This window comes from Streptomyces sp. NBC_00554 (assembly GCF_041431135.1).
Lineage (GTDB): Bacteria > Actinomycetota > Actinomycetes > Streptomycetales > Streptomycetaceae > Streptomyces.
Genome location: NZ_CP107799.1, coordinates 1,720,322 through 1,835,664, shown reverse-complemented (window position 1 = coordinate 1,835,664; position 115,343 = coordinate 1,720,322). Strand labels below are relative to the sequence as shown.

The window sequence follows — 115,343 nt, the reverse complement described above, 5'->3', positions numbered from 1 at the left end:
AGGTTCGGCTTCATACCAGCAGTCCGCGCAGCGCTTTGAGGGACGTGTCACCCCGCAGGGCGGCGAGCAGTGCGTCGCCGTCCTCGGTGAGACGGAGCAGCATGGGCGCCAGTCCGATGGCTTCCGCGGCGAGTTCGCGCCGGTGCAGCCACTGTCTCTCGGCGAGCCAGCGGCTGGTGACTTCTGCTGCCGTCGACAGCGGCATCGACGCCTGCAATGCGCTGCTGCTGGCGAGGACGGCGGCCTTGAGAGTGGGATTCCCCGCGCGGGAGAACCGGTTCAGGACGGCGGGAATCCACTCCCGCAGACTCTCGGGGCGCATCTCGCCGGCGATGTCCATGGCGGCTGCCGCGCAGACCGGGTCCCATCCGCATCGGCCGAGCATGTGGAGTGCCTGGTCCATGTCGCCGAGCCGTGCGGAGCGGACCGCGATGGCCGCGCGGAGCCGGTCGCGCTCTCCGGCGCTGTCGACCCGCCTTTCCGCGGTCTCGGCCAGCACGGCCAGACGATCGTGGTCGAAGGCGTCGATGAGTGCCGAGACGTCGGTGGTCCACCCGACGGGAATGCTGTCCCGGTCGCTGTCGTCGGGGTACGCGCTCGCGCCCTCGGCGAAGCTGCGTGGCAGGAGCAGATCCCACGCCCTGTTGCGAAGGCCCTCGGGAACGTGGTGGAAGAGCTGTGCGGCCCAGGCCAGATTCGACGGATGCTCGGCCTTCTCGCCATGGAGGCACCTCTCCACTTCGTCCCAGAGCCGCTCCGCTTCGGCGGTGGGCACCGACGGGAGGAGGGCGGTGAGAATGTTCGCCGCGCGCCAGGCGGATTTGGTCCGGCTGCCTTGGACCGAAGCGTTCGCCAACTGTCGGCGCGCGTCCGCCTTTATCTGGAACATCAGCGTGGGCGACAGTTCGGGTCCGGCCGCCGACAGTGCGCAGGCCATGGCGAACGGGCTGCCGTTGCGCTCGGCGCAGGCCAGTGCGGCCGAGGGGCCGGCGGTTTCGATGAGGGGGACGAAGTAGTCGTGGAAGACGCGCCCCGTGCCCGGAGTGAGCCAGTCCTCGTGCCCTTGGCCGTAGTCGGAGATGAGCTGGGAGACCGTGTCCTGATCGAGCTCGCGGGACATTGCGGCGCATGCGGTGCGTCGCGCCGCATCCCTCATCCAGGATGGCAGGGGGGCCGTCAACTGCCGTACCTCTGCGGCCGGAACGGGGAAACGTGCGCTGATTCCGGCCAGCGCCGCGAACCTCAGAGCGCCGTTTTCGAGAGCGCGGAGAGTGTCGGTCCACCCTCTGACGGGAGGCTCGGTGGCAAGGCTCGCCCGCAGTGCCTCCACCGATGTTTCTGTGAGGTGTGGACGGTACGTCGCGGCCAGCGCCGCCTGCGCCGCATGGACCCCGAAGCCTGCCCAACGCGCCAGCACCGCTCGGAGACCCAGAGGTCTTCCCGCGTCGGCTTCCGTCGTGGCGACGCGTAGCGCTTCGGGAATCAGTTCCTCGCCCAGCGCCGGAGCGACAGCCTCCAGCGCACCCCAGAATCTGTCGCGGTCCTCGGCCCGGCCGATGATGCGAAGGGCGAGCCCCCCGAGTCCGCCCCTCGCCATGTCGGTCAGGGTGCGCCTCGCGTCACTGGCTCCGCCGTTGAGTGCTGTCTCGGCGTGTGCGGTCAGGAAGTCCACGATCTGCCGGTGTTCATCGGGTGGGCACGAGTTTCTGCTCAGGGCCGCGTAGACCCTGCACTGGTCGGATGGCGTGGGCGACGGCGCCATGGACCGCACGCGACGGCACAGTTCGGGCGTCAGATGGTCGGCCACTTCCTTGAGTACTTCTGCCCACAGCCACATCGAGTCCGGTGGGTCGTCCAGCATGCTGGACAGCCGCTCGGCGCGGACGCGGTCGGACAGCCAGGGAGCGGTCACCGTCACCGCTCCGGCAAGGAGATCGACCTCGTGGAGCCTTCCGCTGCCCAGAGCGCGGTCTCCCAGCAGCCAGTGCGCCGCGGCCTGTTCGGGATCGCGATAGCCGAGCGCCGCAGTGATCCGCGCCGCCTGGTGGGAGGGCACCGTGGCGGTCAGTCTGCGTAGGAGATCCGGTCGGCTGCCCCCCAACTCGTGGATGCGTTCGACGGCCTTCCGGCATGTCTCCACGGCGAGGTCGTCGTCCATCTGCGACACAAGGCCGACGAGCGCGTACGCCTCCTCGTAGGTGCGTCTCCTACCGCCCGCCGAGTACGAGGTGGGAGGCTCGACTTGGTGTTCGGCCACTCGCACCGCCTCGCTCGGTGACGCGGTCCGGGCCAGATACACCGTGTATGCGGAGAGGGCTTCGGCGAATTCGAGGTTCGCGGCAGGCCGTGCGCTGTCCAGGAGGGCGTCGATCTCGGCGCGCCTCGTGTTGTTCAGCACCGGAATCAGCAGTCCCACGGCCGTGGCGCGCTCCTCGTCCGACACCCGGCCGCGGACATACCCGATCGCCCGGCTCTCACTCCAGATGCCCCAGCGGACGAGTTCGACGGCCAGTTCGGGTGAGAGGCAGTCGGCCTGGGCGCTGGTGTCGGCCCGTGAGGCGGCGACGCCGAGGGCCGCGGCGACCGGAAGCGTTCCGGCCCGGTGCGGGATCTCGCGTCGCGCATGGGTGATCAGCCCGTCCAACGCCCGTTGAACGTCCGGCAGATGGCCGTGTACCTCCTCCGCCTTCGTGTCCCACGCGAGCCGCCACTCGGACGAGCCGAGCGAGAGCAGGAGTCCGCGTTCGGTGGCCCCCGACCGGTCGAGATGCTGCCCCAGGTGTCTCACCAGATACGCCGGAATGCCGTCGGCGGTCGCGCGTCCCTTGCGCACGTCTCGAAGGGACTCCCGGGCCCAGGTGAGATAGGCGCGGTCCACCCGTGTGAAGTCGTCGTCCTCTCGGAGCCGGCGCTGACGCTCGGCCGCATAGCGCGGATGGGCCAGCATGAGAGCGTGATCGCCCTCGCGCCGGGTCAGGAAGCGGCGCAGCGCGACGAGGGCCTGGTCGAGTCTGTCGCCGGTCGACATGTGCGGTGGGGACACGTGCGACAGGCGGCGCATCACCTGTGCGGCCTCGCCTCGCGTCAGTGGGCCGTGCGCCATCGCCAAGGTGTCCAGCAGCGCGCCCACATCGGCGGAGGGCGGCCCCGTTCCGGACCGCCACTGCACTTCCTGGTCGCTCCACCAGCGTGTGAAATAGGCGGTGAGGCCCCGTTCCACCGAGCGCAGTGCGGCTGGTTCGGGGATCCGTCCCTTCTCCTGGAGAAGCTCGGTCATCTCGTCGACGTAGAGCCTGAGAACCACCGGCTCCCCGTCGGACACCCGGTGCAGCTCCGCGGCCACACCCTCGGGATCCGGCAACCCGTCCCGCAGGCCGGGCTGTCGCGCCAGCACATCACGGACGCCCTCTTCGGTGAGTCCGGACAGTTCCAGGGTCCGGGCCCTGCGCCAGCCGATCCGGTCACGCCAGTCCCGTGCCGTGGGACGGTCCGCCGTGTGCCGGGCGGACAGGACCACGCGTACGCCGTCCGCCAAGTCGTGTGGCAGGAAGTGCGGCCCCGGATCCCAGCCGACCGCCTCGTCGAGCCCGTCGACGACGATGAGGAGCCGGCCGGACGGCGGACGTTCGTGCAGGAGGCGTGCCAGTTCATCCCTGAGTTCTTCCGCTCCCCGGCCGGAGACGACGACCGGCGCCCGGTAGGCCCGTGCGACGCGGGACACCAGCGCCCGGTACACCACGTCCTGGGTCGCCACCTCGAAGGCGATGCTGATCGGCACGAAGACGACGGACAGCCCGTCCGCCCATTCCGCAGAACGGGACAGCGAGTCGACCCACCTGATGAGCAACGAGGACTTGCCGCGCCCCGCCGCGGCGGTGACCAGCAGGCGTCCGTTCGCCAGGGGGTCTCGCAGCCAGTCGGTGAGGTCCGCCAGTTCGGCGCTCCTGCCGCCGAAGGGGACCGGCTCCTGCGCACTCCCGAGGGCCGCGTCCATCAGGTTGGCGATCGGAGTGTCCAGGGGCAGGCCGGCGCTGACCGAGATCACGCCGGTCAAGCGGAAGCGTGCCAAGGCCGTGCGCACGGGTACGGCGTAGAGGACGTTCGACGCGGCAGGCTTCCGGCCCGCTGTCTTGGTACGCCAATGCACTTGTTCGACCAGGATCGCCGCGACCCCGCCGGAGGCGGGAAGGACGATCGCGCTGCCGGAGTAGCCGGAGAACTCGCGCATGTCCTCGTCGACGAGCAATTGGACGACCTCGACCTCGTGGCCCTGTGCGTTCTTGATCCGTCGCGCTGCACTGGTCACCGTGCCGGACAGTTCGGGGTCGTTTCCCGCCGGAGGCGGACGGAGTACCCGCCATTCGTCTCCCGCGACGGCCGTGGTGACGTACGTGGCGTCGACGTCCTCCGCCAGATGGAGGACCGCTATGTCGAGTTGCTCGTCGTCCTCGGTGCGGATGACTTCGACCGTACGTCCCGTCGGCAGCCGGAATTCCAGTCGGGCGTCCTTGCGGTCACGGATCACATGACGAGCCGTGAGCACGGCCCGGGGCGACACCGCGCAGCCCCCACCATTGAAACGCTCGCCGACGAGGACTTGGCCGTGCATGGCGGTGCTCTATCCCTCACGGCGGCGGAAAGTGATCGCCACCTCGAACGTCGCCTCGGTGGACGCCTTCGAAAGGATCACCCCGGCCTCGGCCGTGAGTGTGATTCCGAAGGTGGCCGAAACCTCGCCGACTTCCCAGCCCTCCCGACCGGGCAGATTGCCGAGACCGCCGGCGACCGATTCAGCCCCCGCATGGATGGCGTCCCGAATATCGCCCAGCCGGTTTCTCAGCGTCTCGGCGACATTGGATCCCCAGGCGATCTCGCGACCGCTCTCAAGATCCACGACTTGGACGAGTACACCGGTCGAGGCCTGGTCGACGGACTCTGCCATGCGCTTCCCCCTGATGTGCGGTTCCCGCATTCCGGCCGTGGAAGGCCGTGGGCGTTGAAGGCCGCCCGGGAAAACGGTAGTTGATGTCACGTCAAGAATGCAGATTCTGAAGGTACTTGGCCGTCGCCGGGTCCGCGGGGAGAAACGTCTCGATGGCCAGCTCGGAGACCGTCACGTCCATCGGGGTGTTGAAGGTCGAGATGGACGAGATGAAGGACAGGATCCGGCCGTCGTGCTCGATCCGCATCGGGAGCGCGAAGTAGGGGACGGCGTCGAGGGGCTGGTCCTCCGGGGTGGGGTCCGGGACCGGGTACGCGGCCACCTCCTCGTACAGGGCGCGCAGCGGCTCCGAGCGGCGCAGGGCGATCTGCCGGTCCATCTGCGCGAGCAGGTGGTCGCGCCATGCGCGGTGATTGCGGATGCGCGGAGCCATGCCCTGCGGGTGCAGGGTCAGACGCATCGCGTTCAGCGGGGGCGCGAGAAGGGCTTCGGGGACACCGTCCAGGAGCATGACGATGCCCCGGTTCGCGGCGAGGACGTTGTACGTCGCGTCGACCACCAGCGCCGGATACGGCTCGTAGCCCTGGATCAGCCGCTCCATGCCCTCGCGCAGGGCGTCCATCGCCGGGTCGTCGAGCGGGGTCTCCGGGTAGTGGGGCGCGTAGCCGGCGGCCAGCAGCAGCGCGTTGCGTTCCCGGACAGGGACCTCCAGGTGCTCGGCGAGTCGCAGCACCATCTCCTCGCTCGGGCGGGAGCGGCCCGTCTCGATGAAGCTGATGTGCCGGGCGGATGAACCGGCCCGCAGCGCCAGCTCCAGTTGACTCACCCGCCGCTGCTCCCGCCAGCCGCGCAGCAGCGGGCCGACGCCCTTGCCGTCGGGGGCACTTGGGAGCGCGGAGGCACCGGAAGCGACAATGCTCATACGAGGACGGTAGTCGAGGAGCGGTGCGTGAACGACATGAGGAACGGGCGGCTGGGCTGGGAGGCCGAGGCGGTCTACCGGGCACGGGTACGGGGCTGTCTGCTGGGCGGGGCGATCGGCGACGCGCTCGGCTATCCGATCGAGTTCGACTCACTGGACCGGATCCGCGCGGCGCACGGCCCCCGCGGAGTGACCGGACTGGTCCCCGACGGCGACGGGGTCGTGGGACGCGTCAGCGACGACACACAGATGACCCTGTTCACGGTGGAGGGCCTCCAGCAGGCGCACGCGCGTGAGCGGCTCAAGGGCATCGGGGGCGGCTGGCCGCGGCTGGTGCGGTGGGCGTACGGAAGGTGGCTGGACACACAGACGCAGCCCGGGCCCGCCGCGGACGTCCACGGGGGACTCGCCGCGCAGAGCTGGCTGTACGCACGCCGGGCGCCCGGCAACGCCTGCCTCTCCGGGCTCCAGGAGCAGGACCACGTTCCCGACCCGATGACCGAGCTCGGCCCGCCCGGACCCGTCAACCCCGGCTCCAAGGGGTGCGGGACGGTGATGCGCTCGGCACCCTTCGGGCTGGCCCCCACCTCGGACGACTTCGCCTTCGGGATGGCCGCGCGGTGCGCCCGGATGACCCACGGTCACCCCACCGGGTACTACGCCGCCGGAGCGCTCGCCGCGATCGTCGTCCGTCTGGTCGCCGGGGAGTCCCTGGAGAGCGCCGTGCTGCGCGCCCTGCGGCTGCTGGCCCGCCACCCCGGGCACGAGGAGACCTCCGCCGCCCTGACCAGGGCCCTCGACCTGGCCTCCGAAGGCGCCCCGACCGCCGAGAAGCTCGAGTCCCTCGGCGCCGGCTGGATCGCCGAGGAGGCCCTGGCCATGGGCGTCTACAGCGCCCTCGCCACCCCCGACGTCGCCGACGCCCTCCTCCTCTCCGTCAACCACTCCGGGGACAGCGACTCCACCGGCTCCATCTGCGGCAACCTCCTCGGCGCCCGGCACGGCGACCACGGGCTCCCGCAGGAGTGGCTGGAGCGGATCGAGGGGCGCGCCACGATCACCGTCCTGGCGGACGAATTCGCGGCGGAGTGCGTACGGCGCTGAGCCGCAGGGGTGGCGCGGCGGGCTTCGTCCGGCGGGAGCCCTTCCCTCCCCGCTGGGGGATATCCCCCGTTCCGATCCTGAGGCCTGCCGGATCGTCTCCGCCCCGGGGACGGACCTAGCGTTCGGCCATGACTCCGACTTCGCGCATGCGCCTCGCCTTGGTTCTGGCCACCGCCATGCTGCTCGCCGCCGAGGCGGCCACCGCCGTGGCCCGGCCCGCGGGTTCCTCCGCCGCAGACCGGTTACGCCGGGACACCGAGGCGATCCACGCCCTCGGTGTCAGCGGAGTGCAGGCCCGCGCGGTCGCACCCGACGGCCGGCAGTCGGTCGCCATCAGCGGCACGGCCGACCTGCGCACGGGCCGCCCGGTCTCTTCCGACGGCTACTTCCGCATGGCCAGCACGGCCAAGACGCTGGTCGCCACCGTGGTCCTCCAACTGGAGGCCGAGGGCGGGCTGTCCCTGGACGACACCGTCGACCACTGGTTGCCGGGAGTGGTGCGGGGCAACGGCAACGACGGCAGCCGGATCACCCTCCGCCAACTGCTCCAGCACACCAGCGGCATCCACGACGACCTGCCCGGATACACCACACCGGAGGAGTACTACCAGCAGCGCCACGACGTTCACAGTTCCGAGCAGCTGGTTGCCCGCGCCATGGCCCACGCGCCGGACTTCCCGCCCGGCGAGGGCTGGGCGTACTCCAACACCGACTACGTCCTGCTCGGCATGATCATCCAGACGGTCACCGGTCAACCCGCCCACCAGGAGATCGAAGACCGCGTCCTGCGCCCGCTCGGCCTCGACCGGACCCGGTGGACCGGCACTTCCTCCGCCCTGCCCCGGCCGCACGCCGAGGCCTACCAGCTCTTCGGCCCCGGCTCCCTGGTGAACGTCACCGATCAGGTCGCGGTGGGCCACGAGATCTCGTTCGCCACGACCACGCGGGATGAGAACCGCCTCCTCCGCGCGCTGCTCGCGGGCCGCCTGCTGCCGCCGCGGCAGCTCGCCGAGATGAAGCAGACCGTCCCCGTGAGCGCGGACCTCCAGCAGTGGTGGCCCGGCGGCCGATACGGGCTCGGCCTGGTCGAACGCCCCCTGACCTGCGGAGGAACCTACTGGAGCCACGAGGGCGGGGACGGCGGCTACATCACCCTCAACGGCGTCACCGACGACGGCCGTCGGAGCGCCGTGGTCTCGATGTCCGAGGCACGCGGTGACACCCCGGAACACATCCTGGCCCAGGAGAACGCGGCCAGTGCCCTGATCGACCACGCACTGTGCGCCGGGGACCCCAGCAGCCCGTGAGCGGAAGCGTCGGCGCGAGGCTCAGGGCGGCCGAGTTCCCCGAGCCCCCGGAGCCGAGTTCCGGCGTCTGTGGCACGCTGGGAAACAGCCCCGCGCGCCCCCTCGTCGTACGAATGGAGCCAGGTCATGCCCGTCGAACCGCTGTCGCAGAAGGAGATCGAGGACCAGCTGGCGGACCTGCCGGGCTGGTCCCTGGACGGCGACCGGCTCGCCCGCACCTACCGGCTCGGTTCGCACTTCGCGGCGACCGCGCTCGTCGTGCACATCGCTCAGATGCAGGACGAACTGGACCACCACTCCGACCTCACCCTCGGCTACAACACCGTCTCCCTCACCGTGAACACGCACAGCGTCGGCGGCGCGGTCACCGAGCTCGACCTCACGCTCGCCCGCAGGGTGGAGGACCTGGCTCCCGGGCACGGTGCGCACTGACCCGCATGCTCGACTACGACAAGGAAGCCGACGAGTACGACGCCACGCGGGGCGGTGAGCCGAGGGCCACGGCGGCCGCCGATGCCGTACTCGGCCTCGTCCCCGAAGACACCCGCACACTGCTCGACGTCGCCTGCGGCACCGGGATCGTGACCCGGCGCCTCGCCGCCGGGCGGCCGGGGCTGCGGGTGACGGGCGTGGACGCCGCGTACGGGATGGCGCGGATGGCGGCGGCGCGGATGCCGGGCGCCGTGGTCCTCGCCGACAGCCGCCGACTGCCCTTCCCCGACGGGGAGTTCGACGCCGTGACCAGCGTGTGGCTGCTTCATCTGGTCGACGGCCCCGAGGACGTCCGGGCCATCGTCGCCGAGTGCACGAGGGTGCTGCGGCCGGGCGGGGTGTACGTCACCACCGTCGACAAGGCCGCTGCGCACGACGTCGGCAGCGACATCGACGCCGTACTCGCCCCGCGTCCGCGCCGCCCCGCCCAGGACGGCGCCGAGCGCGTCGAGTCGTACGCCCTCGGGCACGGACTCGTCCCGGCGGGCCGGGCCCGGTTCCGGGGCCACGGCCAGGGGCGCAGCCCGCACAGTACGGTGGCGGACCTGCGGCGCGGCTGGTTCACGCAACTGGCGCCGGACGACCCCGTGACCGAGCGGTTCGCCACCCGCCTCGCGGCGCTCCCTCGTCAGCGACTCCCGCGTCCCGACCCGGAGTTCACCCTGCTGGCCTTCAGGAAACCGAAGCCCTCCGCGTGAAGTCCATGACCCAGTTGGTCACCCACGTCCGCTCCCCGTCCACGGAGAAGGCCTGCTCCCAGCGCGCCGTGCTGTCGGAGATCCCCGACCACACGAACCGCACCCGTACGTCCTTGCCGTCGTGCGTGTCGTCCCCGTAGAACTCGCCCCGACCGTCGGGCCCGAACCGTCCGGTCACCGGAGGGAACAGCTTGCCGGTGCGGTTGGTGGACCAGTTCAGGGACCACTCCTCCGTCGCGGGATCGAAGAGCCGAAGGGTGAGCCCCTTCCAGCCCTGGCAGGCGACGTCCATCTCGTCGATGTTCCCGGCTCCGTCGAAGAGACTCCAGCCACGGTTCGTCGCCGCGAACTCCTCCCAGTCGCTGTCCGCGTCGAGGAAGTCGGTGCGGCGGCGGTGGTGGACATCCCACTCGCCGTGGAAGAAGTCGAAGTCGTGCGCGCTGCTCATGAGCGGTCTCCTGTGGTGCCCTCGGGGAGGGTGTCGTGGATGTAGGCGTCGAGATCGGGTACGTCGGGCGCGAGCAAGTGCCGTACCCAGGCGTCGCGTTCGTGCAGGATCGGCGGCAGTTCCCAGACGCAGCCGATCCACGGGAGGTCGGGCGTGATGAAGTGCGTCGGGTCCCGGTCCGGGCAGCCGAGGACCGGCTGACCCGCCGACGCGCCCCGGAAGTGCAGGACGTTGTCCCACACCCAGCTGTACGCGTTGAGGTAGGCGCCGTCGTCGCCGCCCCGGTGCAGCACGACGAAGGTCGCGGGCGGCGTGTTGTCCGGCTCCGGAAGCAGTGCGGGCAGCATCGCGTACGCCGCCTTCTCCACGTCGGGCGCGATGCCGGCCGGGTCGGTGGTCACGTGGTAGCGCTTGATCCGCCGGCCCGCCACCTCGATCGGCGGCGGAACGGTCAGCAGTTTCTCCCTGAAGGCCATGCGAGCAAGCTAGGTCCACTTCACTGACACCTTCTGTCAGTGAAGTCTGGGATTCTGGCGAGGTGAAATCAGCGCGCCTCGTCTCGATCCTCCTGCTCCTCCAGACCCGCGGCCGAATGACCGCCACCCAGCTCGCCGAGGAGCTGGAGGTGTCGGTGCGAACCGTGTACCGGGACGTGGACGCGCTGCACACGGCCGGCGTGCCGCTCTACGGGGACGCTGGGCACGCGGGCGGCTACCAGCTCCTGGACGGCTACCGCCTCCGTCTCACCGGGCTCACCGAGGGAGAGGCCGAGGCACTGTTCCTCGCCGGCGTCCCCGGGCCCGCCGCCGAACTCGGACTCGGCTCGGTCCTCGCCGCCGCCCAGCTGAAAGTGCGCGCCGCACTCCCGGGCGAGCTGCGCGCGCACGCCGACCGGATCAGCGGCCGCTTCCACCTGGACGCGCCCGGCTGGTACGCGGACGCCGACGAGACCCCGCACCTCCCCGCCGTCGCCGACGCCGTGTGGAACAGCCGCGTCCTGCACATCCGCTACCGCCGCTGGCGCACACCCACCGACGTGCAGCGCCGCCTGGAGCCGTACGGCCTCGTCCTGAAAGCGGGCCGCTGGTACGTCGTCGCGGGCCCGGGACCGCGTACGTTCCGGGTCGACCAGATCCTCGAACTCGCCGTCTCCGACGAGGAGTTCACCCGCCCCGAGGACTTCGACCTCGCCGCGTACTGGACCGCGTACCAGCGGGACTTCCACGACCGCCTGCACCAGGGCGAGGCCGTCGTCCGCATCGCGCCGGGAGTGAAGCTGACCGGCCCGGCCGGCCGCGCCGCCGCAGCCAACGGCCGCCCGGACCAGGACGGTTGGATTCACGCCACCGTCCCCATCGAGTCGATCGGCCACGCGCACGCCGAGTTCCTGCGGCTGGGCACGGACATCGAGGTCCTGGCACCGGCCGAACTGCGCGAGCGGATCGCCCGGACGGCCGTGGAACTGGCCGAGAGATACGGCAACTCCGCGATGAGCGGCGACGACTGAGGGTTCGGAAACCGTCCGTCCTCTCAGGAGGTACGTCACGTGCAGCACCCGCATCCGCACAGCACCCGAAGAGCCGCACTCTCGGCCGTGATCGCCACGGCGGCCCTAGTCGCCGCTGGACTCACTGCGCTCACCCCGGGCACCGCCGAGGCCGCCACCGCCCGCCAGGTCGAGGCCCTCGACCGGGGAGTCGTCAGCGTCTACACCGGCAGCGGCAATCTCGTCAGCTGGCGCTGGCTCGGCACCGACCCGAACGACGTGTCGTTCAACGTCTACCGCGCCGGTACGAAGGTCAACTCGACCCCGATCACCGGCTCCACGAACTACTTCCACTCCGGTGCGCCCAACTCGGCCGACTACACGGTCCGCGCGGTCGTGGGCGGCGTCGAGCAGGGCGACTCGGTGCACGCGATCCAGTTCCGCACCGGATACAAGGACGTGCCCATCACCCCGCCCGCGGGCGGCACGACCCCCGACGGAGTCGCCTACACCTACGAGGCCAACGACGCCTCCGTCGGCGCACTCGACGGCGACGGCGCACTCGACTTCGTCCTCAAATGGCAGCCGACGAACGCCAAGGACAACTCCCAGTCCGGCTACACCGGCAACACGATCATCGACGGAATCAAGCTCGACGGCACCCGTCTGTGGCGCATCGACCTCGGCAGGAACATCCGCTCGGGCGCGCACTACACGCAGTTCCAGGTGTACGACTACGACGGCGACGGCAAGGCCGAGGTCGCCCTGAAGACGGCGGACGGAACGACGGACGGCCGGGGCACGGTGATCGGCAGTTCGTCCGCCGACTACCGGAACTCGAGCGGGTACGTGCTCTCCGGACCCGAGTTCCTGACCATGTTCAACGGGCAGACGGGCGCCGCCATGGGCACCGTCGACTACGTCCCGGCGCGCGGCACCGTCTCCTCCTGGGGCGACTCCTACGGCAACCGCGTCGACCGATTCCTCGCGGGTACCGCCTACTTGGACGGCGCCCGGCCCTCGCTCATCATGGCGCGCGGCTACTACACCCGTACCGTGATCGCCGCCTGGGACTGGCGGAACGGCGCGTTCACACGCCGCTGGACCTTCGACACCAACTCCTCCACCAACAGCGGCAAGGGATTCGACGGCCAGGGCTCGCACAGCCTGTCCGTCGGTGACGTCGACGGCGACGGCAAGGACGAGATCGTCTACGGGGCGATGGCCGTCGACGACAACGGCAACGGGCTGTGGACCACGAAGACCGGCCACGGCGACGCCCAGCACCTGGGCGACCTGGACCCCTCGCACGCGGGCCTGGAGTACTTCAAGGTGTCCGAGTCGAGCGGCCAGCCGGCGGAGCTGTACATCAACCCGGCCAACGGGACCGTGAACTGGAGCCTCGCGGCCTGCTGCGACAACGGCAGGGGAGTGGCCGGAGACATCTACGCCGGCAACGACGGCGCCGAGATGTGGTCGGCCTCCGACACCTCCATCCGCGACGAGGCCGGCGCCACCAAGGGCCGCGAACCGTCCTCCGTCAACTTCCTGTCCTGGTGGGACGGCGACACCACCCGCGAACTCCTCGACGGCACCCACATCGACAAGTACGGCACGTCGTCCGACACCCGCCTGCTGACCGGCGCCTCGGTCCACTCCAACAACAGCACCAAGGCCACCCCGTCCCTGTCCGGCGACCTCTTCGGCGACTGGCGCGAGGAGGTCGTCTGGCCGACCTCGGCCAACACGGCCCTGCGCATCTACTCGACCCCGACCGAGACGACCACCAAGATCACCACCCTGCTCCACGACACGATGTACCGCACAGGCCTGGCCTGGCAGAACACCGCCTACAACCAGCCGCCCCACCCGAGCTTCTTCATCGGCAACGGGATGGCGACAGCGCCGCGCCCGGCGGTCTACACGCCATAACCGAACAGGAGGGCGCGTGCCGGGCCCGGCACGCGCCCTCCGCCGCTCAACTCAACTCACCGCGCAGCTCTCCTCACCCAGCTTGAAGGCGGCCGGTTCGCTGTTCGCCCCCGACCAGCTCCCCGTGAAGCCGAAACTCACCGAGGAACCCGCTGCCACCTTCCCGTTCCAGCTCACGTTCTTCGCCGTGACGGCCGCGCCGGACTGTGTGTAGTCGGCGTTCCAGAGCTGTGTGATCCGCTGTCCGTCCGCGAAGGACCAGTTCAGCGTCCATCCGTCCCAGGCACTGGCACCCGTGTTGGTGAGCTTCACGTCGCCCTGGAAACCGCCCGACCACTGGCTCGTGATGCCGTACGTCACCGAGCAGGCCCCGGAACCGCCACCGCCTCCACCGCCGTCGTCGGGAGTGCCCGCCGTGTCGCCGTAGACGATCCCGCGCCCGTTCGTCGACACGTACACGCGCCCGTACACCCGCGGATCACCGGTGATGGCCGCACCCGTCCAACCCCACTGGTGGGCATCGTCGTTGATCCGCGTCCAGCTCGCGCCCTTGTCCGTCGACCGGAAGATCCCGCGTACGCCGCCGATCTTGGCGCTCGCGTAGAGCGTCTGGTACGAGGCTGCGGGCGCCGCCTTGCCGAAGCCGATGGTGTCGGCCTCCTCGATGCCCGGCAGCTTGGTGAAAGTCGCGCCGCCGTCCGTCGAGTGCCACAGTCCGTACGCGCCGTCGCTCGCGCCGCCCGCCAGCCACACGTCGCCCTTCGTACCGGGCAGGGCCTTGAATCGCACGCTGTCACCGCTCGGGAGTCCACTGGCGGCGGACGCGGTGAAGGTCGCTCCACCGTCCGAACTGACGTAGAACTTCCCCGACTTGAAGCCGTAGAAGGTCTTCGGGTCGACCCGGTCCGATTCGACGATCGCGCCGGCCGGGATCCCGCTCGACGCCGACCACGACGTCCCGAAACCGGTCGTGTACTGCACGCCGGTACCGGCCGGGCTCCACACGAAGCGGCTGCCGTCCGAGGCGGACGCGACCGTGCCGCCGCCGCTGACCCCCGAAGGGTCGGTCCCCGCGAACCAGTTGGCCCCGTTGTCCGTCGAGAACGCGATATGCGGACCCGAGTCGAGATTGCCGGCCCGCACCACCGTGTTCGGAGTGGACTCGGCGTAGTCGAGGCTCGTCGTCGAGGTGAAGTTCGGCGAGGTGTACATCATCGGCGGCACCTTGGTGAGGTCCGTGTGCCGGAAACCGCCGATGTCCCCGAGGGCGCTGAGCAGCGGGGCGCCCGACGGGGGAGAGGCGAGGTCGTTGACGGCCGTCTCCTCCAGACCCTGCACCATCGGTTTGATGGTGAACTGGCTTCCGCTGTCCCAGTTCGTGAGGTTCTCCGTGCCGTAGACCGTCGCACCCGTTCCGTACATCATCCGGGCGGAGTTGAACGGGTCGATCTCCAACGCCTCGGTCATCCAGCCGAGTTTGGGGGACTGCTCGGGCGGTGAGGGGTTCGCGCCGAAGGTCAGCCAGGGCGCGGACGACACGTCCATCGTGAAGCGGTTCGAGCGGTTGGGGTACGAGGTGTAGTCCCATGCCTTCGTCCAGGAGCCGCCGCTGTCGGTGGACCGGAAGAGCTGGGTGTCCGGCCACCAGGAGCTGTACGCCGTCGCCATCACGGTGCCCGGATGCTGCCGGTCGACGGTCAGCCCGCTGAAGCCGTAGTAGGTGTCGGCCTCGGCGACCGGGCTGATGTCCGTCCAGGTCCCGGTCCTCGTCGCGTACCGCCACAGTTGGCCCTTGCCGCCGTCGTACGGGCCGCCCTTGTCGCTGTACGCGAGGTAGAGATAGCCGTTCATCGCGTCGAGGACGCCCTTGTGGGCCAGATAGCCGGTCGGCTGGCCGGGGAGCCGGGACCAGGTCGCGCCCCCGTCCGTCGAGCGGTAGACCGCGTTGTCCTTGTCGGCGACCCCGACGTAGACGGTCTGGGTGGCGCTCCCGGACGAACCGGTCGACTCGTCGAAGGTGACCCACGCGATGCCCTGGTTGTCGGAGGCGTAGCCGCTGGTGTCGGTCGGATCCTGCACGTAGTTGCCGACGTTGGGGAAGGCGGTGACCTGGGACCACGAGACGCCCGAGTCCGTCGACCGCCACAGCCCCTTGCCGCTGGGCGCGCCGAGATACAGCACGCTGTTCCTGTTCGGGTCGACGGCGAGCCGCTCGCCCATGCCACGGCCCGGCATGTTCCCGCCCAGCTTGAAGGGCAGATCCGCCTTCTGCCAGCTGGCGCCCCGGTCGGCGGAGCGCAGCACGGCACCGTTGCCCGGGTCCCAGCTGTTGGTGTACGTGCCGACAGCCGCGTACACCCTGTCCGGGTCGACGGAGTCGGAGGCGAGGCTGACGACCCCGGTGTGCCCCCATTCGTTCCAGCCGACCGAGTCGAGCAGCGGGGTCCAGGTCTTCGACGACTCCACCCAGCGGTAGGCGCCGCCGATGTCGGTACGGGCGTAGGCGAGGTTCTTCTCGGAGCGGTTGAAGACGATGCCGGGGACGAAACCGCCGCCGTCGATCCGGGCGTTCTTCCAGGTGTACGTGTCGGCGGCGATGACCGCCTTGGCGGAGGCGGGCGCGGCCAGCGCGGGCGGCGTGCCCGCGAGCAGGCCGGCCGCCAGTGCCAGCACCGCCGTGAGGATGCGGGTTCTTCGCACGGGGGGTCCTTTCCGGAGGGTGAGGGCAAGCGCTTTCTCCATGAGCCGAGAGTGCCGGGCGGCCCTCAGTGCGGGAGAGGGCCGCCCGGCCGGTTGGCCCCGTCGTCAGGTGACGGGACCGAGCACGCGAAGCTTTCAGGCGGTTCCGGGGAAACACCGTGTAGCGGAGCGCCCCTTTAGGGGCGCGGGGAACTGCGCGACCAGCCACAACGGACCCGCAGTCAAAACACGGCCCGACCCGCGGAGCGCCCGGCGGGGACTATTCGAGAAGCTCCGCGTACGACCCCATGGCCAAGGCGATGTCCGCCTGAGCCCAGAACCGGTGGTACGTGAAGGAGGGCGCGGCTCCGCCCGCCAGATAGGACTCGATCTTCGACCACGCGGGGTCGTCCTCGTAGAAGGAGCGGATCGAGTCGAAGGTCGACGAGGAGTTGATCGCGTCCCCGTTCGGCATCGTGCCGCTCCAGCCGCTCGGGACGTACAGGCCGTCGTCGAAGCGGTTGTAGTCGGCGCGGGTCTCCGGGACGGCGATGCCCAGGCCGTCCTGGTAGTTGCCCCACATGCCGTCGAGCAGCGCCTTCGCCGTCGTCGCGGCCTGCGTGTCACCGGACCTGTCGGCGTAGTACGTCAGGGTCTTGGCGTACGCGGCCGCCACGCCGACGTCGTTGGTGTAGTCGGCGACGGTGACGTGAAGTCCGCTGTTGGCGCCCGGACTTGAGGCGTTCCAGGTGTCCGGGGCGCCGGACCACTGGAGGGTGGAGGGGATCAGGTAGGTGCCGTCCGGGTTGATCGTGGTCTTGGACAGCGCCCAGTCGACCCACTTGTCGAGGACCGCCTTCGCGCTCGCGTTCCCCGTCTGCTGGTAGTACTCGGCGACACGCTCCATGGACCACGCCTGGAAGCCGAACCACTGGTTGGACGGCGGGTCGTGGTACACGGGCTTCTCGTCGTAGTACATGCCGTAGAAGGTCGGCGTCCCGGCCGGGGGAGCCGCGTAACGGCCCGCCCAGCTGTTGGTCGCGCCGCCCGCGATGGCGCCCTCGCTCGACTGCAGCCAGCGGTAGAACTCCAGCTGCCTGCCCAGGGAGGTGGCCCAATCCGCCTGCCCTGTCGAGGACTTGGGCTTCAGATCGGCGTACGAGCTGAGCGCGTACGCCGCCAGGGGGTTCTGGTAGCCGCCGTGGGTGTGGCTGGAGCCGATGCGCCAGGCCCAGCCCGCCGAGGTGTCGGTGGCGCCGCCCCAGGCGTAGTACCAGGACATCAGATAGTGCGAGGCGTCCTTGCCGGTACCGGCCGCGCAGGCCGACGGACCGACGCAGTTCCCTATTTTCTTGAAGTACTTGTCGTACATGGAGTAGCGCAGATAGTCGCCCATCTTCGCGGCCTTGCCCACGGTCGCCGAGACATCGGCGCCCTTGCCCTGCTGCTCGGCCCACACATCCGCCCAGTACGCCGCCTGTACGGCCCGCGCGTCGGCGTCCGGCGCGTTGGTGAACTTCCACTGCTTCGCGTACGAGGCGTCCCCGGTGAAGAGGTCCAAGTACCCGTTCGTGCCGCCGTACTTGAAGGCGTCACAGGTGGGCTGCGGGACCGTCTCCCACACCGACTCCTGCGGGCCGCGCTGGAAGGTGTTGATGTACGAAGGGCCGGTGTCCGCCGGCCCCGCCTCGCACTTGCCGGGCGAGTTGCCGTAGCCGTAGACGTTGTCCACGTCCTGGAGCCAGTGCATCCCGTACACGTCGTCCGTGCCGTACGCGCTCTTCAGCTCGGCGGCGATCGGATCAGGGCCGACCGACACTCCGGTGTCGAGCTGGGCCGGGTACTGGTTCGGGGTGTCGTACTCGGGTGCGTACGTCGCCGGCTTCGAGGCGTTGTAGAAGGAGTTCGTCGGCTGGTCGGCGTGCGTGGGGATCATGTACGTCTCCATGGTCGTCCACGCGGCGTTGAACTTGGACCAGTCGCCGGTGACCTTCCCGTACATCGCCTGCAGCCAGATCAGATAGCTGTACGCCTCCGAGGTCGTCTCATGGCCCTGGTCCGGCGCCTCGACGATCAGCGTCTCCACCGAGTGGTACGGAATGCCCTCGGGGGAGAAGTAGCCGTTCGCCGGGTTGGTGATCTTGCCGTACAGGTCCAGGAAACGGGCGTCGTACGCCTTCGACGCGGCCAGCTCCGTCACGGTGACCGTGGCCGGGGCATGGCCGGTCGCGGACGCCGTGAAGGTCGCCGAGCCCGTGCCGGAGGCATCGGCGGTGATGGTCACCTGCTGCGCCGTGTTCCAGTTGGACGGCGTGAAGGTGAGCGAGGCGCCGCCGGTGACGGACAGGCCCGTGTTGCCTGCGGTGCGGGCCACGGAGACGGTCGTATTCGCGCTCGGCTGCGTCGACAGCTTCACGTCGAAGGTGCCCGACTTGCCCTGCTGGACGCCGAGTTGACCCGGCGATGCCACCACGGCGGGACCCGAGGCGACCGTGATCCCGACCGGCGTGGAGTCCGCCGACGCGCCAAGGCTGTCGTACGCCTTCGCGACCAGGGAGTGGCTGCCCACGGTCAGGCTGCTGACCGACAGCGTGTAGGGCGAGCTGGTGTCCGCGCCGAGCAGGGTCGTGTCGTCGTAGAACTCGATCCTGCTGATGGTCGCGCTGTCGGCTGCCGCCGCCGTCGCGGCCAGCGGGACCGCGCTGCCCTGGGTGTAGACGGCACCCGGAGCCGGGCTGGTCAGCACGGTGACCGGCGGCTGGTGCGCGCCGGCGCAGGTGGTGCCGTTGACCGCGAAGGAGGTCGGGGCGGTGTTCGTGCCGCTGTAGGTGAACTGGGCGCCGGTGGTGACGGCGGCCCCGGCGGCGATCGTGCCGTTCCAGGAGGCGTTCTGCACGGTGACCGCCTTGCCGGACTGGGACCAGGTGCCGTTCCAGCCGTTGGTGAGGGTCTGGTTGCCCGCGTAGCCGTACGTCAGGGCCCAGCCGCTGATCGCGTCCGTACCCCGGTTGGTGATCGTCAGATCCGCGGTGAAGCCGGAGCCCCAGTCGTTGGTCCGGTAGTCGACGCTGCACTGAACTACCGCCGCATGGGCGGGAGTTGTGCCGGTCGTGAGCATGGTCAGCGGAAGGGCGAGGGCCGCCACGACAGCCGTCCACAGCCGCCGCGCGGTGCGACGTCTCCGTCTGGGATGCATGTGCTGGTTCCTCCTTGCGGCTCGGAGAAGGGGGGAGGAGCAACAAGCCTTGAACCAGTGGGAGCGCTCCCATACTGATGAGAGGGGTGAGGGGGGTCAAGGTGCTTGAAGAGTCGAAATGATTCGATTGATCAACAGTGCAACTGCTCTGTCCTTTACCGTCACTTGGCGCTAGCTTCATCCGCACCAGTGGGAGCGGTTCCATCAGTCGACGCGTCCGTCACGACGCGTCAGAGCTGCAAGGAGTCGCTTCATGAGACATCCCCCGCGATTAGGCATTTTGGTTCTCGGCGCCGCGGCAGCCCTCATCGGCACCGCGATCGCGCCGGTCGTCACGGCTTTAGGAGCCGCACCCGCGTGCACGGTGGAGTACTCCGTCACCGGCCAGTGGGACACCGGCTTCCAGGGCGCCGTCAAAGTCACCAACAACATGGCCGCGCTGAGCAGTTGGACCCTCGGCTTCGACTTCGCAAGCGGTCAGAAGGTCACCCAGGGCTGGAACGCCAAGTGGTCCCAGTCCGGTACGACGGTCACCGCCGCCAACGAGAGCTGGAACGGTTCGCTGGGCACAGGGGCCAGTGTCAGCGCCGGTTTCCTCGCCTCGTGGTCGGGGAGCAACTCCGTACCGGCATCGTTCAGGCTCAACGGAACGACATGCAACGTGGACGCCGAGCCGACGCCCACGCCCACCCCGACCGATCCGCCACCCGCCACCGGCGAAGCACCCGAACTGCACGTCTCGGGCAACAAACTCCTCGACGCGGACGGCGCCACCCGCAGACTGCTCGGCGTCAACCGCTCCGGCGGCGAGTACATGTGCGTCCAGGGCTACGGCATCTTCGACGGGCCGGTCGACGACGCCTCGGTCAAGGCCATCGCCGACTGGAACGCCAACACCGTCCGCATCCCGCTGAACGAGGAGTGCTGGCTCGGCCTGTCCAACATCAAGCCCGAGTACGCCGGCGCCAACTACATCGCCGCCGTCAAGGACCTGGTCGCGAAGGTCGAAGCGCACGGCATGACGCCGATGCTCGAACTGCACTGGTCCTACGGCCAGTACACCGGCAACTCCGCAGGCTGCTCGGACGTGCACGCCAGCTGCCAGAAACCGATGCCGAACGCCCAGTACACGCCGTCCTTCTGGACCTCCGTCGCGAGCACCTTCAAGGACGACAGGGCCGTCGCGTTCGACCTGTTCAACGAGCCCTACCCGGACCGCGCGACCTCCACGACCACCCAGGCGTGGACCTGCTGGCGGGACGGCGGCAACTGCCCCGGCATCGGCTACGAGGTCGCCGGAATGCAGGACCTCGTCGACGCGGTACGGGGCACCGGCGCCCAGAACCTGATCCTGGCCGGCGGGCTCGCGTACTCGAACGATCTGAGCCAGTGGCTGACGTACCGACCCAGCGACCCGACGGGCAATCTCGTCGCCGCCTGGCACGTCTACAACTTCAACACCTGCTCCAGTGAGAGCTGCTGGGACTCCACGCTCGCCCCCGTCGCCGCCCAAGTCCCGCTTGTGGCGGGCGAGATCGGCGAGAACACCTGCGCACACTCCTTCATCGACCGCGTCATGGCGTGGTTCGACGCGCGGGGTCTCTCCTACCTCGGCTGGACCTGGAACACCTGGGACTGCTCCTCCGGTCCCGCCCTGATCTCCAACTACGACGGCACTCCCACGCCGTTCGGCATCGGGCTGCGCGACCACCTCCTCGCCCTCAACGGATAAGCACCACCCGTGAGTTGACCCCGGTCATTCGTCAACGAATAGGAACCCGCACTCATGAGCCGTACCAGAACAGCGTTACTCGCCGCCCTCGCCATGGTCGCCGCAACGGCCGGAGCCGCAGCCGCGGCGATCCCGGCCGACACAGGCATCGCGGCCATCCCCTGCACCGTCGACTACAAGGTGCAGAACCAGTGGGGCACCGGCTTCACCGCAGCCGTCACCGTCACCAACAACAGCGCCGCCAAGACCTCCTGGGCGGTGAAGTGGTCCTACGCCGGGAACCAGCAGGTCACTTCGGGCTGGAACGCGAAGATCAGCCAGAGCGGCACAGCCGTCACCGCCGCCAACGAGAGCTACAACGCCTCCCTGCCGAGCGGGGGTTCGGTCAGCTTCGGCTTCAACGCCTCGTACAGCGGAACCAACGCACTGCCCACCACCTTCACGCTCGACGGGGTGACCTGCAACGTCGACGACGGAGGCGGAGGCGGCGATCCGACGGACCCGCCCACCGGCACCAAGGTCGACAACCCGTACGCCGGTGCCAAGGTGTACGTGAATCCCGAGTGGGCCGCGAAGGCCGCCGCCGAGCCGGGCGGCAGCCGCATCTCCAACCAGCCGACCGGAGTCTGGCTGGACCGGATCGCCGCCATCAACGGCGTAAACGGCGGCATGGGGCTGCGCGACCACCTCGACGAGGCCCTGGAGCAGAAGGGCACCGGCGAACTGGCCGTCCAGCTCGTCATCTACAACCTCCCAGGCCGTGACTGCGCGGCCCTCGCCTCCAACGGCGAACTCGGCGCGACCGAGATCGACAGGTACAAGACCGCCTACATCGACCCGATCGCCGCGATCCTCGCCGACCCGAAGTACGCCGCCCTGCGGATCGTGACGACGGTCGAGATCGACTCGCTGCCGAACCTCGTCACCAACGTCACCCCGCGCCCCACCGTGACCGCCAACTGCGACACGATGAAGGCCAACGGCAACTACATCAAGGGCGTCGGCTACGCCCTGAACAAGCTCGGCGACGTGCCCAACGTCTACAACTACGTGGACGCCGGACACCACGGCTGGCTCGGCTGGGACGACAACTTCGGTGCCTCCGCCGACATGTTCAAGCTGGCCGCCACCGCAGAGGGCGCGACCGTCGCCGACGTGCACGGCTTCATCGTCAACACGGCCAACTACAGCGCCCTCAAGGAGGACTACTTCACCATCAACGACACCGTGAACGGTACGTCGGTCCGCCTGTCCAAGTGGGTCGACTGGAACCGCTACGTCGACGAACTGTCGTACGCGCAGGCCATGCGGAACCAGCTCGTCTCCATCGGCTTCGACTCCGGCATCGGCATGCTGATCGACACCTCCCGCAACGGCTGGGGCGGCACCGCCAGGCCCACCGGACCCGGCGCGACCACCACCGTGGACACCTACGTCGACGGCGGCCGCTACGACCGGCGCATCCACCTCGGCAACTGGTGCAACCAGTCCGGCGCCGGCCTCGGCGAGCGCCCGAAGGCCGCCCCGGCGGCCGGGATCGACGCGTACGTGTGGATCAAGCCCCCGGGTGAGTCGGACGGCTCCAGCACCGCCATCCCGAACGACGAGGGCAAGGGCTTCGACCGGATGTGCGACCCGACGTACACCGGCAACCCGCGGAACAACAACAACATGTCCGGCGCGCTGGCGAACGCTCCGCTGTCCGGGCACTGGTTCTCCGCCCAGTTCCAGGAACTCATGAGGAACGCGTACCCGGCGCTGTGACCGCCGGCTGACGCGATCCGCCAGGGGACAGCTCCGCTTCCCCAGCCCCTGGCGGATCGCGAACCCCATGTTTTCCGGCCCGCCGTCGTACGCCCGTTTTGCTGTATGAGCAACATGAGTGGCCGTTTCCGGGAGTGGCGGCGCAGGCTGTGCACACCCGGACGAGAGGCTCGGAACCATGGCACACGACCACGACCACGCACCCCACGACCACGCGCATGACGGCCACACCCACATGGACTTCGCCGAGATGCTCCCCTACCTGGAACAGGAGGCCGAGCTCACCTCCCCTCTCTACGCGAGCGCGGCGGCCTGGCTGCGGGAGTGGCAGCCCGAACCTGAGATGATCGTGGACGCCGGCAGCGGCCCCGGCATCGTCTCCTGCCTCCTCGCCCGCACCTTCCCGCAGGCGCGGGTCGTCGCCGTGGACGGTGTGGAACCCCTTCTGGAGCGGGCCCGCGAGCACGCCGACCGGCTCGGCGTCGCCGACCGCTTCGGCACCCTGCGGACCGATCTCGACGACGGGCTCGGTGACCTGGAGTATCCCGCCGACCTGCTGTGGGCCAGCAGGTCCCTGCACCACGTCGGCGACCAGCGGACCGCACTCGAGGGCTTCGCGCGGGCGCTCGCCCCCGGCGGCGCCGTGGCCCTCCTGGAAGGCGGACTGCCCGCGCGCTACTTCCCGCGCGACATCGGGATCGGCCGCCCCGGCCTGCAGTCCCGTATCGACGCGATCCAGGAGGAGTGGTTCGCCAAGATGCGGGCCGAGCTGCCCGGCGCGGTGACCGAGACGGAGGACTGGCCCGCCCTGATGCACGCTGTCGGTCTGCGCCACGTCGCCACCCGCACATTCCTCCTCGACCTTCCCGCCCCCCTCTCGGACGAGGCCCGCGCCTTCGTCGTCTCCGCCCTCACCCACCGCCGCGAGGGCCTCGGCGAACACCTCGACGCCGACGATCTCGCCACCCTCGACCGGCTCCTCGACCCGGACGACAAGGCGAGCGTGCACCACCGCCCGGACACGTTCCTGCTGACGGCGCACACCGTGTACGTCGGAGTGAAGCCGGAGTAGCCCCTCGGCCGGCGTCTCGCCCTCGGTCGGCGTCTCGTCCTCGAACCGGACGGCGAAGCGCTCCCTCAGACCGGGCGGATCAACTCCCAGGTGTCCACACCGAAGTCGAGAGTCATACCGTGCCGTTCGTACAGCGCGAGCGCGCCAGTGCTGTTGTCCGTGTCCACGCCCAGGCCGATGCGGTCGCGGCCCCGCGCCGCGTAGTGCCCGAAGGCGTGGCGCAGCAGGTAGCTGCCAAGGCCCTGGCCCCGGGCCTTGCGCAGGACGCCGAGGCTGGCGATCCAGGCCATCGAGGCACGGTTGTCGTGGCTGCGTAGCGCCGCCGCGTCCCCGAGGCCGTCGAGGTGCGCGATCCAGATCAGTGACCAGTCGGCACGCTCGGCGTCGATGTCGTCCAGCCACTGCTCGTACCTACGCGGCTGGAAGTCGAAATGGTCGGCGAAGGATTCCTGCAGCAACGCGTGGGCGACTCGGCGGTCCGGCTCGGTCGAGCAGGGGCGCAGCGTCACACCAGGGGGCGGGGCGGGCAACCGGTCCGTGTCGCCGGACAGCTGACGGGCCATCACGTTGTAGCGGCGGACCGGACGCCAGCCCCGTCCGCGCAGCGCCCGCAGGTCCAAGGTGGGGGCAGTGTTGAGATGCAGGTGCACCACCGCTCGTGCCGCCCCGTTGGCGGCCGCATGCTCGGTGGCCCGCACCTCCATCAGGTCGAACAAGTACTGGTCCCCGTCCGGCCGGTCGGGCAGCGTGTAGACGTCCATGTCGATGCGCTCGCCGCCGGACTCGTCCCACAGCAGGCCGTATCCGATCAGTCGGCCGCCGTCGAGGAGCAGCCAGGAGTCGCGCTCCAGATCCGTCTCGGGGTGCTTCAAGTCCGCCTGGATCTCCGCCAGGTCGGTGTCGGCGCGACCGATCTCCAACAGGTCGATCTCGTTGAGCAGCGCGCACACCGCCGCCGCGTCGTCGAAGGTCGCCGGGCGCACGGTCAGGCCGGCCGGAGGGGTGGGCATGCTCATGGATCCACTGTCCGTTGGTGCCGGGCGGGCGCGCAACGGAGTTTTCCCCTGGTGCCGGCAGCCGCCGCCCGGCCGGGGGGTGAGGCCCTTGACTTCGAGAGCGCTCCAAGTGATGGACTCCCGGCGTTCACCGGAAACGTATGGGGGTAACCATGACCGACTCACCAGTGACGCTCATCACCGGCGGCGGCAGCGGTATCGGCGCCGCGGTCGCACGGCGGCTTCTCGACGCAGGGCAGCGAGTGACCGTCACGGGGCGGGGTGAGGAGCGGCTGCGCGGATTCGCCGAGGAACTCGGCCGCCCCGACGGCCTGTTGACGATCGCCGGGAACGCGGCCGAGTACGACCACGTCCAGGCGGCGGTCGAGGCGACGCTCAAGGAGTTCGGGCGGCTCGACACCGTCATCGCCAACGCAGGCTTCGCCACGCACGACACAGTTGCCGAGGGCGACCCCGCCGGGTGGCCCGAGATGGTGCTCACCAACGTGCTCGGTCCCGCGCTGCTGATCAGGGCCTCCATCGACGCCCTGAAGGAGACGCGGGGCCGGATCGTGCTGGTCGGCAGCGTCGCGGGCCACATCCACGGGCCCGGCAACATCTACGGGGCGACGAAGTGGGCCGTGACCGGGCTCGCCGAGAACACCCGCCGCCAGGTCACCGAGTTCGGAGTCGGCGTCACGCTGATCTCGCCCGGACGCGTGGAGACCCCGTTCTGGGACAGCTACGGCAGCCTGCCGCCGGGCTTGCTGCTGACCGCGGACCAGCTCGCCGAGTCGATCGTCTGGGCGATCGAGCAGCCGGCCGGTGTCGATGTGAACACCGTGGTGGTGCGGCCGATCGGCCAGCCCGTCTGAGGCACCCGACGGAGAACGGCGCCGGCCCGGACGCGATCCACGCGTCCGGGCCGGCGCCGGTGTCAGTACAGGTCAGGCCTGGTTGAACGTCGCCGGGTCGGGACCCAGGCGGCGGTTCTCGTTCAGGGCGGCGATCGCCGCGATGTCCTCGGTGTCCAGGGAGAAGTCGAAGACCTCGATGTTCTCCTTGATCCGGGACGGGGTCACGGACTTGGGGATCACCACGTTCCCCAGCTGGAGGTGCCAGCGCAGGACGACCTGGGCAGGCGTGCGGCCGTGCTTCTGGGCGATGGCGATGATCGCCGGGACCTCGAGGAGGCCCCTGCCCGAGCCGAGCGGGGACCACGCCTCGGTGGCGATGCCCTGCTCCGCGTGGTACTCACGCGCCGCGATCTGCTGGAGCTGCGGGTGCAGCTCGATCTGGTTGACGGCGGGGATGACGGACGTCGCCTCGATCAGCGAATCCAGGTGCTCCGGGAGGAAGTTGGAGACACCGATCGCCTTGGCGCGGCCGTCCGCGTAGATCTTCTCGAAGGCCTTGTACGTGTCGATGTACTTGCCCCGCGCCGGCGTCGGCCAGTGGATCAGGTACAGATCCAGGTACTCCAGGCCGAGCTTCTCCAGGGACGTGTCGAACGCGCGTAGCGTCGAGTCGTACCCATGGTCGCTGTTCCAGAGCTTGGTGGTGACGAAGAGGTCCTTGCGGGCGACTCCGGAGGTCGCGATGGCCTTGCCGGTGCCCTCTTCATTGTTGTAGGCCGCCGCTGTGTCGATGCTGCGGTACCCGGCCTCCAGCGCGGTGGAAACCGCCCGCTCCGCTTCGTCGTCCGGCACCTGCCAGACGCCGAAACCGAGCTGCGGCATCTCGACGCCGTTGTTCAGGATGATCGGGGGGACCTTGCTCACGAGCTCTCGATCCTTAAGTCGTCGGGTGGAACTCCCATCGTCAACGATCACGGGCCGTGTTGCATTCCTGACCGGAGGAATCGCCGCGCGGACCGACGGTGCGAGCCGGAGAATGGCCGGAAACGGTTCCGAGGTAGGCGTCTCTGACCTTCGGGTCGGCGTGGACTTCGGCGGGCGTTCCCTCGGCCAGGACATGGCCGAGGTCCAGGACGACGACGCGGGCGGAGAGTTTCATGACGAAGGCGACATTGTGCTCGACGAGGAGCACGGCACAGCCCTCTTCGACTGACAGATAACGGATGACAGATAACAGATGACCGATTTCGTCATCCGTCATTCCACTCGCGGGCTCGTCAAGGAGCAGCACCCTGGGCGGCTCCGCGACCGCACGAGCCAGCTCGACCATGCGAGCCTGGCCGACGGGCAGGGCTCCGGCGTACGCACCGCCGATGCCGTCGAGGCCGCAGCTCCGTAGAACGGCTCCCGCGCGTTCCCGGCGGCCCTTCTCATGCGTACGCCGTGTGGGTGCGGCCACCAGATCGGCCACCAGACCGCCCCCGCCCCCGCGCCACTCCTGGGCCACCACCAGGTTGTCGGCCACCGTGAGCTGGCCGAAGAGCTGCTGCCGCTGGAAGGTGCGGCGCATGCCGTGGCGGGCGCGCCAGACGGGGGAGCGGCGGGTGACGTCCGTGCCGTCGAGCAGGATGCGTCCCTCGTCGGGGCGGCGGATGCCCGACAGGGCGTCGAAGAGAGTGGTCTTTCCGGCGCCGTTCGGGCCGATGAGCCCGCAGACCTCTCCGGGGCGCAGGGCGAGGCTCACTCCGTCCAGGGCGCGGACGCCACCGAAGCGGACCCCGACGCCGACGGCTTCGAGGACGGGCGTGTTGTCGTCCGTGGCCGCTGTGCTGCCGTTCATGGCCGCACCATCGTCCGTGGCCGCTGTGCCGCCGTTCATGGCCGCACCATCCCTTCGGGCCGGGGTCCGTGCTGCGGGGAGCCGCCAGTGCCGGCCCCGATCCCCAGGTATGCCTCCGTCAGCCGGTCCGCCTCCACCTCCTCGCGCGGACCGCACCATGTCACCCGTCCCCGCGAGAGATAGGCGACCGTGTCCGCGACCCCGAGGACCTCCGCCGCCTTCTCCTCGACGAGCAGCAGTGCCGTGCCCGCCTCCTTCAGCTCGGTCAGCAGCCGGAACACCTCCTCGACGACGCGCGGGGCGAGTCCGAGCGAGGGCTCGTCCGCGATCAGTACGTTCGGCGGGCGCTGGAGGAGGGGCGCGAGCGCGAGGATCTGCTGCTCGCCGCCGGAGAGGGAGCCGGCGAGGACGCCGTGGCGGGCCGCGAGGACCGGGAAACGGGCGTACACGGCGTCACGCTCGTCCCGGGCGCGCAGCCGCAGGGCGAGGTTCTCCTCAACGGTGAGGGAGGGGAAGATCCCGCGTCCCTCGGGCGCGAGCACGACCCCGGCCCGCGACCGTCCGACGGCCCGCTCGCGGGTGGCGTCGCGTCCGGCGACGTACACCTGGCCGGTGAGCGGGGCCAGGAGCCCGGCGGCGACGCGGCAGGTGGTGGACTTGCCGGCGCCGTTGGGGCCGAGGAGGGCGAGGATCTCGCCGGGGCGGACGGCGAGGTCGACGCCGTGCAGGACGGGGGCGCCGTCGTAGCCGGCGCGCACGGCGCGCAGTTCGAGGGCGGCCGGGGTCGGTGCCTCGGCAGGCGTTCGTGGTGCGGCGGCCGGGGGTGCTTCGGGGGCTGTACGCGGCGTCGGCGTCGTGCGCCTGCGGTGCAGCCGGGTGGACACCGCCGCCGCGTAGCCGTCCGGGTCGTTGGCCAGTGCCAGGCCCGCCAGGCCGAACAGGACCACGGGCAGGTGGACGGACTCGGTGACGTAGTCGGACAGCAGATGCGGTACGACGGCGAAGACGAGCCCCGCGACCACGGCGAACTGCGGGCGGCGTACCCCGGCCGCCACGACCACCGCGAGCCAGATCAGCCCGGTCATCGCGGTGAAGTCGGTCGCGGTGATGCGGGTGCTGTACGACGCGTACATCACGCCGCCGAAGCCCGCGAGCCCCGCCGACAGCGTGAACAACATCAGCTTGGTGCGGATCACCGACACGCCCGAGGCCATCGCCGCGGCCGGTGCCGAGCGGACCGCGAGCATCGCCCGCCCGGACGGCGAGTCGCGCAGTGCGCTGAGCGCCGCCACGGCCAGCGCGACGAGCACGATCATGGCCACGCCCATCGCGCGGTCGTCGCTCAGGTCCACCGGCCCGAACACCGGACGCGGGATCGCCCAGCCGGTGTCTCCGTTCCTCAACCAGCCCATCTGGAAGAGGACTTGGTCGGCGAGAAAGGCCAGCGCGAGGGTGGCGAGTGCGAGGGAGCGGCCGCCCACCCGCAGGGCGGGAAGCGCCACAAGGGCGCCCAGCACGGCCGCCGCGCAGGTACCCACCGCCGCGGCCGCCACGAACGGCCACCCATGGCTCATCAGCAGCCCCGCTACCAGCGCAGCGCCCGTCACGAAGGTCGCCTGCGCCAGCGACACCATCGCGCCGAGCCCCGTCACCACGGTGAACGAGATGAACACCAGTGACAGGGCGAGCCCTTGGGCGAGGATGCCGCTCCAGAAGGGGGTTGTGACGGTGTAGAAGGCGTTGGCGAGAACCAGGGCGGCCGCCGCCCAGGGCCCCCAGCGCCGTACCCATGACCGCCCCGCCAAGTAGTCCACCGGCGGCGGGTCCATGGCCGCCGCCGTGCCCGCCGTCCGCTGCCGTCGCGTCAGCACCAGCAGCCCGGCGAAGAGGATCAGGAACGGGACCGCCGTACGGAATCCGGTGATGCGCTCGGCGAACGTCGCGTACCCGGCGACCAGGTTCTGCAGCACTCCGAGGCCGAGGCCGCCCGCGAAGGCGAGCGGGATCGAGACGAAGCGGCCGAGCACCGCGGCGGTGGCGGAGACGAAGAGGAAGAGGGTGAAGTCGTGGGCGGACAGGCCGAGTAGGGGAGTGGCGAGGACGCCCGCGAGTCCGGCGAGCGCCGAGGAGAGCATCCACGCGATGGACGACAGCCGGTCCGCGCTCATCCCGCGCAGCTCCACGAGGGACCGGTTGTCCACCGCTGCCCGGAGTTGCAGCCCGAGCGGTGTGTGCCGCATCAGGATCCACAGGCCGACGGCGACGACGGCGGTCGCCACCCAGGTGATCAACTGGTCGGAGTCGACGCCGACCCCGTCCATCAGCTGCCAGGACTTCGCCGGGCTCGGCCCGACCCCGGGGAGACCGAACTGGTTCTCGGCGGGCTTGACGGACACCCCCGCGCCCTCCAGGAGTTCCACGATCCAGAGCCCCAGAGCGGGCAGCGCCACCAACAGGCCGATGGTGGCGACGATTTGAGCCGTCTCACCGACCCGCGCCAGCTTGCGGAACATCAGCCGGTCAAGTCCCCAGCCCAGCGCAGGCGCCAGCACCCCGATCACCAGCACGGCGGTCGGTACGGCGGGCCAGTCGAGGCCCGAGTGCAGTTCATAGAAGACGAGCGCGGACAGATAGGCGGTGGCGCCGTGCGCGAAGTTGAACAGACCCGAGGCCGAGTAGGACAGCACGAGTCCGGTCGCGAGCAGCGCGTACAGCGCCCCCGAGACCAGTCCGCTCAGCACGAATCCCAGCAGGTCCGACATCCCGAGTCCCTCTGCTGATCGGCTACTTGAAGGGGATCGGCGTGTAGCACTTGAAGGGCGCCGACACCACGTACTTCCCGTCCTTGAGCTGCACGAGCGCTCCGCAGCCGAACGACTCCTTCTGGCCCCGGGGTTCGGCGCGGTCGCCGACCATCGTGTCCGTGTCGGAGAATCCCTGCGCGGCCTTCTGGAAGGACGCCACCGTCAGGTCCTTGCCCGCCTTCTCGGCCATGGAGAGGAAGAGGTCGGCGGACATATAGCCGGTCATCATGTGCATGTTCAAGGGCACATCCTTCCCGGCCGCCTGCCTGATGTCCTCCTTGAACTGCGTCATCGCCGCGCTGTCCTGCTCGAACGGCTGGAACGACAGCAGGATGTGCACCCCGTCGAGCGCCTTCTTCGTCGCGCTGTTGGCGAGCAGTGAGGGGTCGTAGTCGGTGGGGTCGGTGAGCAGACCGTCGTATCCGGTGCGCTTGAGCGCCGTGAACAGGCCGATGTTGTACGGGGTCTGCATCACGGAGACGACGGCGTCCGGCGCCTTGCCGCCGTTGCTGCGCAGGATCTCCTTCGTGTAGGCCGACCAGTCGCTCGGCACGGCGCCCGCGGGCACGGACGACTTCGCGAACGTCACCTTGTAGCCCGCCGAGGTGAAGCTCTGCTTGTAGGTGCGGATGGCGAAGGTGCCGGCGTCGCTGTCGTTGGCCAGAATCGCCACGGACTTGCCCTCTGCGCCGCCCGTCACCTGCTTGAGCCCTTCGGGCCAGGTCTGCGAGATGGTGCCGCCGGGCATCGGCACCATGCAGCCGCCGAAGCCGTAGATGTAGGTGGGTCCGCAGAAGGAGGGCAGTGTGCCCCAGCCGAAGGTGGGGACCTTCTGCTGCTGCAGGAAGTCGGAGCCCGAGAACGTCGTCGAGCTCATCGGCGCGATCGCGAACACCTTGTCCTGCTGCACGAGTTTGCGTGCGGCGGCCAGGTTCTTGGCCGGGTCCTGCCCGTCGTCCTCGGCGCCCAGGTAGTCGATGGTGCGGCCGTTGACGCCGCCTTCCGCGTTCGCCCGGTCGAAGCGGGCCTTCGCGCCGAGGTCGGTGTCCTTCTTGGAGTATCCCGTGGCGGTCGTCATCGAGACGATCCCACCGACCTTGATCGAGTCGTCGGTCACTCCGCGCACGGAGCTGCCCGCCTTGCCCGAACTCCCGCCACTGGAGGCCGAGTTGCAGGCGGTGGCGGCGAGCAGTAGCGCGGCGATGGCGGCGGTTATGGTGCGGATCGGTCGCGACACGGTCGGTCCCCCTCCGTAGCGAGTGACCGAAAGTGTGCGTGGGATCTGACGGACCGTCAATATCTGACGCGTCGATAAGTGACGAGGCGTCAGAAAGACTTCCGGCAGGGCTCACGCTCCGCCGGAACGACTCCAAGCAGGGCGCATCCCCCCGCCGGAACGACTCCCAGCAGGGCTCACGCCCTGCCGGAATGACATCAAGCAGGGCTCACGCCCTGTACAGCGCCTCGACCTCCGACGCGTACGCGTTCTCGATCGCCTTCCGCTTCAGCTTCAGCGAAGGGGTGAGCAGCCCGTGCTCCTCGGTGAACTGGTGGGCCAGTATCCGGAACGTACGGATCGACTCGGCCTGCGACACCAGCGTGTTCGCGGCGACCACCGCGCGCCGTACCTCGGTCTCCAGGTCGGGATCGCGCACGAGGTCGCCCGGGGGCATCGGCGCCTTGTCGCGCATCTGGAGCCAGTGGTCGACGGCCTCGGAGTCGAGGGTGACGAGCGCCGCGATGTAGGGCCGGTCGTTGCCGACCACGATGCACTGGGCGACCAGCGGATGGTCGCGTACGCGCTCCTCGAGCACGCCCGGCGAGACGCTCTTGCCGCCGGAGGTCACCAGGATCTCCTTCTTGCGCCCGGTGATGGTGAGGTAGCCGTCCTCGTCGAGCGCGCCCAGGTCGCCGGTGGCGAGCCAGCCGTCGTGCAGGGTGGCGTCGGTGGCCTTGGGGTCGTTGAGATAGCCCTGGAAGAGGTTGTCGCCGCGCAGCCAGATCTCGCCGTCGTCCGCGATGTGCACGGTGGTGCCGGGGATGGCCTGCCCGACGGTGCCGAACCGGGTGCGCTCGGGCGGGTTGGCGGTCGCGGCCGCCGTGGTCTCGGTGAGCCCGTACCCCTCGTAGATGAAGACGCCCGCGCCCGCGAAGAACAGCCCGAGCCGCCGGTCCATCGCCGAGCCGCCGGACATCGCGTGCTTCACCCGGCCGCCCATCGCGGCCCGGACCTTGGAGTAGACGAGCTTGTCGAAGACCTGGTGCTGTACGCGCAGACCCGCCGAGGGGCCGGGTCCGATGCCCCAGGCCTTCTCCTCGATCGCCTCCGCGTACCGCACGGCGATGTCGACGGCCTTCTCGAAGGGGCCCGACCTGCCCTCCTTCTCGGCCTTGCGGCGGGCCGCGTTGAAGACCTTCTCGAAGATGTACGGCACCGCGAGGAAGAACGTCGGCTGGAACGCGGCCAGGTCCGGGAGCAGGGCCGCCGCGTTCAGCTGCGGCTGGTGCCCGAACTTGACCCGCCCGCGGATCGCGGCGACCTGCACCATGCGCCCGAAGACATGCGCGAGCGGCAGGAAGAGCAGCGTGGCGGCCTCGTCGCCGCGCTTGGAGTGGAAGACCGGCTCCCAGCGCTCGATGACGGTGTCCGCCTCGAACATGAAGTTCGCGTGGGAGATGACACAGCCCTTGGGACGCCCGGTGGTGCCGGAGGTGTAGATGATCGTGGCGATCGACTCGGGTGTGACCGCGCGCCGGTGCCGGTGCACCACCTCGTCGTCGATGTGCGCGCCCGCCTCGTACAGCTCATGCACCGCGCCCACGTCGAGCTGCCACAGCTTGTGCAGCTGCGGCAGCCGGTCGACGACCGTGGCGATCGTCATCGCGTGGTCCTCGTGCTCCACCATGACGGCCGACACCTGGGCGTCGTGCAGCATCCAGAAGACCTGCTCGGCGGAGGAGGTGGAGTACACGGGCACGACCTGGGCGCCGATCGTCCACAGCGCGTAGTCGAAGAGCGTCCACTCGTAGCGCGTACGGCACATGATCGCGACCCGGTCCCCGAACCGGACCCCTTGGGCGAGCAGCCCCTTGGCCAGTGCGAGCACCTCGTCGCGGAACTCGGCGGCGGTCACATCGCGCCACTGCCCCTGTTCGTCCTTGCGGCCGAGGGCGATGTGGAGCGGGTCTTCGAGGGCATGGTCGAAGACGACGTCGGCCAAACCGCCCACCGGCGGCGCCGACGCCAACGGAGGGTTGGTGAACTCGCGCAATCCCGCTCCTAGTGGCGCTCCGCACAGCGCCGTGAAAGCTACCCCACCGGACCGTGGGGCGGGAGGGGGGCGGGGACGCCGGAGAGCGCGACATACCTACTGGTCAGTCGCGGAAATGCCCTCACATGGGGAAGGGCCGGACACAATCGCCTACGGTTCCGTAGGTTTCCGTCCCGTAATCTCCACCGAATCTGTACGAGCCATACGAGCCGTAAACCGGATGTGGAAGTTCCGATTCCGACCGCGAAGCGTGACATCGGCCGGTCCCCGGGGCTCGGGGACCGGCACCGCAGACGTCACCCCAGATCCGCTCCCACCTGCTGCTCCACCGGCTTCTCGGCCCCGCCCGTCACGGCACGCGGCGTCCGCACCAACACCAGTACCAGCGCACCGGCGATCAACCCCGTCACACCCGCCGCCACCGACGCCGAATTGAGCCCCGACGCGAACGCGGCCCGCAGCGTCTGTTCGGACAGCGCGCCCCGCAGTGCCCCGGCGCCACCGCCCGCCAGGGTGTGGGCCGCGTCGTGCGACAGGGTGTCCTGCATACGGGAGGTCAGCACCGTGCCGAACACGGCGACGCCGAGGGCGTACCCCAGCTGCCGGGCCGTGTTGACCGCGCCGCCCGCCATGCCCGCCCGCTCGGCCGGTACCGCGGCGAGCGCCGCGCCTGCGATCGCCGGGGCGACGAGCCCGGTGCCGATGCCCACCAGGACCAGGCCCGGCACCAGCGCCGTCCAGCTCGCGCCGGCGTCGAGAACGGCCTGGCAGCAGCTGCCCGAGCCGATCAGCAGCAGCCCGCCGCCGATGGTCAGCCACGCCGGAACCCCGTGCAGCAGCCGCCCGCCGAGGATCGCGACCACGACCGATGCCCCCGTCAGCGGCAGCAGCACGAGCCCGCCGTGCACCGGGCTCATGCCCAGCACCGTCTGCGTCCAGATCGAAACGTAGGCGAGCACCCCGAAGGCGACCCCGTTGAAGGCGAGCGCACCCGCCATCACGCCCACGAACGCCGGCTTGCGCAGCAGCGAGAGATCCAGCAGCGGGTGCGCCACCCGCCGCTCCACCAGCACGAACGCGAGCAGTGAGAGCGCCGCGAGGACGAACGAGCCCGCCGGGACCGCCGACGTCCAGCCGTCGGCCCCGGCCCGCACCACCCCGTACGTCGTCGCCCCCGCGAAGCACGCGAACGCCGCCGTGCCCGCCCAGTCGACGGTCATCCCGCGCGGGCCACGCGACTCCGGCACCACCCGCAGGGTCAGCCACACCGACGCCACGCTCACCGGCAGGTTGACGAAGAAGATCCACCGCCAGCCGGGCCCCTCGGTGAGCAGTCCGCCGAGCACAGGACCGACCGCCGCCGCGCTGCCGCTCACGGCTCCCCACACACCGAGCGCCGCCGACCGCTGCCGCCCCTGATAGGCCGAGCCGAGCAGCGGCAGGGTCGTCGCGAGCATCGCCGCCGCGCCCACCCCCTGCAGGGCGCGCGCGGCCACCAGCATCCCGGGCCCCGGAGCCAGCCCGCACAGCAGCGACGCCACCGCGAACAGCACGACGCCCGCCACATGCACCCGGCGCCGGCCGAGGATGTCGGCCGCCGCCCCGACTCCCAGCAGCAGTGCGGCGAGTGCGAGCGCGTAGCCGTCGATCACCCACTGCAGATCGCTCAGCGACGCGTGCAGCGCCCGCGCCATGTCGGGCAGCGCGACGATCGCGATCGTCACGTCCAGCAGCAACATGAACGACCCCAGGCACACCGCTGTGAGCGGCCCCCATGTACGCATGTCCTCAACTCCCCTGTGTCACCGATGCGTATGCCTCCGTACGATGGGGCCGTGCCGGACGATCACGGCGGCCGTGGACGCCGGAGCACCGGAATCCGACAGGGGTGGTCCTGATGCACGTGGAATCCGACACCTTCGACCGGCTCGACCTCCAGCTGCTGTCCGCGCTGGAGGCGGACGGCCGCGCTCCCTTCAGCCGGATCGCGGCCGTGCTCGGTGTCTCCGACCAGACGATCGCGCGGCGCTACCGCAGGCTGTGCGCCGAGGGCGGGCTCCGCGTCGTCGCCGTGCGCGATGCCGAACGGCTGGGCCAGGACCAGTGGATCCTGCGGCTGCGCTGTGCCCCCGACAACGCGGGCACCATCGCCGACGCGCTCGCCAAGCGACCCGACACCGCCTGGATCGGGCTCGCTTCGGGCGGCACCGAGGTGCTCTGCATCTCGCGCCCGCGCCGCCCCGGTGACCACGACGAGCTGCTGCTCGGCAAGCTGCCGCGCACCCCGAGCGTCATGGAGATCCGCGCCCACCAGCTGCTGCACCGCTTCTACGGCGGACCGACGGGCTGGACCGCCAAGTTCGAGGTGCTCACGCACGAGCAGGCCGCCGCCCTGCGCCCCGAACCCGTGACGGCCTCCGGGCCCGCCCGGATCGCCCCGGAGGACGAGCCGCTGATCGCCGCCCTCGAACGCGACGGGCGGGCCACCTACCCCGAACTCCAGCGGGCCACCGGCCACTCCGAGTCCGCCGTCAAACGCCGCCTCGCCGCGCTGTTCGCCTCAGGAGCCGTGTACATCGACGTCGAGTACCACTCGGAGGTCCTCGGCTATCCGCTCGCCGCCTGCCTGTGGATCACGACCGACCCCGCCGCCCTCCACTCCGTCGGCCAGGCCCTGGCCACCCACCCCGAGATCGCCTTCGCCTCGGCGACGGCGGGCGCCTCGAACATCGTCGCGACCGCCGTCGCCCGCGACACCGCCGACCTCTACGCCTACCTGAGCGGCAGACTCGGCAACCTGAAAGGCGTCCGGCACGTCGAGACGACACCGTTCCTGCGCAAGGTGAAACAACTCACCTACGCAAGGCCCGTGCGCTAGCCGGCCGGACCCGGCAAAGCCAGGTGCACAACCGCGCCCCGCAAGGGGCGCGGGGAACTGCGCGACCAGCCCCCACCGGCCCGCAGGAAAGGAGCCCTCTGCGGAGCGCGGGGAGCCGCGCCACCGGACTGCGACGAACGAGCCGCATATCCGGCGGAGCGCTTACGCCCTGTCCCGCCGCAACCGGTCCCCGCCCCCGAGGATCGCCGCCGCCAGCGCGTCCGCCGCACCCTGGGCCGCCGTCCGTCGGCGCCCGTGCACCAGGACGAAGTCGACCTCGCCCAACTCCGGAAGTCCGGCCCGCTCCGGGACCCGGACCAGGCCGGGTGGCACGAACCCCCTGGAGTGGGCCATGACGCCCAGCCCCGCCCGGGCGGCCGCGATGAGTCCGTTGAGGCTGCCGCTCGTGCAGGCGATGCGCCAGGACCGGCCCTCGCGTTCCAGGGCCTCCAGGGCCAGGGCACGGGTGATGCCCGGTGGCGGATAGACGATCAGCGGGACCGGGCGGTCGGGGTCGAGGCGTAGGCGTTCCGCTCCGATCCACACGAGGCGGTCGTGCCGGACGAGTTCGCCGCGCGGGTCCTCGGGCCGCCGCTTCGCCAGCACCAGGTCGAGTTTTCCCGCCGCGAGCTGTTCGTGCAGCGTGCCGGAGAGTTCGACGGTCAGCTCCAGGTCCACCTCGGGATGGAGGGACCGGAAGCCCTCCAGGATCTCCGTCAGCCGGGTGAGGACGAAGTCCTCGGAGGCGCCGAAGCGCAGCCGGCCGCGCAGCCGTGTCCCCGTGAAGAACGCCGTCGCCTGGTCCTGCACCTCCAGCAGCCGGCGCGCGAAGCCGAGCATCGCCTCGCCGTCCTCGGTGAGCTCCACGGAGTGCGTGTCGCGCGTGAACAGCTGCCGTCCGGCGGTGTCCTCCAGGCGGCGTACGTGCTGGCTGACCGTGGACTGGCGCAGCCCGAGACGCCGGGCGGCCTGCGTGAAGCTCAGCGTTTGCGCCACCGCAAGAAAGGTACGCAGCTGGGACGGGTCGTACATGGTCCAGAGGTTATCGCGAAACGTGATGACAGTCAGAGCAGTATGAAGGATTCCCGATCACGGCCCGGAGGAGGACGATGGAGAGGGCACGACCCGACCTCAGACGATGACGTACTGAACCCCGCACAGAACCGAGTACTGGAGCACCGTGAAACGCCTGAAGTGGCCGAGTTGGATGCCGATCGACCCGTACATCCTGCTGTTGCTCGGAACAGTGGGCCTGGCCGCGCTGCTCCCGGCGCGGGGTACGGGCGCCGACGTCGCCTCGGGCGCGTCCACGGCCGCCATCGCCTTCCTGTTCTTCCTCTACGGCGCGCGTCTTTCCACCCGTGAGGCGATGGACGGGCTGCGCCACTGGCGGCTGCACACCACCGTCCTCGCCTGCACCTTCCTGGTGTTCCCGCTGCTCGGACTCGCCTCGCGCGGCCTTGTGCCGGTGTTCCTGACGGACCCGCTCTACCAGGGACTCCTCTTCCTCACGCTCGTCCCGTCGACCATCCAGTCGTCGATCGCCTTCACCTCGATGGCCCGGGGCAACGTGCCCGCCGCGATCTGCGCGGGCTCCTTCTCCTCGCTCGCCGGCATCGTCGTCACCCCGCTGCTCGCGGCGTCGCTGCTCGGCGGCACCGGCGGCGGCTTCTCCGCCGACTCGCTCGTCGAGATCGTGCTCCAGCTGCTCGTGCCGTTCCTGGCGGGCCAGGTGCTGCGGCGCTGGATCGGCACCTTCATCGCACGGCACAAGAAGATCCTCGGATACGTCGACCGCGGCTCGATCCTCCTGGTCGTCTACACAGCGTTCAGCGAGGGCATGGTGCAGGGCATCTGGCACCAGGTCAGCGCCGTCCGGCTGGCCGGGCTGCTCGTGGTCGAGGCCGTGCTGCTGGCCGTGATGCTCGCGGTCACCTGGTACGGCGCCAAGGCCCTGGGCTTCAACCGGGAGGACCGGATCACCATCCAGTTCGCCGGGTCGAAGAAGTCCCTCGCCTCCGGACTCCCCATGGCCAGCGTGCTGTTCGGCGCGCACGCCTCACTCGCCGTACTTCCGCTGATGCTCTTCCACCAGATGCAGCTGATGGTGTGCGCGGTGATCGCCAAGCGGCGCTCCCGCGATCCCGAGGTGGTCAGGGAGCGGATCCCAGTCGCAGAGACACGAATCGCGGCCGGTACAGCGACACGTTCCGGCTGAGGTTCGCCTGCCCCGAAGTGCCCGTCGCGTCCAGCCAGTTGACGTCGTAGCTCAGGACGATCCGGTTCCCGTCGCTCAGCTCGGGGTGCACCTGCGGGTTGTACGCCGCCACCTCGCCCTGGGGGAGCGAGGGGCTGAAGCTCCGGGTGGGCCCGCGCCACGGGCCCGTCGGCGAACACGCCCAGTACGAGGTGACCGTCGTCAGGCCCGCCGCGCCGGCGGCCATCGTGAACAGGACGTACGTCCCGTCGTCGCGCACCACGCTGAACGCGCTGCCCACCCCCGTACTTCGCCCGTCCCCGAGGACCGGCTTCGGAGCCGCCCGCACCGCCCAGCGCGAGCCGTCCCAGTACTCCCAGGCCCCCGGCTCGGCAAGACCGCCGCGCGGCACGCGGGCGACGTACGCCTGCGAGGCGGGCCGCGAGGCGGCCTGTCCGTCGTCGCCGCCGAAGACGTACGTCCAGTCGCCCGCGTCGACCGCCGTGGTGCCGAACAGCACGCGCCGGGAGGGATCCGCGACGGCACGCTGGTCCAGGATCGTCGTGATCCCTTCGAGCCGCAGGTCGGGGAGGGAGAGCGTGGCGACCTCGGTGGCCGTGGGCACGCCGTAGATCCACGGGCTCTGGCCCGCCGTACGGGTCCACAGCAGGACACGGACGACCTGCTCGGAGGAGCCGGGGGTTCGCGGCTCGACCCGGGCCGCGACCGGCCAGCGCCACTGCTGCGGCGCCGGGTCGGGGAACACGGGGGTGGGCAGCGTCCGCTCCAGGCGGCCGGACTCCGACATCACCACGGCCGAGTTGCGCACCAGCGGCGCCGCGGCGTCCCGCCAGGTGTAGGACTCGCCGACCGGGTTCGGAGGCCCGTGCACCTGGCCGAGATACGTGTCCGAGAACAGCCACAGCAGCCGCCCGTCCGGCAGCCGCACCGAATGGGTGCCGTCGCCGCCGGTCCAGTCGTCGGTGCGGGTGGCGTCGTCCCCGTACCGGGCGAACTCGTCCGTGAGCCGCTCCTCGGCGGCCCAGGACGTGAGCGTGCGAGCCGTGCACGCGCCGCCGCCCTCCCGGTCGTCGTCCGGGAGGGCGGTGAGCAGTACGGCCGCGCAGACGAGGGCGAGCAGGATGCCGAGCCCGGTCCCGTTCTGCCGTCGTGCTCGGGCGTCGTCTGGCACGCACGGGACGTTAGCGGCCGCCGCTCACCTGGTCCATGGGCAGCCACAGGACGGTGTCCTGAGTCACAGGGAGGATGCTCCCCGTGCTCAGACCGGTCAGCTCCGCGTCGCTCAACGCATGGGCGTACACCCGCACATCGTCGATCGCTCCCGTGAAGTGCGCCCGGCCGTCCATCCGTTGGCCGATGTGCACCCCGAACGGCGAGTTCCGGCTGACCGATCCGGGGACGTCCGGCGTGCTGATCGCCGCACCGTCGATGAACAGCGTGAGCTGACCCGCACTGCGCCGCAGCGCCAGATGGTGCCACTGCCCGTCGTTGTACGCGCTCGTGGTGCGCACGGACGTCGTGGCCGGCGGCGCCGCGCCGTCCCGGGTGGTGATCAGCCCGGTGATCCGGCCGGACTCGGGCTCGCCACGCAGCCACACCTGCGGCTGCGAGTTCCCGGACCCGCCCATCCACAGCATCGGCTGCTCACCGGTGGTCGCCGTGTAGCGGAACCACAGGGAGGCGGTGAAGTTCTTTGTACCGAGGGGGAGTTGCTCCCGGTACGGCAGTCGTACGGCGTCGTCGGTGCCGTCGAACTGGAGCGCGTCGCCCGACACGCCCGCCGTCTCCCGGGCGCCGCCGAGGACCGCGGCGGGCTCGCCGTCCGGCGCGAAGTCGGACGTCGTCGGGTCCGCGCCGCGGCTGGGTGTCAGCCAGTCCTCGGTGAAGCGGGCGAAACGGATCTCGTCGCGCGCGTCGACCGTGCCGCCCTCGTACAGCAGGCCCACGGTGTCGGTGCCGATCTCCACCATGTCCGAGTATCCGGACCAGTCCGGCGTGACGACCGTGCCGCGGTCCGTGCTCTCCCAGGTGAGCCCGTCGTCGTAGGAGGAGCGGATCATCATCGTCCGGCGGCGGTCCGGGTCGCCGGGGCAGGCCAGCAGCAGCCGGTCGCCGAGGCGCAGCAGGGAACCCTGGACCTGGGGCGCGTAGAGGTCCGGGATGTCCTCGAAGGGTGCTGCGAAGCTGTCGCCGCCGTCGCGGCTGACGGCCTGGGTGCGGTGCCCGAGGTCGGCCCCGTCCTGCTCGCGCCCGCTGACCAGGACGGACCCGTCCGCGCGTTCCGTGAGCGCGATCTCGGACGGCTTCTGGCGGAAGGTGCCGTCCTCCGCGATGGGCCAGGTGTCCGTCGCGCCGATGTCCCAGTGGTTCCCGCCGTCGTCGCTGGTGATCAACGCGGCATGGTTGGCGGTGGGCCGGTTGCCCTCCCAGGTCTCGGTGTTGACGCCGAAGACCAGGCGTCCCGGGTGCCCGCCACCGGTCAGCTGGAGGCCGTGCACGGGACCGGTGGCGTACCAGGAGTTCCAGTTGGCCGGGAGGAGTTCGTCGCTCAGATCGCGTGGCCGCGACCAGGTGAGGCCGTCGTCGTCGCTGTGCTGCATGTACGGGGCGCGGTCGCAGGGGACGGCGCAGCTCGCGCTGTCGGTGCGGCCCGTGTTGTACGTCTCGGCCAGGAGGATGCGGCCGGTCTCGCGGTCCACGACGGGCGCCGGGTTGCCGTGGGTGTCGCCGTCGCCTTCGTTGACGACCTGGAGGGGACTCCACGTACGCCCGTCGTCGGTGGACCGCTTGACCACGATGTCGACGTCGGCCGCGTCCCCGCAGTTGAGGACCCGTCCCTCGGCGAACGCCAGCAGCGTGCCCTTGGCCGTCCGCACCACGGCCGGGATGCGGAAGCAGGCGTAGCCCGGATCCTGGGAAGCCTTGAAGAGCACCTGCTGCTCGAACTCGCCGGTGGCCGCGGCCGGTTCGGCCCCGGCCGGGACCGCCAACGCGAGCATCGACGCGCTGGTCAGCACAGCGGTGAGGGTCAATCTGAGACGAGCACGGAGACTCGACGGCATGTGCGGCCCTGCCCTTCGTACGTCTGGACATGTGGTGACGAGGTGTCAGGGCAGGGGTATCGCTGTGCCGGGGTTGCTCCGCGGTGCGGTCACGCAGCGTTCTCCTGAGGTGGTGATTCGTTGGGAGTCCCAACGATATCCAGAGAATCATTGGGATGTCCAATGATTATTGGATAGGATGGTTGTGTGTCTGCGTCTCTGTCCGCCATCCGTGTCCTCCCCAGCTGGCTCCTCGACCGGGCCGCCGCCCACGGCCGCGCGCTCGTCGCCGAGGCGCTGGCCGCCGAGGGCATGAAGATGTGGCACCACGTGGCGCTGTCCGCGGTCTCCGACCTCGGCCCCCTCGCCCAGGCGGAGCTGGGGCGCCGTATCCGGCTCGACCCCAAGGACCTGGTCGGCGTCCTCAACGACCTGCAGTCCGCCGGCCTGGTCGTCCGCGAACCGGACCCCGGGGACCGCCGCAAGAACGCGGTGTCGATCACCGCGGAAGGGCACCGCCTGCTGAAGCGCTGCGAGAAGGCGGCGCACAAGGCGAACGACGAGCTCCTCGCCTCGTTCTCGGCAGCCGAACGGGAGCAGTTCATGGGCTTGTTGATCCGGATTTCCGGTACGGACGGCTGACCCGGGCTAACGTTCCGTCATGAACGCACCCGAAGCCGAGCCCCGACTGGCCCTCGACCCCGCACGCACCGCCCTGGTGCTCGTCGATCTGATGGACCGCATCGTCGGGCTGCCCCTGGAACCCCGTAAGGGAACCGAAGTCCTCGCCGTGGCCGAGGAGTTGGCGGCCGAGTTCCGCAAGGCGGGGGCGCTCGTCGTGCTCGTCCGGGTGGAGCGGCCCGGGATTCCCAGTCAGCCGCCGGGCAGTGAACTCGCCGCCGGGCTCGCGGCAGAGGGTGACGTGGAGATCGTGAAGCGGACGATCGGCGCGTTCCAGGGCACCGGACTCGACGAGCGCCTGCGTGAACGCGCCGTCACCACCCTGGTGTTCGGTGGCGTCGCCACCAATCTGGGCGTCGAGTCCACCGCCCGCGCCGCAGGCGACCTCGGCTACGACCTCGTCTTCGTCGAGAACGCCATGGCCGCCCTCACCGCACCCGAGCACGAGGCCGCGGTGGGCCTGAACTTCCCGCGCCTGGGCACGGTCGTGACCTCGTCCGAGGTGCGCTTCACCGCTGTGTGACGACAGGCCTCAGGCCTGAGGCGGGGCCTCTCCGGCGCAGGGGGCGCTCCCCGCCGTTCGAGGCCCCGCCGCCGTGTGCCGCGGGGGAACCGGTCAGCCCTGGGTGGCCGCGGCCCGCAGGGCGATTCGGTGCTCGCCCGCGTACACGTTCATGGAGGCGCCGCGCAGGAACCCGACCAGCGTCAGGCCCGTCTCGGCGGCCAGGTCGACGGCGAGGGACGACGGAGCCGACACCGCCGCGAGCACCGGAATGCCCGCCATCACCGCCTTCTGCGCCAGCTCGAAGGAGGCCCGCCCCGAGACCAGCAGAACCGTCCGGGACAGCGGCAGCGAGCCGTTCTGCAGGGCGCGGCCGACCAGCTTGTCGACCGCGTTGTGCCGGCCCACGTCCTCCCGAATGTCGACCAGCTCGCCCTCCTCGGTGAAGAGCGCCGCCGCGTGCAGACCCCCGGTCCGGTCGAAGACCTGCTGCGCCGCCCGCAGCCGGTCGGGGAGGCGGGCGAGGAGTTCGGGCTCCAGCCGTACCGGGGGAGTGTCGTTGATCGTCCAGCGGGCCGTCGTGCGGACCGCGTCCAGGCTCGCCTTGCCGCACAGACCGCAGGAGGACGTCGTGTACACATTGCGTTCGAGCGTGATGTCGGGCATCACCAGGCCCGGCGCCGTCCGCACGTCGACGATGTTGTACGTGTTGGAGCCGTCCACCGTGGCGCCCGCGCAGTACACGATGTTCTGCAGCTCGTCCGCCTTGCCGAGCACCCCCTCGCTGACGAGGAAGCCCGCCGCCAGCGCGAAGTCGTCGCCCGGGGTGCGCATCGTGATGGCCAGGGGTTTGCCGTTGAGCCGGATCTCCAGGGGTTCCTCGGCGACGAGCGTGTCCGGCCGGGTGGAGATGGCCCCGTCCCGTATTCGGAGCACCTTGCGTCGTTCCGTGACTCGTCCCATGTTGATCAGCCCCGGTTCTGTACGTACTGGTGGCCTGAGCGGCCCTTGATGCGGAGGTATGCGTGGATCACCGGACCGACGGGCGGTGAGATGACCTTCACGGTCCCATTGTCCTGCACGCGCAGGATCAGCCGGCGGCCCACTCCACCCCCTCGCCCGCGGGCCGCCGGGTCCCGGCCGGCAGCCTCTCGATCCGGATCGCCGAAGCCGTGAACTCCGCCGTGCCGGCGATGGGGCAGTTCGCCCCGACCGCCAGCAGGCCGGTGTCCACCTCGTCGGGAACGTGCGCGGCCGCCATGAACGCGAGTCCGGGCCGCAGCTCGGTGTCGACCCACACCGGCACCACCACCGAGCCCCGCCGCGAGGAGAGCCGTACCTCCTCGCCGACGGCCACGCCGTAGCGCTCCGCGTCCTCCGGGCACAGCTCGACGCACCCGCTCCGCCGCCGCGGCGACGGAGCGGAACCGCCGCGCACCGCGGTGTCGAGGCGGCGTCCCGTGGTGAGCCGGATCGGGTACCGCTCGTCCGTCAGGTCGACGGGCGGGTCGTGCCGGACGAGTGCGAAGGGCGCGCGAGCACCGCCGGCCACGCCCAAGTGCCCGGTCAGCAGCGACAGGTTGGCGAGTGCGCGTACATGGTCCATGCCGGCGCCGTCGGGCGGCTCGGCCGTGCCGGGTGCCCGCGCGTATGCCTGCGCCAACTCCCGTACGGCGGACGCCGGTACGCCCGTCACCTTCGCGGCAAGGGACGGGGTCCACGGCTCCACCAGCTGTCTGTACTCCTCGAAACCGCTCGTCTCCCGCTCGATGAACGCCTGGTCGGCGAGGTCGGCGTGGATGATCTCGCGGCCGACCGCGTGGGCCAGCGCGATGTCGGCGCCGACGTCCAGGACCGGCGGGTGGGCGGGCCTGGCGTGGACCTGCGGATCGGGTCTCCTCATGCCGCGGTCCTGAGCGCGAGGAGATCCGAGATGGCGTGGACGGTACGGAGCGTCGGCACCGGGACCTCGGTGATCTCCGCCAGCTCCACGACGGCCGCGAGCAGCACGTCGAGTTCGAGTGGTTTGCCGCGCTCCAGGTCCTGGAGTGTGGAGGTGCGGTGGTCGCCGACGCGTTCCGCTCCGGCGAGCCGCCGCTCGATGGAGATGCCCACCTTGCAGCCGAGGGCCTCCGCGACCGCCAGCGTCTCGGCCATCATGATCTCGATGACCTTGCGCGTGCCGCCGTGCAGGCACATCTGCCGCATCGTCGCGCGGGACAGCGCGCTGATGGGGTTGAAGGAGATGTTGCCGAGCAGCTTGAGCCAGATGTCGTTGCGCAGGTCCTGCTCGACCGGGCACTTGAGCCCGCCCTCCTGCATGGCCTCGCTGAACTCCTGACAGCGCTTCGAGAGCGACCGGTCGGGCTCGCCGATGGAGAACCGGGTGCCTTCGAGATGGCGTACGACTCCCGGTCCTTCCAGCTCCGTCGCGGCATAGACCACGCATCCGATGGCCCGTTCGGGCGCGAGCACCGCACTGACCGCGCCGTCGGGGTCCACACTCTCGATGCGTTGGCCGTCGTGCGGCCCGCCGTGCTGGTGGAAGTACCACCAGGGGATGCCGTTCTGGGCGGCGATCACCGCCGTGTTGTCGTGCAGCAGTGGCTCGATCAGCGGCCCGCACGCCGCGTACGAGTTGGCCTTCAGGCCCAGGAAGACGTAGTCGACCGGACCGATCTCGGCCGGGTCTTCGGTGGCGTGGGCACGCGCGGTGAAGTCACCGCGGGGGCTGAGCACGCGGACTCCGTGCTGCCTCATGGCCGCGAGATGCGGTCCACGGGCGACGAGGTGCACATCGGCGCCTGCGCGGTGCAGCGCGGCGCCGACGTAGGCGCCGATCGCACCGGCGCCCAGAACTGCGACTTTCACTGTGTGGCGCTCCGTTCGGTCGAGGGTACCGAGGAACTGCCGAACTCTGTCGACGAAATATTGTCTACAGGATGGAATGATGGGCGGCAAGGGTTGGGACAGCACGTGGGTGGCGGCCTGCGCTGCTTTTGCGCGGTTTTTGCGAGGCGGTCGGCCGGCTGCCGTGAGGTGTTCGGTCGGCGCTCGGTACCCGTTCCGTCGGCTTCCGCGACCTGTCCGGTCGGCTCTCGCGCTCGGTTTCGTTGGCTTCCGTGCGACCTCCGGGGGACCGTTCACCCCGCCCCGGTCGCCGCTCGTCGCGTCAGGCATACCGCTCATCGCATACCGTCGACGAGTTTTTGCCGGGCGGCTTCCCCAACGCGCAACCGCTTCCTATCGTTCCGGATCATGAGCCCCCCTGTCGCACCCCCCGGCTGGAGCCGCTGGCTCGTCCCGCCCGCGGCCCTGTCCGTCCACCTTTCCATCGGCCAGGCCTACGCCTGGAGCGTCTTCAAGCCGCCGCTCGAATCCGCGCTCGACCTCAGCGGTACCCAGAGCGCGCTGCCCTTCCAGCTCGGCATCGTCATGCTCGGCCTGTCCGCCGCGTTCGGCGGCACGCTCGTGGAGCGCAACGGGCCGCGCTGGGCGATGACCGTCGCCCTCGTCTGCTTCTCCTCCGGCTTCCTGATCGCCGCGCTCGGCGCCGCCACCGAGCAGTACTGGCTGATCGTGTTCGGCTACGGATTCGTCGGCGGCATCGGCCTCGGCATCGGCTACATATCGCCGGTCTCGACCCTGATCAAGTGGTTCCCGGACAGGCCGGGCATGGCCACCGGCATCGCGATCATGGGCTTCGGCGGCGGCGCGCTGATCGCCTCGCCGTGGTCCGCGCAGATGCTGGAGTCCTTCGGCTCCGACTCCTCCGGGATCGCGCTCGCCTTCCTGGTGCACGGGCTGACGTACGCCGTCTTCATGTCGCTCGGTGTGCTGCTGGTCCGCGTGCCGCGCGGCGAGAAGCCCGTCGCCGCAGGACCGAGCGCCCTCGAAGGTGTGCAGGTCTCCGCCCGGAACGCCGTACGCACCCCGCAGTTCTGGTGCCTGTGGGTGATCCTCTGCATGAACGTGACCGCGGGCATCGGCATCCTGGAGAAGGCCGCCCCGATGATCACGGACTTCTTCGCGGACTCCTCCACACCGGTGTCGGTCTCGGCCGCGGCCGGATTCGTCGCCCTGCTCTCCGCGGCCAATATGGCGGGCCGTATCGGCTGGTCCTCGACGTCCGACCTGATCGGACGCAAGAACATCTACCGCGTCTACCTCGGTGTCGGCGCGCTGATGTACGCGTCCATCGCCTGGTTCGGCGACTCGTCCAAGCCCCTCTTTATCCTCTGCGCGCTGGTGATCCTCTCCTTCTACGGCGGCGGCTTCGCGACCATCCCCGCCTATCTGAAGGACCTCTTCGGCACCTACCAGGTCGGCGCGATCCACGGCCGGCTGCTCACCGCCTGGTCCCTGGCGGGTGTGCTCGGTCCGCTGATCGTGAACTGGATCGCCGACCGGCAGGAGGAGGCGGGCAAGTCCGGCTCCTCGCTCTACGGCCTGTCGTTCCTGATCATGATCGGCCTGCTCGCCGTCGGCTTCGTGGCCAATGAGCTCGTACGACCCGTCCACGTCCGGCACCACATCCCCGCCCCCAGGGAGGCCACCGATGTCCAGCAGCAGCAGTCCGCCTGACACGCCTGACCGGCGGCCCCTCATCGCCTTCGCCTGGCTCTGGGTGGGGGCACCGCTCGCCTACGGGGTGTACGAGCTCGTACAGAAGGCGACTCAGCTGTTCACGGGATGACCGTTCGGGCGCCCGACGGGCTGACAGAAGCCGACAAGCCTGGCGCCCCAATCCTGTGGCATTACCTGCCGTCGTACCCATGGGTCACTGATCAGACTGGAGGATCCCGCTACCCACAATGAGGGGGACCCATCCATGAATGGCTCACGGATCGCCGCCGTCGGTCACTACCAGCCCGCCAAGGTGCTCACCAATGAGGATCTGGCGGGCCTGGTGGACACCAGCGACGAGTGGATCAGAAGCCGGGTGGGCATCCGCACGCGGCACATCGCCGGTCCGGACGAGCCCGTCGACGAGCTGGCCGCACACGCCGCCGCCAAGGCGCTCGCCGCGGCCGGCCTGACCCCCAGCGACATCGACCTGGTCCTGGTCGCCACGTCCACGGCGGTCGACCGCTCCCCGAACATGGCCGCCCGGGTCGCCAACCGGCTCGGCATCCCCTCGCCCGCCGCGATGGACATCAACGTCGTCTGCGCGGGCTTCACCCATGCGCTGGCCACCGCGGACCACACCGTGCGCGCCGGCGCCGCGACCCGCGCCCTCGTCATCGGCGCCGACAAGATGTCCGACGTGGCGGACTGGAGCGACCGGACGACCTGTGTGCTCGTCGGCGACGGGGCGGGGGCCGCCGTGGTCGAGGCGACCGACGAGCCGGGGATCGGCCCGGTGCTGTGGGGCTCGGTGCCCGAGATGGGGAACGCGGTGCGGATCGAGGGGACGCCCTCGCGGTTCGCGCAGGAGGGGCAGAGCGTCTACCGCTGGGCGACGACCCAGCTCCCGGCCATCGCCCGCAAGGCCTGCGAGCGCGCGGGACTCGCCCCCGAGGACCTCGCCGGGGTCGTCCTGCACCAGGCGAACCTGCGCATCATCGAGCCCCTCGCCGAGAAGATCGGCGCGGTCAACGCCGTCGTCGCGCGTGACGTCGTCGAATCCGGGAACACCTCCGCGGCGAGCATTCCGCTCGCCTTCTCCAAGCTCGTGGAGCGCGGGGAACTCTCCACGGGCGACCCCGTCCTGCTGTTCGGCTTCGGTGGGAACCTGTCGTACGCCGGACAGGTCGTCCGTTGCCCGTGAACAGCTCTCTCATCATGGTGTGAAGAGCCCAACTCCTGTGCCTGCTGGCCTTTGTGCGCCGTAGACTGTAGGCGAAAGACAATTCATAATTGGCTTTCGCAATGCAGCGACAACGCTGCCCAGGAGGGGACCGTGATGTTGTCGACAGGACTGCCGCAGGGTGCGGTACCCAAGCTCGAACGGCCCGGCCCGCTGCGCGACCGCGTCTACGAGGCGCTGCTCGAACTCATCACCACCCGCGCCCTGGCGCCGGGCCAGCATCTCGTCGAGAGCGAACTCGCCGGGCACCTCGGGGTGTCCCGGCAGCCGGTGCGCGAGGCCCTGCAGCGACTCAGCACCGAGGGATGGGTGGATCTGCGACCCGCCCAGGGTGCCTTCGTGCACGAGCCGACCGAGGAGGAGGCGGACCAGCTCCTCACGGTCCGTACGCTCCTGGAGGCCGAGGCCGCCCGGCTCGCCGCCGCGAACGCGGGCGCCGAGGCCATCGCCGCCCTCGAAGAGCTGTGCGCGGAGGGTGAGCGTGCGGTCGCGGCCGATGACGTGGACGGCGCGGTCGCGACGAACGCCCGGCTGCACGCGAAGGTCATGGAACTCGCGGGCAACACCGTCCTCGCCGAGCTGGCCGCACAGGTCGACCGGCGGGTCCGCTGGTACTACACGCCGGTCGCCAGGCAGCGCGGCCGGCAGTCCTGGATCGAGCACCGCGAGCTGATCGCGGCGATCGCGGAGCGTGACGAACAGCGCGCCACGGCGGTCATGCGCACGCACACGGAACACACGCGGAAGATGTACCACGAGCGGGAGAAGTAGGCCGACCGCGTCACGGACACCAGGGGAGCGGGTCACAGTCTCGGTTGTGGCCCGTTTTTCATGCCCGGGGGCCCGCCTTTGTCCTGTCAGTGGAGAAAGTTGGCGGCAATCTGTGCGCGACTTCTTCCCACCCCAGGCAGCCGCTGCTACGTTCCACTCGAAAGCAGGCCCGGCGAAGTGGCCGGAACTGGTGGACGCAAGCCAATTGAGGCGGGGAGGGGCTCGTGAGACGTATGACGGCACGACCCGCCAACGCGCACCAGGCCCGGCTGCTGCGGCTGTTGCGTGACGGCGGCCCCAACTCCCGGGCCCAGCTGGGCGATCAGGTCGACCTCTCGCGGTCGAAGCTGGCCGTCGAGGTGGAACGGCTCCTGGAGACCGGGCTCGTGGTGGCCGACGGACTCGCCGCGTCCCGCGGTGGCCGTCGCTCCCACAACATCCGGCTCGCACCGGCGCTGCGCTTCCTGGGCGTCGACATCGGCGCGACCTCGATCGACGTGGCCGTCACCAACGCCGAGCTGGAAGTCCTCGGACACATCAACCAGCCCATGGACGTACGCGAGGGCCCGGTCGCGGTCTTCGAGCAAGTCCTCGCCATGGCCGCCAAGTTGAGGGCCTCGGGGCTCGCGGAGGGGTTCGACGGCGCCGGGATCGGCGTACCGGGACCCGTCCGCTTCCCCGAGGGCATCCCCGTCGCCCCGCCGATCATGCCCGGCTGGGACGGCTTCCCCGTCCGGGAGGCACTCAGCCAGGATCTCGGCTGCCCCGTCATGGTCGACAACGACGTGAACCTGATGGCCATGGGGGAGCAGCACGCGGGCGTCGCACGCTCCGTGGGCGACTTCCTCTGCGTCAAGATCGGTACGGGAATCGGCTGCGGCATCGTCGTCGGCGGAGAGGTCTACCGCGGTACGACGGGAAGCGCCGGCGACATCGGGCACATCCAGGCCGTGCCCGACGGCCGGCCCTGCGCCTGCGGCAACCGGGGCTGCCTGGAGGCCCACTTCAGCGGCGCCGCGCTCGCCCGCGACGCCACGGAGGCCGCCCAGCAAGGGCATTCGACGGATCTCGCGACCCGGCTGGAGGCGAACGGCAGCCTGAGCGCCGTCGATGTCGCCGCCGCGGCCGCCGCGGGAGACGCCACCGCGCTCGACCTGATCCGCGAGGGCGGAAACCGAACAGGTCAGGTCATCGCCGGCCTCGTCAGCTTCTTCAATCCGGGCCTGGTGGTGATCGGCGGTGGGGTGACGGGTCTCGGCCACACCCTGCTCGCCGCGATCCGCACCCAGGTCTACCGCCAGTCGCTGCCCCTGGCGACCGGCAACCTGCCCATCGTTCTCGGGGAGTTGGGCCCGACCGCCGGAGTCATCGGCGGGGCCCGGCTCATCAGCGACCACCTGTTCTCACCCGCGTAAGGCTCGCGGCCCGTTCGGCCTCGAGTCACCTCACCCGTACAGCGCCCTGCTCCGCCCTGCCCTGAAACCGGCCCGCACGCCTGCCAAAGGGAACAGCCATGGCATCAGAACCACCGCTGCTCACCATGTCCGGAATCACCAAATCGTTCCCCGGAGTCCGGGCCCTCGACGGCGTCGACCTCGACGTCCAGGCCGGCGAAGTGCACTGCCTGCTCGGCCAGAACGGCGCCGGGAAGTCCACCCTCATCAAGGTGCTGGCCGGCGCCCACCAGCCCGACGACGGCACCATCACCTGGCGCGGCGACCACGTGACCCTCCGGTCGCCGATCGCCGCCATGCGCCTCGGCATCGCCACCATCTACCAGGAACTCGACCTGGTGGAGGGCCTGTCGGTGGCCGAGAACGTCCACCTCGGACATGAACCCACGGCCGCCGGTTTCGTCGTACGGGGAAAGGCGGCGAAGGAGTCGACCGCCGCGCTGCTCAAGCGACTCGGTCATTCGGAGATCGATCCCGCGCGGCTCGTCGGTGAACTGTCCGCCGCCCAGCAGCAGATCGTCTCCATGGCGCGGGCGCTCTCCCACGACGTACGCCTCATCGTCATGGACGAGCCGTCCGCGGCCCTCGACCCCGACGAGGTCGACAACCTCTTCCGCATCGTCGGCGACCTCACCGCGGACGGTGTCGCCGTCGTCTACATCTCGCACCGCCTGGAGGAGATCCGCCGCATCGGCGACCGCGTGACCGTGCTGAAGGACGGGCGCGCGGTGGCGGGCGGGCTGCCTGCGAAGTCCACGCCGACACGTGAGGTGGTGGCGCTGATGACGGGCCGCAATGTCGAGTACGTGTTCCCGGACCGGCCCGTGACGCGGCCTCCCGGCGAACCTGTTCTCCAGGTCCAAGGCCTGGCCCGGGCAGGGGAGTTCGAGGCGCTCGACCTCGACCTGCGGCCCGGCGAGATCGTCGGACTTGCCGGGCTCGTCGGCTCAGGACGCTCCGAGATCCTGGAGACGATCTACGGGGCGCGCAAGGCGACACACGGCCAAGTCCTCGTCGAGGGACGGCCGTTGCGACCCGGCAGCGTACGCGCGGCGGTGCGTGCAGGTCTCGGACTCGCACCCGAGGAGCGCAAGGCGCAGGCCCTGCTGATGCTGGAGTCCGTCACCCGCAATGTGTCGGTGTCGTCCATGTCCCGCTTCTCACGCGGGGGTTGGATCGACCGGGGTGCCGAGCGGGGAGCCGCGCAGGCCGCGACGCGGGAGCTGTCGCTGCGTCCCGACAACCCCTCCGCCTTAATCCGGACGCTGTCCGGCGGCAACCAGCAGAAGGCCGTGCTCGCACGCTGGCTGCTGCGCGGCTGCCGGGTGCTGCTGCTCGACGAGCCGACCCGCGGCGTCGACGTCGGTGCCCGCGCAGAGCTCTACGCCGTCATCCGGCGGCTGGCCGACGAAGGCCTCGCCGTCCTGCTGGTCTCCAGCGAAGTGCCCGAAGTGCTCGGCCTCGCCGACCGGGTGCTCGTCCTGCGCGAGGGGCGGGTCGTCCACACGGCCCCGGCCCGGGAACTCGACGAACACCGCGTCCTCGACCTCGTCATGGAAGGAACGTCAACGTCATGACGCAGCCAGCGTCACCTCCCAGGCCCGGTGACACCCGCAAGGTCTCGCCGGTGGACCGGACAAGCCCGTGGCGGACCCTCGGGGCCCGCGCCGACGTCCGTACGCTCTCCCTCCTCGGCGTGCTCGCCGCCCTGATCCTCATCGGCGGCATCACCAAGCCCGACGAGTTCCTCGACACCCGCAACCTCCAACTCGTCCTCACCCAGGCCTCGGTGATCGGCGTCGTCACCGTCGGCATGACCTTCGTCATCACCTCCGGCGGCATCGACCTGTCGGTCGGTGCGATCGTCGCCCTCGCCTCGGTGTGGGCGACGACGGTCGCCACTCAGGACTTCGGCTTCGCGGGCGTCCTCTTCACCGCCGTGCTCGTCGGCGTCGGCTGCGGCCTGGTCAACGGAATGCTCATCGCCTACGGCGCGATGGTCCCGTTCATAGCGACGCTGGCCATGCTCGCCTCGGCCCGCGGACTGGCCCTCCAGATCACCGACGGCAAGACGCAGATCGTCAACATCGACGGCATCCTCAAGCTCGGCGAGCGCGACTCGTACGTGCTCGGTATTCCGCCGCTGGTCATGGTCTTCGCCGTCGTCACGATCATCGGCTGGCTGCTCCTCAACCGCACCACCTTCGGCCGCCGCACGGTCGCGGTCGGCGGCAACGCGGAGGCGGCACGGCTCGCGGGCATCGACGTACGACGGCAGCGGCTCTATCTGTATCTGCTCTCCGGACTGTGCTGCGGTATCGCCGCGTTCCTGCTGATCATCCTGTCCGGCTCGGGCCAGAACACCAACGGCAACCTGTACGAACTCGACGCCATCGCGGCCGCGATCATCGGCGGCACGCTGCTCAGCGGGGGCCGCGGCACCATCGTCGGCTCGGTGCTCGGCGTCCTGATCTTCACCACGATCACCAACATCTTCGCGCTCAACAACCTGCAGAGCGACGTCCAGCAGATCGCCAAGGGCGCGATCATCGTGGCCGCCGTGCTCGTCCAGCGCCGTACCGCAAGCACGACTTGAGGGAAGGGTCCACCGCCATGCCAGAGCTCACGAGCCGCAGGGGACTGCTCTTCGGGACCGCCGCCGTCGGGGCCGGTGTCCTGCTCGCCGGCTGCACCAGCAACGAGTCCGACGACGACAACGCGGCGAACGACCAGCCGGCCGCCGCCTCCGACACACCCGGCAAGGAAGTCACCATCGGCTTCGCCGGGCCACAGGCCGACCACGGCTGGCTCAACGCGATCAACGACAACGCCAAGAGCCGCGCCAAGAAGTACTCGGACGTGACGCTGGAGATCACCGAGGGCTCCAACGACACCGCCGCGCAGATCGGCCAGATCGAGACCCTGATCAACAAGAAGGTCGACGTCCTGGTCGTACTGCCTGCCGACGGCAAGGCGCTCACCCAGGTGGGCCTGCAGGCCATGCGGGCCGGGATCCCGGTCATCAACCTCGACCGGATCTTCAACTCGCCCCAGGCATACCGCTGTTGGATAGGCGGCGACAACTACGGCATGGGCCTCAACGCCGGCCACTACATCGGCGAGAAGCTCAAGGACAAGCAGAACGCCAAGGTCATCGAACTCGCCGGGCTCGACAACCTGGAGCTGACCCAGCAGCGCACCCAGGGCTTCGACGCCGCCCTGAAGAACTACCCGAACATCAAGAAGGTCGCCCGCCAGGCCGCCGAGTTCACCGTCGAGTCGGGGCAGGCCAAGATGTCCCAGCTCCTGCAGGCCCAGTCGAACTTCGACGCCCTGTGGAACCACGACGACGACCAGGGAGTCGGCGCCCTGCGCGCCATCGAGCAGGCCGGGCGTGACGACTTCCTGATGGTCGGCGGCGCGGGCGCGCTCTCCGCCATGCAGGCCATCGAGGCGGACGACGGCGTCCTCAAGGCCACCGTCCTCTACCCGCCGACCATGGCCGCCTCCGCCATCGACCTCGCCCGCGCGCTCGGCCAGGCCAAGGGCATCGGCGGCCTCGCCGAGTTCGAGATCCCGGCCTCCATCACGCTCTACTCGGCCGTCGTCGACAAGGAGAACGTCGGCCAGTACATGTCCACCGGCTTCAAGTGAGGCGCCCAGTACCAGGGGCCTGGCCTGCGGATCAGGCCCCCACCCCCCACTGCGCCACGACGACGAGGAGGACATCCGCATGGGACAGCCGCACCAGGGCGACGAGGTCGAGGCAGCCGCCGGGGCGCCGGCCGAGGCCGCGAAGCCGCCATTGGGCGTGGGCATGGTCGGTTACGCCTTCATGGGCGCCGCCCACTCCCAGGGCTGGCGCACCGTGGGCCACGTCTTCGACCTGCCGCGCCGACCGGTCCTCGCCGCGGTCTGCGGGCGTGACGGCGAAGCCGTGCGGGCGATGGCGGACCGGCACGGCTGGGCGGCGGCCGAGACCGACTGGCGCGCCCTGATCGCCCGGGACGACGTCGACCTCGTCGACATCTGCACCCCCGGCGACAGCCACGCCGAGATCGCCGTCGCCGCCCTGGCAGCGGGCAAGCACGTGCTGTGCGAGAAGCCCCTCGCGAACACGGTCGCGGAGGCGGAGGCGATGACGGAGGCCGCCGAAGCTGCCGAGAAGCGCGGTCAGTTGGCCATGGTCGGCTTCAACTACCGTCGGCTGCCCGCCACTTCACTGGCCCGGTCGATGGTCGCCGAAGGGCGCCTGGGAGCTCTGCGGCATGTCCGGGTGACGTACCTTCAGGACTGGCTGGTGGACCCAGAGTTCCCGCTCACCTGGCGGCTGCGCAAGGAGGCCGCGGGCTCGGGCGCGCTCGGGGACCTCGGGGCGCACATCATCGACCTCGCGCAGTATCTGGCGGGGGAGCCGGTCGTCGGGGTCTCCGCGCTCACCGAGACGTTCGTACGGGAGCGGCCGCTGCCCGGCGGGACGACGAGCGGCCTGTCGGCGGCATCGGGAGCCGGCGGTGGCGTCGGCACGGTCACCGTCGACGACGCCGCCCTCTTCACCGGCCGCTTCGCCTCCGGCGCCCTCGCCTCCTTCGAGGCCTCCCGGTTCGCGACCGGCCGCAAGAACTCCCTGCGCATCGAACTCAACGGCGAGCGCGGCTCGTTGGCCTTTGACCTGGAACGCCTCAACGAACTCTCCTACCACGACCACACCGAACCCGGCGCCCACGCGGGCTTCCGCCGCATCCTGGTCACCGAGCCCGACCACCCCTACCTGGACGCCTGGTGGCCGCCGGGTCACGGCCTCGGCTACGAGCACACCTTCGTGCACCAGGCCCGCGACCTGGTGCAGGCCATCGCCGCAGGACACCGTCCGGTGCCGTCCTTCGCCGACGGGCTGCAAGTGCAGCGTGTGCTGGCCGCCGTGGAGGAGAGCGCCGAGAAGAACTCCGTCTACACCCCCATAGCGGTCCATACGCCCATAGCGGTTCGAGGAGGCCTTTAAGCCATGCCGCGCACCTTCACACTCTTCACCGGCCAGTGGGCCGACCTGCCGCTCGAGGAAGTCTGCCGCCTCGCCCGCGACTTCGGCTACGACGGACTCGAACTCGCCTGCTGGGGCGACCACTTCGAGGTCGACAAGGCGCTCGCGGACCCGGGCTACATCGACTCCCGGCACGCACTGCTCGACAAGTACGGCCTCAAGTGCTGGGCGATCTCCAACCACCTGGTCGGCCAGGCCGTCTGCGACGCCATCATCGACGAACGCCACAAGGCCATCCTGCCCGCCCGCATCTGGGGCGACGGTGACGGTGAGGGCGTACGGCAGCGGGCCGCCGCCGAGATCGCCGACACCGCACGAGCGGCGGCCGCCTTCGGCGTCGACACCGTCATCGGCTTCACCGGCTCCGCCATCTGGCACCTGGTCGCGATGTTCCCGCCCGCGCCCGAGTCGATGATCGAGCGCGGCTACGAGGACTTCGCCGAGCGCTGGAACCCGATCCTGGACGTCTTCGACGCGCAGGGCGTGCGGTTCGCGCACGAGGTCCACCCCAGCGAGATCGCGTACGACTACTGGACAACTCACAAGGCACTGGAGGCAGTCGGCCACCGCCCCGCCTTCGGCCTGAACTTCGACCCCTCGCACTTCGTGTGGCAGGACCTCGACCCCGTCGGGTTCCTCTACGACTTCCGCGACCGGATCTACCACGTCGACTGCAAGGAAGCCCGCAAGCGGCTCGACGGCCGCAACGGCCGCCTCGGCTCGCACCTGCCCTGGGGCGACCCGCGCCGCGGCTGGGACTTCGTCTCCGCAGGCCACGGCGATGTCCCCTGGGAGGACGTCTTCCGCATGCTGCGGTCCATCGACTACACGGGCCCCATCTCCGTGGAGTGGGAGGACGCCGGCATGGACCGGCTCCAGGGCGCACCCGAGGCCCTGACCCGCCTCAAGGCGTACGACTTCGAGCCACCGTCGGCATCGTTCGACGCGGCGTTCGGCGGCAACGACTAGGCCGCATCGCACAGTTCACGGCTTGGATCGCGCAGTTCACATCGCGCGGCTCACATGGCGCGGTTTTCATCGCGCAGTTCACAGAGTTCCGCTCTCCGGGGTGACGGCGCACCCCGGCGTATCGCCGCACCGCGGCACCCGCCCGTACGACCAGCCCCTTCATGGAGGCATTTCGTGCACCCGTACGCCAGTAACAGGAAGAACAGAAGCCACACTAGACGCCCGAGACTACGCGGGGCACTCGCCCTGCTGAGCGGCGCGATCCTCGCGGCCGCCTCTCTCACCCTCACCGCACCCGCGGCCGGCGCAGCCGTCGCCGACCCCGCCGAAGTCACCGCCGCTGCCGAGGACTTCCAGCAGGTCACCCTCGCCAAGGGCGAGCCCGAGGTCGGCGAGCCCATGTCGCTGGCCGTGCTCCCGGACCGCTCGGTCCTGACCACCTCACGCGACGGCGAACTCCGTCTCACCGACAGCGCGGGCAACACCAAGCTCGCGGGCAAGATCGACGTGTACTCGCACGACGAGGAGGGCCTCCAGGGCATCGGCCTCGACCCCGGCTTCGCCCAGAACCGCTTCATCTACCTCTACTACGCGCCCCCGCTGAACACCCCCGCGGGCGACGCCCCCGAGACCGGCACGGCCGCCGACTTCGCACCCTTCGACGGCGTCAACCGCCTCTCGCGGTTCGTCCTGAACGCCGACGGCACCCTGAACAACGCGAGCGAGACGAAGGTCCTCGACGTCCAGGCCTCCCGCGGCATCTGCTGCCACGTCGGCGGCGACATCGACTTCGACGCGGCCGGAAACCTCTACCTGTCGACCGGCGACGACTCCAACCCCTTCCAGTCGCAGGGCTTCACGCCCATCGACGAGCGCGCCGACCGCAACCCGGCCTTCGACGCCCAGCGTTCCGCCGGCAACACCAACGACCTGCGCGGCAAGATCCTGCGCATCAAGGTGAACGCCGACGGCTCGTACGCCATCCCGGACGGCAACCTCTTCGCGCCCGGCACGGACAAGACGCGCCCCGAGATCTACGCGATGGGCTTCCGCAACCCGTTCCGCTTCAGCGTCGACAAGGCGACGGGCATCCTGTACGTCGGTGAATACGGCCCCGACGCCGGCGCCGCCGACCCGACACGCGGCCCCGCCGGACAGGTCGAGTTCGCTCGCGTCACCGCCCCCGGCAACTTCGGGTGGCCGTACTGCACCGGCGCCAACGACGCCTACGTGGACTACGACTTCGCCACCGGCACCTCGGGCGCGGCCTTCGACTGCGCCGCCCCCAAGAACACCTCGCCCAACAACACCGGTCTCACCGACCTGCCGCCGGCCCAGGCCGCCTGGATCCCCTACGACGGTGCGTCCGTCCCGGAGTTCGGCAGCGGCTCGGAGTCCCCGATGGGTGGCCCGGTCTACCACTACGACGCCTCGCTCGACTCGCCGGTGAAGTTCCCGGAGGCCTACGACGGCGACTTCTTCGCGGGCGAGTTCGGCCGCCGCTGGATCAAGCGGATCGAGTCGGACGCCAACGGCACCGTGCAGTCCATCAACGACATCCCCTGGACGGGCACCCAGATCATGGACATGGCGTTCGGACCGGACGGAGCGCTGTACGTCCTCGACTACGGCACCGCCTGGTTCGGCGGCGACGAGCACTCGGGTCTGTACCGGATCGAGAACGCCACCGACGGGCACTCCCCGGTCGCGCAGGCCGCGGCCGACCGCACCTCGGGACAGGCCGCGCTGAAGGTGAAGTTCTCGTCCGCCGGTTCGACCGACGCCGACGGTGACGCCCTCACGTACAGCTGGGACTTCGGCGACGGCGGAACCTCGACCGCGGCGAACCCGACGTACAAGTACAAGAAGAACGGCACGTACACGGCGACGGTGACCGCCAAGGACGCCACCGGGCGTACCGGCAGCGCGAGCGTGCAGATCGTGGTCGGCAACACCGCGCCCACAGTGACGCTTCAACTGCCGCAGGACGGGCAGCTGTTCAACTTCGGTGACGCCGTTCCGTTCAAGGTGAAGGTCACCGACCCGGAGGACGGCAAGGCGATCGACTGCGCCAAGGTGAAGGTCAACTTCATCCTCGGACACGACAGTCACGGCCATGTGCTGACCTCGGCCAACGGCTGCACCGGCACCATCCAGACCGGCGCGGGCGACGGACACGACGACGACGCGAACATCTTCGGAGTCTTCGACGCCGAGTACACGGACGGCGGAGGCGGTGGCCAGGCTCCGCTGACCAGCCACGACCAGGCCGTCGTGCAGCCCAAGCACCGTCAGGCCGAGCACTTCGGCACGTCCTCGGGGATCACGGTCATCTCGAAGGCGACCGCGCACGGCGGCGAGACGGTCGGCGACATCGACAACGGCGACTGGATCTCCTTCACGCCGTACGTGCTGAGCAACGCCCAGAAGATCACGGCGCGGGTCGCGTCGGCCGGCGCGGGCGGCACCCTCGAAGTCCGCGCGGGCTCTCCGACCGGCCGGGTGTTGGGCAAGGCGACTGTGCCGGTGACCGGCGGCTGGGAGACCTTCCAGGACGTGAGCGCCGACCTGTCCCGCGCCCCGCGCGGCACGACCTCGCTCTACCTCGTCTTCAAGGGGAGCAGCGGGAACGGCGCGCTGTACGACGTGGACGACTTCACCTTCACGACTAGCGGCTGAGGAGGTGTTGCCGTGATGCGCGCACCAGCGCGAGTCATGACGTCCGCAGCGGCGGCGGCCGTGCTCATCGGCTGTGTATCGGGACCGGCCGCGTCGAAGGGAGCCGATGAGACGCGGGTCCTGGTCTTCTCCAAGACCGCCGGCTTCCGGCACGACTCGATTCCCGAAGGGATCGCGGCCGTACGGGAGTTGGGCGCGGACGGCGGCTTCACCGTCGACGCGACCGAGGACGCCGGAGCCTTCACCACCGGCAACCTCGCCCGCTACGACGCCGTCGTCTTCCTCTCCACCACGGGCGATGTCCTCGACGCCGCCCAACAGGGCGCCTTCGAGCGGTACATCAAGCGGGGCGGCGGCTATGTGGGCATCCACGCGGCCGCCGACACCGAGTACGACTGGGCCTTCTACGGCGGTCTCGCGGGCGCGTACTTCCAGTCGCACCCCGCGATCCAGCCCGCGACGGTCGACGTCGAGGACCGGGCACACCCGGCGACCTCGGGCCTTGCCAGCACGTGGAACCGGACCGACGAGTGGTACAACTACCGCTCCAATCCCCGGGAACACGCCCACGTCCTGGCCTCGCTCGACGAGTCCTCGTACACCGGCGGCACGATGAGCGGCGACCATCCGATCGCCTGGTGCCAGGAGTACCGGGGCGGCCGCGCCTTCTACACCGGGGGCGGCCACACCAAGGAGTCCTACGCCGACCCCGCTTTCCGTCAGCACCTGTTGGGCGGAATCGAGTACGCCGTCGGCGACGCACAGGCCGACTGCCGTCCGGAGAACGGCTACCGGCCGCTCTTCGACGGCACCGCCGAGTCGCTGTCGGCGTGGCGGCAGGCGGGCCCGGGTTCGTTCTCGCTGAGCGGGGACGGAACGCTGACGTCGAGCGGCGGGCTGGGGATGCTCTGGTACGCCGGTTCCGGCTCCGGCTCCGATCCTGGTCCCGGCTTCGGTTCGTACTCGCTGAAGCTGGACTGGCAGGTGGCCGGGGACGACAACTCCGGTGTCTTCGTGGGCTTCCCGGCCTCCGACGACCCGTGGTCGGCCGTGAACAACGGCTACGAGATCCAGATCGACGCGACCGACGCCCCCGACCGCACCACCGGGGCCGTGTACAGCTTCCAGTCCGCCGACATCAAGAAGCGCGACCGTGCGCTGAACCCGCCGGGGGAGTGGAACACGTACGAGATCCGCGTGGAGGGCGAACGGCTCCGCGTCTGGCTCAACGGCGTGAAGATCAACGATTTCACCAACACCGATCCGGTGCGGAGCCTGCGCGACGGGCACATCGGCCTCCAGAACCACGGGGCCGACGACCAGGTGTCCTTCCGTGACGTCCGGATCAAGGAACTGCCCGTGAAGGGCGATTGAGCGGCGGCGGGCGGGAGACGCCGTACTCCCGCCCGCCGTCTCGGCCTTCTCTTCACTCCTGCTTGCTGCTGATTGCTGATTCCTCACTCCTGTTCTCCGTGGTTGACGTACGACAAGGAGGCTGCCCATGTCCGCGTCCCTTTCCGAATCCCGGGTGGGGGTGTGGCTGATCGGAGCACGTGGCTCCGTCGCCACCACCGTCGTCGCGGGCTGCGCGGCCGTCACCGCGGGTCTGCACGCCCCGACGGGCATGGTCACCGAGACCGCCCTCTTCTCCGACTGCGGCCTGCCATCGTTGTCCTCCCTCGTCTTCGGCGGCCACGACACGGTCGACTGCCCGCTGCCCAAGCGTGCGGAGACGCTGGCCGCCGAGCGCGTCCTGCCCTACGGCCTCCCGTCCGCCGTGGAAGCCGAACTGGCCGCCGCCGACCGGGAGATCCGCCCGGGCGGCCCCGCCCCCGGCGACACCCGGGACCCGGCCGAGCTCGTCGAAGCCTTCGCCGCGGACATACGGGATTTCGTACGGCGATCCGGGCTGGCCCGCGCGGTCGTGGTGAACGTGGCCTCCACGGAGCCCGCGGCCACCGGGTCCGCACTTCCGCCGAGTTCGCTGTACGCCGCCGCGGCCCTGCGCGCCGGCTGCCCGTACGTGAACTTCACCCCCTCCACCGGCCTGCACCACCCGGCGCTGGCGTCCCTGGCCCGATCCAGCGGCCTGCCCTACGCGGGCCGCGACGGCAAGACCGGCCAGACACTCCTTCGCTCCGTACTGGGCCCGATGTTCGCCCAGCGCGCCCTGACGGTCCGGGCCTGGTCCGGCACGAACCTCCTCGGCGGTGGCGACGGCGCGTCCCTCGCAGACCCTGCCGCCGCGGCGGCCAAGAACGCCGGCAAGGAACGGGTGCTGGCGGACACCCTGGGCGCCGCACCGGAGGGCGAGGTCCACATCGACGACGTCCCCGCCCTCGGCGACTGGAAGACCGCCTGGGACCACATCGCCTTCGACGGCTTCCTCGGCACCCGCATGATCCTCCAGACCACCTGGCAGGGCTGCGACTCCGCCCTCGCCGCCCCACTGATCCTCGACCTCGCCCGCATCGTCACCCGCGCCCACGACGCCGGCCTCTCCGGCCCGCTGAGCGACCTGGCCTTCTACTTCAAGGATCCCGTGGGGGAGGCACCCGCGGGGCTAGGGGAGCAGTACGCGGCTCTGGCGACTCTGGCGGGGCGGCTTGCCGAGTCCTCGGGGGAGGCGCTGTGAGGGGGCGGCGGTCGGCTCGGTTTGCGAGGTTGTGGGGGGCGGTGGGCTCGGTGGGGATGGGTGACTGGCTGGGGTCGGGCGGGTCGTCGAGGGCGGGCGAGTCGTTGGGGGCGCGCGGACAGCTGAGCTCGGGCGGGTCAAGTGATCGGCTCAGGGCGGACGGGACGGGCGAGGGGGCCGGGGGATCGGGCGGGGCGCTCGGCTCCGAGGCGGCGGGTCCCTCGAGCGTGTCGAGTCCCTCCGATGCGTCGGGGCCCTCGGACGTGTTTGGTGCGCCGCGAACTGGCCAGTGGGGGAGGGCTGGTGCCAGGACGGGGGTGCAAGCCAGGTCTGAGGCTGGGTCCGAGGTTGGTGGTGAGGCTGGCGTCGAGGCTGGGTCCGAGACCGGTGCTGAGTCCGGTGTCGACGCCAGGTCCAAGGCCGGTGGTGAAGTCGCTGTCGAGGCTGGGTCCGAGACCTGGGCCAAGGCCGGTGCCGAGACTGAGGCCAGGGCCAGGGCAAGGGGCAAGGGCAAGGCCAAGGGCAAGGCGTGGGCCGAACTGCTGCGCCTGCCCGCCCTGTTCACCGTCCCCGGAGACGCCCTCGCGGGCGCCGCCGCGGTCGGTGCCCGCCCCAACTCCCGCACCCTGCTCGCCATCGGCTCCTCTCTCTGCCTGTACGAGGCCGGCATGGCCCTCAACGACTGGGCCGACCGCGCAGAGGACGCCGTGGACCGCCCGCACCGCCCGCTGCCCTCCGGCCGCATCCACCCGGCCGCGGCGCTCGCGGCGGCCGGAGCCCTGACGGCGGCGGGCCTCGCCCTGGCAGCCCGCGCGGGCGGCCCCTCCCTCGCGGTCGCCGCACCCCTCGCGGCCACCGTCTGGGCGTACGACCTCGCGCTCAAACGAACCCCCGCGGGCCCGGCGGCCATGGCCACCGCCCGAGGCCTGGACGTCCTCCTCGGCGCGACGACCACCGGCCGCGCTCCCCGAGGCGCGCCCCCGCTCTCCGACCCGAACGCCCTACGTCGTACCGCCGCCCGAGGCCTGGACGTCCTCCTCGATGCGACGACCACCGGCCGCGCTCCCCGGGGTGCGCCTCCGCTCCCTGGCCCCCTAAGCCGTACCGCCGCCCGATGCCTGGACCTCCTCCTCGGCGCGACGACCACCGGCCGCACCCCCGGAGGCGCGCCCCCGCTCCCCGCCCCGAGCGCCCCCCGCCGCACCTCCGTCCGTCACGCCCTCCCCACCGCCCTCACCATGGCCGGCCACACCCTCGCGGTGACCGCCGTGTCCCGGAGAGAGACGCAAGGCGGTTCGTCGGCCGCACCGCTGGCCGCCCTGGCCACGACCGCCGCGCTGGCCTGGAGGCTGATGAGTGCCCCGACGGTCGCAGGGCAGCCGGGGGCCAGCCCCGTGGCCGTATCACCACAGCCTGCTGACCTCACCTCAACACCCCCTCACCCAGGACCTGTTGAAGCAGCGAGGCCGACATCGGGCCGAGGGCGAGTCGAGGCATCGAGCGCCCGGCGCGGCCGAGTTCCCGTGGCTGTACCCCGGGCGTGGCTCCACCGAGCCCCCTGCCTCGGCGCATCCCGGAACTCCACCGAAGCCGCCCTACGCGGAGCCCTCGCCCTCGCCTACGCCATGACGTTCGCCCGCCCCCTCTTCCACGCCGTTCTGAACCCCTCACCACCCCTCACCCAGCGAGCCGTCGGCGGCGGAATCCGCGCCATGATCCCCCTCCAGGCCGCCCTCGCCGCCCGCGCGGGAGCCCCCGTGACCGCCCTCCTGACCGCCGCACTCGCCCCAGCGGCCCGCAAGTTCGCGAGGAAGGTGAGCGTCACATGACCCCGAGCCCCCACCGGACCGTGCGGACGGGAGCCGACCCGACCTCGCCTCCTACGGCCCCTCTCCGCTTCGGCTACGGCACCAACGGCCTCGCCGACCTCCGTCTCGACGACGCCCTCACCCTCCTCGCCGACCTCGGCTATGACGGCGTCGGCCTGACCCTCGACCACATGCACCTCGATCCACTGGCACCGGACCTCGCCGCCCGCACCGGCAAGGTGGCCCGCAGACTGCAGGCGTTGGGCCTCGGTGCCACCGTGGAGACCGGCGCCCGCTATGTGCTCGACCCACGGCGCAAACACGGTCCGTCGCTCCTCGACCCGGATCCGGAGGACCGTGCCCGCCGTGTCGACCTGCTCATCCGCGCCGTGCGGGTGGCCGCGGACCTCGGTGCGCACGCCGTGCACTGCTTCAGCGGAGTCACCCCGGCCGGCACGGACGAGGACACCGCCTGGAAGCGCTTGGCCGAGTCGCTTGCCCCCGTGCTGGACGCCGCCACCCGTGCCGGCGTGCCCCTCGCCGTCGAACCCGAACCCGGCCATCTGCTCTCCTCCCTCGCCGATTTCCACCACCTCCGCCGAGCACTCGGCGACCCGGCCGCCCTCGGTCTCACCCTCGACATCGGTCACTGCCAGTGCCTCGAACCCCTCTCACCCGCCGACTGCGTACGCGCCGCCGCTCCCTGGCTGCGCCACGTCCAGATCGAGGACATGCGCCGCGGCGTCCACGAACACCTCCCGTTCGGGGACGGGGAGATCGACTTCCCGCCCGTACTCGAAGCCCTGGCCGCCACCGGCTACCAGGCCCTCACCGTCGTCGAACTGCCCCGCCACTCCCACGCGGGCCCCCACTTCGCCGAACAGTCCCTCCAGTTCCTCCACCGCGCGGCCCGGGCGACCCCCAACGGCCACGAAGGGAGAATCTCGTGAACCACCCGCACCCCACCCACCACGTACCGGTGAGCGAGACCACCCGTCCCGCACTCGCCGAACTGCACGCCCGCCTGAACACCCAACTCGGCGGAGCCGCCCGCGCCTGGCTCGACCAGGCCCTCGACGAGGCCAGGGCCCACCCCGGCATCCACGGCCCCATCTCCGTCTGGGAACTGCGGATCGCCGAGGCGGGCCGCCGGTGCGGACCCGAACACGCCGATGCCGCCCGTGTCCTCCTCCTGCACGCCGCCCGCGCCGACCCGGACGCCCTCGCCCGCGTCTACCGCCAGGGCACCGCCGCCGAACGCCGAGCCGTCCTGCACGCGCTGCCCCACCTGGTGGCAGGGCCCGACGCCCTGCCCCTGATCGAGGACGCCCTGCGCACCAACGACACCCGGCTCGTCGCCGCCGCCGTCGGCCCGTACGCGGCCCGCCATCTCGACCCCCACAACTGGCGCCACGCCGTACTGAAGTGCCTGTTCACCGGTGTGCCCGTCGACGAGGTGGCCGAGCTTCCCCGGCGTGCCCACGCCGACGCCGAACTCGCCCGCATGCTCGCCGACTACGCCGACGAACGCACCGCCGCGGGCCGTCCCGTACCCGAGGACCTCCACCGCGTCCTGACCCTGACCGAGCCCACCGCCACCCCCACTGGCACGTCCGGCAGCCCTGGCCGACCCGGGACCTCCGGTACGTCCGGCAAGGAGTCCTGATGCGCATCTTCGACCCCCACATCCACATGACGTCACGGACCACCGACGACTACGAGGCCATGTACGCGGCGGGCGTCCGCGCCGTCGTCGAACCCTCCTTCTGGCTCGGCCAGCCCCGCACCTCACCCACCTCCTTCCTCGACTACTTCGACTCGCTCCTCGGCTGGGAGCCCTTCCGCGCCGCCCAGTACGGCATCGCCCACCACTGCACACTCGCCCTCAACCCCAAGGAGGCGAACGACCCCCGCTGCGTCCCCGTCCTCGACGAACTGCCCCGCTATCTGGTCAAGGACCAGGTCGTGGCCGTCGGCGAGATCGGCTACGACTCGATGACCCCCGCCGAGGACACCGCCCTGGCCGCCCAGCTCCAGCTCGCCGCCGACCACGAGCTGCCCGCGCTCGTCCACACCCCGCACCGGGACAAACTGGCCGGCCTGCGCCGCACCCTCGACGTGGTCCGGGAGTCCGCACTGCCCCCGGACCACGTCCTGGTCGACCACCTCAACGAGACCACCGTCAAAGAGGCCAAGGACAGCGGCTGCTGGCTGGGCTTCTCCGTCTATCCGGACACCAAGATGGACGAGGAACGGATGGTCGCGATCCTGCGGGCGTACGGACCGGAGAAGGTGCTGGTCAACTCGGCCGCGGACTGGGGGAGAAGCGATCCCCTCAAGACCCGCCTGGTCGGCGACGCCCTGCTGGCTGCCGGGTTCACCGACGACGAGGTCGACCGGGTGCTGTGGCGCAACCCCGTGGCCTTCTACGGACTCAGCGGCCGGTTGAACCTCGACATCACGTCCCCGGACGCCACCCACGAAGGCAACTCCATCCTCCGCGGCGGGGAGTGAAGGATGCGCTTCCGCCACCCCGACGGCTCCACCGTCCACCTCGCCTACTGCACCAACGTCCACCCGGCCGAAACCCTCGACGGTGTCCTCGCCCAACTCCGCGACCACTGCGAACCCGTCCGCCGACGCCTCGGCCGCGACCGCCTCGGCATCGGCCTGTGGCTCGCCAAGGACGCCGCACACGCCCTGGTCACCGACCCGTCCGCACTGCGCGGCCTGCGCACCGAACTCGACCGCCGCGGCCTCGAAGTAGTCACCCTCAACGGCTTCCCCTACGAGGGCTTCGGCACCGAAGAGGTCAAGTACCGCGTCTACCAGCCCGACTGGGCCGACCCGGAACGCCTCGCCCACACCACCGACCTGGCCCGCGTCCTCGCCCAACTCCTCCCCGACGACGTCACCGAAGGCACCATCTCCACGCTGCCGCTGGCCTGGCGCACCGCGTACGACGACAAGCGGGCGGCGACGGCCCACACCGCACTGACCACACTCGCCGAACGCCTCGACGCCCTCGACGAACTCACCGGCCGCTCCATCCGCATCGGCCTGGAACCGGAACCCGGCTGCACCGTCGAGACGACGCACGACGCGATCGCCCCGCTCACCGCCATCGGCCACCCCCGCATCGGCATCTGCGTCGACACCTGCCACCTCGCCACCTCCTTCGAAGACCCGCACACCGCCCTGGACGCGCTCACCCAGGCCCGCGTCCCCGTCGTCAAGTCCCAGCTCTCAGCCGCCCTGCACGCCGAACACCCCCATCTCCCCGAAGTCCGCAGGGCCCTCGCCGCCTTCGACGAACCCCGCTTCCTGCACCAGACCCGCACCCGGACGTCCATGGGCCTGCGCGGCACCGACGACCTGGGCGAGGCCCTCGCCGGCGAAGCCCTGCCCGACGCCTCCCCCTGGCGCGCCCACTTCCACGTCCCGCTGCACGCGGCCCCTGCCGCGCCCCTCACCTCCACACTCCCCGTACTCCGAACCGCCCTGACCCACCTCGTCGGCGGCCCGCACCCGCTCACCCGCCACCTGGAGGTCGAGACCTACACCTGGCAGGCACTCCCACCCGAACTGCGCCCCCGTGCCCGCGCCCAGCTCGCCGACGGCATCGCCGCCGAACTCACCCTCGCCCGCGACCTGTTGACCGACCTCGGCCTCAAGGAGCTGCCGTGAGCACAACACCCGCGAGCCCATCACCGGAGCACACCGGCCGCCCCACCCCTCTCCTCGTCCTGGACGTCGTAGGCCTCACCCCTCGTCTCCTCGACCACATGCCCCACCTCAAGGCCCTCGGCCAGTCCGGCTCCCGTGCCCACCTCGGCACCGTCCTGCCCGCCGTCACCTGCGCCGCCCAGTCCACCTTCCTGACCGGCACCCACCCCGCCGAGCACGGAATCGTCGGCAACGGCTGGTACTTCCGCGAGCTCGGCGACGTACTCCTGTGGCGTCAGCACAACGGCCTGGTGTCCGGCGACAAGCTCTGGGACGCCGCCCGCCGCGCGTACCCCGGCTACACGGTCGCCAATATCTGCTGGTGGTACGCCATGGGCGCCGACACCGACATCACTGTCACTCCCCGTCCCGTCTACTACGCCGACGGCCGCAAGGAACCCGACTGCTACACCCGGCCCCCGGCCCTGCACGACGAACTCACCGAGAAATTCGGCGTGTTCCCGCTGTTCCACTTCTGGGGTCCCGGCGCCGACCTCGTCTCCAGCCGCTGGATCATCGACGCGACCCGCCACATCAACCGCACCCGCCACCCCGACCTGACCCTCTGCTACCTCCCTCACCTCGACTACGACCTCCAGCGCTTCGGCCCCGACGACCCGCGCTCCTTCAAGGCAGCCGCCGACCTCGACGCGGCCATGGCCCCCCTCCTCGACGACGCGAAGGCCGAAGGCCGCACCGTCGTCGCGCTCTCCGAGTACGGCATCACCCGCGTGAACCGCCCCGTCGACATCAACCGCGCCCTGCGCCGCGCCGGACTCCTCGAAGTGCACACGCAGGACGGCATGGAGTACCTCGACCCGATGGCCTCCCGCGCCTTCGCGGTCGCCGACCACCAGATCGCCCATGTCTACGTGCGCCGCCCCGAGGACCTGGAGGCCACCAAAGAGGCGCTCGCCGATCTGCCCGGCATCGAGCAACTCCTCGACGACGAGGGCAAGAAGGCCCATCACCTCGACCATCCGCGCTCCGGCGAACTCGTCGCCGTCGCAGAGCCGGACGCCTGGTTCACGTACTACTACTGGCTCGACGACGCACACGCCCCCGACTTCGCGCAGCTCGTCGAGATCCACCGCAAACCCGGCTACGACCCGGTCGAACTCTTCATGGACCCGCTCGACCCCTACGTGAAGGTCAAGGCCGCGGGCGCGCTGGCCCGCAAGAAGCTCGGCATGCGCTACCGCATGGCGGTCGTGCCCCTGGATCCCTCACCTATTCGAGGCAGCCACGGCCGCCTCCCTCTGAGCGACGACGACGGTCCGCTCATCATCTGCTCCACCCCCCGCACAGTCACCGGCCGCGTCGCGGCCACCGAAGTGAAATCCCTGCTCCTCACGCTGGCCGACCTCCCTGACGAGATGTGACAAGCCGTGACGAGCAACTACGGAAAGTGAAGCACGCGCCACTGACAACGCGTGCCGCGAACGATCAGCACGCGTCTGACCTGCAATGACACGAAGAGAGGCACCCGTGACCGACCTTCAGCAGACCCCCAGAACCGACGGAGTCGACGGCACCGACGAGGCCCTGCGCCGCACTCTGGGCGTCAACCGCCGCCGTTTCCTGAGCACCTGCACCGCCGCCGCGACCGCGGCGATCGCCGCACCCGTCCTCGGCGCCTCGCCCGCCCTGGCCCAGGACGGGGGAAGAGGCGGCGACCACGGCGGCGAGGTACTCGTACCCGCCAACAGGCGCGGCATCATCCTCTACACCGTCCGTGACGCCACAGGCCGTGACCCGCTCACCACCGATCTGCCCTCCGGTTTCCGCGAGGTCTTCAAGCAGCTCTCGCGATACGGCTACCGGCAGGTGGAGTTCGCGGGATACGGCCAGCACGCCAACGCCCCGGGCGGTGCGAATCTGGAGTCCGTGACGGGCGCCAAGCTGCTGCGCTCCTGGCTCGACGACTACGGTCTGCGGGCGCAGGGCAACCACGGCTTCATACCGCCTTCTTGGCCGCTCACGACACCCGACCTCGACAACTTCAAGCGCAACCTGGAGATCGCCAACATCCTGGGCCTCGCGCACATGGGCACCGGCGGCGACCCCACCGGCAGCAACTACCGGGCCGACTGGGACGTGGCGGCCGACAAGTGGAACGCGCTGGGCGCGATCGCCCGCCGCGAGGGCGTCAAGCTGTACACCCACAACCACGACGCGGCGTACGGATTCCTGCTCGACGGAGGCCCGCTCGACGCCCAGGGACGCCCCACCCGCAGCTCCGGCATCCGCAAGCTCGAGTACTTCCTGAAGATCACGGACCCGAAACTCGTCTGGCTCGAGATGGACATCTTCTGGGCGCACGTGGCCCAGTACAAGTTCCACACCTACACCGCGCACGACGGCTCCACTCGGGAGAAGGTCTTCGACCCCGCCGGTCTCGTCGTCCGCAACAACAAGCGCTACCCGCTGTTCCACGCGAAGGACGGCACGGTCAACACGACCAACGGCATGGGGTACGACATGGTGCCGTTCGGTACAGGCGTCATCGACTACACCACGTTCTTCTCGCGCGTCGGCGAAAGAAACTACCACAACCCGATGGTCGAGCAGGACAACGCCCCGAGCTCAACCGACCTCGCGCAGTCGCTCACCTACGCGAAGATCGGCTACGACAACCTCGCGGCCCTGCGCAAGAAGCGCAAGTAGCCCGCACCCGCACAGACGGGCGGCCCTCCCCGCGATTGGAACCGTGGGGAGGGCCGCCCGTTGTCCGGACTTCTGGCTCAGCCGGTCGGCATCGCTCATCGCTTGCTCAGCCGACCGGAACTTCCTTGCTCAGCCCACTGGTTGCGGCTGTGGGACAGAGGTGTTCACCTTGCTGTTCTGCCCGGGCTGCCGCAGGAACAGCGCTATTGCCGCAGCCACCATGGAGATGCCGCCGGCCAGCGCGTAGGCGCCGTTGTAACCCCAGGCTGCGACCACCATCGAGCCGAGGCCACCACCGAACAGGCCGCTGATCAGCTTGCCGCTGTACACCAGCCCGTAGTTGGAGGCGTTGTAGTTCTCGCCGAAGTAGTCCGGAGTCAGAGCCGCGAACATCGGATAGAAGGCTCCACCTCCGAACCCGGAGAGGAAGGCGAAGAACAGGAACAGCGCCTCGCTGTGGATGTCGCCGGCCCAGATGATGCCGAACTGGGCGAGACCCAGCACGACGATGACGAACACCAGGGTCTGTTTGCGGCCCAGTATGTCCGACAGCCAGCCCACCACTCCCCGGCCGATGCCGTTGATTACGGCCATGACGCCCATGGACGACGCCGCCACGAGGGGGCCGAAGCCCACCTCCTTGGCGAAGTCGACCTGGAACGAGATACCGAAGATCGACACGCCTGCGGTCATGACGAGTGCGATCCACATCAGAGGGAGCATTCCGGTCCTGATGGCCTCCTTGGGTGTGTACTGCTTCACCGCGGGAGGGTTCTTGGCGAGGCTGGCCGCGCCCTTTTCCGTACCGCCGTAGGTCAGCGGGTCGATGTCCGCCGGCCACCAGTTCTTCGGCGGGTCCTTGAAGAAGAACGCGGTGGCAAGCACCACGACCACGATGTAGAGGCCGATGAGGTCCAGTACGCGGTGGTAGTTGGCCGTGTCGAACGCGTAGTTGAAGATGAAGATGAACGGCAGGGAGCCGTACGCGAATCCGCCGTTGACGAATCCGGTCTTCGCACCACGTCGTTCGGGGAACCACTTGCCGACCATGTTGATGCAGGTCGCGTACACCAGCCCGGACCCGATGCCTCCGATGACACCGAAGCCGAGGATCGCCAGCACCACGTTGCCCATGTGCGAGAGGGCGAGGAAGCCCAGGAGACACATGACCGACCCTATGTACATGGCGTTTCGGGCGGTCAGTATCCCCTTCTCCCGCATCCAGCCCGCGGGGAAGGCGATACCGGCCTGGAAGAAGACCCAGACGCTGAGAATCCAGAAGGTGTTGCTCTGTGTCCAGCCGTGCGCGTGGGACAAGGTGTCCTCGGCCGACCCGAACGCGTACTCGAAGACACTGATGGCCATCATGGCTATCCATGGCAAATACACCATGAACTTGCGTGAGTGGCCCAGGATGTCCCGGTCCGTTTCGCCGACCCGGTAGACACGGCCCCGGGAATCGGTGACTTCACGGTATGCGCGGTTCGAGGCGTCGGGGTTGTCCGACGAGTCTTTCGCGGCGATAGGTTCCGCCGTCATTACGCCATCTCCTCGCCAAGCGGTTGCGGGTTGGGACTGATGAGCCGGGAGGCCTGCGGCCTACCGGGGGCCTTGAGGAACACAGCGAGAACAGCCGATCCCAACCCGATGCAGCCCGCGATCACGAAGGCTCCCTCGTAGTCCCAGGCATTGACGACGACGGAGCCGATACCGGCGCCCACGAGGCCTGAGATCAGTTTCGAGCTGTAGACCATTCCGTAGTTGGAGGCGTTGTTGTTCTCGCCGAAGTAGTCCGCCGTCATGGCCGCGAACAGCGGGAAGATCGCCCCGCCGCCGAATCCGGAAACCATGGAGCAGAACAGGAAGAACGGCATGCTGCCCATCTGGCCGGAGACCAGCACGCCGAACTGTGCGGTGCCCAGCACCAGACACACGATGATCAGTGTGTTGCGGCGCCCGAACTTGTCGGATATCCAGCCGATGACGCCGCGTCCGGTGCCGTTGACGATGGCCTTGAGGGACATCGCCGTGGCCACGATTCCGCCGGCGAAGCCCATGTCCTTGCCGAACGGCACCTGGAAGGAAATACCGAAGATGTTGATCCCGGCCGTGCAGAGCAGACAGAACCACATCATCCAGAGAACGGGTGTGCGTGCTGCTTCCTTGGGGGTGTACTGCTTCACCGCCGGCGGGTTCTTCTCCAGCGCCCGCCGGACCCTGGGGTCGTCCGACACCTTCAGCGGGTCCGCGTGCGCGGGCCACCAGCCCTTGGGCGGGTCCTTGAAGAACCACCCGGCGAAGGCGACGACGGCGCAGCAGATCAGACCGACCATCACGAGGACGGTCTTGTAGTTGCTGATGTCCATGTACGAGGTGAAGAGGAAGACGAAGGGCACCGAGCCGTAGGCGAAACCGCCGTTGACCATGCCGGTCTTGCCGCCCTTGCGCTCCGGATACCACTTACCGACCATGTTCACGCAGGTCGCGTAGACGAGGCCGGCTCCGATGCCGCTGAACATGCCGAACCCGATGTACGCGACGATCACGTGCGGCGCGTACGCCAGCGAGAGATAGCCGAGAATCGTGCCGAGCGCGCCGAGGAACATGGCGTACCGCGCGGGCAGTTTTCCGCTCTCGCGCAGCTGTCCGGCGGGGAAGGCCACTGCTGCCTGGAAGAACACCCAGACGCCCAGCAGCCAGAAGATGTGGCCGCTGGTCCAGAGGTGGGCCTCGTGCAGAGTGTCCTCGGCCGAGGTGAACGCGTACTCCGAGGAGCTGATGCCCAGCATGCCCATCCATGGGAAGAGCACCATCGTCCATCGTGGTCGGCCCATGATGTCGCGATCGGTCTCGCCGATGCGGTACTTGCGGCCGTTGGCATCCGTCACCTCCCGATAGGGAACGGACGTTGTGAAGTCGGTGGTTGTCATCTTTGTCAAACACCCCTTGCGTCGAAAGATCTGGACAGCGCCCCCTGCCAAATGCCTTTCGTGCGCTCTCGGGTCCCGGGGGCGGCCAACGCGCACCGTTGGGAGCCCCCGTGCGGACTTAGGTCATGAACCCGCCTCCCAACAGCCGGGCGGCCCGCACTCGACGGCACTGTGCGCCGGGTGCGTCCACGGGCCTCTCGGCCGTGTACGGGGAGGCCGCGGCCTCCTGCTGGTGGTCCGGGACGGTCACCTCGTGGGTGACCGCGATCCCGTACGCGTCGGTGATCACGTCAGATCACCCCGCTCGACTTGAGGAGGCGCAGCTCCTCGTCCCCGAGACCGAGTTCGCCGACGTAGACCTCTTCGTTGTGTTCGCCGAGCAGCGGCGGACTGGTCACGTCGACGGGGGAGTCGGAGAGCTTCAGGGGGCTGCCCACGGTCACGAACTCGCCCCGTTCGGGGTGCGGCACCCGTACGACCATCTCGTTGGCGACCAGCGACTCGTCCTCGATGATCTCCTTGGTGGAGAGGATCGGGCCGCAGGGGATGTGGTGGGCGTTGAGCCTCTCCAGCACCTCCATCTTGGGGAGGGTGCTGGTCCATTCCTCGATGAGCTGGAACATCTTCCCGAGCTTGGGCAGCCGGGCTTCGGGGGTGGCCCACTCGGGGTCGTCCGCGAGCTCGGGCCGGCCCAGGAGCGCGGTGATCGGTTTCCAGCCGACGGGCTGGACGATCACGTACACGTAGTCGTTGGGGCCGCCGGGGGCGCACTTGACCGCCCAGCCCGGCTGCCCGCCGCCGGAGGCGTTCCCGGACCTGGGAACCTCGTCGCCGAAGTCCTCGTTGGGATATTCGGCGAGTGGACCATGGGCCAGGCGCTGCTGATCGCGCAGCTTCACCCGGCAGAGGTTGAGCACAGCATGCTGCATGGCCACATTGACCCGCTGGCCGCGGCCGGTGTTCTCCCGCTGGAACAGCGCCGCGAGGATCCCCGCCACGGCGTGGATTCCGGTGCCCGAGTCTCCTATCTGGGCGCCGGTCGCCAGGGGCGGTCCGTCCTCGAAGCCGGTGGTCGCCATGGCTCCGCCCATGGCCTGGGCGACGACCTCGTACGCCTTGTAGTTGGTGTACGGGCCTTCGCCGAAGCCCTTGATGGAGGCGTAGACGATGCGGGGGTTGATCTCGCGGATGCGGTCCCAGGTGAAGCCCATGCGGTCGATGGCGCCGGGTCCGAAGTTCTCGACCATCACGTCGGAGCTGCGGATCAGTTCGGTGAGGAGCTGCTTGCCGCGTTCGGTCTTGGTGTTGAGGGTGATGCTGCGCTTGTTGCTGTTGAGCATCGTGAAGTAGAGGGAGTCGACGTCCGGGATGTCGCGCAGTTGCTTGCGCGTGATGTCACCGGTCGGCGCCTCCAGCTTGAGGACGTCCGCGCCCAGCCAGGCCAGCAGCTGGGTCGCTGAGGGACCGGACTGCACATGTGTCATGTCGAGGACTCGGATGCCTTCGAGAGCCTTCGTCGTCACAGGTCACCTCACTTGTCCGTTGCTTCCAGCGCCCGGGCGTCACAGGGCGTGGAGCCTGCTCGGCACATTGCATACAGTCGACGGATACTGTATGAAGATTGTTATCCCGCATCCGGTGGGTGATGTCCAGGGGGCGTGCAGCACTTTTAAGACAGGAGCCTCATGATGGACCTGTATGAGCACCAGGCACGGGCACTCTTCGAGGAGCACGGCATCGTGGTGCCGCGGGCCGAAGTCGCGGATTCACCCAAGGCGGCGCGCGAGATCGCCCGCCGGCTCGGTGGCCGCGTCGTCGTAAAGGCCCAGGTGAAGACCGGGGGGCGCGGCAAGGCGGGCGGAGTGAAGTTTGCCGCCGACCCGGCCGCCGCTGAACTGACGGCACGTCAGATCCTCGGCATGGACATCAAGGGCCACACGGTCCGCACGGTGATGCTGGCCCAACCCGTTGACATCGAGAGCGAGTTCTACGTCTCGTACGTCCTCGACCGCGCCGCCGGACGCTTCCTCGCGATCGCCTCCGCGGAAGGGGGCATGGACATCGAGGAGGTGGCGGCGAGCAGGCCGGAGGCCGTGGCACGCATCCCCATAGACCCCGCGGTGGGCGTCACCTCGGCCAAGGCCACCGAGATCGCCGAGGCCGCGGGCCTGCCGCCGCAGACGGTCGACGTGCTCGTACGGCTCTGGGGGGTGCTGACCCGTGAGGACGCAGTCCTCGTCGAGGTGAACCCCCTCGTCCGTACGGTCCAGGGGCAGATCCTGGCGCTGGACGGCAAGGTCACCCTCGACGACAACGCCCGCTTCCGGCAGGCGCGCTGGGGAGAGCAGGATGCCGCTCACGACGAGCCGCTGGAGGCGGCGGCCGCAGCCAAGGGCCTCAACTACGTCAAGCTGGACGGTGAGGTCGGCGTCATCGGCAACGGCGCGGGCCTGGTCATGTCCACACTCGACGTGGTCGCGGGCTGCGGCGCCCGCCCGGCCAACTTCCTCGACATCGGCGGCGGAGCCTCCGCCCAGATCATGGCCGACGGGCTGTCCGTCATCCTTTCCGACCCGGACGTGAAGTCCGTCTTCGTCAACGTCTTCGGCGGGATCACCGCCTGCGACGCGGTCGCCGACGGAATCGTGCAGGCCCTGGACACCGTCCGGCTGACCAAGCCGCTCGTGGTCCGCCTCGACGGCAACAACGCCGTGCGTGGCCGCGCCATCCTCGACGACCACGCGCACCCCCTGGTGCAGCAGGCCACCACCATGGACGGCGCCGCGCTCCGTGCCGCCCAACTCGCGAACACCGGCTGAAGGAAGAGGACATGGCCATCTTTCTCACCAAGGAGTCCAAGGTCCTCGTCCAGGGCATGACGGGCGGCGAGGGCATGAAACACACGCGGCGGATGCTCGCGGCCGGCACGGACGTCGTCGGCGGCGTCAACCCGCGCAAGGCGGGCCAGAGCGTCGACTTCGACGACCGTGCCGTGCCCGTGTTCGGATCGGTGCGCGAGGGCATCGAGGCGACCGGAGCGGACGTGAGCGTCGTCTTCGTCCCGCCGGCCTTCGCCAAAGCGGCCGTATGGGAGGCCGCCGACGCCGGAATCGGGCTCGCCGTCGTCATCACCGAGGGCATCCCGGTCCACGACTCCGTGGCCTTCCACGCGTACGCCGCCACCAAGGGCACGCGCGTCATCGGCCCCAACTGCCCCGGCCTGATCAGCCCCGGCGAGTCGAACGCGGGCATCATCCCCGCCGACATCACGAAACCCGGCCGCATCGGCCTGGTCTCCAAGTCCGGCACCCTCACCTACCAGCTCATGTACGAGCTGAGGGACATCGGCTTCTCGACCTGTGTCGGCATCGGCGGCGACCCCGTCGTCGGCACCACCCACATCGACTGCCTGGCGGCCTTCCAGGACGACCCCGACACCGAACTGATCGTTCTCATCGGGGAGATAGGCGGCGACGCCGAAGAACGGGCGGCCGCGTTCATCCGCGACCACATCTCCAAGCCCGTCGTCGGCTACATCGCCGGATTCACCGCCCCCGAAGGAAAGACCATGGGGCACGCGGGCGCCATCGTCTCCGGCTCGTCGGGCACCGCCCAGGCGAAGAAGAAGGCCCTGGAGGCGGTCGGAGTGCGCGTGGGCGGCACCCCGACCGAGACGGCGCGGCTGGTACTGGCCCAGCTGGAAACGGAACGTGACGTCACTCATAGTTGACGTGAGGTGACTGCCGGAGACATCGCAGCCTCACTACGTTCGTCCGTACGGACAAAGCAGCCTCACAAGGTTCCTCTGCACGGACGCAACGGCCTCACAAGGCCCCTCCGTACGGACAGAGCAGTCCCCAAACGTTCCTCCGTACGGACTCAGCAGTCCACACGTTCCTCCGTACATACGCGACTACTGCTCGCGACGTACGCGACTACTGCTCGCGCGGGCCCGTGCTTCCTGCGGTTCGGCAGAAGCCGGGCCCCCCGCCCCCGACTGTGCACCGAGAGCGGAGACACCGAATGACAACCACCCTCAACACCACCAACCTGGTCGTGAAGTCCGGTACGACCTGGGCCGATGCCTGGCAGCGCTGCCTCCAGGTCGCGCCCGAGGCGTTCCGCGACGACCGCGTCCTCAACCTCTGGGGCTCCGCCTGGCAGGCGGACGGCCGGGCACTGCCCGCCACCAGCCCCGTCGACGGCAGCCCCATCGCGGGCCCGCCGCGCCTGGACGGCGCGACCGCCCAGCAGGCCGTACGCGCCTCACTCGACCAGCACCGCGCCTGGCGCCATGTGCCACTCGCGGAGCGCCGGGCCCGCGTCGCGGCGACCCTCGACGCGCTGACCGAGCACCGCGAACTGCTCGCACTCCTGCTGGTCTGGGAGATCGGCAAGCCCTGGCGGCTCGCCCAGGCCGATGTGGACCGGGCGATCGACGGCGTGCGCTGGTACGTCGACGGCATCGAGCCCATGGTGGAGGGCCGGACCCCGCTCGATGGGCCCGTGTCCAACATCGCGAGCTGGAACTACCCCATGAGCGTGCTCGTTCACGCAATGCTGGTACAGGCACTGGCAGGCAACGCGGTCATCGCCAAGACCCCGACCGACGGCGGCGTCGCCTGCCTCACCCTGGCCAGCGCGCTCGCCGCACGCGAAGGGATCCCCGTCACCCTCGTCAGCGGCAGCGGACGCGAGCTGTCGGAAGCACTCGTCCGCGCGCCCGAGATCGGTTGCGTCTCCTTCGTCGGCGGCCGCGACACGGGCGCCGCGGTGGCCACCGCCGTCGCCGACCTCGGCAAGCGACACGTACTGGAACAGGAGGGCCTGAACACCTGGGGCATCTGGAACTGCACCGACTGGGACGCGCTGACCGCGGTCATCCCCAAGCTCTTCGACTACGGCAAGCAGCGCTGCACCGCCTACCCGCGCTTCGTCGTCCAGCGCGCACTGTTCGACGAGTTCCTGGCGGCCTACCTCCCGGCGGTCCGCACCCTGCGCATCGGTCACCCGCTCGCGGTCGAGCACCCCGACGACCCGTACCCGGCCCTCGACTTCGGCCCGGTGATCAACGCGGCCAAGGCCAAGGACCTCCACGACCAGGTCGCCGAGGCCATCGACCGGGGCGCCGTCCCACTGCACCGCGGCAACCTGGCGGACGCGCGCTTCCTGCCCGGCCAGGACACATCGGCGTACGTCCACCCCGTCACGATCCTCAACCCGCCCCCGTCCTCACCGTTGCACCACGCGGAGCCCTTCGGCCCGGTCGACACCATCGTCCTGGTCGACACCGAGGCCGAACTGCTCGCCGCCATGAACGCCTCCAACGGCGCGCTCGTCGCCACGCTGTCCACGGACGACAAGTCGACGTACGACCGGCTGTCACCGCAGATCCGTGCCTTCAAGGTCGGCCACGGCAAGCCCCGCTCCCGAGGCGACCGCGACGAACTCTTCGGCGGCTTCGGCGCGTCGTGGCGCGGCGCGTTCGTGGGCGGGGAACTGCTGGTGCGCGCGGTGACGCAGGGGCCGGCGGGGGAGAGGCTGCCGGGCAACTTCCCCGACTACCACCTCATGCCGTGAGGTGAGGGCGAGGCGGGCGGCGTCGGTGATCTTCGGACGCCGCCCGCCTCGGCGTCGACCGCCGAGTGCCTGCACCGCGCGGAGGGGGCACGCCACGAAATGGAGCGCCGCTTCCTGGCCCCGCTCGGAGAGGAAGGAGCGAGCTCTCTCCTGAGATCACTGCGGGTGCTCGTGGCCGATCCACCTGTCACCGCGTGATCGCGGAGCCCTTACCGCCGGTGAACCGGATCGTGTCTCCTGGGTAGCCCCTGCGTCACCCATGGTGAGACTCCACGGGCACCCCCACCCGGACCCTCGCATCCGCCCCGACAGCCCGGATATGCAGGTGAAAGGCACTCCGAAACATTGGTATTGTTGTCCATGTCGCCGCGGGGAACACCCCCGTCCAGGCGGCAGACACCTAGTCCGGGTGGCGGAATGGCAGACGCGCTAGCTTGAGGTGCTAGTGCCCTTTAACGGGCGTGGGGGTTCAAGTCCCCCCTCGGACACATCTTTGCCCCACAGGCCCCGTTCCGCGGGCAGGGGAAACTGGCACTCGCCTCCGGCTCCCGGCCGGGCGCGGGTGCTTTGTCGTTCCGGCGGTCTTCTGGCCTCTCCTCCCTTCCTTGAGTCGGTGAGCTGGGGACGTGGTCAGCCGATCGTGATCCTTTCTCCGTGCGGAGTGTCCGCGGTCAGGGTCCGGGTTCTCGGGTCGAAGGTCAGCGAGATGACCTCGGTCCGGAGGTGCTCTATGGCGTCTGTCGGCGAGGGTGCCGCGGGTGTCAGAAGCGTTCCGCCCTGGCCGTTCTGGTGGTGAGTGAGGCGCATGATGTCGCGGTGGCCAAGGCCTTTTGTGCCTTGTTGTCTCGCCTTGCCGGAACTTGCCTCCCGCTCCCGACGCGTCGAGTGGTCAGGCCGACGCCTCGGTGAGCCGGTCCAGATCCGCGTCCGCCAGACGCAGCGATTCCACCGCTAGGAGCGCGGGAAGCTGTCCCGCCGCGTAGCAACGGCCGGCGAGAGCGCATCCGGTCTTTCCAATAGTTGCGGCGGAGCCACCGACGTCATTCAAACCGTCATTCCCGTGGTCGCCGGGCGACAGCATGTGGAAGCGGGCTTTGCCCGCACAGCGATCCGCAGGCTTGGCCCGGTACGGCTGTGACCGTATCCCTCACCCGCCGTACGGCAGACGTTGTACGGGCCAGTGACGGTGCCCGGGGGATGTGCGGGTGAGCCGCGGACGACACCTTTGGCACGACGAACTCGACGCCATGTCTTGACTCTTCGTCTCTCGCCCTGCCACACCCCATTGCGCGCGGACCGGCCGGAGCATTTCGGCGCGGTCCGCGGGAGGACAGATCATGCAACGCCTATTCGCCGGCATCGCCGCCGCTTCACTTCTGCTCGTGGCCACGGCCTGTGGATCGTCCGGAGATTCCGGCGACTCCGCGTCGGAGAGCGGGGGTACCACCAAGGTCGAGGTCGGGGTCATTCCGATCGTCGACGTGGCCCCCATCTATCTCGGCCAGAAGCAGGGAATCTACAAGAAGTACGGTCTCGATGTCTCGATGACCACGGCGCAGGGTGGCTCGGCCATCGTGCCGGGCGTGGTCAGCGGCCAGTTCCAGTTCGGTTTCAGCAACACGACGTCGCTGATGGTCGCTCAGAGCAACGGCATACAGGTGAAGGCGGTCTCCAACGGTGCGGCGACCACCGGCGTGGACGGCGACGACTATGGCGCGCTCGTCGTCAAGAAGGGCAGCTCTCTCAAGTCCGCGAAGGACTTGGAGGGCAAGACGGTTGCAGTCAACACGCTGAAGAACATCCTCGACACCTCGGTCCGCGAGTCCGTGCGCAAGGCCGGGGGTGACCCGTCGAAGGTGAAGTTCGTGGAGCTGGCCTTCGACCAGATGCCCGCCGCTCTGGAGAAGGGCCAAGTGGACGCCGCGATGGCGGTCGAGCCCGCACTGACCACCATCCTGAACCAGGGGGGTGTGGAGATCGCGTCACCCTACGTGGACGTGGCCAAAGATCTCACCGTCGCCATGTACTTCACCTCGCAGTCGTATGCGGCGAAGAACCCCGATGTGGTGAACAAGTTCCAGCAGGCCACCGCGGAGGCGCTGAACTACGCGAACAGCCACCCGGACGAGGTCCGCGACATCGTCGCCACGTACACGGAGATCCCAGCCTCCGTCCTGTCGAAAGTGACGCTGCCGAAGTGGCCGGAGGACATCAGCCGGTCCTCGGTGGAGACCCTGGAGAAGCTCGGCGAGCAGGACGGCCTGTTCAAGACCGCCCCGGATCTGGATGAGCTGCTGCCGTGAGGATTCCGAACATCGCACTCGGAGCGGCAGGGCTCGCGACCTTCCTCGCCCTCGGCGAGGCTGTGCCGCGGCTCGGCCCGGTCGATGCCGAGTACTTCTCGCCCCCGAGCAGGATCGCCGGCGCGCTGCGCGAGGAACTCGGCGATGCCGCCTTCTGGTCGGCACTCGGGGACACGCTGACAGGCTGGGTCATCGGCCTGGGGATCGCGTCGGGCGCGGCCGTCCTCTGTGGCCTGCTCATCACCGTTGTGCCATTTCTGCGCCAAGTGACAGCGTCGACGATCGAGTTCCTGCGTCCCATTCCGTCCGTGGCACTGATCCCGCTGGCCGTACTGCTGTACGGCTCCGAACTGCGCTCGGTGCTTCTGCTGGTGGTGTACGCGTCGTTCTGGCAGGTGCTCATTCAGGTGCTGTACGGCGTCCAGGACGTGGACCCCGTCGCCGACGAGACGGCACGGTCGTACGGGCTCGGGACCTGGGCACGCATCAGGCATGTGACGTGGCCGACGGCCCTGCCGTACGTCATGACCGGAATCCGGCTCGCCGCGGCGGTTGCCCTGGTGCTCGCCATCACTGCGGAACTGGTCATCGGAGCACCCGGACTGGGGTCGCTGATCGCGGTCGCCCAGGCGTCGCAGGCCGTGCCCGACATGTACGCACTGATCACGGTGACCGGAGCCCTGGGACTCCTGATCAACCTGGGGGCCCGAGCGGTGGAGCGGCGAGCCCTGGCATGGCACCAGTCCGTACGGGGGGAGACCGTACTGTGAGGGCGCTGACACGACAGGTGCTGTTCGCGGTCGGCCTGCCTGCGGTGCTGCTGGGACTGTGGTGGGCCGCGTCGGACGGGAGCACCGACCCGTTCTGGCCGCCGCTGCGCACGATCCTTCAGATCTTCCCCTCGGTGTGGACCGGCGAACGCCTGCGCGCAGACCTGCTGCCCAGTGTGCTGCGCCTGGCCGGCGGTTACACGCTCGCGGGCGTCGTGGGCATCGGCCTGGGCACCGTCATCGGTTCCTACCGTGGGATGCGCGCCTTCTGCGAGCCCGTACTGGAGTTTCTGCGGGCAGTGCCGCCCCCGGTGCTGGTGCCGGTGATCATGCTGTTCGCGGGCATCGGCGACACGATGAAGATCGTGGTGATCGCCAGCGGGTGTGTCTGGCCGGTCCTGCTGAACACGGTGGAGGGCGTGCGCGCGGTCGACTCGGTCATGCTGGAGACGGCGCGTTCCTATCACGTCCGCGGTGTAGGGCGGCTGCGCAACTTGGTGCTGCCCTCGGCGAGTCCGCAGATCGTCGCCGGTCTGCGCCAGGCCCTCTCGATCGGCATCATCCTCATGGTCATCAGCGAGATGTTCGCGGCGAACAACGGCATCGGCTTCACCGTGGTCCAGTTTCAGCGCAGTTTCGCCATCCCCGACATGTGGACCGGAATCCTGCTCCTGAGCCTGCTCGGATTCCTGCTCTCCCTTGCCTTCTCTTTCGCTGAGCGCCGGGTGCTCGGCTGGTACCACGGCCTGCGCGCGTCCACCCGGCGGTCGTGAGTGAACATTCCGAAAGGGCGAACCATGCTCGACGTACGTGGCCTCCGGAAGACCTACCAAGGGTCCGGCCGGCAGGTGGAGGCGGTCCGCGACCTCACCTTCACCGTGAAGGCCGGTGAACTCGTCTGTCTGGTGGGACCGTCGGGCTGCGGCAAGACGACCCTGCTGAAGTGCATGGGCGGCCTGCTCAGCCCGACCTCGGGAGAGGTGCTCCTCGACGGCGTACCGGTGACCGGCCCGCCGCCCGGAATGGCGATCGTCTTCCAGGAGTACGGGCGCAGCCTCTTCCCCTGGATGAAGGTCGCCGGCAACGTCGAACTCCCCCTGAAGGAGAAGGGGATACCGAAGGCGAAACGCCGGGAGCTGGTCACCGACGCACTGCGGTCGGTGGGACTCCCGGACGCCGCCGACGCCTACCCCTGGCAGTTGTCCGGGGGGATGCAGCAGCGCGTGGCGATCGCCCGCGCGCTGGCCTACGAGCCCCAAGTCCTCCTGATGGATGAGCCGTTCGCGGCGGTCGACGCGCAGACCCGCGCCGACTTGGAGGACCTGGTACGGGTCCTGTGGCACGAGCGCGGGATCACCATCCTCTTCGTCACCCACGACATCGACGAGGCGGTCTACCTCGGCGAGCGGGTAATCGTCCTCTCCGCCTCGCCGACCATCGTGCAGGACGAGCTCCACATCGACCTGCCCGACGAACGGGATCAACTGCACACCCGGGTCGCCCCTCGCTTCACCGAACTGCGAACGCACGTCTACGAGCAGATCCAGGCGGCGAAGCGAGCCGTTCGGATTGACGACACGTCCACGACGTCGGCTGCGTCCGCAACTGGCGGGCATCCGACCGGCTGAGCACCGGCCGGCCTCCCGATCGCCGCTGCCGTCACCGTCCCGGCCCTTGGCCTTCACGGGGGGAGTGACGGGCGGCGGCGATCTCCATCGCCGTAGCCGGAGACGAACTCTCCGCTCTGTCGTAGGGTGACGGCATGAAGGACGCCATGATCCGGGTGGTCATTGCCGACGATCAAGCTCTGCTGCGGGGTGGATTCCGCATTCTGATCGACTCGGCCGACGACCTGGAGGTGGTGGGAGAGGCTGAGACTGGCCACGAGGCCATCGAAGTCGTCCGCCGCACCACACCGGACATCGTGCTGATGGACATCCGTATGCCGGAGTTGGACGGTCTGGCGGCCACGCGGGAGATCACCGCGGATCCGGATCTGGACAGCGTCCGCATCGTGATCCTCACCACCTACGAGGTGGACGAGTACGTCCTGCAGGCACTGCGGGCCGGGGCGTGCGGCTTTCTGGGGAAGGGCATGCGCCCCGCGGAACTGCCGGAGGCCATCCGAGTTGCGGCGCGCGGCGAGGCCCTGCTGTCGCCCAAGGCTACCCAGACCTTGATCACGAAGTACCTTTCGCTGCCCGACGGACCGCCGGCCGCTCTCTCCGGAGAACTGGCCGAACTCACCGACCGCGAGCGGGAGATCGTGGCGCTGGTGGCCGAGGGACTGTCCAACCAGGCGATCGCCGAGTACCTGATCATCTCCCGTCAGACCGTCCGCACCCATGTGCACCGGGCCATGGCCAAGATCGGGGCTCGCGACCGGGCACAGCTCGTGGTGAGCGCCTACCAGGCAGGGCTCGTCCGCCCCGCGGCCGCGGGACGCTAGCCCGGTACCGAGGCCGAAGGGCGCCGGCCGGAGCCGGGGTTCAGGGCTTCGTGGGGAGCGCGGGAAGGAACGCGTCCACGCTGAACTCCTCGCGGCCCTCCGCGATGTCGAGGCGACCGCCGACGGAGGCGGCTCGCTCGCGCAGACCCAGCAGGCCACGGCCGGTGCCCCAGGAGGAATGCCGCCCGTCCTCGGTGCGGGTCACCGGGTTGACCACCGTGATCCGAAGCCGGTGGGCGGCGAAGGACAGACGGATCGTCGCGGACCGGGGCGTGGCGTACTTGAGCGCGTTGGTCAGTGACTCCTGGATGATGCGGTAGCCGGCCATGCTGACGGCCGGGCTCAGGGTGAAAGTCCCTCCGCCGCGCTGTATGTCGATCACCAGGCCGGCGGCCCGGAAGCCGTCGAGCAGATCGTCGAGGCGGTCGAGAGCGGGTATGGGCTCCGACAGGGGTGGCTCGCCGCCGGGTTGGCGCAGAACGGTCAGCATGGTGCCGAGCTCGGCGAGGGTGGTGCCACTCGCCGTGATGACGTGCTCGATGGCCGCCTCGGCCGCGTCGGGCTCCCGTCGCAGCAGGTGGGCGGCCGCCCCGGCCTGGAAGTTGATCACAGTGATGCTGTGGGCCACGATGTCGTGCAGGTCGCGGGCGAGCCGTAGGCGCTCCTCGGCGACCCGCTGGGACGCCTCCACCTCCCGGGTCCGTTCGGCGCGCAGGGCGCGGTCCTTGATGGCCTGGATGTAGGCGCGGCGGTTCCTGGTGGCGTCACCGATGGCGGTTGCCGCGCCGAGCCACGCGATCAGCATGAGGTTGGCCGGGGCGAAGATGTGAACCCCTGTCACGATCGATGTGAAGAGCTGGATCATGGTCCCGGCGATCGCGCCGGTGATCAGAGCGCGGGTACGCGGGGCCGCCACGGCCTCGGAATACAGGGCCACCAGACAGGACACGATTCCCGGGCCCGGCTCCCTCATCCAGAGCAGGGCGAGAAGGTAGCCGACGGTCGTCCCCGCGAGCGCGGCCGCCGGCATACTCCGTCGCACTGTCAGCGGCCCTGCCGAAAACAGGGAGAACAGCATCGCGGGCCACACCGAGACGCCCGCCCGAAAGAATCCCGGGAGAATGAGGGCGACCCCGACAATGGCGAGCAACCCATCGACCAGGAACGGATTGCCGAGCGTCCGGCGGCGGATTCCTTCCAGCGCACTCACCCTCTCCGGAGTCCGGCCGGTCTTTTCTCGCGACAGGGCGCGTCCACACAGTTGACGCCGTTCACGGTACGCGCCACAACCGGCCGGGACACCCCACCCGTCGTACCGCACCGTCGTACGGCACCGCGGTCACCCCATCCGCGGCGACTCTTCGCGCACACGGATCCACCTGCGCCTTCGCGGTGTTCAAGGGATCCGGTCGACGGTTCGCCCTACGCCGACCCACGTACACCGCGGGGCACGATACGGCAGGCACCGTATGCGCGAGAGACGGCATTCAGGGGACGCGGGAACCGGTTTTCAGAAGGCAGTTTGAATCCATGGCTTCCCCCCACGCGACGAGACCATTGCGTCTCCTTCGGCCTCACCCAACCGTGCCGGGGAAACTGCGACGGAATTGCCCGATATCGACCCGGCGTGACGCTCTTTCTCAGGAAAAGCACAGCATCAGCTGCTTGTTCGTGTCAAGGAGTGTCGCCCGTTGTCCATGACGTCACACAAACCCGCACTCCGTGAAGGATGTTGATGTGAAGCGCCGAATTTTCCTTTCCGGCATGGCAGCCACCGCTGCAGTAACGACCGCCGCCATGTACTACGGCGGAACGCAGGGCGCGGAGGCTGCGACCGTAGGCACGCTGACGTTCCCCAAGGACTCCTACACAACGAAGGTCAAGACCGTCACGACGGCCGACGGTGCCACTAAGAGCATCACGTACCGGTTCTGGGAGAACATCGTCTACGTCGCCAATCCCGTGGACCCGACCTACCAGTGCCTCAACGTCGAGCAGCCGGTCGAGATCGACGGGCAGGCCGTCGACGCCTCCCACGCTCCGATCTTCTTCTCCATCCCGCTCGGCGGCTTCCTCTCCGGCACGCCCGCCGGCCGCACGAACCCCGGCGGCGGCTCCAGCCCGTCCCCGAGCGACAGTTCCTCGGCCGACCCCAGCGCCACCCCGACCGCGACGCCCACGACCAGGCCGCCGCTTCCCCCCGGGGCGGGCGACCAGGGTGACAATTCGGCGCTGGCCCTCGCGGCCGGCTACGTCGTGGTCACCTCGGGCGCGCGTGGACGGGAGAACGTCAAGGACGGCAAGTACTACGGCAAGGCTCCCGCCGCCCTCGTAGACCTGAAAGCCGCACTGCGGTACGTCCACAAGAACAGGGGCGTGCTGCCCGGCAACCCCAGCAAGATCATCACCAACGGCGGCAGCGCCGGCGGCAACTTCTCCTCGATGATGGGCGCTTCGGTAGGGAGCCCGCTGTTCGACTCCTACCTCCGGGAGATCGGCGCGGCCGAGGCGAGCGACGCGGTGTTCGCCTCCGCCGTCTTCTGCCCCATCATCGACCTCGGCAACGCCGACAAGGCCTACGAGTGGATGTTCAGCGCGGCCAAGCTGAACGGCGAGCTGGTTGACCAGACCGCCTCGAAGCAGCTCACCGCACAGTTCGCGGAGTACCAGGCGTCCCTCGGCCTCCATGGCGTGGGCCGGTTCGGCCGGGTGACGGCCGCCAACTACGACCGGTACCTGCTGGAGAACTACGTACAGCCGGCCGCGACCAGCCATCTGCGGGCCCTCTCCGAGGCCGACAGGACGACCTACCTGACCGCCAACCCCTTCATCAAGTGGGCGGGCGACAAGGCGTCTTTCTCCTGGGACGGATACATCGCGCACATCGCCCGGTCCCGTTCCGTGCCCGCCTTCGACGACAAGGCCTTGGCGCAGCCGGAGCCTGGCTATTTCGGCGACGAGACCCACAACTCCCGGCACTTCACCAACTTCGGTCTCCAGTACGCGACCGGCGACAAAACCGCCACGATTGATCGCGACATCCCTCACAAGGTCAAGCTGACCAACCCGATGACCTACCTGGAGGAGCGCAACCCGCGGCGGGCGAGGCATTGGTGGCTGCGGATCGGCACCAGCGACACCACGCACTCGCTGACCGCGATCACCAACCTCGCCCTCAAGACGCAGAACCTCGGCGACGACGTCAGCCTCAAGATGTACTGGGACGGCGGCCACGGCGCCAACGAGGACGCGGGCGACCTGATCAAGTGGATGGGCGAGATCACCGGCTACGACATCGGGTAGCACTACGGCGCAACCCGGTTGAACACATACGAAGGACACCCTTCCACCCCGGCCGGGCCGTGACAGAAAGCAGGCAGCACACGCCTGGGCGGGGCGCCGAACGGTGCCCCGCCCACTGGTCGTGAGGGAGCACAGACGATCAATTTCGTTCTCTGCCGATCCCAGAGACCTGCGGCTTGGAGGTCGTCTTCATCTTGAACACCCTGTCATTTCTTGAGGTGCGGTTCAGTCGCGAACCCGGTTGGGCGTGTGACGTCTCGGCTCTGGATGCTGCTGATGGCCTGTAGGAGGCCGGGGCCGACCTCCGCCCAGCCGATCAGGAGCAGTGGTCCCACGGCGTCGAATGCGGCTTGACCTGAATCTCCAGGTCAGCGCACAGGATGACCGATTGGGTTTTCGGTTCAAACTCCGACCTCGGACACATCTTTGCCCCACAGGCCCCGTTCTACGGGCAGGGGAAACCGGCACTCGCCTCCGGCACTCGGCCGGGCGCGGGTGCTTTGTCGTTCCGGCGGGTTCCTGGTCTCGCCTCTCCTTTCTGGGGTCGGTGGGCTGGGGATGTGGGCAGCCGATCCATCCCGTACTGGGCGGTGTCTACGAGGCTGACCGCTCGTTCAGAATCTTTCAGCGTCTGTTCAGTCGGCCTGGCGCACCGTGAATCCCTTGGCTCGGCCGCACACAGCGGTCGAGGGTTGCGGTGACCGGATGAGACGTAAAGGCGAAGGGGATCGGCGGGGGCCGTGCTCTCGGCCGCCCTCATCGGGAGTGGTACTGGCATTGCTGTAGCCATGAACAGTGGGGACGAGGGCGTCAGCCACGCCCAGCCGATCGCCGTGCCGGTCGGGGGCGGGGTGGGAGGCCGTGATGCTCCGCCGGATGTGAGAGGTCCGTTCACCTCTGTTTCTGGGATGGAGCGAGGAATGTGAAGCTGGAACTGTGTGACGTCAAGGGGCGCGCCGAACCCGAGCGGCGTACACCGTCCGGAGCTCGCGGCTCCGCCCGTACGACCGCTTCCGCTTGTCACCGCCACCCGCTTCCGTAGGGTGAGCCGTATGCGCGTGCTGGTCATCGAGGACGAGGAGCGGTTCGCAGCCGGGCTCAGGGATGGGCTGGAGGCCGAGGGCTTCGCCGTGGACGTCGCGCTCGACGGGGTCGACGGACTGTGGATGGCGCGCGAGAACGCGTACGACGCGATCGTCCTCGACATCATGCTGCCGCGCCTCAACGGCTACCGGGTCTGCCGGGCGCTGCGCGGTGAGGGCGACTGGACGCCGATCCTCATGCTCACCGCCAAGGAGGGCGAGTGGGACGAGGTCGAGGGCCTCGACACCGGCGCCGACGACTACCTCACCAAGCCCGTCTCGTACGCCGTGCTGCTCGCCCGGCTGCGGGCGCTGCTGCGGCGCGAGGCGCGCGAGCGGCCCGCCGTGCTCACGGTGGGCGACCTGCGGCTGGACCCGGCCGCACGCACGGTGACCCGGGCCGGGCGTCAGATCGAGGTCACGGCACGGGAGTTGGCCGTGTTGGAGTTCCTGATGCGGCGGGCGGGCGAGGCCATGAGCAAGCGGACGATCCTCGATCACGTGTGGGGCGACGACTTCGAGGGCGATCCGAACATCGTCGAGGTGTACGTGCGGCGGCTGCGCAACAAGATCGACCGTCCTTTCGGGCGGGACTCGCTGCGGACCCTGCGGGGGCACGGGTACCGGCTGGTGCCGGATGGCGGCTAAGCGACGGCGCCTGCGGGCCGTGCGTGTCCGGGCCACGGTGATCACCGTCCTGGCAGTGGCACTCGCACTGGTCGCAGGGGGCACCGTCCTGGTGCTGGGGCTGCGGGCCGAGCTGACCAACGACGTACGGGACGCCGCGCGCACCCGCGCCGGCGAGGTGGCCCAGGTCATCGAGGCGGGGCGCGGGGTGCCCGAAGTGACAGTGGCTGATCCCGACGAGGAGTTCCTGCAGGTGGTCGACCAGCGGGGGACGGTCGTCGCGGCGAGCTCGAACGTCGAGGGACTTCCGGCGCTGGCCCGGCTGCGTCCCGGCGGCAGCACCGAGGTCGACACCCCGATCGACGAGGACCCGTTCCTGGTAGTGGCGGTCGGGGCGCGGGACGGCGACCGGAGACTCACGGTCCTGGACGGCCGTACACCCGCCGGGGTCGCCGAGGCCACCTCCACGGTCACCCGGATGCTGCTCATCGGTCTGCCCGTGCTGCTGCTCCTGGCGGCCGCTGCGACCTGGGTGGCCGTGGGCCGGACATTGCGACGGGTCGCACAGGCCGAGGCGGCGCAACGGCGCTTCGTATCGGACGCCTCCCACGAACTGCGCTCACCCGTCGCCACGGTACGGCAGCACGCCGAGGTGGCCCTCGCCCACCCGGGGCGTGCGGACGCCGGGCGGCTGGCCGGGACGGTCCTGGACGAGGCCGTACGCATGCAGCGCCTCGTGGACGACCTCCTGTTCCTCGCCCGCGCCGACGAGGAGGCGATCCGGCTGCGGCGACGCCCCGTCGACCTGGACGACCTGGTCCTCGAGGAGGCCCGGCGGCTGCGGGAACGGCAGGACGGTCCGCGCGTCGACAGCGGCGGGGTCTCGGCCGGGCGGGTCCTGGGCGACGAGGACGCACTGCGCCGCGTGGTCCGAAACCTCGCCGAGAACGCCGCCCGTCACGCGCGCTCCCGGGTCGCCCTGACACTCGGCACCACCGTGGGCGTCGTACGGCTGGATGTGGACGACGACGGGCCCGGGGTGGCGGAGGGGGAGCGGGCCCGGATCTTCCAACGCTTCGTACGCCTGGACGAGGCCCGTGCGCGGGGGCAGGGTGGAGCCGGCCTGGGCCTGGCGATCGTTGCCGAGCTGGTGGCGGCGCACGGGGGGACGGTGAGGGTGGGGACGGCGCCGGGGCTGGGCGGGGCGAGGTTCACGGTGACATTGGCCAGCAATCCGTAGGCGGAGCGGGGCTGTGACACCGTGCGGCTCCGCCGCGTGGGCGCGACGGGTTGCATGGAACCCGCAGTTGCCGGCCGCCAAACGGAGCCCCACCCCGGATCGCTGAGAATGCGTTCAGGTGTGTTCAGCGTCCATTCAGCGCGTGCGCGGGACCCTCGGGGCAGGCCACACGCCCAAAGGAGCACGCCCAAGGAGGCGCCATGAACACCCATCGCCGCACACTGCTGACCGGAGCCTCCGTCACCGCCGCCGCGCTGCTGGCAGGCGCGTGTTCCGGGGGCGGTACGGCCGGCAAGACCGAGCCGAGCGCCTGCGTTCGCGTCGTCGACGAGACCACGGGCAGGGCCGGCTCGTCCTGCCTGCCCACGGCGCCCGAGAAGGACCGGGTCGACCTCACCGAGCCGCGCTTCACCCACTCGACCCGGATCACCAACCCGCTCCACCCCACCAGCGAGGTCACGCAGACCATCATGGGCGGACAGGTGGACGGCAAACCCTTCCGCACCGAGGTCAGCCTGCTGCCCGGCACGAAGACCATCGAGGTGAACGGCAAGCCGGTCCAGGCCAGGATCAGCCAGTACGCAGCCTTCTCCGACGGCCGGATCAATGAGGTCGCCCTCGACTGGTACGCACAGGCCGACGACGGTTCCGTCTGGTACCTCGGCGAGAACGTCTTCAACTACGAAAACGGCGTCGTCGCCGACACCGACGGCACATGGCAGGCGGGCCACGACAACGCACCGGCCGCGATGATCATGCCGGCGGTCCCGAAGAAGGGCGACGTCTACCGTCCGGAGAACCTGCCGGAGATCGTCTTCGAGGAGGTCACCGTCCAGGTCGTGGGCCAGATCGTCGACGGACCTTACGGCAGGGCCAAGGGCGCGATGACCGTCCGTGAGCTGCACATGGACGGCTCGACCGAGGAGAAGGTGTTCGCGCCGGGGTACGGGGAGTTCTCGACCGGTAAGAAGGGCGGCGACTTGGAGGCGGTGTCGCTCGCCGTGCCCACTGACGCGAAGCCGGGCCCGCTGCCTGCCCAGCTGGCCGCCCTGGATCGCACGGTCGTTGAGGCCCACGAGTCGCCAGGGGCCGCCACCGTCCGCGAGGTCCGCGCCGCGTGGGACGCATACCGTGTCTCCGACGCCGTACCGGACCTGTTGGAGCGGCAGATGGAGCGTGACCTCACCGCCCTGGAGAAGGCCGGGGACGGTGAGCAGGCGGCGGGCCCTGCCCTGCGCGTCGCCCAGAACGTGACGGACCTGCGGCTCCGCTACGAGCCTGTGCCGATGGTCGACCTGGACCGACTCGCCCTCTGGTCACGCCAGTTGAGGATCGACGCGAAGGCCGGGAACGAGGGCGCCGCGGCGGGCGACGTCACAGGCCTGGAGCTCGTGTGGGAGCGGGTGCGGCACGAGGCTCAGGATCCCGCGTCGGTGGACACGGACCTGAGGAAGCTCCGCGTGGCGGCCGATGGCAAGGACACGGCGGAGATGCAGAGCCTTGCACCCGAACTCGCTCAGCGCATCGAGGAGTTGAAGGGTTCGTAGCCGCTTGCAGGAGGAGCGTTCGGCTGCGACGGGATCCGGGTGCTGACGAGGGTGCAGCCGGGGTGCCTGGTACGGCTGGTTGTGCGGCCGCTGCTGCGAGTGGGGCCACCGGCCGGAAGCCCGCTCCGGCCGGTGGCCCCAAGGTGGATCAGCCGGACTGTTCCGGACGTCGGAACAGTGACCGGATGATGGAGCCTCTACGGCGCCGTTTGTGCCATTCGCTGCGGATGTCGAAGATCTCCTTCTCCAGTGCCGCGTCCTGCGATTCGTCGGCCCAGTCAACCGCCATCTCCTCGACAAGACGAGGTGTGTCCCCCTCTGTTGCCCAGAAGTCGTCGGCTGCGAGCTCGTCGACCTTTCCGGCTCTCGGGTCTTCACTGATGTAGAAGGCCCATAAGTCATTGATCTCCGCGGCGAGGAGCAGATAGGACCCTGCGTACTCGCCTGCGGTGATACGGCCGATCCTGCCGTCCTGCGGCCAGGACGAGCGGTCAATCAGTATCGGCTCCACCGCGAGATCCTTACGTGGTTGATGTGGAAGTCGAAGTAGTTGCGGTGGTCCTTCGCGGGCACCCCTCCGACGGCACCACGGCCGGTCCACATTCGGCCCGTGGGACGGCGCAGTGCTGTGCGAACACTATGAACATAATGATCAAGAACGTGGTTCCTCGGCCGCAGCCTCCTTAGCATCACGACTCGCGGCGCAACGGTGCGCCCGCGAGGACAGGGAGCCGCACCTTGGACAGGTCCAGAACGCTCGCACGTATCCCCAACTGGTTCCGGTCCGGTAAGCAGCGCCGGGTGGGGCTGGCAGCCTGCCTTGCGGGGGTGGTCATCGGCGCACTCACGAGCACACCTTCGGCTCACGCGGATGCGGGCGGGCCGGTATCCACCGCATGCCCGTCAAGCCTGGCGGAAAAGGCAACGTGCTACACCGGCCAGGACGCCAACGGGGCCTACTACGCGATCGCCATCCCCAAGACATGGAACGGTTCGCTCGTCGTGCACGCCCACGGCGGTCCCGACCTCGGTGAAGGCTCTGATCCCGGCCGCAGCGTCGACGATCTGGACCGCTGGTCGGTCATGGTGGACGAGGGCTACGCCTGGGCCGGCTCGTCCTATCGTCGCGGTGGCTACGGCACCCGGATGGCGGCCGCCGACACCGAGAACCTGCGCCGCCTGTTCGTCGAGGAGTTCGGCAAGCCGAAGCGGACCTACGTGCACGGCCAGTCCTGGGGCGGGAACGTCGCCGCCAAGGTCGTGGAGACCTACGGGAAGAAGAACGGCCCGTACGACGGAGCCCTGCTCACCAACGGCGTCCTCGGCGGCGGCTCACGCGGCTACGACTACCGGGTCGACCTGCGCGTGGTCTACCAGTACTACTGCCAGAACCACCCGCGTCCCAGCGAGCCTCAGTACCCGCTGTGGCAAGGGCTGCGCGCCGACTCGACCATGACGGCCGCCGGGCTCCGCGCCCGCCTGCAGGAATGCACGGGATTTGCTTCCGCCCCACAGGAGCGGACCGTGCTGCAGCAGCGGAACCTCGACGACATCCTCGCCGTCACAAAGATCCCCGAGCGCACCCTGGAGTCGCACCTGCGGTTCGCGACCTTCACCTTCCGCGACATCGTGCACAACCGGCTGGGCGACCGCAATCCGTTCAGCAACCAGGGTGTGCGGTACTCCGGTTCACATGACGACAAGGCGCTCAACGCCGGCGTAGAGCGGTTCTCCGCCGACCCGACCGCCGTACGGGACCTGTCCTACGACAGCGACCTCACCGGCAAGGTCTCCATCCCGGTCCTCACCCTCCACGCCATCGACGACCCAACGGCATTCGTCGAACACGAGGCGGCCTACCGAGCCGCCCTCCAAGGCGCGCACCGGGAAAGGCACTTGGTGCAGACGTTCACCGGAGAGAGCGAGCACAGCGGGCTGAGCAACTCCGAGTACGCCAACTCCATCTCCGCCCTGAACACGTGGGTGCGCACCGGAAAGAAGCCGACGCCCCGGTCGATCGCGGCATCCTGCGCGGCGTTCGACCGCACATACGGCACCGGCTGCTTCTACGATCCGGGCTTCCACCCGGGCTCGTACGCCTCACGGGTCAACGCACGGCCGGGCGGGCTCGTCTGGCCGGCCATGACCGCGGCCCAGGAGAAAAACTGGAGCCGCATCGACGGCGTCGGAATTGCTCCCTGAGGGTCTCTGCCCCACTACGAGAGGCGGCGAATGGCGCCGCGCCAACTGGGGAGAAGACGGCGGCCCCCAGGCGGCGGCGCCCCGCAGGGGGCCGGACAGCGTCTGGGCGGGATGCTCGGACCGTGCGGGGGCCGCGCCTGTGGGGAAGGCTGTAAGGCGAGGGGGGGCTGGCGAGCGTCGCCTCGGCCTCCGCCTCCCCGTTCAGCTCGACGATCCGCACCCGCGCAGCTGCCTCCAGAGCCTTCGGCAAGCCCATGACCGGCGCCACCGACCACCTCCGTGTTTCCCGGACCCAGGCGACGGTCCAACTCCTCCTCGACGCCGCGGAGTTCATGCCTGACCGGGGGAAGTGGAGAGACAGCAGGTACTCAGAGCGGCGACGCTGTCGGGCACGGTCCAGCAGGTCCTTGTGGTCTCCGCCCATGCAACACACCCTTTAGCAGCGCTATCGGGTGGCCGCCGCCGACGTGGTGAGGAGGGCTGGTCGACCGTCAACAGCGCCGATAGCGTATCCGTATGGATCAGGACGAACGGCTCCTCGACGCTTCGTCGTTCGGCGCAGCGGCAGTCGAATACGCCGAGCATCGTCCGGACTACGCGCAGGCTGCGGTGCGTTGGGCGCTGGAGCCCGCGCCCGGCCCGCGCGTGCTCGACCTCGGCGCTGGAACCGGCAAGCTAACCGCCACACTGGTCGCGCTGGGTTCCGAAGTCATCGCGGTCGAGCCCGACCCGGCGATGCTGGCCGAACTGTGCCGCTCGCTGCCGGCTGTGCGTGCCCTGCCGGGTAGCGCCGAGGAGATACCGCTGCCGGACTCGTCCGTTGATGCCGTGCTGGCCGGCAACGCCATGCATTGGTTCGACATGGCCGTCGCGGGACCCGAGATCGCCAGGGTCCTCGCCCCCGGGGGGATCCTGGCCGGACTGTGGAACGTCATGGACGACGGGGTTGAGTGGGTTGCCGGGCTCGCGCGGGTCAGCGGGAGCGCGGCCATCGGCCCGCGTGACACGCCCACCAGTTGGCGCGCCGAGACGGCGGACATGCACCTTCCAAAGACTGGCGTGGCTGCCCGGTTCGGCTCGCCGGAGCAGGCCGAGTTCGCGCACGGGCAGCGCCGCACCGCCGACTCCCTCGTCGCGACCATCGCAACGCGCGCGGGGGTACTGGTCATGCCAGAACAGGAACAAGAAGCCACACTGGGCCGGATCCGCGCTTTCCTCGCGAGCAGACCTGAGACCGCCGGCGGCGCGTTCACTCTCCCGATGCTGACCGGCGTACTGCGCGTCCGACTGCTGTGAAGCATCACGTCGGCAACAGCTAGACCCGGTCGGTACGACCCCGCCAACCGCTCCGGCAACTGCACGATGTGCATCGGCGCAGGCATCGGAGCCGTCCTCAGCGGCGGCGTCCACGCCCTCACCCACCAGGAGGACTTCGACTGGGGCGACTTCGCCGCCGCCACGCGACCACCCGGACGCGCCCGGCTTGGACGAGGACGACAACCGCAGTGAGGATCCCTGGACTTCACCGATCCTCACCCCTGCCGCTCAGGGCCGGACGCGGATTCCCTCGTAAAGGAGGTCGAGCACCCGGCTCACCTGATCGTGGTCCTCGAGCACAGGCGCGACCATGGCGATACCGCTGAGGGCCACCACCACATCGTCCGCTTCGATCTCGGGACGCGTGGCCCCCGCCGCCGCGGTTGCCGCCAGCAGCGTGCCGACGGCTTCGTCGACCAGCCCGCGGCTCTGTGCGAACGGGTCCCTGCCCGCGGCCACGACGGCTTCGAGCGCCTCCGTCAGGCCGATCTTGGTGGCCCAGTAGTCGACGAACCGGTCCATCCAGATCCGCAGGGCGTCTTGGGGTGGCACCTGCTCCAGCAGTTCTACGGCCCCGGCGCAGACGGCATCCAGTTCCGAGCGGTAGGCCGCCTCGATGAGGTCTTCGCGGGCCGGGAAGTGGCGGTAGACGGTGCCGACACCGACGCCGGCCTGTTTGGCGATCTCGGTGAAGGGGACGTCGGGACCCCGCTCGACGAACAGGCGCAGTGCCGCCTCGAGGATGCGGGCGCGATTGCGCTGCCCGTCCGCGCGCGGTCTGCGCTGAGTCGTCTCGGTTCCGGTCACAGTCACCCCTAGGAAGCGGAATCTATTCCATTTGCATGCTAACTCCCAGGCGGACGGGCGTGGGCCAGGGCCGCAGGTCGGGCGGCCGGGAGTCGGCTCCCGCGGTGCGGGGTGTGCCCTGCCCGCGCCCGGACTTCCATTCGCGGCCCTGTCGAGTCCCGCTTGCATCCGGAACGCATTCCGGTTAACTTGGTCTTACCGGAACGTATTCCGGATAACGATATGGCCCCGCGACAGCCTCCCGGGCACCCCGTGGCTGTTCGCCGTGGTGCGCCGACTGTCCACCGGCGCGGAGTCGGACCTCGAAAACAACCTTCTGGCGCCCGACGGGCAAAGGCTGAACCAGCAGCCCTTCGGCGCGGGCACCACTCCACTGTGAAGGACTGAGCGCAATGAACACAGAAGACCTCTCATTCCCCGAAGACGAGAAGGTGCTGGTCACCGGCGGCAGCGGTTTCGTCGGCTCCCACACGGTCGTCCGCCTGTTGCGCGAGGGTCATCGCATCCGGGCGGCGGTCCGGGGGCCCGCGCAGGAGGCTCAAGTGCTGGAGGCGCTCCGGCAGGCCGGAGTCGATCGGTCGGACCTGCTGGAGTTCGCGGTCGCGGACCTCAGCGCCGACGATGGCTGGGCGCAGGCCATGGACGGGATCGCGCACGTCCTGCACCACGCGTCGCCCTTCCCGCCCACTCCTCCCGAGACGGAGGACGAGGTCATCCTCCCCGCCCGCGACGGCGCACTGCGGGTGATCGCCGCCGCCCGCGACGCCGGGATCCCTCGGGTCGTGATGACGTCCTCCTTCGCCGCGGTCGGGTACACCCTGACGCCCGACAACCACTACACGGAGGAGAACTGGACCGACCCGGACACCCCCGGGCTGCCCGCCTACCACAAGTCGAAGGTGCTGGCCGAGACTGCGGCGTGGGACTACGTCAAGACCAACGGGGGCATTGAGCTGGCGGTCGTCAATCCCACGGGCATCTTCGGCCCCCAGCTCGTGGACCGGCCCTCGGGCTCCATCGGACTGGTCAAGGCCCTCATGGCCGGCGCGCTGTCCGTGGTGCCGGTCTGGAACTTCGGCGTCGTCGACGTGCGTGACGTCGTGGACCTGCATCTGCGCGCGATGCTGCACCCGAAGGCGGCGGGCGAGCGATTCCTCGCCAACAGTGGATCATCGAGCCTGTTCAAGATCGCGAACATCCTTCGCGAGCAATTCCCCGCCGCGGCCGACCGGCTGCCCGCGACGGAACTGACCATCGAGCAGGTACGCGAGGGTGCGAAGACCGAGCCCGCGCTGAAGGACGCCGCCGTTCTGGAGGGCCGGATCCCCAACATCAGCCACGAGAAGGCCAGTTCCGTCCTTGGCTGGGAGCCCCTGGACGTCAGGGACACCATCGTGGCAACCGCGGAGGCCCTGATCGAGCTGGGCGCGGTCACCTTGCCGGAGTAGGGCAGCGAATGCTCGTAGCCACAGGATGAACCTGTGGGTCTGTACTGGCTTGCGGTGTTGTCCGGCAACGGTGTGCCGGCAGTCAGGCTCGGTCGCGTGATGCGCGGCCCGGCCCGTAGCGGTCGGCGGGTGATGCGCGGCCCGTAGCGCCGGGCGTCACCCGCCGGGGAACAGCTCAGGGCTTGTTGACCGCCGAGGCCCAGTCGAAGTTCACGCCCATGTCGGAGTACATCTTCGAGTACCCGACGAAGCAGTTGAACTTCTCGACCTTGCCGTTGCGCAGGTACCAGAAGTCGGCGGTCGGTACGTCGACCTTCGCGCCGGTCGGCTTGACGGTGCCTGCGGGTGACTGGAGCGGTCCCTCGAACGTGCCCTGGATCGACAGCTCGATGCTGACCACGTCGCCGTTCACGGTGATGCGCTTGAGTTCACGGTGAACATCGGGGAAGAGGTTGGCCATGTAGGTCGGAACGCCCCCGAGCGCCTCGCCCTGATAGGACTGGCCGGCGACCACGTCGTTGAAGACGCCGTCCTTGGTGAAGCTGTTGACGAAGGCGTTGACGTCCAGGCTGTCGCCCTCGGCCACGTGGTACGCGCGCAGGACGACCGCGAGATTGGCCCTCTCGTGCTTGGTCAGGTGGCGGTCCGTGAGCGGCAGCTTCGACAGCGCGCCAGGACTCAGGTCCGCGCGGTCCGCCGCGCTGCCGGCGACGGGGCCTGCGGACTGTGTCGGGGCAGCGGCGATGGAAAGACCACCCAGGATCGCTATCGCGGCCGTGGCGGTGATCGTCTTCCGGCTGAGCAACTTCATGGCGTGTTCCTCCAGATTGATTCTCGGGATCCGAGATCCGTCGCCGGTCTCCCCCCCGTTCTTGACAAATCAAACGCTCGCTTTAATTTATGGACGGCGATGGCGACCTGTCAAGCAGATGTTTGAGTTGTTTGGTCGCGCGGCCCGCGTCGCCGCGAGGGTGACCGCGTGGACGCGGAGCGGCTGGGTGCTGGTCCGGTTCCGCTCGAGTTTCGCCTCGATCCGCGAGGCGACTGTTTGACAATGAACTCAAGCATCTGCTTGAGTTCATGCTGTGACCCGGGAGGAAAAGACGGACCTGCGCCGAGAGGCCGGTCAGCGCACGCGGGACGGCCTGCAGACGGCCGCCCTGGAGCTGCTCGCGCAACGAGGCCAGGAGGGCGTGACACTCCGCGAGATCACAGCTCGCGCCGGAGCCAACGTCGCCGCGGTGAGTTACCACTTCGGGTCGCTGAAAGCGCTGTGCGACTCGGCGATCGAGCACGCGTTGGAACGGTATCTGGACGCGCAGATCCTGGCACTCGGTTCGCTTGGCTCCACTTCCACACTCCACGAGGTGGCAGCAGCCTTCGCCAGGCCGATGGTGCGCGCACTGGCGGCCGGTGGACAGGACCTGGCCGTGATGCGGACTGTGGCGCGCGTCAGCATCGATCCGCCCCAAGGGTGGGAGCGGCTGACCGGCAAGTTCGACCAGAGTCGCCGGGAGGCCCTCCGGGTGCTGACGACGAACCTTCCCGGAGTCGACGAGCAGGAACTGATCTTCCGTACGCGATGCGCAGCCGGCCTGCTGAACTGGCTCGCGCTGGCCCCCATCGGCGCCGAGCTGGCCGCCCTGTCCGCCGAGCAGATCGAGCGGCAGCTGGTCTCCGTGGTGGCTGGGGCGTTCCGCGGGGACGCCGCCGTCGGCCGCTGACCAAGCCAGAAGCCGCCCGATCCGAACAACTCGACCGGGGGACTCGGCGCAGCAGCAGGGTCCCCGGCTGTGCCGAGAGGGTTCGGTCGAGTACGCGGCAGGTGGCGCCGACCGCTGCGACCTGCCTTCACGAAGAGGGAGGAGGCGACCATCCGCCCGATCACGGCGAGGAACGGCTCAGCCATCGGCGGCCACAGCGGGCCGCCGAACACGATGGTGCCGGCGTCGAACAGGATGGCCGCCACGCATGTCGAAGGACGCCCGATCCCGTGCTGTGCCGGGGTCGGGCGCCCTTCTCCGAACGCCTCTGTCGGAGGCGTTCCGTCTCAGTCGCGCAGCGTCGTCCGGAAGAGGCCGACCCAGTACGCGGTGCGGTCCAGGTAGGCCGTCTGTGCCGCCTCACCGGTCAGGCCGTAGGCGCCTTCGTACGTCAGATAGCCGTGGCCCGCGGGCGGGGTGGAGTCGGCCGGTTCGATCGAACTCCCTTCGTGCCATTCGTTGAAGGACGTGACCGACACCCAGGTGGGCGAGCCGCCGATCGCGGGGTCGAGGGCGTTGTTCCACTGCCTGTCGTAGGCCGCGCCGCCGGCCCGGTCGACGGTGGGTGTCGTGTTGCCCGGCACCGCACGGTCGTCGAGGTAGCCGGGGGCGACGGACGGGGCCCAGATCAGGTTGTTGGCGCGGGCGTAGTCGCCCGCCTGCTTCCAGCCGGGAGCGGTGGCGCCCGCGATTCCGTCGTAGGTGTACAGGCCGGAGAAGTGCGCGATCTTGGTGGTGTCGGTGGTCTGCGCGAGCACGATGCTGGTGCCGGTCACCTGGTCGAGGGCCGCCCAGTCGGTGATCTTCAGGCTCTCGAAGACGTAGAACGCGCCCTTTTCGGCGTGTTCGGCGTCCCGGTAGAAGGCCGGATGGCCCCCGTAGGTGCTGTTGATGTACTGGATGTCGGCGACGGTCGAGGCGGCGGTGCGGCCGGTGTACGGCTCCAGGTGCCAGGCGACCTTGACGCCTTCCTTCTGCGCCGCGTCGAGCACACCCCGGGCGAGCTGGTCCTCGTAACCGCCCTGGCCCCACCAGCTGTAGACGATGACTCCGGCGCCGGACCGGGCGACCCACTTCATGTGCTGGGCGACGGCGCCCGCGTAGTCGGCGGAGTCGTAGGCGCCCAGCGCCGGGTAGAGGTCGGCGCCGATGTCATCGGGCGGTGTGCGGCCGCCTTGCTGCCAGTGCCGCCAACTGCCGTTGACCGCCGGGCTGCCGTACCAGGGGTAGTAGAAGAGGTGCACGTTCGGGGACAGGTCGCTGGAGGCGGGAGGCTCGGTGCCGAGGGTGAAGGTGTCGATGTCGAACAGGGATCCGCTCCCGCCGGTGAATCTCAGGAACAGCGGGCCGGAGGCGGTGGCGGTCAGTGTTGTCGAGACCGTCGTGAAGGTCTCCCAGCCGCCGGTCACCGGTACCGTCACCGAGCCGAGCAGGGTGCCGGTGGCCGAGCCGGAGCGGATCTCGATGGTGCCGCCCGCGCCCGCCGAGGAGACCTTGGCGGCGAAGGACGTGGCGCCCGCGGTGGAGACGGAGGCGTATCCGGCCCAGTCGCCGTTGTCGATGTAGCCGAGGGTCTGGCCACCGCTGGCCGGGGTGTGGCCCGCGGCCTGTACGCCGGAGCCCGACGTGAAGGACTCGCCCTCGACCGGTCCGGTACTGGCCGCCGGAGAGCAGTCGGCCGAGACCTGACCGGCCGCGTAGCGCACGGCGCCGAGCAGCAGGGAACGGAAGGCCGGGTCGCTGTAGGACTCGATCGTGTGGCCGAGGCCGGTGTAGAAGGAGCGGCCCGTGCCCTGGCCGTGGCACCAGGTGATGGGGTGGTCGGCGCCCATCTCGCCGCCGGTGTAGGTCGTTTCGTCCAGGGTCTGCAGGACGCGGACGCCTGCGCGTGGATTCGTGCGGTAGTTGTACAACTCGTCGGTGCGTGTCCAGGTGGCGCCCAGGTGCGCGGTCGCCGGATGGGTGCGGTCCTCGTTCTTGACCGTGGCCTGTTGGATCGCGGGGTGGCTCTGGAAGTAGGCGCCGACGAGCTGGCCGTAGTAGGGCCAGTCGTACTCGGTGTCGGCGGCCGCGTGCACCCCGAAGTAGCCGCCGCCGGAGTCGACGTACGTCTGGAAGGCGGTCTGCTGGGAGGCGTTGAGGACGTCGCCGGTGGTGTTGAGGAAGACCACCGCCTCGTAGCCGGACAGGTTGGCGGTGGTGAAGGCGGCGGCGTCCTCGGTGGCGGTGACGGTGAAGTCGTTCTGCTGGCCCAGGGTTTGCAGGGCGGTGATGCCGGCCGGGATCGCGTCGTGCCGGAAGCCGGCGGTCTTGGAGAACACGAGGACGTCGAAGGCTGCTGCCTGCCGGTCGGGGGCTGCCTCGGCCTGGCCGAAGGGGGTCAGCAGTGCGCAGGTCAGTGCCATGGCGAGGATGGCCGGGCCGCGGCGCAGTCGCCGCATCAGGGTGGTCATGGTCAGCGCCCCTTCAGCGCCGAGGCGCCGAGTGTGAAGGTGTCGATGTCGAAGAGGTATCCGCCGCCTCCGGTGAAGGTGAGGAACAGCGGACCCGACCCGGTGCCGTTGAGCGTGGTGGTCACGGAGCTGAAGGTCTCCCAGCCGCCGGTCACGGGTACCGTCACCGAGCCCAGCAGGGCGCCGGTGGCAGAGCCGGAGCGGACCTGGATGGTGCCGCCCGCGCCCGCCGAGGAGACCTTGGCGGCGAAGGACGTGGCGCCCGCGGTGGGCACGGACGCGTATCCGGCCCAGTCGCCGTTCTCGATGTAGCCGAGCGTCTGTCCGCCACTGGCCGGCGCGTGTGCGGCGGACTGCACGCCGGACGCGGAGCTGTATGACTCGCCCTCCCACGTCGTGTTGGTGGGAGTACTGCCGCTGAAGGTGAACGCGTCGACGTCGAAGAGGTTGCCCTGGCCGGTGGGACCGTGGAAGACGAGGAACAACTCGGTGCTGCCGGACGGGACCGCGGACAGCGAGGTCGAGACGTCCGTGTACGTGTCCCAGCCGCCGGTCACCGGCACGGTCACGCTGCCGAGCAGTGTCCCGGTCGTGGACCCGGCGCGGATCTCCACGGTGCCGCCGGTCCCGCCGGAGGCGACGCGGGCGGAGAAGCGGTTGGCCCCGGTGAGTGCGTACGGCTCGAAGGAGATCCAGTCGCCGTCGTCGGTGAAGCCGACCGTGTTGCCGCCCTCGGCCGCGCCGTGCCCGGCGATCTGGATGCCCGACTGGGCGGAGAAGTGCTCCGCCTGGCGATGGCGGGGTTGCAGGGTGTGCGCGGAGTGGGTGGTCAGACCGCCGGAGTCGGTGTACTCCGCGTCGAAGACGCCGTACAGGTTGGCGGCGCTGTCGTGTTCGCCGTCGGCGGGGACGGTGAGGGTGCCGCCGCAGCCGGTGGTGGAGGTGATGGCGTGGGTGTGGCTGTCGTGGCCGAGGAGATAGGTGAGCTTCACCTTGGAGCAGTCGATCGTGCCGTCCTCGGGGTCGGCGGCCTGGATGGTGAAGGGGACGCTGTCACCGAAGGAGAACAGCTGCCCGTCCAGGGGCTGTTGCAGCGTGACGCTCGGGGCGGTGTTGCCGGCGGTCACCACCAGGCTGGCGGTGCCGGTGAGACCCTCGGGATCCTTGACGGTGAGGGTGGGGTGGTAGGTGCCCGCGGCGGTGTACGTGTGACCGGGGTTGGCCTGGGTGGACGTCGAGCCGTCGCCGAAGTCCCAGGAGTAGGTGAGCTGTTGGCCCTCGGGGTCGGAGCTGCCCTGCGAGGAGAACTGCACGGTCAGCGGCAGCCCGCCGGAGGTCTTGTCGGCGGACGCCTGGGCGACCGGGTTGCGGTTGCTGCCCGCGATGTACTCGATGCGGTACAGGCCTTGGTTGTCGCTCCCGCTCCCGTAGTCCAGGACGTACAGCGCGCCGTCGGGTCCGAAGTCGGTGTCGATGACCTGGGTGCCGTCCCAGGGAACGTCCTCGATCGTGCCGTACGAACCGTCGCTCTTGACCTCGATCGCCTTGATCCACTGGCGTCCGAACTCGGCGGCGAAGTACCGGCCGTCGAGGGACTGCGGGAACTTGACCGATGAGTTGAGATTCGGGTCGTAGCGGTAGACCTCGCCGCCCATCGGGGACTCGGAGCCGCCGCCGAACTCCGGAGGCGAGCCGTCGAGACCGTACTTGATCCAACTCGGCTTCGCCGGGAGCAGCGTGGACTGCCCGGTGTTGCGGAAGGAGTTGTTGGCCGGACCGCCCGCGCAGTCGTACTTGGCGCCGGAGGGGCCGCTGGGGAAGGTGTACTCGTTGTACGTCTCGCCGGTGGTGTTGGTGCCGGTGCAGTACGGCCAGCCGAAGTTGCCGGGTGCGGTGACGCGGTCGAACTCGACCTGGCCGCCGGGGCCGCGGTTCGCGTCGGTGGCGCCCGCGTCGGGGCCGTAGTCGCCGAGGTAGACGACTCCGGTGGCGCGGTCGACGGACATCCGGAACGGGTTGCGGAAGCCCATCGCGTAGATCTCGGGGCGGGTGTTCGCGGTGCCCGGTGCGAAGAGGTTGCCGGCCGGGACGGTGTAGCCTCCGGCGGCGGTCGGCTTGATACGGAGCAGCTTGCCGCGCAGGTCGTTGGTGTTGCCGGAGCTGCGCTGCGCGTCGAACTGCGGGTTGCGGTCGGTGCGTTCGTCGAGCGGCGCGTAGCCGGAGGAGTCGAACGGGTTGGTGTCGTCGCCCGTGGTCAGATAGAGGTTCCCGGCCGCGTCGAAGTCGATGTCGCCACCGACGTGGCAGCACTGGCCGCGATCGTTGGCGACTTCCAGAACGACCTTCTCGCTGGCCGTGTCGAGGGTGCCGTCGGTCTTCAGCGTGAACCGCGACAGGTTCAGGTGCCCCTTCCAGGGCTCGAAGTCGGCGGCGGTTCCGGTGGCCGGGGCGTCGCCCGCCGGGGTGTTGAGCGCGGGCGAGTAGTACACGTAGACGTACCGGTTGGAGGCGAATCCGGGGTCGGCCGCGATGCCCTGCAGACCCTCCTCGTCATGCGTGTAGACGTTCAGCTTGGCGGCCTGCTTGGTGTTGCCCGCGGCGTCGGTGTAGCGGATCGTGCCGTCGCGCGCGGTGTGCAGGACCGACCGGTCGGGCAGCACGGTCAGTGACATCGGCTCGCCCATCTCGGCTGCTCCCGAGGCGAGTTGGACCTGCTGGTAGTCGGCCGGCGGCAGATCCGCCGGTAACGCGGTGGCCGCGGGCGCCGCCGTGGCGGCTCCGGCCAGGATGAGCGCGAGCGCAGTGAGCATTCTCAGCCCTGCGCGAGGGCGCCGAGACATGGGGGGCTTCCTTCCTGACGGTGCGGGTTGTCAGGCAAAGGCGCGCGCCGGCCGCGCTTGCCGCGTGCATCAGCGGTACTCGGATGCGAAGTGGAGGTCGCGAGCAGTAATTGCATGCTGCACATCAGTATTTGCAGCCATCTGCAGATGTTTTGCATGCTCGCGAAGCGCGCGGAATTTGTCAAGGGCCTGTCAAAATCGATGCCCGTCGAATCCCCGTCCGGAATGTCCGCCTTTCGGACTTACGGGGCTGGAGTGCCGGGCTGCGGAGCGGCGCAGCCTCGACGTCCCCCCGACGGGGACTCAGGGCCTGACCAGCAACTGGAAGTCGAAGGCGTATCGGGACGCACGGTAGATGTGCGTCCCGTACTCGACCGCGCGGCCCGTGTCGTCGTACGCCGTGCGCTGCATGGTGAGCAGCGCCGTCCCCTCGTTCTCGTCGAGGCGGGCGGCCTCCTCGGCGGTGGCCGAGCGGGCGCCGATGGTCTGGCGGGCACTGTGCAGGGTGATGCCGGCGGTGCGCATCATCCGGTACAGGCCGGTCGACTCCAGCTGGGTGGTGTCGAGTTCGAGCAGATTCGCGGGCAGGTAGTTGCAGAGGAAGGCCACCGGCTGGCCGTGCGTGCAGCGCAGCCGCTCCAGGAGCGTGACCTCGCTGCCCTCCGCGACGCCGAGGGCGGCCGCGACATCGGGGGTCGCGGGCACGCCCTCGTTGCGCACCACCTGCGTGGTGGGGCCCTGCCCGGCCGACTCCAGGTCGTCGTAGAGACTGCTGAGCTCCAGCGGCCGCTTGACCTGACTGTGCACCACTTGCGTACCGACCCCGCGCCGGCGCACCAACAGGCCCTTCTCGACGAGCGACTGGATCGCCTGACGGACCGTGGGCCGGGACAGGCCGAGCCGCACGGACAGGTCGACCTCGTTGCCCAGGAGGTTCCCCGGGGCGAGCGACCCGTGCTCTATCGCCGCCTCCAGTTGCTGCGCGAGCTGGTAGTACAACGGCACCGGACTGCTGCGGTTCAGCGCGAAGTTCAGGGCGTCGAGCGCGGAGACGGACACGGCGCGAGAGCGGTCACGGGTCGAGGCCACGGGGGCACCTCCTCTCGGATCGTCGACAGGGGTCAGGAGTGGCTGGGGAAGCCGAGGTTGATACCGGCGTCCGACGGGTCCGGCCAGCGCGTGGTGATCACCTTGCCCTGGGTGTAGAAGGCGACGCCGTCGTTGCCGTACACATGCAGGTCGCCGAAGAGGGAGTCCTTCCAGCCACCGAAGGAGTGGTAGCCGACGGGGACCGGGATCGGCACGTTCACGCCGACCATGCCCGCCTTGACCTCCATCTGGAAGCGACGGGCCGCGCCGCCGTCCCGGGTGAAGATCGCCGTTCCGTTGCCCCAACGGGAGTCGTTGATCAGCTTGATGGCCTCGTCGTACGACTCCGCGCGGACGACGACAAGGACCGGGCCGAAGATCTCGTCGCGGTAGGCGTCCGCGGTCAGCGGCACCTTGTCGAGCAGGGAGACGCCGAGGAAGAAGCCGTCCTCGTGGCCGTCGACCGAGAAGCCGGTGCCGTCGACCACGACCTGCGCGCCCTGCTCGGCAGCCGAAGCGACGTACGAGGCGACCTTGTCGCGGTGCTCGCGCGTGATCAGCGGGCCCATCTCGGAGGCCGGGTCGTTGCCGGGGCCGATGCGCAGCTTCCCGGCGCGCTCGGCGATCTTGGCGACCAGCTCGTCGCCGGTGTCACCGACCGCGACCACGACGGAGACGGCCATGCAGCGCTCGCCCGCCGAGCCGTACGCCGCGTTGATCGCCTGGTCGGCGGCGAAGTCCAGGTCCGCGTCCGGCAGCACGAGCATGTGGTTCTTGGCGCCGCCCAGGGCCTGTACGCGCTTGCCGTGCTCAACTGCCTTGAGCTGGATGTACTTGGCGATCGGCGTCGAGCCGACGAAGGAGACGGCCTCGATGTCCGGGTGCTCCAGGAGGCGGTCGACGGCCACCTTGTCGCCCTGTACGACATTCAGCACACCGTTGGGCAGACCCGCCTCGGTGGCCAGTTCGGCGAGGCGGAAGGACGCCGACGGGTCCTTCTCGCTGGGCTTGAGGATGAAGGTGTTGCCGCACGCGACGGCGAGCGGGAACATCCACATCGGCACCATGGCCGGGAAGTTGAACGGCGTGATGCCCGCGACAACGCCGAGCGGCTGGCGGATCGAGGCCACATCGACACGGGTCGACACCTGCGTGGACAGCTCGCCCTTCAGCTGGACGCTGATCCCGCAGGCCAGCTCGACGATCTCCATGCCGCGCGCGACCTCGCCGAGCGCGTCCGAGTGCACCTTGCCGTGCTCGGCGGTGATCAGCTCGGCGATCTCGTCGCGGTGCGCGTCCAGCAGCTCGCGGTACTTGAAGAGGATCGCCGTGCGCTTGGCGAGGGAGGCCGTGCCCCAGCTCTCGAACGCGGCCTTGGCGGAGGCCACGGCGGCGTCCACGTCCTCGACGGTGGCGAAGGCGGCCTGCTTCTCCTGCGCGCCGGTGGCCGGGTTGTATACGGGTCCGAAGCGGCCGGACGTGCCTTCGACGGGCTTGCCGTCGATCCAGTGCGTGATGGTCTTCATGGTGCGGGCCTTCCTGGAGGGGGAGTTCAGAGGTGCCGGCGGCGGTCGGCCACTTGGCGGTCGTAGGTCTCGCGGGCGGTCGTCGCGGCCTCGCGGGACGCCACCTCGGCCACCGGGACGTCCCACCAGGCCTCGGCCGGGGGAGCGGTCGGGGTGACGGTGTCGGTCTCGACGTAGACACAGGTCGGCCGGTCGGAGGCGCGGGCCGTGGCAAGCGCCTCGCGCAGTTCGCGCACGGTCTTGGCGCGCAGGACGTCCATGCCCAGGCTGGCCGCGTTGGCGGCGAGGTCGACCGGCAGGGGGGCACCGGAGAAGGTGCCGTCGGCGGCCCGGTAGCGGTAGGCGGTGCCGAAGCGCTCGCCGCCGACCGACTCGGAGAGGCCGCCGATGGAGGCGTAGCCGTGGTTCTGGATCAGCACCAGGTTGACGGGCAGGCCCTCCTGGACGGCGGTGACGATCTCGGTCGGCATCATCAGGTAGGTGCCGTCGCCGACCAGCGACCAGACAGGTGTGTTCGGGGCGGCCTGCTGGACGCCGATGCCGGCCGGGATCTCGTAGCCCATGCAGGAGTAGCCGTACTCCAGGTGGTACTGGCGACGGCTGCGCGCCCGCCACAGCTTGTGCAGGTCGCCCGGGAGCGAACCGGCCGCGTTGATCACCACGTCCTCGTCGCCCACGACCGCGTCGAGGGCGCCGAGCAGCTGGGTCTGGGTCGGTACGGCGTTCTCGTCGTCGGCGGTGAAAGCGGCGTCGACAACCTGCTCCCAACGCTCCTTGCCGGTGCGGTACTCGGCCTCGTAAACCGAGTTCACACGGTGGCCGGTCAGCGCCTCCGTCAACGCTGTGAGCCCCGCCCTCGCGTCGCAGACGAGCGGACGCGCCGACAGCTTGTGGGCGTCGAACGCGGCGATGTTGAGGTTGACGAACCGGGCGTCCGGGTTCTGGAAGAGGGTGTTGGACGCGGTGGTGAAGTCCGTGTAGCGGGTGCCGACGCCGATGACCAGGTCCGCGGTGCGCGCGATGTCGTCGCTGACGGCCGTACCGGTGTGGCCGATACCGCCCAGATCCGCCGGATCGTCGTACCGCAGTGAGCCCTTGCCCGCCTGGGTCGACGCGACGGGGATGCCGGTGGCGTCCACCAGGGCCTTCAGCGCCTCCTCGGCACGGCTGTGGTGGATCCCGCCGCCCGCGACGATCAGCGGGCGCTCGGCGGCCCGGATCGCCGCCACCGCCTCCGCCAGCTCGAACGGGTCGGCCGCGGGACGCCGTACGTGCCACACGCGGTCGGCGAAGAACTCCTCCGGCCAGTCGTACGCCTCGGCCTGAACGTCCTGCGGCAGCGCGAGAGTCACGGCTCCGGTCTCGACCGGGTCGGCGAGCACGCGCATGGCGTTCAGGGCGGACGGGATCAGGGCCTCGGGGCGCGTGATCCGGTCGTAGTAGCGGGACACCGGGCGCAGCGTGTCGTTGACCGACAGGTCCGCCTCGACCGGGTGCTCCAGCTGCTGGAGGAGCGGGTCGGCGGCGCGCGTGGCGAAGTAGTCGCCGGGCAGCAGGAGCACCGGCAGCCGGTTGACCGTGGCAAGCGCGGCCCCCGTGACGAGGTTGGTGGCGCCCGGTCCGATGGACGTGGTGACCGCCTGCGCGGACAGCCGGTCGAGCTGGCGGGCGTAGCCGACCGCCGCGTGCACCATGGCCTGCTCGTTGCGGCCCTGGTGGAACGGCATCGCCTCCTCGCCTGCTTCCAGGAGCGCCTGGCCGATGCCCGCCACATTGCCGTGGCCGAAGATGCCCCAGGTACCGGCGATCAGCCGGTGCCGCACGCCGTCGCGCTCGCTGTACTGCGCCGACAGGAAGCGCACCAGGGCCTGGGCGACGGTCAGACGGCGGGTGGGGGTGCTCATCAGGACTTCTCCGGTGCCGTGTAGAGGGGGAGGCGGGGGTCGACGGGCTGCTCGGGCCAGGTGTCGCGGACCCAGGCGTGATCGGGGTGGTCGCAGATCAGCCAGGAGCGTTCGTCCTCGGGACCCGCCATGACGTTGAGGTAGTACATGTGGTGGCCCGGCACGGCCATCGAGGGCCCGTGCCAGCCGTCGGGGATCAACACGACGTCGCCGCCGCGCACTTCGGCCAGGACATCGGTGTTACGGCCCTGCCCGGACGGGGAGACGCGCTGGTAGCCGAGGCCGGGTGTGCCCTCGTGGTCGGCGAACTCGAAGTAGTAGATCTCCTCGAGGACGGACTCCTCGCCGGGCCGGTGCTCGTCGTGCTTGTGCGGCGGGAAGGACGACCAGTTGCCGCCCGGGGTGATCACCTCGACGGCGATGAGCTTGTCGCACTCGAAGACCCCTGCCGCGCCGAAGTTGTTGACCTGGCGGGAGCTGTTGCCGGTGCCGCGCAGCTCCACCGGCACCGACGAGGCCGGGCCGTAGCGGGCGGGCAGCCGGCGGGTGCAGCGCGCGCCGGTGAGGGCGAAGCGTCCGCCGCCGGTCGACGAGATCGTCGTACGGGAATCCCGTGGGACGTACGCGAAGTCGCTGACGCCGGTGAACACGCTGTCGCGGCCCTGTAGTTGGAAGGTCTCGTGACCGAGGTCGTCGTCGGCGGCGACGGTGCAGGCGCCGCTCAGCGGCAGCACGATCCACTCGCTGTCGGCCGTGTCGAAGGTGTGCCCGCCGCCGGGCGGCAGCTCCAGGATCCGCAGGCTGGAGTAGCCCCAGACGGCGGACTCGGGGGTGACGTCCACGACGTAGGGGCCGCCCAGGGCCTTGCCGGCGGGAAGGTGATACGCACTGGTCATCGTGTGCCTCCGGTTCACAACAGACCCACGGCCGTGTCCACCGCCGTCGCCACGCTGCCCTCGGCGGGGTACAGCAGGGAGCGGCCGACGACCAGGCCCTGGACGGTGGGCAGGCGCAGCGCCTTGCGCCACTTCTCGTACGCGCCCTCCTGGTCGTCCCCGACCTCGCCGCCGAGGAGGACGGTGGGCAGAGTCGACGTCTCCAGTACCTCGGCCATGTCGTCCGGGTCGTGGGTGACGGGGAGTTTCAGCCAGGTGTAGGCGGAGGTGCCGCCCAGTCCCGAGGAGATGGCGATGGAGCGGATCACGGCCTCGGCGGACAGGTCGTTGCGGACCGCGCCGTCGACCCGGCGGGAGATGAACGGTTCGACGAACAGCGGGAGTTGGCGTGCCGCCATGTCGTCGATGGCCCGGGCGGTGGACTCCAGGGTGGTCAGCGAGCCCGGGTCGTCGTAGTCGATACGGAGCAGCAGCTTGCCCGCGTCGAAGCGGAGCCGGGCGATGTCCTCGGCGCGGTGGCCGGTGAACCGGTCGTCCATCTCGAAGGACGCGCCGGCCAGGCCGCCACGGTTCATCGAGCCCATCACGACCTTGCCGTCGAGGACCCCGAGCAGGAGAAGATCCTCCAGGATGTCGGCGGTCGCCAGCACCCCGTCGACGCCCGGCCGGGACAGCGCGATGCACAGGCGCTCCAGCAGGTCGGCCCGGTTCGCCATGGCGGTGCGGCGGTCGCCGACGCCGAGGGCGCCGCGCGCCGGATGGTCGGCGGCCACGATCATCAGCCGGCCGCTGTCACCGAGCAGCGGGCGGCGCACCCGGCGGGCGGCCGCCTCGGCGACGGCCTCCGGATGCCGGGCTCTGACCGTGACCAGGTCGGGGATGCTGATGCTCAAGAGAAACTCCGTTCAGGGATGGCTCGTTCGGCCGCGTACTCCACGGCGTGCTCAGCCGGCCGCTCGGGCGCCCACCGCGGCGCCTGCTAGCAGGTCCTCGACCTCGGACTCGGTCGGCATCGCGGAGGAGCAGGCGAGCCTGGAGGCGACGAGGGCGCCGGCCGCGTTGGCGTACCGCATGGTTTTCTCCAACTCCCAGCCGGACAGCAGTCCGTGGCACAGCGAGCCGCCGAACGCGTCGCCCGCACCGAGGCCGTTGAGCACCTCGACCGGGACCGGCGGCACCTCGGCGGTCCTGCCGTCGCGGTGCATGGCCAGGACGCCCTTGGGGCCCTGTTTGACGACGGCGAGTTCCACGCCCGCGTCAAGGAGCGCCTCGGCGCAGGCGCGGGGCTCGCGGACGCCGGTGGCGATCTCGCACTCGTCGAGGTTGCCCACCGCGACCGTCGCGTGACGCAGCGCTTCGGCGTAGTAGGGGCGGGCCTCCTCCGGGTCCTTCCAGAACATCGGACGCCAGTCGAGGTCGAAGACCGTAGTGCCCGCCTTGTCGCGCGCCTTGAGGGCGGCGAGCGTCGCCGAGCGGCTCGGCTCCTCGCTCAGACCGGTGCCGGTGATCCAGAAGACCCGGGCCGTGCGGATCGCGAAGTAGTCCAGCTCCTCGGTGCGAATCTCCAGGTCGGGCGCCTTGGGCTGCCGGTAGAAGTACAGCGGGAAGTCGTCCGGCGGGAAGATCTCGCAGAACGTGACCGGGGTCGGGTACTCGGCGACCGGCGTGACCCAGCGGTCGTCCACGCCGAACTCCCTGAGCGCCTGGTGCAGATAGACGCCGAAGGGGTCGTCGCCGGTGCGGGTGATCACCGCGGTGCTGCGGCCGAGCCGGGCGGCCGCGACCGCCACGTTGGTGGCCGAACCTCCGAGGAATTTACCGAAGGTCTCCACCCGCTCCAGGGGCACGCCGGCCTGGAGGGGGTAGAGATCGACCCCGATGCGGCCCATAGTGATCAGATCGAAGGACTGGGCTGACTCGGCCATGCGCGACGCTCCTCGGGCTGCTGGGGGTGTGCGGGTCCCAGGGGGCTTGCCGCCTCTCAGGTGTAGGTCTCGGAGGGCGACGATGTCAATAGTTTGTACTTACATTCGGACCTGCTTGTGAAATGATGTCTTAACAAAGTATTGACAGCGGGCGCGCCCAGGGATTGGATTCCGTCCCAGCGCAACAGCTTCTTTTTCGCCGCACACGACCCGAATCTCCGCAGATCCCGGGCCCCCGGATCCTCGTGATCCGTGCTCCATTTCCCCCGTAGCACAGTGAGGTGCAGGAAAGATGGACCGCTCTTCTCAGACCCGCTCCCGCAGAATGGCCCCCTTCGTAGCCGTGGCCGCGGCAGCGGCCCTGACCCTCGCTGGCTGCTCCAGCAGCTCGGGCGGCAAGAAGTCCGAGGAAAGCGCCGACGGCGCCTCCGCGGGCAAGGCCACCACCCCGCGTATGACGGTCGCCCTGGTCACGCACCAGGCGCCCGGCGACACGTTCTGGGACATCGTCCGCAAGGGCGCCGAGGCCGCAGCGGCCAAGGACAACATCAAGCTCATCTACTCCGCCGACCCGAACGCGGGCAACCAGGCCAACCTGGTGCAGAACGCGATCGACCAGAAGGTCGACGGCATCGCGATCACCCTCGCCAAGCCGGACGCCCTGAAGGACGTCGTGAGCAAGGCGAAGGCCGCGAACATACCCGTGGTCGGCCTCAACTCCGGTCTCAGTGACTGGAAGAGCCTCGGCCTGCTGGAGTTCTTCGGCCAGGACGAGACCGTCGCCGGCGAGGCGCTCGGCAACCGGCTGAACACGCTCGGCTCCAAGAAGGCCGTCTGTGTCATCCAGGAGCAGGGCAACATCGGCCTGACCCAGCGTTGCGACGGCGTGAAGAAGACGTTCAACGGCACCGTCGAGACGCTGAACGTCAACGGCACCGACATGCCGTCCGTGAAGTCGACGATCACCGCCAAGCTCACGCAGGACAAGGCCATCGACTACGTGGTCACCCTGGGCGCCCCGTTCGCACTGACCGCCGTGCAGTCGGTGTCCGACGCGGGCAGCAGCGCGAAGATCGCCACCTTCGACCTCAACAAGGACCTGACGGGAGCCATCAGCAAGGGCACCATCGACTTCGCCGTGGACCAGCAGCCCTACCTCCAGGGCTACTTGGCGGTCGACTCGCTGTGGCTCTACAAGAACAACGGCAACTACAGCGGCGGCGGTGAGCAGCCCGTGCTGACCGGACCGGCCTTCGTCGACAAGACCAACGTCGAAAGCGTCGCCAAGTTCGCGGCCAACGGAACCCGGTGATGAGCATGACCCAGCATGCCGAGCCGGCGGTGACCACACCGCCGGCCTCCGGCCCGAAGCAGACCGATGGCCGGACCGCGCAACGTCCTCTGGCGATCAGGTTGTTGGCCCGGCCGGAGGTGGGTGTCTTCCTCGGCGCCGCCGCGGTCTATGTGTTCTTCCTGATCTCGGCGCCGCCGGTGCGCGAGGCCAGCTCGATGGCGAACGTCCTGTACGGGTCGTCGACCATCGGCATCATGGCCCTGCCCGTCGCGCTGCTCATGATCGGCGGGGAGTTCGACCTGTCCGCCGGTGTCGCGGTGATCACCTCGGCGCTCACCGCGAGCATGCTTGCCTACCAGCTGAGCATGAACGTGTGGGTCGGTGTGATCGCCGCCCTGGTGGTGTCGCTGGGGATCGGGTTCCTCAATGGCTGGCTGGTGGTCAAGACCGGCCTGCCGTCCTTCCTGGTCACCCTGGGCAGTTTCCTGATCCTGCAGGGCGTCAACCTGGCCGTGACCAAGCTGGTCACCGGCAATGTGGCGACCGACGACATCAGCAGCATGGACGGTTTCGACCAGGCCAAGAAGGTCTTCGCCTCCTCCTTCGACGTCGGCGGCGTCCAGGTGAAGATCACCATCATCTGGTGGCTGGTCTTCGCCGCGATCGCGACCTGGGTGCTGCTGCGCACCAAGTACGGCAACTGGGTCTTCGCGGTCGGCGGCAACAAGGACTCGGCCCGTGCGGTGGGTGTCCCGGTCGCCTTCACCAAGATCTCGCTGTTCATGCTGGTCGGCTTCGGTGCCTGGTTCATCGGCATGCACCAGCTGTTCTCCTTCAACACCGTGCAGTCCGGCGAGGGCGTGGGCCAGGAACTGATCTACATCTCCGCGGCCGTGATCGGCGGCTGCCTGCTCACCGGCGGCGCCGGCTCCGCGATCGGTCCGGTCTTCGGCGCCTTCATGTTCGGCATGGTGCAGCAGGGCATCGTCTACGCCGGCTGGAACCCCGACTGGTTCAAGGCCTTCCTCGGCGTGATGCTGCTGGGCGCCGTCCTCATCAACTTGTGGGTCCAGCGCACCGCGACCCGGAGGTAACCGCAATGACGAACTCCAACGGATCCGGCACCCACGGCGCCATCCTCCAGGACACCGCGCCCCAGGACCAGGACGGGGATGCCCCCCTCGTCCAGCTGCGCAACGCCGGCAAGTCCTACGGCAACGTCCGCGCCCTGCACGGCGTGGACCTCGCCGTCCGCCCCAGCCAGGTCACCTGCGTGCTCGGCGACAACGGCGCCGGCAAGTCCACCCTGATCAAAATCATCTCCGGGCTGCACCAGCACACCGAGGGCGAGTTCCTCGTCGACGGCCAACCGGTGCACTTCACCACCCCCCGCCAGGCCCTCGACAAGGGCATCGCCACCGTCTACCAGGACCTCGCGACCGTCCCGCTGATGCCGGTATGGCGGAACTTCTTCCTCGGCTCCGAGATGACCAAGGGCCCCTGGCCCGTCCGCCGTCTCGACATCGAGAAGATGAAGAAGACCGCGGACCAGGAGCTCCGCAACATGGGCATCATCCTGGACAACCTGGAACAGCCCATCGGCACCCTCTCCGGCGGCCAGCGCCAG

88 protein-coding genes, 1 tRNA gene and 1 pseudogene (1 of these 90 cut by a window edge) are annotated in these 115,343 nt (G+C 69.7%); 54 read left to right on the top strand and 36 right to left on the bottom strand.

Annotated elements, in window-relative coordinates; all coding sequences use genetic code 11:
• Positions 1 to 10: 10 nt before the first annotated feature.
• The 3 genes from OG266_RS08135 to OG266_RS08125 all read right to left on the bottom strand — a co-directional run bounded on the left by OG266_RS08135 (position 11) and on the right by OG266_RS08125 (position 5,864).
• Positions 11 to 4,609 carry a trypsin-like peptidase domain-containing protein gene (locus OG266_RS08135; protein WP_371544102.1) on the bottom strand — a complete coding sequence of 1,533 codons (4,599 nt, stop codon included), beginning with the start codon at positions 4,607 to 4,609 and terminating at the stop codon, positions 11 to 13.
• Between the two features lie 9 nt (positions 4,610 to 4,618).
• Positions 4,619 to 4,942: a CU044_2847 family protein gene (locus OG266_RS08130; protein ID WP_371544100.1), complete on the bottom strand. Its 324-nt coding sequence runs from the start codon at positions 4,940 to 4,942 to the stop codon at positions 4,619 to 4,621.
• Positions 4,943 to 5,033: 91 nt separating this feature from the next.
• Positions 5,034 to 5,864, bottom strand: coding sequence for a helix-turn-helix transcriptional regulator (locus OG266_RS08125; protein WP_329544601.1), 831 nt, complete (start codon positions 5,862 to 5,864; stop codon positions 5,034 to 5,036).
• Positions 5,865 to 5,900: 36 nt separating this feature from the next.
• On the opposite strand from OG266_RS08125, the gene OG266_RS08120 reads away from it, so the two are divergent.
• From OG266_RS08120 to OG266_RS08105, 4 genes are all read left to right on the top strand, one after another.
• Positions 5,901 to 6,968: an ADP-ribosylglycohydrolase family protein gene (locus OG266_RS08120; protein WP_371552691.1), complete on the top strand. Its 1,068-nt coding sequence runs from the start codon at positions 5,901 to 5,903 to the stop codon at positions 6,966 to 6,968.
• A gap of 128 nt (positions 6,969 to 7,096) precedes the next feature.
• Positions 7,097 to 8,275 carry a serine hydrolase domain-containing protein gene (locus OG266_RS08115; protein WP_371544098.1) on the top strand — a complete coding sequence of 393 codons (1,179 nt, stop codon included), beginning with the start codon at positions 7,097 to 7,099 and terminating at the stop codon, positions 8,273 to 8,275.
• Positions 8,276 to 8,401: 126 nt separating this feature from the next.
• Positions 8,402 to 8,707 (top strand): 4a-hydroxytetrahydrobiopterin dehydratase, encoded by a 306-nt coding sequence (locus tag OG266_RS08110; RefSeq protein ID WP_371544096.1) that lies wholly within the window; start codon positions 8,402 to 8,404, stop codon positions 8,705 to 8,707.
• Positions 8,708 to 8,712: 5 nt separating this feature from the next.
• Positions 8,713 to 9,465 (top strand): class I SAM-dependent methyltransferase, encoded by a 753-nt coding sequence (locus tag OG266_RS08105; RefSeq protein ID WP_266473402.1) that lies wholly within the window; start codon positions 8,713 to 8,715, stop codon positions 9,463 to 9,465.
• On the opposite strand, the gene OG266_RS08100 is transcribed toward OG266_RS08105, so the two are convergent.
• Together OG266_RS08100 and OG266_RS08095 are read right to left on the bottom strand one after the other, a co-directional pair.
• Positions 9,440 to 9,913: a hypothetical protein gene (locus tag OG266_RS08100; RefSeq protein ID WP_371544093.1), complete on the bottom strand. Its 474-nt coding sequence runs from the start codon at positions 9,911 to 9,913 to the stop codon at positions 9,440 to 9,442. The genes OG266_RS08105 and OG266_RS08100 overlap by 26 nt on opposite strands.
• A complete protein-coding gene (locus OG266_RS08095; RefSeq protein WP_371544091.1) occupies positions 9,910 to 10,389 on the bottom strand; it encodes a hypothetical protein in 480 nt (159 codons plus the stop codon). Before OG266_RS08095 ends, OG266_RS08100 begins: the two co-directional genes overlap by 4 nt.
• A gap of 62 nt (positions 10,390 to 10,451) precedes the next feature.
• On the opposite strand from OG266_RS08095, the gene OG266_RS08090 reads away from it, so the two are divergent.
• Both OG266_RS08090 and OG266_RS08085 read left to right on the top strand, forming a co-directional pair.
• Positions 10,452 to 11,420, top strand: a complete 969-nt coding sequence (locus OG266_RS08090) for a helix-turn-helix transcriptional regulator (RefSeq protein ID WP_371544089.1) — start codon at positions 10,452 to 10,454, stop codon at positions 11,418 to 11,420.
• 39 nt (positions 11,421 to 11,459) lie between these two features.
• On the top strand, positions 11,460 to 13,331 hold the full coding sequence (locus OG266_RS08085; protein WP_371544087.1) for a rhamnogalacturonan lyase: 1,872 nt from the start codon (positions 11,460 to 11,462) through the stop codon (positions 13,329 to 13,331).
• 51 nt (positions 13,332 to 13,382) lie between these two features.
• Here OG266_RS08085 and OG266_RS08080 read toward each other — a convergent pair whose 3' ends face one another.
• Together OG266_RS08080 and OG266_RS08075 are read right to left on the bottom strand one after the other, a co-directional pair.
• Positions 13,383 to 16,031, bottom strand: coding sequence for a cellulose binding domain-containing protein (locus OG266_RS08080; RefSeq protein ID WP_371544085.1), 2,649 nt, complete (start codon positions 16,029 to 16,031; stop codon positions 13,383 to 13,385).
• Positions 16,032 to 16,290: 259 nt separating this feature from the next.
• Positions 16,291 to 19,206 (bottom strand): glycoside hydrolase family 48 protein, encoded by a 2,916-nt coding sequence (locus OG266_RS08075; RefSeq protein ID WP_371544084.1) that lies wholly within the window; start codon positions 19,204 to 19,206, stop codon positions 16,291 to 16,293.
• A gap of 253 nt (positions 19,207 to 19,459) precedes the next feature.
• Here OG266_RS08075 and OG266_RS08070 point away from each other — a divergent pair, with 253 nt between their 5' ends.
• The 3 genes from OG266_RS08070 (at position 19,460) to OG266_RS08060 (ending at position 23,774) form a co-directional block, all read left to right on the top strand.
• Entirely contained in the window at positions 19,460 to 20,938 is a 1,479-nt protein-coding gene (locus OG266_RS08070) for a cellulose binding domain-containing protein (protein WP_371544082.1), read from the top strand.
• 54 nt (positions 20,939 to 20,992) lie between these two features.
• Entirely contained in the window at positions 20,993 to 22,702 is a 1,710-nt protein-coding gene (locus OG266_RS08065) for a glycoside hydrolase family 6 protein (RefSeq protein WP_329544591.1), read from the top strand.
• Between the two features lie 178 nt (positions 22,703 to 22,880).
• Positions 22,881 to 23,774 (top strand): trans-aconitate 2-methyltransferase, encoded by an 894-nt coding sequence (locus OG266_RS08060; protein ID WP_371544081.1) that lies wholly within the window; start codon positions 22,881 to 22,883, stop codon positions 23,772 to 23,774.
• Between the two features lie 65 nt (positions 23,775 to 23,839).
• Here the strand turns inward: OG266_RS08060 and OG266_RS08055 are convergent, their stop codons facing one another.
• Complete coding sequence (locus tag OG266_RS08055; RefSeq protein WP_371544079.1) at positions 23,840 to 24,790, bottom strand: GNAT family N-acetyltransferase; 951 nt, start codon at positions 24,788 to 24,790, stop codon at positions 23,840 to 23,842.
• Between the two features lie 152 nt (positions 24,791 to 24,942).
• Between OG266_RS08055 and OG266_RS08050 the strand changes: the two genes are divergently transcribed.
• Complete coding sequence (locus OG266_RS08050) at positions 24,943 to 25,644, top strand: SDR family oxidoreductase (protein ID WP_371544077.1); 702 nt, start codon at positions 24,943 to 24,945, stop codon at positions 25,642 to 25,644.
• Between the two features lie 72 nt (positions 25,645 to 25,716).
• Here OG266_RS08050 and OG266_RS08045 read toward each other — a convergent pair whose 3' ends face one another.
• The 6 genes from OG266_RS08045 to OG266_RS08020 form a co-directional block, all read right to left on the bottom strand.
• Complete coding sequence (locus OG266_RS08045) at positions 25,717 to 26,508, bottom strand: aldo/keto reductase (RefSeq protein ID WP_329550054.1); 792 nt, start codon at positions 26,506 to 26,508, stop codon at positions 25,717 to 25,719.
• 82 nt (positions 26,509 to 26,590) lie between these two features.
• A complete protein-coding gene (locus tag OG266_RS08040; RefSeq protein WP_371552689.1) occupies positions 26,591 to 27,466 on the bottom strand; it encodes an ABC transporter ATP-binding protein in 876 nt (291 codons plus the stop codon).
• Between the two features lie 35 nt (positions 27,467 to 27,501).
• The gene (locus OG266_RS08035; RefSeq protein ID WP_371544076.1) at positions 27,502 to 30,228 is read right to left on the bottom strand and encodes an ATP-binding cassette domain-containing protein; all 2,727 of its coding nucleotides are present in this window, start codon (positions 30,226 to 30,228) and stop codon (positions 27,502 to 27,504) included.
• A gap of 22 nt (positions 30,229 to 30,250) precedes the next feature.
• A complete protein-coding gene (locus OG266_RS08030; protein WP_371544074.1) occupies positions 30,251 to 31,507 on the bottom strand; it encodes an ABC transporter substrate-binding protein in 1,257 nt (418 codons plus the stop codon).
• A 208-nt stretch (positions 31,508 to 31,715) separates the two neighbouring features.
• Complete coding sequence (locus OG266_RS08025; protein WP_371544072.1) at positions 31,716 to 33,542, bottom strand: long-chain fatty acid--CoA ligase; 1,827 nt, start codon at positions 33,540 to 33,542, stop codon at positions 31,716 to 31,718.
• A 296-nt stretch (positions 33,543 to 33,838) separates the two neighbouring features.
• Positions 33,839 to 35,326 (bottom strand): MFS transporter, encoded by a 1,488-nt coding sequence (locus OG266_RS08020; RefSeq protein WP_371544070.1) that lies wholly within the window; start codon positions 35,324 to 35,326, stop codon positions 33,839 to 33,841.
• Positions 35,327 to 35,439: 113 nt separating this feature from the next.
• On the opposite strand from OG266_RS08020, the gene OG266_RS08015 reads away from it, so the two are divergent.
• Entirely contained in the window at positions 35,440 to 36,420 is a 981-nt protein-coding gene (locus OG266_RS08015) for an Lrp/AsnC family transcriptional regulator (RefSeq protein ID WP_371544068.1), read from the top strand.
• Between the two features lie 162 nt (positions 36,421 to 36,582).
• On the opposite strand, the gene OG266_RS08010 is transcribed toward OG266_RS08015, so the two are convergent.
• Positions 36,583 to 37,452 (bottom strand): LysR substrate-binding domain-containing protein, encoded by an 870-nt coding sequence (locus OG266_RS08010; protein WP_371544066.1) that lies wholly within the window; start codon positions 37,450 to 37,452, stop codon positions 36,583 to 36,585.
• A gap of 148 nt (positions 37,453 to 37,600) precedes the next feature.
• On the opposite strand from OG266_RS08010, the gene OG266_RS08005 reads away from it, so the two are divergent.
• Entirely contained in the window at positions 37,601 to 38,638 is a 1,038-nt protein-coding gene (locus OG266_RS08005; protein ID WP_266473366.1) for a bile acid:sodium symporter family protein, read from the top strand.
• On the opposite strand, the gene OG266_RS08000 is transcribed toward OG266_RS08005, so the two are convergent.
• Positions 38,574 to 39,809, bottom strand: coding sequence for a DUF4185 domain-containing protein (locus OG266_RS08000; RefSeq protein WP_371544064.1), 1,236 nt, complete (start codon positions 39,807 to 39,809; stop codon positions 38,574 to 38,576). The genes OG266_RS08005 and OG266_RS08000 overlap by 65 nt on opposite strands.
• Before the next feature lie 10 nt (positions 39,810 to 39,819).
• Positions 39,820 to 41,700, bottom strand: coding sequence for an exo-alpha-sialidase (locus OG266_RS07995; RefSeq protein ID WP_371544062.1), 1,881 nt, complete (start codon positions 41,698 to 41,700; stop codon positions 39,820 to 39,822).
• Between the two features lie 186 nt (positions 41,701 to 41,886).
• Here OG266_RS07995 and OG266_RS07990 point away from each other — a divergent pair, with 186 nt between their 5' ends.
• Together OG266_RS07990 and OG266_RS07985 are read left to right on the top strand one after the other, a co-directional pair.
• Positions 41,887 to 42,321 (top strand): MarR family winged helix-turn-helix transcriptional regulator, encoded by a 435-nt coding sequence (locus OG266_RS07990; RefSeq protein WP_266473360.1) that lies wholly within the window; start codon positions 41,887 to 41,889, stop codon positions 42,319 to 42,321.
• A gap of 19 nt (positions 42,322 to 42,340) precedes the next feature.
• Positions 42,341 to 42,883: an isochorismatase family protein gene (locus tag OG266_RS07985; protein ID WP_371544060.1), complete on the top strand. Its 543-nt coding sequence runs from the start codon at positions 42,341 to 42,343 to the stop codon at positions 42,881 to 42,883.
• Between the two features lie 93 nt (positions 42,884 to 42,976).
• Here OG266_RS07985 and fdhD read toward each other — a convergent pair whose 3' ends face one another.
• The 3 genes and pseudogenes from fdhD to OG266_RS07970 form a co-directional block, all read right to left on the bottom strand.
• Positions 42,977 to 43,825: a formate dehydrogenase accessory sulfurtransferase FdhD gene (gene fdhD, locus OG266_RS07980; protein WP_371544058.1), complete on the bottom strand. Its 849-nt coding sequence runs from the start codon at positions 43,823 to 43,825 to the stop codon at positions 42,977 to 42,979.
• A 127-nt stretch (positions 43,826 to 43,952) separates the two neighbouring features.
• Positions 43,953 to 44,714: pseudogene (locus OG266_RS07975) on the bottom strand (molybdopterin dinucleotide binding domain-containing protein); the annotation flags it as partial.
• 47 nt (positions 44,715 to 44,761) lie between these two features.
• On the bottom strand, positions 44,762 to 45,733 hold the full coding sequence (locus OG266_RS07970; RefSeq protein ID WP_266473356.1) for a 2-dehydropantoate 2-reductase: 972 nt from the start codon (positions 45,731 to 45,733) through the stop codon (positions 44,762 to 44,764).
• A gap of 387 nt (positions 45,734 to 46,120) precedes the next feature.
• Here OG266_RS07970 and OG266_RS07965 point away from each other — a divergent pair, with 387 nt between their 5' ends.
• From OG266_RS07965 to OG266_RS07870, 20 genes are all read left to right on the top strand, one after another.
• Positions 46,121 to 47,446 (top strand): OFA family MFS transporter, encoded by a 1,326-nt coding sequence (locus OG266_RS07965; RefSeq protein ID WP_371544057.1) that lies wholly within the window; start codon positions 46,121 to 46,123, stop codon positions 47,444 to 47,446.
• Positions 47,421 to 47,558, top strand: coding sequence for a hypothetical protein (locus OG266_RS07960; protein ID WP_266473351.1), 138 nt, complete (start codon positions 47,421 to 47,423; stop codon positions 47,556 to 47,558). Before OG266_RS07965 ends, OG266_RS07960 begins: the two co-directional genes overlap by 26 nt.
• A gap of 135 nt (positions 47,559 to 47,693) precedes the next feature.
• On the top strand, positions 47,694 to 48,632 hold the full coding sequence (locus OG266_RS07955) for a beta-ketoacyl-ACP synthase III (RefSeq protein WP_266473349.1): 939 nt from the start codon (positions 47,694 to 47,696) through the stop codon (positions 48,630 to 48,632).
• 135 nt (positions 48,633 to 48,767) lie between these two features.
• A complete protein-coding gene (locus tag OG266_RS07950) occupies positions 48,768 to 49,442 on the top strand; it encodes a GntR family transcriptional regulator (protein WP_266474985.1) in 675 nt (224 codons plus the stop codon).
• 233 nt (positions 49,443 to 49,675) lie between these two features.
• Entirely contained in the window at positions 49,676 to 50,857 is a 1,182-nt protein-coding gene (locus OG266_RS07945) for an ROK family protein (RefSeq protein ID WP_371544054.1), read from the top strand.
• Positions 50,858 to 50,955: 98 nt separating this feature from the next.
• Positions 50,956 to 52,473, top strand: a complete 1,518-nt coding sequence (locus tag OG266_RS07940; RefSeq protein ID WP_371544053.1) for a sugar ABC transporter ATP-binding protein — start codon at positions 50,956 to 50,958, stop codon at positions 52,471 to 52,473.
• Positions 52,470 to 53,492, top strand: coding sequence for an ABC transporter permease (locus tag OG266_RS07935; protein ID WP_329544576.1), 1,023 nt, complete (start codon positions 52,470 to 52,472; stop codon positions 53,490 to 53,492). Before OG266_RS07940 ends, OG266_RS07935 begins: the two co-directional genes overlap by 4 nt.
• 17 nt (positions 53,493 to 53,509) lie before the next feature.
• Positions 53,510 to 54,550 (top strand): substrate-binding domain-containing protein, encoded by a 1,041-nt coding sequence (locus OG266_RS07930; protein WP_266473342.1) that lies wholly within the window; start codon positions 53,510 to 53,512, stop codon positions 54,548 to 54,550.
• A 79-nt stretch (positions 54,551 to 54,629) separates the two neighbouring features.
• A complete protein-coding gene (locus OG266_RS07925; protein WP_371544051.1) occupies positions 54,630 to 55,898 on the top strand; it encodes a Gfo/Idh/MocA family protein in 1,269 nt (422 codons plus the stop codon).
• A gap of 3 nt (positions 55,899 to 55,901) precedes the next feature.
• Complete coding sequence (locus OG266_RS07920; protein WP_266473337.1) at positions 55,902 to 56,906, top strand: sugar phosphate isomerase/epimerase; 1,005 nt, start codon at positions 55,902 to 55,904, stop codon at positions 56,904 to 56,906.
• Positions 56,907 to 57,080: 174 nt separating this feature from the next.
• Positions 57,081 to 59,585, top strand: a complete 2,505-nt coding sequence (locus OG266_RS07915; protein WP_266473334.1) for a PQQ-dependent sugar dehydrogenase — start codon at positions 57,081 to 57,083, stop codon at positions 59,583 to 59,585.
• 15 nt (positions 59,586 to 59,600) lie between these two features.
• A complete protein-coding gene (locus OG266_RS07910; RefSeq protein WP_371544049.1) occupies positions 59,601 to 60,959 on the top strand; it encodes a ThuA domain-containing protein in 1,359 nt (452 codons plus the stop codon).
• A 127-nt stretch (positions 60,960 to 61,086) separates the two neighbouring features.
• On the top strand, positions 61,087 to 62,220 hold the full coding sequence (locus OG266_RS07905) for an inositol-3-phosphate synthase (protein ID WP_266473329.1): 1,134 nt from the start codon (positions 61,087 to 61,089) through the stop codon (positions 62,218 to 62,220).
• A 317-nt stretch (positions 62,221 to 62,537) separates the two neighbouring features.
• On the top strand, positions 62,538 to 64,049 hold the full coding sequence (locus tag OG266_RS07900) for a UbiA family prenyltransferase (RefSeq protein ID WP_371544047.1): 1,512 nt from the start codon (positions 62,538 to 62,540) through the stop codon (positions 64,047 to 64,049).
• On the top strand, positions 64,046 to 64,978 hold the full coding sequence (locus OG266_RS07895; protein WP_371544046.1) for a sugar phosphate isomerase/epimerase family protein: 933 nt from the start codon (positions 64,046 to 64,048) through the stop codon (positions 64,976 to 64,978). Before OG266_RS07900 ends, OG266_RS07895 begins: the two co-directional genes overlap by 4 nt.
• Complete coding sequence (locus OG266_RS07890; protein WP_371544044.1) at positions 64,975 to 65,694, top strand: EboA domain-containing protein; 720 nt, start codon at positions 64,975 to 64,977, stop codon at positions 65,692 to 65,694. The genes OG266_RS07895 and OG266_RS07890 overlap by 4 nt, the downstream gene beginning before the upstream one ends.
• Positions 65,694 to 66,542 carry a TatD family hydrolase gene (locus OG266_RS07885; protein WP_371544042.1) on the top strand — a complete coding sequence of 283 codons (849 nt, stop codon included), beginning with the start codon at positions 65,694 to 65,696 and terminating at the stop codon, positions 66,540 to 66,542. Before OG266_RS07890 ends, OG266_RS07885 begins: the two co-directional genes overlap by 1 nt.
• 3 nt (positions 66,543 to 66,545) lie before the next feature.
• Complete coding sequence (gene eboE, locus OG266_RS07880; protein WP_371544040.1) at positions 66,546 to 67,715, top strand: metabolite traffic protein EboE; 1,170 nt, start codon at positions 66,546 to 66,548, stop codon at positions 67,713 to 67,715.
• The gene (locus OG266_RS07875; protein WP_371544038.1) at positions 67,712 to 69,136 is read left to right on the top strand and encodes an alkaline phosphatase family protein; all 1,425 of its coding nucleotides are present in this window, start codon (positions 67,712 to 67,714) and stop codon (positions 69,134 to 69,136) included. Before eboE ends, OG266_RS07875 begins: the two co-directional genes overlap by 4 nt.
• 85 nt (positions 69,137 to 69,221) lie before the next feature.
• Complete coding sequence (locus tag OG266_RS07870; protein WP_371544036.1) at positions 69,222 to 70,421, top strand: sugar phosphate isomerase/epimerase family protein; 1,200 nt, start codon at positions 69,222 to 69,224, stop codon at positions 70,419 to 70,421.
• A 129-nt stretch (positions 70,422 to 70,550) separates the two neighbouring features.
• Here OG266_RS07870 and OG266_RS07865 read toward each other — a convergent pair whose 3' ends face one another.
• The 4 genes from OG266_RS07865 to frc form a co-directional block, all read right to left on the bottom strand.
• Positions 70,551 to 71,960 carry an OFA family MFS transporter gene (locus OG266_RS07865; protein WP_266473314.1) on the bottom strand — a complete coding sequence of 470 codons (1,410 nt, stop codon included), beginning with the start codon at positions 71,958 to 71,960 and terminating at the stop codon, positions 70,551 to 70,553.
• Positions 71,960 to 73,351: an OFA family MFS transporter gene (locus tag OG266_RS07860; protein ID WP_329544564.1), complete on the bottom strand. Its 1,392-nt coding sequence runs from the start codon at positions 73,349 to 73,351 to the stop codon at positions 71,960 to 71,962. Before OG266_RS07860 ends, OG266_RS07865 begins: the two co-directional genes overlap by 1 nt.
• A gap of 118 nt (positions 73,352 to 73,469) precedes the next feature.
• Positions 73,470 to 73,640, bottom strand: a complete 171-nt coding sequence (locus OG266_RS07855; RefSeq protein ID WP_266473311.1) for a hypothetical protein — start codon at positions 73,638 to 73,640, stop codon at positions 73,470 to 73,472.
• Between the two features lies 1 nt (position 73,641).
• Positions 73,642 to 74,874, bottom strand: a complete 1,233-nt coding sequence (gene frc, locus OG266_RS07850) for a formyl-CoA transferase (RefSeq protein WP_371544034.1) — start codon at positions 74,872 to 74,874, stop codon at positions 73,642 to 73,644.
• 165 nt (positions 74,875 to 75,039) lie between these two features.
• On the opposite strand from frc, the gene sucC reads away from it, so the two are divergent.
• The 9 genes from sucC to OG266_RS07805 all read left to right on the top strand — a co-directional run bounded on the left by sucC (position 75,040) and on the right by OG266_RS07805 (position 84,453).
• Positions 75,040 to 76,170 (top strand): ADP-forming succinate--CoA ligase subunit beta, encoded by a 1,131-nt coding sequence (gene sucC / locus OG266_RS07845; protein ID WP_371552686.1) that lies wholly within the window; start codon positions 75,040 to 75,042, stop codon positions 76,168 to 76,170.
• Positions 76,171 to 76,181: 11 nt separating this feature from the next.
• On the top strand, positions 76,182 to 77,081 hold the full coding sequence (sucD, locus tag OG266_RS07840; RefSeq protein ID WP_371544032.1) for a succinate--CoA ligase subunit alpha: 900 nt from the start codon (positions 76,182 to 76,184) through the stop codon (positions 77,079 to 77,081).
• Between the two features lie 293 nt (positions 77,082 to 77,374).
• The gene (locus OG266_RS07835) at positions 77,375 to 78,931 is read left to right on the top strand and encodes an aldehyde dehydrogenase family protein (protein ID WP_371544030.1); all 1,557 of its coding nucleotides are present in this window, start codon (positions 77,375 to 77,377) and stop codon (positions 78,929 to 78,931) included.
• A gap of 403 nt (positions 78,932 to 79,334) precedes the next feature.
• A tRNA-Leu gene (locus OG266_RS07830) sits at positions 79,335 to 79,419 on the top strand.
• Between the two features lie 849 nt (positions 79,420 to 80,268).
• Complete coding sequence (locus tag OG266_RS07825; protein ID WP_371544028.1) at positions 80,269 to 81,234, top strand: ABC transporter substrate-binding protein; 966 nt, start codon at positions 80,269 to 80,271, stop codon at positions 81,232 to 81,234.
• Complete coding sequence (locus tag OG266_RS07820; RefSeq protein WP_371544026.1) at positions 81,231 to 82,004, top strand: ABC transporter permease; 774 nt, start codon at positions 81,231 to 81,233, stop codon at positions 82,002 to 82,004. The genes OG266_RS07825 and OG266_RS07820 overlap by 4 nt, the downstream gene beginning before the upstream one ends.
• The gene (locus OG266_RS07815) at positions 81,968 to 82,777 is read left to right on the top strand and encodes an ABC transporter permease (RefSeq protein ID WP_371544024.1); all 810 of its coding nucleotides are present in this window, start codon (positions 81,968 to 81,970) and stop codon (positions 82,775 to 82,777) included. Before OG266_RS07820 ends, OG266_RS07815 begins: the two co-directional genes overlap by 37 nt.
• Before the next feature lie 24 nt (positions 82,778 to 82,801).
• Positions 82,802 to 83,632, top strand: a complete 831-nt coding sequence (locus tag OG266_RS07810; RefSeq protein WP_371544022.1) for an ABC transporter ATP-binding protein — start codon at positions 82,802 to 82,804, stop codon at positions 83,630 to 83,632.
• Positions 83,633 to 83,766: 134 nt separating this feature from the next.
• The gene (locus OG266_RS07805) at positions 83,767 to 84,453 is read left to right on the top strand and encodes a response regulator transcription factor (protein WP_266473277.1); all 687 of its coding nucleotides are present in this window, start codon (positions 83,767 to 83,769) and stop codon (positions 84,451 to 84,453) included.
• A gap of 40 nt (positions 84,454 to 84,493) precedes the next feature.
• Here the strand turns inward: OG266_RS07805 and OG266_RS07800 are convergent, their stop codons facing one another.
• Positions 84,494 to 85,663, bottom strand: a complete 1,170-nt coding sequence (locus tag OG266_RS07800) for a sensor histidine kinase (protein ID WP_371544020.1) — start codon at positions 85,661 to 85,663, stop codon at positions 84,494 to 84,496.
• A 554-nt stretch (positions 85,664 to 86,217) separates the two neighbouring features.
• Here OG266_RS07800 and OG266_RS07795 point away from each other — a divergent pair.
• From OG266_RS07795 to OG266_RS07780, 4 genes are all read left to right on the top strand, one after another.
• Entirely contained in the window at positions 86,218 to 87,756 is a 1,539-nt protein-coding gene (locus OG266_RS07795) for a subtype B tannase (RefSeq protein ID WP_371544018.1), read from the top strand.
• Between the two features lie 1,052 nt (positions 87,757 to 88,808).
• On the top strand, positions 88,809 to 89,486 hold the full coding sequence (locus OG266_RS07790) for a response regulator transcription factor (RefSeq protein ID WP_371544016.1): 678 nt from the start codon (positions 88,809 to 88,811) through the stop codon (positions 89,484 to 89,486).
• A 55-nt stretch (positions 89,487 to 89,541) separates the two neighbouring features.
• Complete coding sequence (locus OG266_RS07785; RefSeq protein ID WP_371544015.1) at positions 89,542 to 90,705, top strand: sensor histidine kinase; 1,164 nt, start codon at positions 89,542 to 89,544, stop codon at positions 90,703 to 90,705.
• A 200-nt stretch (positions 90,706 to 90,905) separates the two neighbouring features.
• Positions 90,906 to 92,252 carry a hypothetical protein gene (locus OG266_RS07780; protein ID WP_371544014.1) on the top strand — a complete coding sequence of 449 codons (1,347 nt, stop codon included), beginning with the start codon at positions 90,906 to 90,908 and terminating at the stop codon, positions 92,250 to 92,252.
• 148 nt (positions 92,253 to 92,400) lie between these two features.
• Here OG266_RS07780 and OG266_RS07775 read toward each other — a convergent pair whose 3' ends face one another.
• Positions 92,401 to 92,763 carry a hypothetical protein gene (locus OG266_RS07775; protein ID WP_371544012.1) on the bottom strand — a complete coding sequence of 121 codons (363 nt, stop codon included), beginning with the start codon at positions 92,761 to 92,763 and terminating at the stop codon, positions 92,401 to 92,403.
• 323 nt (positions 92,764 to 93,086) lie between these two features.
• Between OG266_RS07775 and OG266_RS07770 the strand changes: the two genes are divergently transcribed.
• Together OG266_RS07770 and OG266_RS07765 are read left to right on the top strand one after the other, a co-directional pair.
• A complete protein-coding gene (locus tag OG266_RS07770) occupies positions 93,087 to 94,454 on the top strand; it encodes a hypothetical protein (RefSeq protein ID WP_371552684.1) in 1,368 nt (455 codons plus the stop codon).
• A 516-nt stretch (positions 94,455 to 94,970) separates the two neighbouring features.
• The gene (locus OG266_RS07765) at positions 94,971 to 95,750 is read left to right on the top strand and encodes a class I SAM-dependent methyltransferase (RefSeq protein ID WP_371544010.1); all 780 of its coding nucleotides are present in this window, start codon (positions 94,971 to 94,973) and stop codon (positions 95,748 to 95,750) included.
• Positions 95,751 to 95,999: 249 nt separating this feature from the next.
• Here OG266_RS07765 and OG266_RS07760 read toward each other — a convergent pair whose 3' ends face one another.
• Complete coding sequence (locus OG266_RS07760; protein ID WP_371544008.1) at positions 96,000 to 96,578, bottom strand: TetR/AcrR family transcriptional regulator; 579 nt, start codon at positions 96,576 to 96,578, stop codon at positions 96,000 to 96,002.
• A gap of 392 nt (positions 96,579 to 96,970) precedes the next feature.
• Here OG266_RS07760 and OG266_RS07755 point away from each other — a divergent pair, with 392 nt between their 5' ends.
• A complete protein-coding gene (locus OG266_RS07755) occupies positions 96,971 to 98,026 on the top strand; it encodes an NAD-dependent epimerase/dehydratase family protein (RefSeq protein WP_371544006.1) in 1,056 nt (351 codons plus the stop codon).
• Positions 98,027 to 98,201: 175 nt separating this feature from the next.
• Here OG266_RS07755 and OG266_RS07750 read toward each other — a convergent pair whose 3' ends face one another.
• Complete coding sequence (locus OG266_RS07750; RefSeq protein ID WP_371544005.1) at positions 98,202 to 98,837, bottom strand: nuclear transport factor 2 family protein; 636 nt, start codon at positions 98,835 to 98,837, stop codon at positions 98,202 to 98,204.
• Between the two features lie 274 nt (positions 98,838 to 99,111).
• Here OG266_RS07750 and OG266_RS07745 point away from each other — a divergent pair, with 274 nt between their 5' ends.
• Positions 99,112 to 99,750: a TetR/AcrR family transcriptional regulator gene (locus OG266_RS07745; protein ID WP_371544004.1), complete on the top strand. Its 639-nt coding sequence runs from the start codon at positions 99,112 to 99,114 to the stop codon at positions 99,748 to 99,750.
• A gap of 326 nt (positions 99,751 to 100,076) precedes the next feature.
• Here the strand turns inward: OG266_RS07745 and OG266_RS07740 are convergent, their stop codons facing one another.
• The 8 genes from OG266_RS07740 to iolC all read right to left on the bottom strand — a co-directional run bounded on the left by OG266_RS07740 (position 100,077) and on the right by iolC (position 112,422).
• A complete protein-coding gene (locus OG266_RS07740) occupies positions 100,077 to 102,230 on the bottom strand; it encodes a ThuA domain-containing protein (RefSeq protein WP_371552682.1) in 2,154 nt (717 codons plus the stop codon).
• Between the two features lie 14 nt (positions 102,231 to 102,244).
• Positions 102,245 to 105,082: a carbohydrate-binding protein gene (locus tag OG266_RS07735; protein WP_371544002.1), complete on the bottom strand. Its 2,838-nt coding sequence runs from the start codon at positions 105,080 to 105,082 to the stop codon at positions 102,245 to 102,247.
• Between the two features lie 303 nt (positions 105,083 to 105,385).
• Positions 105,386 to 106,171 carry a GntR family transcriptional regulator gene (locus OG266_RS07730; RefSeq protein WP_371544000.1) on the bottom strand — a complete coding sequence of 262 codons (786 nt, stop codon included), beginning with the start codon at positions 106,169 to 106,171 and terminating at the stop codon, positions 105,386 to 105,388.
• Between the two features lie 32 nt (positions 106,172 to 106,203).
• The gene (locus OG266_RS07725; protein ID WP_266473258.1) at positions 106,204 to 107,697 is read right to left on the bottom strand and encodes a CoA-acylating methylmalonate-semialdehyde dehydrogenase; all 1,494 of its coding nucleotides are present in this window, start codon (positions 107,695 to 107,697) and stop codon (positions 106,204 to 106,206) included.
• A gap of 26 nt (positions 107,698 to 107,723) precedes the next feature.
• A complete protein-coding gene (gene iolD / locus OG266_RS07720) occupies positions 107,724 to 109,601 on the bottom strand; it encodes a 3D-(3,5/4)-trihydroxycyclohexane-1,2-dione acylhydrolase (decyclizing) (protein WP_371543997.1) in 1,878 nt (625 codons plus the stop codon).
• A complete protein-coding gene (gene iolB / locus OG266_RS07715; protein ID WP_371543995.1) occupies positions 109,601 to 110,497 on the bottom strand; it encodes a 5-deoxy-glucuronate isomerase in 897 nt (298 codons plus the stop codon). Before iolB ends, iolD begins: the two co-directional genes overlap by 1 nt.
• A gap of 14 nt (positions 110,498 to 110,511) precedes the next feature.
• Positions 110,512 to 111,390, bottom strand: a complete 879-nt coding sequence (locus OG266_RS07710) for a deoxyribose-phosphate aldolase (RefSeq protein ID WP_266473253.1) — start codon at positions 111,388 to 111,390, stop codon at positions 110,512 to 110,514.
• 51 nt (positions 111,391 to 111,441) lie between these two features.
• The gene (gene iolC / locus OG266_RS07705) at positions 111,442 to 112,422 is read right to left on the bottom strand and encodes a 5-dehydro-2-deoxygluconokinase (RefSeq protein WP_371543993.1); all 981 of its coding nucleotides are present in this window, start codon (positions 112,420 to 112,422) and stop codon (positions 111,442 to 111,444) included.
• Positions 112,423 to 112,714: 292 nt separating this feature from the next.
• On the opposite strand from iolC, the gene OG266_RS07700 reads away from it, so the two are divergent.
• The 3 genes in view from OG266_RS07700 to OG266_RS07690 are tightly spaced (at most 5 nt apart) and all read left to right on the top strand, a layout consistent with a single transcriptional unit that may run on beyond the window.
• Positions 112,715 to 113,734, top strand: coding sequence for a sugar ABC transporter substrate-binding protein (locus OG266_RS07700; RefSeq protein ID WP_266473249.1), 1,020 nt, complete (start codon positions 112,715 to 112,717; stop codon positions 113,732 to 113,734).
• Positions 113,734 to 114,810 (top strand): ABC transporter permease, encoded by a 1,077-nt coding sequence (locus tag OG266_RS07695; RefSeq protein WP_329544522.1) that lies wholly within the window; start codon positions 113,734 to 113,736, stop codon positions 114,808 to 114,810. The genes OG266_RS07700 and OG266_RS07695 overlap by 1 nt, the downstream gene beginning before the upstream one ends.
• 5 nt (positions 114,811 to 114,815) lie before the next feature.
• Positions 114,816 to 115,343: the 5' portion of an ATP-binding cassette domain-containing protein gene (locus tag OG266_RS07690; RefSeq protein WP_266473245.1), read on the top strand. Its footprint extends 396 nt past the window's final position; only the first 528 of its 924 coding nucleotides appear in the window; it begins with the start codon at positions 114,816 to 114,818; its stop codon lies off the right edge, out of view.

What these genes read in the sequence shown, in the direction of transcription:
- OG266_RS07810 (WP_371544022.1), top strand. Translation starts at nt 82,802, where the DNA reads ATGCTCGACGTACGTGGCCTCCGGAAGACCTACCAAGGGTCCGGCCGG.
- OG266_RS08070 (WP_371544082.1), top strand. Translation starts at nt 19,460, where the DNA reads ATGAGACATCCCCCGCGATTAGGCATTTTGGTTCTCGGCGCCGCGGCA.
- OG266_RS08040 (WP_371552689.1), bottom strand. Translation starts at nt 27,466, where the DNA reads ATGAACGGCAGCACAGCGGCCACGGACGACAACACGCCCGTCCTCGAA.
- OG266_RS07995 (WP_371544062.1), bottom strand. Translation starts at nt 41,700, where the DNA reads ATGCCGTCGAGTCTCCGTGCTCGTCTCAGATTGACCCTCACCGCTGTG.
- OG266_RS08130 (WP_371544100.1), bottom strand. Translation starts at nt 4,942, where the DNA reads ATGGCAGAGTCCGTCGACCAGGCCTCGACCGGTGTACTCGTCCAAGTC.
- OG266_RS07905 (WP_266473329.1), top strand. Translation starts at nt 61,087, where the DNA reads ATGTCCGCGTCCCTTTCCGAATCCCGGGTGGGGGTGTGGCTGATCGGA.
- OG266_RS08060 (WP_371544081.1), top strand. Translation starts at nt 22,881, where the DNA reads ATGGCACACGACCACGACCACGCACCCCACGACCACGCGCATGACGGC.
- OG266_RS08115 (WP_371544098.1), top strand. Translation starts at nt 7,097, where the DNA reads ATGACTCCGACTTCGCGCATGCGCCTCGCCTTGGTTCTGGCCACCGCC.
- OG266_RS07835 (WP_371544030.1), top strand. Translation starts at nt 77,375, where the DNA reads ATGACAACCACCCTCAACACCACCAACCTGGTCGTGAAGTCCGGTACG.
- iolB (WP_371543995.1), bottom strand. Translation starts at nt 110,497, where the DNA reads ATGACCAGTGCGTATCACCTTCCCGCCGGCAAGGCCCTGGGCGGCCCC.
- OG266_RS07755 (WP_371544006.1), top strand. Translation starts at nt 96,971, where the DNA reads ATGAACACAGAAGACCTCTCATTCCCCGAAGACGAGAAGGTGCTGGTC.
- eboE (WP_371544040.1), top strand. Translation starts at nt 66,546, where the DNA reads ATGCGCTTCCGCCACCCCGACGGCTCCACCGTCCACCTCGCCTACTGC.
- OG266_RS07920 (WP_266473337.1), top strand. Translation starts at nt 55,902, where the DNA reads ATGCCGCGCACCTTCACACTCTTCACCGGCCAGTGGGCCGACCTGCCG.
- OG266_RS08100 (WP_371544093.1), bottom strand. Translation starts at nt 9,913, where the DNA reads ATGAGCAGCGCGCACGACTTCGACTTCTTCCACGGCGAGTGGGATGTC.
- OG266_RS07935 (WP_329544576.1), top strand. Translation starts at nt 52,470, where the DNA reads ATGACGCAGCCAGCGTCACCTCCCAGGCCCGGTGACACCCGCAAGGTC.
- OG266_RS07965 (WP_371544057.1), top strand. Translation starts at nt 46,121, where the DNA reads ATGAGCCCCCCTGTCGCACCCCCCGGCTGGAGCCGCTGGCTCGTCCCG.
- OG266_RS07695 (WP_329544522.1), top strand. Translation starts at nt 113,734, where the DNA reads ATGAGCATGACCCAGCATGCCGAGCCGGCGGTGACCACACCGCCGGCC.
- OG266_RS08055 (WP_371544079.1), bottom strand. Translation starts at nt 24,790, where the DNA reads ATGAGCATGCCCACCCCTCCGGCCGGCCTGACCGTGCGCCCGGCGACC.
- sucC (WP_371552686.1), top strand. Translation starts at nt 75,040, where the DNA reads ATGGACCTGTATGAGCACCAGGCACGGGCACTCTTCGAGGAGCACGGC.
- OG266_RS08015 (WP_371544068.1), top strand. Translation starts at nt 35,440, where the DNA reads ATGCACGTGGAATCCGACACCTTCGACCGGCTCGACCTCCAGCTGCTG.
- OG266_RS07750 (WP_371544005.1), bottom strand. Translation starts at nt 98,837, where the DNA reads ATGAAGTTGCTCAGCCGGAAGACGATCACCGCCACGGCCGCGATAGCG.
- OG266_RS07910 (WP_371544049.1), top strand. Translation starts at nt 59,601, where the DNA reads ATGCGCGCACCAGCGCGAGTCATGACGTCCGCAGCGGCGGCGGCCGTG.
- OG266_RS07790 (WP_371544016.1), top strand. Translation starts at nt 88,809, where the DNA reads ATGCGCGTGCTGGTCATCGAGGACGAGGAGCGGTTCGCAGCCGGGCTC.
- OG266_RS07930 (WP_266473342.1), top strand. Translation starts at nt 53,510, where the DNA reads ATGCCAGAGCTCACGAGCCGCAGGGGACTGCTCTTCGGGACCGCCGCC.
- OG266_RS07735 (WP_371544002.1), bottom strand. Translation starts at nt 105,082, where the DNA reads ATGTCTCGGCGCCCTCGCGCAGGGCTGAGAATGCTCACTGCGCTCGCG.
- OG266_RS08065 (WP_329544591.1), top strand. Translation starts at nt 20,993, where the DNA reads ATGAGCCGTACCAGAACAGCGTTACTCGCCGCCCTCGCCATGGTCGCC.
- OG266_RS07725 (WP_266473258.1), bottom strand. Translation starts at nt 107,697, where the DNA reads ATGAAGACCATCACGCACTGGATCGACGGCAAGCCCGTCGAAGGCACG.
- OG266_RS08125 (WP_329544601.1), bottom strand. Translation starts at nt 5,864, where the DNA reads ATGAGCATTGTCGCTTCCGGTGCCTCCGCGCTCCCAAGTGCCCCCGAC.
- OG266_RS08075 (WP_371544084.1), bottom strand. Translation starts at nt 19,206, where the DNA reads ATGCATCCCAGACGGAGACGTCGCACCGCGCGGCGGCTGTGGACGGCT.
- OG266_RS08105 (WP_266473402.1), top strand. Translation starts at nt 8,713, where the DNA reads ATGCTCGACTACGACAAGGAAGCCGACGAGTACGACGCCACGCGGGGC.
- OG266_RS07765 (WP_371544010.1), top strand. Translation starts at nt 94,971, where the DNA reads ATGGATCAGGACGAACGGCTCCTCGACGCTTCGTCGTTCGGCGCAGCG.
- OG266_RS08035 (WP_371544076.1), bottom strand. Translation starts at nt 30,228, where the DNA reads ATGTCGGACCTGCTGGGATTCGTGCTGAGCGGACTGGTCTCGGGGGCG.
- fdhD (WP_371544058.1), bottom strand. Translation starts at nt 43,825, where the DNA reads ATGGGACGAGTCACGGAACGACGCAAGGTGCTCCGAATACGGGACGGG.
- OG266_RS08110 (WP_371544096.1), top strand. Translation starts at nt 8,402, where the DNA reads ATGCCCGTCGAACCGCTGTCGCAGAAGGAGATCGAGGACCAGCTGGCG.
- OG266_RS07825 (WP_371544028.1), top strand. Translation starts at nt 80,269, where the DNA reads ATGCAACGCCTATTCGCCGGCATCGCCGCCGCTTCACTTCTGCTCGTG.
- OG266_RS08010 (WP_371544066.1), bottom strand. Translation starts at nt 37,452, where the DNA reads ATGTACGACCCGTCCCAGCTGCGTACCTTTCTTGCGGTGGCGCAAACG.
- OG266_RS08095 (WP_371544091.1), bottom strand. Translation starts at nt 10,389, where the DNA reads ATGGCCTTCAGGGAGAAACTGCTGACCGTTCCGCCGCCGATCGAGGTG.
- OG266_RS07740 (WP_371552682.1), bottom strand. Translation starts at nt 102,230, where the DNA reads ATGCGGCGACTGCGCCGCGGCCCGGCCATCCTCGCCATGGCACTGACC.
- OG266_RS08050 (WP_371544077.1), top strand. Translation starts at nt 24,943, where the DNA reads ATGACCGACTCACCAGTGACGCTCATCACCGGCGGCGGCAGCGGTATC.
- OG266_RS08135 (WP_371544102.1), bottom strand. Translation starts at nt 4,609, where the DNA reads ATGCACGGCCAAGTCCTCGTCGGCGAGCGTTTCAATGGTGGGGGCTGC.
- OG266_RS08045 (WP_329550054.1), bottom strand. Translation starts at nt 26,508, where the DNA reads ATGCCGCAGCTCGGTTTCGGCGTCTGGCAGGTGCCGGACGACGAAGCG.
- OG266_RS07950 (WP_266474985.1), top strand. Translation starts at nt 48,768, where the DNA reads ATGTTGTCGACAGGACTGCCGCAGGGTGCGGTACCCAAGCTCGAACGG.
- OG266_RS07865 (WP_266473314.1), bottom strand. Translation starts at nt 71,960, where the DNA reads ATGACGGCGGAACCTATCGCCGCGAAAGACTCGTCGGACAACCCCGAC.
- OG266_RS07805 (WP_266473277.1), top strand. Translation starts at nt 83,767, where the DNA reads ATGAAGGACGCCATGATCCGGGTGGTCATTGCCGACGATCAAGCTCTG.
- OG266_RS07925 (WP_371544051.1), top strand. Translation starts at nt 54,630, where the DNA reads ATGGGACAGCCGCACCAGGGCGACGAGGTCGAGGCAGCCGCCGGGGCG.
- iolD (WP_371543997.1), bottom strand. Translation starts at nt 109,601, where the DNA reads ATGAGCACCCCCACCCGCCGTCTGACCGTCGCCCAGGCCCTGGTGCGC.
- OG266_RS07870 (WP_371544036.1), top strand. Translation starts at nt 69,222, where the DNA reads ATGACACGAAGAGAGGCACCCGTGACCGACCTTCAGCAGACCCCCAGA.
- OG266_RS07860 (WP_329544564.1), bottom strand. Translation starts at nt 73,351, where the DNA reads ATGACAACCACCGACTTCACAACGTCCGTTCCCTATCGGGAGGTGACG.
- OG266_RS07960 (WP_266473351.1), top strand. Translation starts at nt 47,421, where the DNA reads ATGTCCAGCAGCAGCAGTCCGCCTGACACGCCTGACCGGCGGCCCCTC.
- OG266_RS07940 (WP_371544053.1), top strand. Translation starts at nt 50,956, where the DNA reads ATGGCATCAGAACCACCGCTGCTCACCATGTCCGGAATCACCAAATCG.
- OG266_RS07985 (WP_371544060.1), top strand. Translation starts at nt 42,341, where the DNA reads ATGAACGCACCCGAAGCCGAGCCCCGACTGGCCCTCGACCCCGCACGC.
- OG266_RS07955 (WP_266473349.1), top strand. Translation starts at nt 47,694, where the DNA reads ATGAATGGCTCACGGATCGCCGCCGTCGGTCACTACCAGCCCGCCAAG.
- OG266_RS07945 (WP_371544054.1), top strand. Translation starts at nt 49,676, where the DNA reads ATGACGGCACGACCCGCCAACGCGCACCAGGCCCGGCTGCTGCGGCTG.
- iolC (WP_371543993.1), bottom strand. Translation starts at nt 112,422, where the DNA reads ATGGCCGAGTCAGCCCAGTCCTTCGATCTGATCACTATGGGCCGCATC.
- OG266_RS08120 (WP_371552691.1), top strand. Translation starts at nt 5,901, where the DNA reads ATGAGGAACGGGCGGCTGGGCTGGGAGGCCGAGGCGGTCTACCGGGCA.
- OG266_RS07780 (WP_371544014.1), top strand. Translation starts at nt 90,906, where the DNA reads ATGAACACCCATCGCCGCACACTGCTGACCGGAGCCTCCGTCACCGCC.
- OG266_RS07795 (WP_371544018.1), top strand. Translation starts at nt 86,218, where the DNA reads ATGGCAGCCACCGCTGCAGTAACGACCGCCGCCATGTACTACGGCGGA.
- sucD (WP_371544032.1), top strand. Translation starts at nt 76,182, where the DNA reads ATGGCCATCTTTCTCACCAAGGAGTCCAAGGTCCTCGTCCAGGGCATG.
- OG266_RS07700 (WP_266473249.1), top strand. Translation starts at nt 112,715, where the DNA reads ATGGACCGCTCTTCTCAGACCCGCTCCCGCAGAATGGCCCCCTTCGTA.
- OG266_RS08020 (WP_371544070.1), bottom strand. Translation starts at nt 35,326, where the DNA reads ATGCGTACATGGGGGCCGCTCACAGCGGTGTGCCTGGGGTCGTTCATG.
- OG266_RS07895 (WP_371544046.1), top strand. Translation starts at nt 64,046, where the DNA reads ATGACCCCGAGCCCCCACCGGACCGTGCGGACGGGAGCCGACCCGACC.
- OG266_RS07815 (WP_371544024.1), top strand. Translation starts at nt 81,968, where the DNA reads ATGGCACCAGTCCGTACGGGGGGAGACCGTACTGTGAGGGCGCTGACA.
- OG266_RS07885 (WP_371544042.1), top strand. Translation starts at nt 65,694, where the DNA reads ATGCGCATCTTCGACCCCCACATCCACATGACGTCACGGACCACCGAC.